Source organism: Chryseobacterium sp. UF-290, from assembly GCF_058245615.1.
In genome coordinates this window covers 115343-230685 of sequence record NZ_JBSICB010000005.1, presented here as the reverse complement: position 1 = coordinate 230685, position 115343 = coordinate 115343, and the positions used below count along the sequence as shown (strand labels likewise).

At 37.7% G+C, this 115343-nt stretch carries 107 protein-coding genes and 1 other RNA gene (2 of these 108 running past the window's edge); 80 read left to right on the top strand and 28 right to left on the bottom strand.

Annotated elements, in window-relative coordinates; all coding sequences use genetic code 11:
- The 4 genes from AC4IF5_RS08165 to AC4IF5_RS08150 form a co-directional block, all read right to left on the bottom strand.
- On the bottom strand, nt 1-427 hold the start of the coding sequence (locus tag AC4IF5_RS08165; RefSeq protein ID WP_490733408.1) for a chloride channel protein. It extends 923 nt beyond the left edge of the window; 427 of the gene's 1350 nt are visible here — the first part of the coding sequence; its start codon is at nt 425-427; its stop codon lies off the left edge, out of view.
- 243 nt (nt 428-670) lie between these two features.
- Complete coding sequence (locus AC4IF5_RS08160; protein WP_490733406.1) at nt 671-1018, bottom strand: hypothetical protein; 348 nt, start codon at nt 1016-1018, stop codon at nt 671-673.
- A gap of 250 nt (nt 1019-1268) precedes the next feature.
- Nucleotides 1269-2576, bottom strand: a complete 1308-nt coding sequence (locus AC4IF5_RS08155) for a dihydrolipoamide acetyltransferase family protein (protein ID WP_490733404.1) — start codon at nt 2574-2576, stop codon at nt 1269-1271.
- Between the two features lie 63 nt (nt 2577-2639).
- Nucleotides 2640-3467 (bottom strand): SAM hydrolase/SAM-dependent halogenase family protein, encoded by an 828-nt coding sequence (locus AC4IF5_RS08150; RefSeq protein ID WP_490733402.1) that lies wholly within the window; start codon nt 3465-3467, stop codon nt 2640-2642.
- A gap of 134 nt (nt 3468-3601) precedes the next feature.
- On the opposite strand from AC4IF5_RS08150, the gene AC4IF5_RS08145 reads away from it, so the two are divergent.
- The 6 genes from AC4IF5_RS08145 (at nt 3602) to AC4IF5_RS08120 (ending at nt 8605) form a co-directional block, all read left to right on the top strand.
- On the top strand, nt 3602-4561 hold the full coding sequence (locus tag AC4IF5_RS08145) for a PhoH family protein (RefSeq protein WP_490733400.1): 960 nt from the start codon (nt 3602-3604) through the stop codon (nt 4559-4561).
- A 117-nt stretch (nt 4562-4678) separates the two neighbouring features.
- On the top strand, nt 4679-5341 hold the full coding sequence (locus AC4IF5_RS08140; RefSeq protein WP_490733398.1) for a porin family protein: 663 nt from the start codon (nt 4679-4681) through the stop codon (nt 5339-5341).
- A gap of 144 nt (nt 5342-5485) precedes the next feature.
- Nucleotides 5486-5986, top strand: a complete 501-nt coding sequence (locus tag AC4IF5_RS08135; protein ID WP_490733396.1) for a hypothetical protein — start codon at nt 5486-5488, stop codon at nt 5984-5986.
- A 459-nt stretch (nt 5987-6445) separates the two neighbouring features.
- On the top strand, nt 6446-7111 hold the full coding sequence (locus tag AC4IF5_RS08130) for an outer membrane beta-barrel protein (protein WP_490733395.1): 666 nt from the start codon (nt 6446-6448) through the stop codon (nt 7109-7111).
- An 83-nt stretch (nt 7112-7194) separates the two neighbouring features.
- Nucleotides 7195-7857 carry an outer membrane beta-barrel protein gene (locus tag AC4IF5_RS08125; RefSeq protein ID WP_490733393.1) on the top strand — a complete coding sequence of 221 codons (663 nt, stop codon included), beginning with the start codon at nt 7195-7197 and terminating at the stop codon, nt 7855-7857.
- A gap of 85 nt (nt 7858-7942) precedes the next feature.
- Nucleotides 7943-8605 (top strand): porin family protein, encoded by a 663-nt coding sequence (locus tag AC4IF5_RS08120; protein WP_490733391.1) that lies wholly within the window; start codon nt 7943-7945, stop codon nt 8603-8605.
- A gap of 68 nt (nt 8606-8673) precedes the next feature.
- On the opposite strand, the gene ffh is transcribed toward AC4IF5_RS08120, so the two are convergent.
- Nucleotides 8674-10035 carry a signal recognition particle protein gene (gene ffh, locus AC4IF5_RS08115; protein ID WP_490733389.1) on the bottom strand — a complete coding sequence of 454 codons (1362 nt, stop codon included), beginning with the start codon at nt 10033-10035 and terminating at the stop codon, nt 8674-8676.
- A 165-nt stretch (nt 10036-10200) separates the two neighbouring features.
- On the opposite strand from ffh, the gene AC4IF5_RS08110 reads away from it, so the two are divergent.
- From AC4IF5_RS08110 to AC4IF5_RS07965, 30 genes are all read left to right on the top strand, one after another.
- Complete coding sequence (locus AC4IF5_RS08110) at nt 10201-10572, top strand: hypothetical protein (RefSeq protein ID WP_490733387.1); 372 nt, start codon at nt 10201-10203, stop codon at nt 10570-10572.
- Between the two features lie 59 nt (nt 10573-10631).
- Entirely contained in the window at nt 10632-11729 is a 1098-nt protein-coding gene (atpB, locus tag AC4IF5_RS08105) for a F0F1 ATP synthase subunit A (protein ID WP_490733385.1), read from the top strand.
- 46 nt (nt 11730-11775) lie between these two features.
- Nucleotides 11776-11970: an ATP synthase F0 subunit C gene (gene atpE, locus AC4IF5_RS08100; protein WP_002979108.1), complete on the top strand. Its 195-nt coding sequence runs from the start codon at nt 11776-11778 to the stop codon at nt 11968-11970.
- 82 nt (nt 11971-12052) lie between these two features.
- Nucleotides 12053-12550, top strand: a complete 498-nt coding sequence (locus AC4IF5_RS08095; protein ID WP_490733381.1) for a F0F1 ATP synthase subunit B — start codon at nt 12053-12055, stop codon at nt 12548-12550.
- 2 nt (nt 12551-12552) lie between these two features.
- Nucleotides 12553-13092: an ATP synthase F1 subunit delta gene (gene atpH, locus AC4IF5_RS08090; protein ID WP_490733379.1), complete on the top strand. Its 540-nt coding sequence runs from the start codon at nt 12553-12555 to the stop codon at nt 13090-13092.
- Nucleotides 13093-13108: 16 nt separating this feature from the next.
- Nucleotides 13109-14686, top strand: coding sequence for a F0F1 ATP synthase subunit alpha (gene atpA / locus AC4IF5_RS08085; protein WP_490733377.1), 1578 nt, complete (start codon nt 13109-13111; stop codon nt 14684-14686).
- A gap of 84 nt (nt 14687-14770) precedes the next feature.
- Nucleotides 14771-15634 carry an ATP synthase F1 subunit gamma gene (gene atpG, locus AC4IF5_RS08080; protein WP_490733375.1) on the top strand — a complete coding sequence of 288 codons (864 nt, stop codon included), beginning with the start codon at nt 14771-14773 and terminating at the stop codon, nt 15632-15634.
- Nucleotides 15635-15903: 269 nt separating this feature from the next.
- On the top strand, nt 15904-17262 hold the full coding sequence (locus tag AC4IF5_RS08075) for a hemolysin family protein (protein ID WP_490733373.1): 1359 nt from the start codon (nt 15904-15906) through the stop codon (nt 17260-17262).
- A gap of 15 nt (nt 17263-17277) precedes the next feature.
- Nucleotides 17278-17583, top strand: coding sequence for an ATP-dependent Clp protease adaptor ClpS (locus AC4IF5_RS08070; RefSeq protein WP_490733371.1), 306 nt, complete (start codon nt 17278-17280; stop codon nt 17581-17583).
- 223 nt (nt 17584-17806) lie between these two features.
- The gene (udk, locus tag AC4IF5_RS08065) at nt 17807-18421 is read left to right on the top strand and encodes a uridine kinase (protein WP_490733369.1); all 615 of its coding nucleotides are present in this window, start codon (nt 17807-17809) and stop codon (nt 18419-18421) included.
- A 4-nt stretch (nt 18422-18425) separates the two neighbouring features.
- The gene (locus tag AC4IF5_RS08060; RefSeq protein ID WP_490733367.1) at nt 18426-18782 is read left to right on the top strand and encodes an FtsB family cell division protein; all 357 of its coding nucleotides are present in this window, start codon (nt 18426-18428) and stop codon (nt 18780-18782) included.
- A gap of 97 nt (nt 18783-18879) precedes the next feature.
- On the top strand, nt 18880-20043 hold the full coding sequence (locus AC4IF5_RS08055; protein WP_490733365.1) for a methylmalonyl-CoA mutase family protein: 1164 nt from the start codon (nt 18880-18882) through the stop codon (nt 20041-20043).
- A 74-nt stretch (nt 20044-20117) separates the two neighbouring features.
- Entirely contained in the window at nt 20118-20501 is a 384-nt protein-coding gene (locus AC4IF5_RS08050; RefSeq protein WP_490733363.1) for a GxxExxY protein, read from the top strand.
- 12 nt (nt 20502-20513) lie between these two features.
- A complete protein-coding gene (locus AC4IF5_RS08045; RefSeq protein ID WP_490733361.1) occupies nt 20514-21680 on the top strand; it encodes a class I SAM-dependent methyltransferase in 1167 nt (388 codons plus the stop codon).
- Nucleotides 21681-21735: 55 nt separating this feature from the next.
- Entirely contained in the window at nt 21736-21996 is a 261-nt protein-coding gene (locus AC4IF5_RS08040; RefSeq protein ID WP_490733359.1) for a hypothetical protein, read from the top strand.
- A 169-nt stretch (nt 21997-22165) separates the two neighbouring features.
- On the top strand, nt 22166-23545 hold the full coding sequence (locus AC4IF5_RS08035) for a dipeptidase (RefSeq protein ID WP_490733357.1): 1380 nt from the start codon (nt 22166-22168) through the stop codon (nt 23543-23545).
- Between the two features lie 115 nt (nt 23546-23660).
- Nucleotides 23661-24677 (top strand): T9SS type A sorting domain-containing protein, encoded by a 1017-nt coding sequence (locus tag AC4IF5_RS08030; RefSeq protein WP_490733355.1) that lies wholly within the window; start codon nt 23661-23663, stop codon nt 24675-24677.
- A 132-nt stretch (nt 24678-24809) separates the two neighbouring features.
- On the top strand, nt 24810-25517 hold the full coding sequence (locus tag AC4IF5_RS08025) for an SDR family oxidoreductase (RefSeq protein WP_490733353.1): 708 nt from the start codon (nt 24810-24812) through the stop codon (nt 25515-25517).
- A gap of 149 nt (nt 25518-25666) precedes the next feature.
- Nucleotides 25667-26413, top strand: a complete 747-nt coding sequence (locus AC4IF5_RS08020) for an electron transfer flavoprotein subunit beta/FixA family protein (protein ID WP_050020848.1) — start codon at nt 25667-25669, stop codon at nt 26411-26413.
- Between the two features lie 42 nt (nt 26414-26455).
- Nucleotides 26456-27403, top strand: a complete 948-nt coding sequence (locus AC4IF5_RS08015; RefSeq protein WP_490733351.1) for an electron transfer flavoprotein subunit alpha/FixB family protein — start codon at nt 26456-26458, stop codon at nt 27401-27403.
- A 191-nt stretch (nt 27404-27594) separates the two neighbouring features.
- Nucleotides 27595-28194: a bifunctional nuclease family protein gene (locus AC4IF5_RS08010; RefSeq protein ID WP_490733349.1), complete on the top strand. Its 600-nt coding sequence runs from the start codon at nt 27595-27597 to the stop codon at nt 28192-28194.
- Between the two features lie 21 nt (nt 28195-28215).
- A complete protein-coding gene (locus tag AC4IF5_RS08005; protein ID WP_490733348.1) occupies nt 28216-29598 on the top strand; it encodes a nucleoside permease in 1383 nt (460 codons plus the stop codon).
- Nucleotides 29599-29978: 380 nt separating this feature from the next.
- Nucleotides 29979-30383 (top strand): hypothetical protein, encoded by a 405-nt coding sequence (locus AC4IF5_RS08000; RefSeq protein ID WP_490733346.1) that lies wholly within the window; start codon nt 29979-29981, stop codon nt 30381-30383.
- Nucleotides 30380-30796: a hypothetical protein gene (locus tag AC4IF5_RS07995; RefSeq protein ID WP_490733345.1), complete on the top strand. Its 417-nt coding sequence runs from the start codon at nt 30380-30382 to the stop codon at nt 30794-30796. Before AC4IF5_RS08000 ends, AC4IF5_RS07995 begins: the two co-directional genes overlap by 4 nt.
- 59 nt (nt 30797-30855) lie before the next feature.
- The gene (locus AC4IF5_RS07990) at nt 30856-32034 is read left to right on the top strand and encodes a thiolase family protein (protein ID WP_490733343.1); all 1179 of its coding nucleotides are present in this window, start codon (nt 30856-30858) and stop codon (nt 32032-32034) included.
- A gap of 106 nt (nt 32035-32140) precedes the next feature.
- Entirely contained in the window at nt 32141-33631 is a 1491-nt protein-coding gene (locus AC4IF5_RS07985) for an MFS transporter (RefSeq protein ID WP_490733341.1), read from the top strand.
- 178 nt (nt 33632-33809) lie between these two features.
- The gene (locus AC4IF5_RS07980) at nt 33810-35990 is read left to right on the top strand and encodes a T9SS type A sorting domain-containing protein (protein WP_490733339.1); all 2181 of its coding nucleotides are present in this window, start codon (nt 33810-33812) and stop codon (nt 35988-35990) included.
- Between the two features lie 154 nt (nt 35991-36144).
- A complete protein-coding gene (locus AC4IF5_RS07975) occupies nt 36145-37071 on the top strand; it encodes a mevalonate kinase family protein (protein ID WP_490733337.1) in 927 nt (308 codons plus the stop codon).
- Nucleotides 37072-37081: 10 nt separating this feature from the next.
- Complete coding sequence (locus AC4IF5_RS07970) at nt 37082-38011, top strand: UbiA family prenyltransferase (protein ID WP_490733336.1); 930 nt, start codon at nt 37082-37084, stop codon at nt 38009-38011.
- Nucleotides 38012-38074: 63 nt separating this feature from the next.
- On the top strand, nt 38075-39244 hold the full coding sequence (locus AC4IF5_RS07965) for a proline dehydrogenase family protein (protein WP_490733334.1): 1170 nt from the start codon (nt 38075-38077) through the stop codon (nt 39242-39244).
- Nucleotides 39245-39729: 485 nt separating this feature from the next.
- On the opposite strand, the gene AC4IF5_RS07960 is transcribed toward AC4IF5_RS07965, so the two are convergent.
- Nucleotides 39730-40266 (bottom strand): helix-turn-helix domain-containing protein, encoded by a 537-nt coding sequence (locus AC4IF5_RS07960; protein ID WP_490733333.1) that lies wholly within the window; start codon nt 40264-40266, stop codon nt 39730-39732.
- 957 nt (nt 40267-41223) lie between these two features.
- On the opposite strand from AC4IF5_RS07960, the gene AC4IF5_RS07955 reads away from it, so the two are divergent.
- Together AC4IF5_RS07955 and AC4IF5_RS07950 are read left to right on the top strand one after the other, a co-directional pair.
- Nucleotides 41224-42333, top strand: a complete 1110-nt coding sequence (locus AC4IF5_RS07955) for a M14 family zinc carboxypeptidase (RefSeq protein WP_490733331.1) — start codon at nt 41224-41226, stop codon at nt 42331-42333.
- A gap of 66 nt (nt 42334-42399) precedes the next feature.
- Nucleotides 42400-42801, top strand: a complete 402-nt coding sequence (locus tag AC4IF5_RS07950; protein WP_490733329.1) for a hypothetical protein — start codon at nt 42400-42402, stop codon at nt 42799-42801.
- A gap of 66 nt (nt 42802-42867) precedes the next feature.
- Here the strand turns inward: AC4IF5_RS07950 and AC4IF5_RS07945 are convergent, their stop codons facing one another.
- Nucleotides 42868-43368 (bottom strand): DUF4920 domain-containing protein, encoded by a 501-nt coding sequence (locus AC4IF5_RS07945; RefSeq protein WP_490733327.1) that lies wholly within the window; start codon nt 43366-43368, stop codon nt 42868-42870.
- A gap of 142 nt (nt 43369-43510) precedes the next feature.
- On the opposite strand from AC4IF5_RS07945, the gene AC4IF5_RS07940 reads away from it, so the two are divergent.
- From AC4IF5_RS07940 to AC4IF5_RS07915, 6 genes are all read left to right on the top strand, one after another.
- Complete coding sequence (locus AC4IF5_RS07940; RefSeq protein ID WP_490733325.1) at nt 43511-44923, top strand: APC family permease; 1413 nt, start codon at nt 43511-43513, stop codon at nt 44921-44923.
- 173 nt (nt 44924-45096) lie between these two features.
- The gene (locus tag AC4IF5_RS07935; protein ID WP_490733323.1) at nt 45097-45537 is read left to right on the top strand and encodes a GPW/gp25 family protein; all 441 of its coding nucleotides are present in this window, start codon (nt 45097-45099) and stop codon (nt 45535-45537) included.
- 23 nt (nt 45538-45560) lie between these two features.
- A complete protein-coding gene (locus AC4IF5_RS07930; RefSeq protein ID WP_490733321.1) occupies nt 45561-47444 on the top strand; it encodes a type VI secretion system baseplate subunit TssF in 1884 nt (627 codons plus the stop codon).
- A 386-nt stretch (nt 47445-47830) separates the two neighbouring features.
- The gene (gene uvrA / locus AC4IF5_RS07925) at nt 47831-50662 is read left to right on the top strand and encodes an excinuclease ABC subunit UvrA (RefSeq protein WP_490733319.1); all 2832 of its coding nucleotides are present in this window, start codon (nt 47831-47833) and stop codon (nt 50660-50662) included.
- A gap of 345 nt (nt 50663-51007) precedes the next feature.
- Nucleotides 51008-51412, top strand: coding sequence for a hypothetical protein (locus AC4IF5_RS07920; RefSeq protein WP_490733317.1), 405 nt, complete (start codon nt 51008-51010; stop codon nt 51410-51412).
- A gap of 136 nt (nt 51413-51548) precedes the next feature.
- The gene (locus AC4IF5_RS07915; protein WP_490733315.1) at nt 51549-51683 is read left to right on the top strand and encodes a bacteriocin-like protein; all 135 of its coding nucleotides are present in this window, start codon (nt 51549-51551) and stop codon (nt 51681-51683) included.
- A 31-nt stretch (nt 51684-51714) separates the two neighbouring features.
- Here AC4IF5_RS07915 and AC4IF5_RS07910 read toward each other — a convergent pair whose 3' ends face one another.
- A complete protein-coding gene (locus AC4IF5_RS07910; protein ID WP_490733313.1) occupies nt 51715-52260 on the bottom strand; it encodes a hypothetical protein in 546 nt (181 codons plus the stop codon).
- A gap of 145 nt (nt 52261-52405) precedes the next feature.
- Between AC4IF5_RS07910 and AC4IF5_RS07905 the strand changes: the two genes are divergently transcribed.
- The gene (locus AC4IF5_RS07905) at nt 52406-52918 is read left to right on the top strand and encodes a DUF421 domain-containing protein (protein WP_490733582.1); all 513 of its coding nucleotides are present in this window, start codon (nt 52406-52408) and stop codon (nt 52916-52918) included.
- A 5-nt stretch (nt 52919-52923) separates the two neighbouring features.
- Nucleotides 52924-53415 (top strand): GNAT family N-acetyltransferase, encoded by a 492-nt coding sequence (locus tag AC4IF5_RS07900; RefSeq protein ID WP_490733311.1) that lies wholly within the window; start codon nt 52924-52926, stop codon nt 53413-53415.
- Nucleotides 53416-53544: 129 nt separating this feature from the next.
- Here AC4IF5_RS07900 and AC4IF5_RS07895 read toward each other — a convergent pair whose 3' ends face one another.
- The gene (locus AC4IF5_RS07895) at nt 53545-53859 is read right to left on the bottom strand and encodes a DUF4286 family protein (RefSeq protein WP_490733310.1); all 315 of its coding nucleotides are present in this window, start codon (nt 53857-53859) and stop codon (nt 53545-53547) included.
- Between the two features lie 148 nt (nt 53860-54007).
- Between AC4IF5_RS07895 and gyrA the strand changes: the two genes are divergently transcribed.
- The 6 genes from gyrA to AC4IF5_RS07865 all read left to right on the top strand — a co-directional run bounded on the left by gyrA (nt 54008) and on the right by AC4IF5_RS07865 (nt 61114).
- Complete coding sequence (gyrA, locus tag AC4IF5_RS07890; protein WP_490733308.1) at nt 54008-56590, top strand: DNA gyrase subunit A; 2583 nt, start codon at nt 54008-54010, stop codon at nt 56588-56590.
- A gap of 28 nt (nt 56591-56618) precedes the next feature.
- Nucleotides 56619-57653, top strand: a complete 1035-nt coding sequence (locus tag AC4IF5_RS07885; protein WP_490733306.1) for a tetratricopeptide repeat protein — start codon at nt 56619-56621, stop codon at nt 57651-57653.
- Nucleotides 57654-57967: 314 nt separating this feature from the next.
- A complete protein-coding gene (locus AC4IF5_RS07880; protein WP_490733304.1) occupies nt 57968-58804 on the top strand; it encodes a 1,4-dihydroxy-2-naphthoyl-CoA synthase in 837 nt (278 codons plus the stop codon).
- Between the two features lie 99 nt (nt 58805-58903).
- Entirely contained in the window at nt 58904-59833 is a 930-nt protein-coding gene (gene menA, locus AC4IF5_RS07875; protein ID WP_490733302.1) for a 1,4-dihydroxy-2-naphthoate octaprenyltransferase, read from the top strand.
- A 16-nt stretch (nt 59834-59849) separates the two neighbouring features.
- The gene (locus AC4IF5_RS07870) at nt 59850-60296 is read left to right on the top strand and encodes an SRPBCC family protein (protein WP_490733300.1); all 447 of its coding nucleotides are present in this window, start codon (nt 59850-59852) and stop codon (nt 60294-60296) included.
- A 131-nt stretch (nt 60297-60427) separates the two neighbouring features.
- A complete protein-coding gene (locus tag AC4IF5_RS07865; RefSeq protein WP_490733298.1) occupies nt 60428-61114 on the top strand; it encodes a metal-dependent hydrolase in 687 nt (228 codons plus the stop codon).
- Nucleotides 61115-61231: 117 nt separating this feature from the next.
- Here AC4IF5_RS07865 and ffs read toward each other — a convergent pair.
- Nucleotides 61232-61329, bottom strand: an RNA gene (gene ffs / locus AC4IF5_RS07860) — signal recognition particle sRNA small type.
- Nucleotides 61330-61460: 131 nt separating this feature from the next.
- Between ffs and AC4IF5_RS07855 the strand changes: the two genes are divergently transcribed.
- The 10 genes from AC4IF5_RS07855 to AC4IF5_RS07810 all read left to right on the top strand — a co-directional run bounded on the left by AC4IF5_RS07855 (nt 61461) and on the right by AC4IF5_RS07810 (nt 70623).
- Nucleotides 61461-62063, top strand: a complete 603-nt coding sequence (locus tag AC4IF5_RS07855; RefSeq protein WP_490733296.1) for a DUF4199 domain-containing protein — start codon at nt 61461-61463, stop codon at nt 62061-62063.
- A 15-nt stretch (nt 62064-62078) separates the two neighbouring features.
- Nucleotides 62079-63029 (top strand): glycosyltransferase family 2 protein, encoded by a 951-nt coding sequence (locus AC4IF5_RS07850; protein ID WP_490733294.1) that lies wholly within the window; start codon nt 62079-62081, stop codon nt 63027-63029.
- Complete coding sequence (locus AC4IF5_RS07845; protein ID WP_490733292.1) at nt 63029-63421, top strand: hypothetical protein; 393 nt, start codon at nt 63029-63031, stop codon at nt 63419-63421. Before AC4IF5_RS07850 ends, AC4IF5_RS07845 begins: the two co-directional genes overlap by 1 nt.
- A gap of 317 nt (nt 63422-63738) precedes the next feature.
- Nucleotides 63739-64440, top strand: coding sequence for a GIN domain-containing protein (locus AC4IF5_RS07840; protein ID WP_490733290.1), 702 nt, complete (start codon nt 63739-63741; stop codon nt 64438-64440).
- A gap of 252 nt (nt 64441-64692) precedes the next feature.
- Nucleotides 64693-66408: a phospho-sugar mutase gene (locus AC4IF5_RS07835; RefSeq protein WP_490733288.1), complete on the top strand. Its 1716-nt coding sequence runs from the start codon at nt 64693-64695 to the stop codon at nt 66406-66408.
- A 149-nt stretch (nt 66409-66557) separates the two neighbouring features.
- Nucleotides 66558-67811 (top strand): pyridoxal phosphate-dependent aminotransferase, encoded by a 1254-nt coding sequence (locus AC4IF5_RS07830; RefSeq protein ID WP_490733286.1) that lies wholly within the window; start codon nt 66558-66560, stop codon nt 67809-67811.
- A gap of 98 nt (nt 67812-67909) precedes the next feature.
- The gene (gene kdsB / locus AC4IF5_RS07825; RefSeq protein WP_490733284.1) at nt 67910-68632 is read left to right on the top strand and encodes a 3-deoxy-manno-octulosonate cytidylyltransferase; all 723 of its coding nucleotides are present in this window, start codon (nt 67910-67912) and stop codon (nt 68630-68632) included.
- A 131-nt stretch (nt 68633-68763) separates the two neighbouring features.
- Nucleotides 68764-69426, top strand: coding sequence for a histidine kinase (locus AC4IF5_RS07820; RefSeq protein ID WP_490733283.1), 663 nt, complete (start codon nt 68764-68766; stop codon nt 69424-69426).
- 34 nt (nt 69427-69460) lie between these two features.
- Entirely contained in the window at nt 69461-70036 is a 576-nt protein-coding gene (locus AC4IF5_RS07815) for a glutathione peroxidase (protein ID WP_490733281.1), read from the top strand.
- A gap of 71 nt (nt 70037-70107) precedes the next feature.
- Nucleotides 70108-70623, top strand: coding sequence for a VOC family protein (locus AC4IF5_RS07810; RefSeq protein ID WP_490733279.1), 516 nt, complete (start codon nt 70108-70110; stop codon nt 70621-70623).
- 43 nt (nt 70624-70666) lie between these two features.
- Here AC4IF5_RS07810 and AC4IF5_RS07805 read toward each other — a convergent pair whose 3' ends face one another.
- Nucleotides 70667-71323, bottom strand: a complete 657-nt coding sequence (locus tag AC4IF5_RS07805) for an NAD(P)H-binding protein (protein ID WP_490733277.1) — start codon at nt 71321-71323, stop codon at nt 70667-70669.
- A gap of 131 nt (nt 71324-71454) precedes the next feature.
- On the opposite strand from AC4IF5_RS07805, the gene AC4IF5_RS07800 reads away from it, so the two are divergent.
- Complete coding sequence (locus AC4IF5_RS07800; protein ID WP_490733275.1) at nt 71455-71814, top strand: MmcQ/YjbR family DNA-binding protein; 360 nt, start codon at nt 71455-71457, stop codon at nt 71812-71814.
- A gap of 200 nt (nt 71815-72014) precedes the next feature.
- Here AC4IF5_RS07800 and AC4IF5_RS07795 read toward each other — a convergent pair whose 3' ends face one another.
- Nucleotides 72015-73067 carry an acyltransferase family protein gene (locus AC4IF5_RS07795; RefSeq protein ID WP_490733273.1) on the bottom strand — a complete coding sequence of 351 codons (1053 nt, stop codon included), beginning with the start codon at nt 73065-73067 and terminating at the stop codon, nt 72015-72017.
- Nucleotides 73051-73977 (bottom strand): bifunctional riboflavin kinase/FAD synthetase, encoded by a 927-nt coding sequence (locus AC4IF5_RS07790; RefSeq protein WP_490733271.1) that lies wholly within the window; start codon nt 73975-73977, stop codon nt 73051-73053. Before AC4IF5_RS07790 ends, AC4IF5_RS07795 begins: the two co-directional genes overlap by 17 nt.
- A gap of 207 nt (nt 73978-74184) precedes the next feature.
- On the opposite strand from AC4IF5_RS07790, the gene atpD reads away from it, so the two are divergent.
- The 3 genes from atpD to AC4IF5_RS07775 all read left to right on the top strand — a co-directional run bounded on the left by atpD (nt 74185) and on the right by AC4IF5_RS07775 (nt 76955).
- Nucleotides 74185-75693 carry a F0F1 ATP synthase subunit beta gene (gene atpD, locus AC4IF5_RS07785; RefSeq protein WP_490733269.1) on the top strand — a complete coding sequence of 503 codons (1509 nt, stop codon included), beginning with the start codon at nt 74185-74187 and terminating at the stop codon, nt 75691-75693.
- Between the two features lie 81 nt (nt 75694-75774).
- Nucleotides 75775-76056 carry a FoF1 ATP synthase subunit delta/epsilon gene (locus AC4IF5_RS07780; RefSeq protein ID WP_490733267.1) on the top strand — a complete coding sequence of 94 codons (282 nt, stop codon included), beginning with the start codon at nt 75775-75777 and terminating at the stop codon, nt 76054-76056.
- Between the two features lie 80 nt (nt 76057-76136).
- The gene (locus AC4IF5_RS07775; RefSeq protein WP_490733266.1) at nt 76137-76955 is read left to right on the top strand and encodes a hypothetical protein; all 819 of its coding nucleotides are present in this window, start codon (nt 76137-76139) and stop codon (nt 76953-76955) included.
- A 239-nt stretch (nt 76956-77194) separates the two neighbouring features.
- Here the strand turns inward: AC4IF5_RS07775 and AC4IF5_RS07770 are convergent, their stop codons facing one another.
- Entirely contained in the window at nt 77195-79384 is a 2190-nt protein-coding gene (locus tag AC4IF5_RS07770; RefSeq protein ID WP_490733264.1) for a B12-binding domain-containing radical SAM protein, read from the bottom strand.
- A gap of 284 nt (nt 79385-79668) precedes the next feature.
- Here AC4IF5_RS07770 and AC4IF5_RS07765 point away from each other — a divergent pair, with 284 nt between their 5' ends.
- Nucleotides 79669-80130, top strand: a complete 462-nt coding sequence (locus tag AC4IF5_RS07765) for a hypothetical protein (protein WP_490733262.1) — start codon at nt 79669-79671, stop codon at nt 80128-80130.
- A 59-nt stretch (nt 80131-80189) separates the two neighbouring features.
- On the opposite strand, the gene AC4IF5_RS07760 is transcribed toward AC4IF5_RS07765, so the two are convergent.
- The 3 genes from AC4IF5_RS07760 to AC4IF5_RS07750 form a co-directional block, all read right to left on the bottom strand.
- Complete coding sequence (locus AC4IF5_RS07760; protein ID WP_490733260.1) at nt 80190-81068, bottom strand: DMT family transporter; 879 nt, start codon at nt 81066-81068, stop codon at nt 80190-80192.
- Between the two features lie 77 nt (nt 81069-81145).
- Complete coding sequence (locus tag AC4IF5_RS07755) at nt 81146-82417, bottom strand: aminotransferase class I/II-fold pyridoxal phosphate-dependent enzyme (protein ID WP_490733580.1); 1272 nt, start codon at nt 82415-82417, stop codon at nt 81146-81148.
- A gap of 84 nt (nt 82418-82501) precedes the next feature.
- Nucleotides 82502-83539, bottom strand: a complete 1038-nt coding sequence (locus AC4IF5_RS07750) for a PLP-dependent cysteine synthase family protein (RefSeq protein ID WP_490733258.1) — start codon at nt 83537-83539, stop codon at nt 82502-82504.
- A 223-nt stretch (nt 83540-83762) separates the two neighbouring features.
- Between AC4IF5_RS07750 and AC4IF5_RS07745 the strand changes: the two genes are divergently transcribed.
- The 3 genes from AC4IF5_RS07745 to AC4IF5_RS07735 all read left to right on the top strand — a co-directional run bounded on the left by AC4IF5_RS07745 (nt 83763) and on the right by AC4IF5_RS07735 (nt 89481).
- The gene (locus tag AC4IF5_RS07745; RefSeq protein ID WP_490733256.1) at nt 83763-87248 is read left to right on the top strand and encodes a glycosyltransferase family 117 protein; all 3486 of its coding nucleotides are present in this window, start codon (nt 83763-83765) and stop codon (nt 87246-87248) included.
- Between the two features lie 87 nt (nt 87249-87335).
- Nucleotides 87336-88823: a DUF8728 domain-containing protein gene (locus AC4IF5_RS07740; protein WP_490733254.1), complete on the top strand. Its 1488-nt coding sequence runs from the start codon at nt 87336-87338 to the stop codon at nt 88821-88823.
- A gap of 136 nt (nt 88824-88959) precedes the next feature.
- Entirely contained in the window at nt 88960-89481 is a 522-nt protein-coding gene (locus AC4IF5_RS07735) for a DUF1697 domain-containing protein (protein WP_490733252.1), read from the top strand.
- A gap of 283 nt (nt 89482-89764) precedes the next feature.
- Here the strand turns inward: AC4IF5_RS07735 and budA are convergent, their stop codons facing one another.
- The 3 genes from budA to AC4IF5_RS07720 form a co-directional block, all read right to left on the bottom strand.
- Nucleotides 89765-90589: an acetolactate decarboxylase gene (gene budA, locus AC4IF5_RS07730; protein ID WP_490733250.1), complete on the bottom strand. Its 825-nt coding sequence runs from the start codon at nt 90587-90589 to the stop codon at nt 89765-89767.
- A gap of 12 nt (nt 90590-90601) precedes the next feature.
- Nucleotides 90602-91384 (bottom strand): SDR family NAD(P)-dependent oxidoreductase, encoded by a 783-nt coding sequence (locus AC4IF5_RS07725; RefSeq protein WP_490733248.1) that lies wholly within the window; start codon nt 91382-91384, stop codon nt 90602-90604.
- Nucleotides 91385-91455: 71 nt separating this feature from the next.
- The gene (locus AC4IF5_RS07720) at nt 91456-92361 is read right to left on the bottom strand and encodes a helix-turn-helix domain-containing protein (protein WP_490733246.1); all 906 of its coding nucleotides are present in this window, start codon (nt 92359-92361) and stop codon (nt 91456-91458) included.
- 159 nt (nt 92362-92520) lie between these two features.
- Here AC4IF5_RS07720 and kdsA point away from each other — a divergent pair, with 159 nt between their 5' ends.
- The 5 genes from kdsA (at nt 92521) to AC4IF5_RS07695 (ending at nt 99723) form a co-directional block, all read left to right on the top strand.
- Nucleotides 92521-93330 carry a 3-deoxy-8-phosphooctulonate synthase gene (gene kdsA / locus AC4IF5_RS07715; protein ID WP_490733244.1) on the top strand — a complete coding sequence of 270 codons (810 nt, stop codon included), beginning with the start codon at nt 92521-92523 and terminating at the stop codon, nt 93328-93330.
- 43 nt (nt 93331-93373) lie between these two features.
- Nucleotides 93374-95614: a TonB-dependent receptor plug domain-containing protein gene (locus AC4IF5_RS07710; RefSeq protein WP_490733242.1), complete on the top strand. Its 2241-nt coding sequence runs from the start codon at nt 93374-93376 to the stop codon at nt 95612-95614.
- A gap of 244 nt (nt 95615-95858) precedes the next feature.
- The gene (locus AC4IF5_RS07705; RefSeq protein ID WP_490733240.1) at nt 95859-96239 is read left to right on the top strand and encodes an HYC_CC_PP family protein; all 381 of its coding nucleotides are present in this window, start codon (nt 95859-95861) and stop codon (nt 96237-96239) included.
- A gap of 118 nt (nt 96240-96357) precedes the next feature.
- Nucleotides 96358-96831, top strand: a complete 474-nt coding sequence (locus AC4IF5_RS07700; RefSeq protein WP_490733239.1) for a DUF3347 domain-containing protein — start codon at nt 96358-96360, stop codon at nt 96829-96831.
- Between the two features lie 105 nt (nt 96832-96936).
- Nucleotides 96937-99723 (top strand): multicopper oxidase domain-containing protein, encoded by a 2787-nt coding sequence (locus tag AC4IF5_RS07695; protein ID WP_490733578.1) that lies wholly within the window; start codon nt 96937-96939, stop codon nt 99721-99723.
- Nucleotides 99724-99899: 176 nt separating this feature from the next.
- On the opposite strand, the gene AC4IF5_RS07690 is transcribed toward AC4IF5_RS07695, so the two are convergent.
- The 6 genes from AC4IF5_RS07690 to AC4IF5_RS07665 form a co-directional block, all read right to left on the bottom strand.
- Nucleotides 99900-101933, bottom strand: a complete 2034-nt coding sequence (locus tag AC4IF5_RS07690) for an alpha/beta fold hydrolase (RefSeq protein ID WP_490733237.1) — start codon at nt 101931-101933, stop codon at nt 99900-99902.
- A 91-nt stretch (nt 101934-102024) separates the two neighbouring features.
- Nucleotides 102025-103143, bottom strand: a complete 1119-nt coding sequence (locus tag AC4IF5_RS07685; RefSeq protein WP_490733235.1) for an FAD-dependent monooxygenase — start codon at nt 103141-103143, stop codon at nt 102025-102027.
- Nucleotides 103144-103521: 378 nt separating this feature from the next.
- Nucleotides 103522-104022 (bottom strand): GNAT family N-acetyltransferase, encoded by a 501-nt coding sequence (locus AC4IF5_RS07680; protein ID WP_490733234.1) that lies wholly within the window; start codon nt 104020-104022, stop codon nt 103522-103524.
- A 15-nt stretch (nt 104023-104037) separates the two neighbouring features.
- The gene (locus tag AC4IF5_RS07675) at nt 104038-104628 is read right to left on the bottom strand and encodes a hypothetical protein (RefSeq protein WP_490733233.1); all 591 of its coding nucleotides are present in this window, start codon (nt 104626-104628) and stop codon (nt 104038-104040) included.
- Nucleotides 104629-104826: 198 nt separating this feature from the next.
- Nucleotides 104827-105693 (bottom strand): sigma-70 family RNA polymerase sigma factor, encoded by an 867-nt coding sequence (locus tag AC4IF5_RS07670; RefSeq protein ID WP_002979276.1) that lies wholly within the window; start codon nt 105691-105693, stop codon nt 104827-104829.
- Nucleotides 105694-106012: 319 nt separating this feature from the next.
- Nucleotides 106013-106804, bottom strand: a complete 792-nt coding sequence (locus AC4IF5_RS07665) for a S1/P1 nuclease (RefSeq protein ID WP_490733228.1) — start codon at nt 106802-106804, stop codon at nt 106013-106015.
- 523 nt (nt 106805-107327) lie between these two features.
- Between AC4IF5_RS07665 and AC4IF5_RS07660 the strand changes: the two genes are divergently transcribed.
- The 4 genes from AC4IF5_RS07660 to AC4IF5_RS07645 all read left to right on the top strand — a co-directional run bounded on the left by AC4IF5_RS07660 (nt 107328) and on the right by AC4IF5_RS07645 (nt 111641).
- A complete protein-coding gene (locus AC4IF5_RS07660; protein WP_490733227.1) occupies nt 107328-108245 on the top strand; it encodes a type VI secretion system baseplate subunit TssG in 918 nt (305 codons plus the stop codon).
- A 54-nt stretch (nt 108246-108299) separates the two neighbouring features.
- Complete coding sequence (locus tag AC4IF5_RS07655; RefSeq protein ID WP_490733225.1) at nt 108300-109202, top strand: TssN family type VI secretion system protein; 903 nt, start codon at nt 108300-108302, stop codon at nt 109200-109202.
- A 26-nt stretch (nt 109203-109228) separates the two neighbouring features.
- Nucleotides 109229-110368, top strand: a complete 1140-nt coding sequence (locus AC4IF5_RS07650; RefSeq protein WP_490733223.1) for a hypothetical protein — start codon at nt 109229-109231, stop codon at nt 110366-110368.
- 100 nt (nt 110369-110468) lie between these two features.
- Entirely contained in the window at nt 110469-111641 is a 1173-nt protein-coding gene (locus tag AC4IF5_RS07645) for an aminotransferase class V-fold PLP-dependent enzyme (RefSeq protein WP_490733221.1), read from the top strand.
- Between the two features lie 69 nt (nt 111642-111710).
- Here AC4IF5_RS07645 and blaIND read toward each other — a convergent pair whose 3' ends face one another.
- Both blaIND and AC4IF5_RS07635 read right to left on the bottom strand, forming a co-directional pair.
- Entirely contained in the window at nt 111711-112430 is a 720-nt protein-coding gene (blaIND, locus tag AC4IF5_RS07640) for an IND family subclass B1 metallo-beta-lactamase (protein ID WP_490733219.1), read from the bottom strand.
- 301 nt (nt 112431-112731) lie between these two features.
- On the bottom strand, nt 112732-113385 hold the full coding sequence (locus AC4IF5_RS07635) for a metal-dependent transcriptional regulator (protein WP_490733217.1): 654 nt from the start codon (nt 113383-113385) through the stop codon (nt 112732-112734).
- A gap of 236 nt (nt 113386-113621) precedes the next feature.
- On the opposite strand from AC4IF5_RS07635, the gene AC4IF5_RS07630 reads away from it, so the two are divergent.
- Nucleotides 113622-115343, top strand: partial view of a reprolysin-like metallopeptidase gene (locus tag AC4IF5_RS07630; RefSeq protein ID WP_490733215.1) — the 5' portion only. It continues 1290 nt past the right edge of the window; only the first 1722 of its 3012 coding nucleotides appear in the window; it begins with the start codon at nt 113622-113624; its stop codon lies beyond the right edge, outside the window.

The following is a 115343-nucleotide window of genomic DNA, read 5'->3' as shown; positions in this document are numbered from 1 at the left end:
GGCCTACGGCACCACCACCAATAACCAGAATGACTGAAGAGAGAATTTTGAAAAAAATGATCTTAAGACTTAAGAGACTCCTGATTTTTTTATGTTCTTTAGGATTAGCAAGTTCTACAGCGGCCATTACTTGCGGAATACCACTTCCTTTGGCATTGGGAGCAAATTCTTTTACCAGCCACCAGGACAATACAAAACCTACAGGAGCAATAATGAAAATCATCCATGCATGCCAGTCAAAGATAAAGTTCATGAGATTTTCACCCCAGGCAAATATCTGTGCATACATTACAGCAAAAAAACCGGTAATCACTGATCCGATCCAGAAAGGGATAGCCTGAAGCAGATTGTTTTTCAGCTGTTCGTTCCGGATATTATCGAAAGATTTTTTAAGAGCTTCCCGTATAAAAGTAAAAAATTTCAGCATTTGTCTCTTTTGTGGGATGAAATTACAATTTTAAGTTCAAAGTTGGAAACCTAAAATTGAAAATTGACAACTGCTTTTTGGAATTCTGGTACAGTTTTAAGTTTATGGTGTCATAATTTGCGTTATAATAAAACAAAATCTCAGGATATGAATTTTAACTGAAAGTTCACTCAATAAAAAGGTCCGGCCTTTCATGGAAAACAAAAAAGCTTCCCGGTTGGGAAGCTTTCTGCTTTATATTTTTTAAGTCCCTCCGAATAGCAGGGCGGCTCCTATGCCATAAATTAATAAAAGAACTCCGGTGAAAATTAAATTCACATTCCTCAGTTTAGACTTTCCATTGCCTTGAAGAATCACAGCTTCGATAATAATAAAAAGAAGCCAGACTGCATGGAAAATCATCATAAAGAAAAGCCAGCCTAATGCATCCCAGCCTTTTGCCTGACTCATTCCGATGAAAAAAACGATAGAGCCCAGAATAAATACTGCGAGACGTATGATAATATGTTTCTTTACATCTTCATGCGCAGGCAGATTATTTTCTTTGTCATCCTGTTTTATTTCAAAGAGTTCTCTAAATTCGGGATTCATTCTTTTTGTTTGTTGTACAATTTAACAAAAAACTGCAGAATTCCAATAAAACCAAGAAGATTAAGAATACCAAACACACGATACAGCTCCATAGAGTAGACTTCAAAAAAACTGGTAACAATCTGAATAAGATCAATAAGAATGATTACACTTAACGAAATTATTGCAATTAAAGTTGCGTTTTTCATGGTGATGTCTGTTTGGGGGTAGGTTGAAATTTGGTTTTCAGTTTAAATCTTTCAGGAATTACTTATATTTCTGTGTTCAGATCCCAGTTTTCAAGGTAATCGTGAACATGCTTCAGCATCATTCCTCCTAAAGAACCGTCCACCACTCTGTGATCATAAGAGTGAGACATGAACATCAGATTTCTGATCGCAATCACATCACCATCTTTGGTCTCAAGAACAGCAGGCTTCTTAACGATAGCTCCGATCGCCAGAATAGCAACCTGAGGCTGAGGAATGATCGGTGTTCCCATAAGGTTTCCGAAGCTTCCTACGTTAGAAATAGTATAGGTTGCTCCCTGAGTATCTTCAGGTCGTAATTTCTTGTTTCTTGCTCTGTAAGCTAAGTCGTTGATCGCTTTTGCAAGCCCTGAAAGAGATAGCTGGTCAGCATTTTTGATAACAGGAACGATAAGGTTTCCGTCTGGCAGGGCAGTGGCCATACCGATATTGATGTTTTTCTTTTTGATGATATTTTCACCATTTACAGAAACATTGATCATTGGGAAATCCTGGATCGCTTTTACGACCGCTTTTACGAAGATCGGCATGAAAGTAAGCTTTTCACCTTCACGTTTTTCGAAGATCGCTTTATTTTTATTTCTCCATTTTACAACGTTGGTGACGTCTGTTTCGATGAATGAAGTTACGTGTGGAGCAATTTGTTTTGCTTTCACCATGTTTTCAGCGATGATCTTTCTCATTCTGTCCATTGGAATGATCTCATCACCTGCACTTACCGGAACAGTAGCTGCCGGAGCAGACACTGCAGGCTGTGGAGTAGAGGTTGCCTGTACCGGAGCAGCTTGTGGAGCTGGCTGGTTTCCTCTGTTAGCAACGTATGCTAATATATCTTCTTTGGTAATTCTTCCTTCCAGACCGCTTCCTTTGATGGATTTAAGTTCAGCTTCGGAAATATTTTCCTGTTGTGCGATTGATTTTACAAGCGGAGATAAATAAAGATCTCCTGAAAACTCTGTATTTGAAGCAGCAGCAGTTTGTAAAGGCTGCTCAATTGTTTTTAAGGTCTCAGCATCAGGCGCTGCAGCCGGTACTTCAGTTTTTACTTCCTCAGAAGCTGTAACTTCTCCCTCAATTTCTAAAATCGCAATGGCTTCGCCTACTTTTGCAACTTCATCTTTTTGCTTTAAAATTTTTACGATTTTCCCCGAAACTGGTGTCGGTACGTCTGAATCTACTTTATCTGTTGCAATTTCTACTACGGAGTCATCCTCTTTTACGTTATCACCTTCATTGAATAACCAAGTGATAATTGTCGCTTCCATAACACCTTCTCCCATGGAAGGAAGCAATAGTTTGTATTCTGCCATTTTTGATTTTTAGATTTTGACAAATATATAAAAAAAATCGGTTTTTTTATGAAATATATAATTTTAGCTGAATTCAATATAGATATTTTCGCCTACATTCAATCCAAACAGGCTTTTAGCTCCGTTTTTCTTACTTCCTTTATAGATGGTAAGCTCCAATAACTGACTGTCATTGAAGATTGCGGCCGACTGCCCATGGAATTCGGTCTCCCTTTCCCAGTCGGAAACGACTTCCGTATGGCTGGAAAATATTCTGGAAAGACTCAGATTCCTGAATTTTATGGTAAAACCGTTGTATCCTTTACTTATGTTTTCGAAAAAATCTTTGTTGATATTTGATATTATATTTCCGAAATTATCAATGTAGGTGACTTCACCAATGATCATTCCTTCCGATTCATTATAGACCGGTCTCGGGAACATCAGCTGTTTCGCCGTGCTGATCTTTCTTCCTATCACTTCAGGAAGCCCGCCATTGGCAAGATGTACCGCTGCGGGAACAAAAATATCTGTAGAAGTAAAGTTGATGATATCGTCAAAGCGGTTGTTCAGGGTGAGCTCATAGATCGCCTCTGGTTTGATGTCAAAAAATATGAGACTCAGAAGACCGTTGTCTGCTGCCAGAAAGTAAGATCCGTCTGCTTTGTAAAGAATATTTTTTCTTGATTTGTTGTAAAAACTGTCTACCGAAAGGATGTGAATGCTTCCTTTAGGAAAATATTTATAAGCATTTCTTACAATATACGAGGTCTGTATAAGGTTGAAAGCCTGGATATCGTGGGTTATATCAATAATATTAACCTCAGGATTTAGAGACAGAATTTTGCCTTTCACAGCAGCAACTCTGTAATCTAAATTTCCGAAATCCGAAGTAAGGGTAATAATTGACATGAGCAATTTATAGAATAGTGTAGTATTGCAAAGTTATTTAAAATAAAAAGAATGCCCGAAAGATTGTTGAAAAGAATTTGATATAAATTTGAAAAAAAGCTTTAATTTTAAAATCTAAAAAATAAAAATACTGCATGTTTGAATTAACATATGATTTGGAAGATACTGACGCAAAAATCTTCTATGGAGTTAATAACCAATATTTCAACTTAATAAAATCAAGCTTTCCAACCCTTAAAATTACAGGAAGAGATCATTTTATCTTTGCCATGGGAAATCAGGAAGTCCTGGATATACTGAAGCAAAAACTGGATGATATTGTAAAATTTATCTCTAAAAATAACTCAATCGGGCTGAAAGATGTCGAAAATATCCTGAATATTAAAGACGAAAATGAGAAACAGCTGATCTTTGACCAGGATATTATTGTAAAAGGAGTCAATGGAAAAGTGATCAAAGCCAAGACCACCAATCTTAAAAAGCTGGTAAAGGAAACGGAGAAAAAGGATATGGTCTTCGCCATAGGCCCTGCGGGAACGGGAAAGACATATACCAGTGTAGCGTTGGCAGCAAGAGCATTGAGAGATAAAGAGGTAAAAAGGATCATTCTGACAAGACCTGCTGTAGAAGCAGGGGAGAGCCTTGGTTTTTTACCGGGAGACCTTAAAGAAAAGCTGGATCCTTATTTACAGCCTTTATATGATGCGCTTCGTGATATGATTCCTCATGAAAAGCTGGAAGGCTTTATGGAGAAAAAGGTCATAGAGGTGGCTCCTCTTGCTTTTATGAGAGGACGTACCCTTGATGATGCTTTTGTAATCCTTGATGAAGCGCAGAATACGACTCATGCCCAGATGAAAATGTTCCTGACCAGGATGGGGATGAATGCCAAGTTCATTATTACAGGAGATCCAAGCCAGATCGACCTTCCGAAAAACCAGCAATCCGGACTGAAGGAAGCAATGAGGATTCTGAAAGGAGTGAATGAAATCGGTTTCGTACATCTTACAGAAGAAGATGTGGTAAGACACCCTGTTGTGAAGAAGATCATTCTTGCTTACAACGATGAGGAAAAGAGATTGAGAAATGACTGATTTCAGAAAGTAAAAGATTCCGTTAACCTTTTATTAACCTTACAATTAATTAATAAAATTTGTTAATTTGAAAAAAATAATTAGTTTTGCAGCCTTAAACTTAAAAACTAATTAACAATGAAAAAACTTTTACTTGTTGCAGCGGTCGCTGTTATGGGAATTTCTGCAAGTGCACAAGAATTTCGATTTGGTCCAAAAGCAGGTTTTGCGATGTCTACTATTAAATTAGATGACAAGCAGGATGATCTTGACGGAAGAAAAATGGATCCTAAATATACATTCTATATTGGAGGGATGGCTGAATACAAGCTTAATGATAACTTTGCCCTTCAGGGGGAGGTTTTGTATTCTCCGCTTGGAGCCAAAGAAAAGATTGATGGGGTAAATGCAGGAGGATTGTATTTTGGTGAGCAGACTAAAGTTACTTTTGGAACCCTTTTGGTGCCGGTTTCCGCAAAGTACTTTATTACAGAAGGTTTCTCTGTAGCAGCAGGTCTTAATTTTGGAATCATTCTTACCGCTAAACAAAAAACTGTAGTAGGTTCAGACTTTCTTGATGTAGAAATAGAAGGTGAAGGGGGTGAAGTAGATATTAAAAAAGATGTCAAATCATTAAACCTTGCTCCTTTCTTAGGGGTTGAATATGCTTTGGAAAACGGACTTTTCTTTGATGCAAGATACAGCTTAGGAGTATCAAACCTGTCTAATGACAACAGTGGAGGTACGGTAAAAAATAGCTTTGCTCAGATTGGTGTAGGTTTCAAATTCGGAGGAAACTAATTCTGAAAATTTTATACAGGAATAATATAAAAGCAGGACAATTTTGTTCTGCTTTTTTGCTGTAAAGAACATGATGCTTACAATTTGCTTTTACGGTGAAAAATAATTAGTACCTTTGCCCCGTAATTTAAAGCTACTAAAAAAATGAAAAAACTATTATTACTAGGTGCTTTTGCACTTTTAGGAGGTGCTGCTCAGGCACAGGAAGGTTTTAAAATTGGTGGACATATCGGTGTTCCGGTATCTGATGCAAGTGATGTATCTTCATTTACATTAGGAGTGGATGCTGCTTATATGTGGAATATTACCAAAGGTCTTGACCTTGGGGTAACAACTGGGTATTCCCACTTTTTCGGAAAAGATCATTTTGATGATTTCGGATTTATTCCGGTAGCCGTTTCCGGTAAATATAAATTTAACGGAGCGCCTATCTTTGTAGGATTAGACCTTGGATACGGAATCTCTACAAAGGATGGGATGGACGGCGGTTTCTATGCACAGCCTAAATTTGGATATCAGATGTCTAAAGGAGAGCTGTACATCGGGTACCAATCCATCAGCAACAAGCGTGACCTGCCAGGATGGGGAAGCTACAGCTGGAATGTAGGAGCTGTAAACTTAGGGTATAACTTCTTTATTAAATAAGGACCATTGAAAAATAACAGGACTCCGGCCGATAGGCCGGAGTTTTTGTTGGTATATATTAATAAGGATAGCGGTATTTTAACAAAATTTTTTAATTTATTCCAAAGGTAGCCTTTCACAGGATAGAAAACCTGCTGAATTATAAACGTTTGTTTAAATTTTAAGAGTTAATAACTTAAAAATTAACATTTTAAATGGACTGTTATTTCCGGTTTTCCTGGATTTATGATGTTTTGAAGAAAAATTGATAAATTTAAAAAGTTAAGTATATTGGGCTCTGGTTAATAATTTGTAATTTATTTATTCATAATATTGTGAAAAACTCAAAGACTTCCCTTTATTATGATTTATTTTTGTAAAACCCTAAATTTCACTAATGATATTAATCACATTAACAAATTTTAATATTAGTGACTACCACTGTAAATTTGCCCTCAGAAAGTATTAAAATTTTTTAAAATGAAAAAAATATTATTAGCGGGTGCTGTTGCACTTTTCGGTTTATCAAACGCTCAGATTGCTAAAGGAACTTCATATCTATCAGGACAATTAGGTTATTCTCAAAACGAAAATAATAATAATGATACAAAAGTAGAGAGCTTCAAAGTTCTTCCAACTGTAGGTTATTTTGTAAACACTAACCTAGCTGTAGGTTTAGGTGTAGGTTATAAAAATGATAATACTAAAGTAACCGCTGAAGGCGATGCTATCGGAGGTGGAACTTTTGTTAACGAAAATAAGAATACAACTTCTGCTTTCGTTGTTGCTCCATTCGTAAGAAAATACTGGACTCTAGCTGATAAATTGTATATCTTCGGTCAATTAGAAGTTCCTATGGAATTCGGTCAGTACAAGTCTGAAAAAGAATCTACTGTAACAAATGGTTCTACGGTAACTTCTTCTTCAACTTCAACTAAAGATAGTTACACTTCAATCGGTGTGAATATCAAGCCAGGTTTAGATTATTTCCTAAACAAAAACTGGTCTATCGAAGCTACTTTCGGTGAGTTTGGTTACAATACAAACAAAGTAAATGTAGACGGAGCAAAGAGAGTAAACGATTATAAATTCGGTTTGAATTTATCTTCTGTAACTTTCGGAGTTAAATATGTATTTGCAAAATAATAAACAAAGCGTATAATAATAGAGCCTTGAGAAGTTTCTCAGGGCTTTTTTAGCTTAAGTCTTAAAACATACATATAATAATCATGAAAAAAACATTATTAGCAGGTGCTGTTGCACTTTTCGGTTTGTCAGACGCACAGATTGCAAAAGGAACTTCTTATGTTTCCGGTCAGGCAGGGTATTATCACAACGAAAAGAATGAATTTGAAACTAAAAGAAAGGATGATATTATCAGAATCCTTCCTACGGCTGGATATTTCGTTAGTACAAATCTGGCAGTAGGGTTGGGTATAGGATATAAAAATGCTGTTACCAAGTATAAGATAGGAAATGCTGCCGGCGGTGATAGGGTAGATATTAAAGATACAGACAATGCATTTGTAGTATCTCCGTTTGTAAGAAAATACTGGACTTTATCAGATAAGTTATACATCTTCGGGCAACTACAGGTTCCATTGGAGTTTGGTAAAGAAAAAGTGGATTTAAACAGTGAAGTTTTCACTGGAGATCCTCTGCTTGCCGCTAATTTTTCAAGAGAAAATAATTACACAAATGTTGGAGTTAATGTCAAGCCAGGTTTAGATTACTTCTTAAATAAAAACTGGTCAATTGAAGCTACAATAGGAGAGTTCGGATACAATACTTACAAAAGAGACATTGACGGTGCCAGGAGAGCGGATAACTACAAATTCGGAATTAGCTTAACTTCTGTAACTTTCGGAGTTAAATATATATTTGCAAAATAATAAATATAAATAAAGTATAGAAATAGGTCCTGGGAGCTATTTCAGAGCTTTTTAACCTAAACTATTTAAGTATAAATTAATAATCATGAAAAAAATCTTATTGGCGTCTGCAATCGCTTTATTTGCAGGGGTAAATGCGCAAACTACGTTCGGGGTAAAGGCAGGTTACGCTCTGTCAAAACTGAATTCTAATGAAAATGATGTTGAGTTTGGAGGCATTGAAGGAGGTTTAAAATCCAAATCAGGGTTTTATATCGGAGGTTTGGTTGAGCATAAATTCAATAACAAGTTTGCTGTTCAGGGAGAAGTGGAATATGCTAATTTAGGAGGAAAAGCAGAAGTCTCGTTACCTGGTATTACAGTCACTGAAAAAATGAATCTCAATAGGATTGTAATTCCTGTATCTGCAAGATATTACGCAACCCCGGAATTGGGAATCTATGCGGGTCCGTATGTAAGCTTTAAAACGAATAATAAAGTGAAATTTGAAATGAGCGGCCAGAATGCCGGTATGGTAAATCCTGCAGGAATCAGAGAAGGAGAAAGATATGTGGAAAAGTTTTTGAATGATTCTTTAAAATCTACAGATTTCGGGTTGTTCTTCGGAGCGGATTATAACGTTTATAAAGGCTTATTTATAGATGCCCGTTATAGCTTCGGTCTTACCAATATGATCAAAAATCCTGTGGACGGTGAAAAGCTGAAAATGAATTTCTTCCAGCTTGGAATAGGGTATAAGTTTAAATAAACAGCTAAGATAAAACAAAAAACTCTCAGAAATTTCTGAGAGTTTTTTTATGAATGATTGTTCTTATACTATTTTCCGAACATTCCACCCATTCCGGGCATATTCGGCATTTTGCTCATCATCTGCATCATTTGCTTTCCTTGGGGCCCCTGCATCATCTTCATCATTTTACCCATCTGATCGAATTGTTTCATCAGCTGGTTTACATCCTCGATCTTTCTTCCAGCTCCTTTCGCAATTCTGTTCTTTCTCTGAGTATTGATGATAGAAGGCTTTCTTCTTTCCTCTGGAGTCATGGAATAAATAATAGCTTCAATATGCTTGAAAGCATCATCACTGATCTCTACATCTTTAATTGCTTTTCCAACCCCGGGGATCATTCCCATAAGGTCTTTCATATTACCCATTTTCTTGATCTGGTTGATCTGCTTCAGGAAATCATCAAAACCGAATTCATTTTTAGCGATTTTTTTGTGAAGCTTTTTAGCTTCTTCTTCGTCAAACTGTTCCTGAGCTCTTTCTACCAAGGAAACAACGTCTCCCATTCCCAGGATTCTGTCTGCCATCCTTTCCGGATAGAAAAGATCCAAAGCTTCCATTTTCTCTCCTGTAGAGATAAATTTGATCGGTTTTTCAACAACAGAACGGATCGTTAATGCAGCACCCCCTCTTGTATCACCATCTAATTTGGTCAATACAACCCCATCGAAGTTCAATGCTTCGTTGAATGCTTTTGCTGTATTCACAGCATCCTGACCGGTCATGGAGTCTACTACGAAAAGTGTTTCCTGTGGCTTGATGAAATAATGTACGGATTTAATTTCGTTCATCATATGCTCATCGATCGCTAAACGGCCTGCTGTATCCACAATCACTACATCATGGTTGTTGGCTTTTGCAAAATTGATTGCATTTTCAGCAATGGTAGATGGGTTGGTAGCCCCTTCTTCAGTATATACAGGGACATTGATCTGCCCTCCCAATACTTTCAGCTGATCGATCGCAGCAGGACGGTAAACGTCACACGCTACCAATAAAGGTTTTTTATTTCTTTTTGTCTGTAGATAATTAGCTAGCTTTCCTGAGAAAGTCGTTTTACCTGAACCCTGAAGACCTGCAATAAGAATTACAGATGGTTTTCCTGAAAGGTTGATTCCTTCCTGGGAACCTCCCATCAGATCCACAAGTTCGTCATGAACGATTTTCGTCATTAGCTGCCCTGGAGTCAGGGAAGTAAGAACGTTTTGCCCTAAAGCTTTATCCTGAACTCTTTTAGTAAGATCTTTTGCAACTTTATAGTTAACGTCGGCATCTACCAATGCTCTGCGGATCTCTTTTACGGTTTCCGCCACATTGATTTCAGTAATTTTTCCTCTTCCGGAAATATTGTGTAATGCCTTGTCTAATTTATCCTGTAAACTATTAAACATATTTATTGTAAATTATAGGTTTGCAAAAATAAGGAATTTTTAGGATATCCAAAGTGTTCGGATACGTAATATATTATAATATTATATATAAGAAAAATGATATATATCAAATCATAGTGTAATACAATAGAAAAAGTCTATTTTTGCGATCAATTAAAATTAAGAATGAAAATCAGTCCTAATATTATTGTTGTCATTTTATTCTTCCTGACATTTCTGGTGCATTTTTCCCTTTGGAAATTTGTTTTTCACCTGGATGAAATTCTGCTCATCAAGTTTTATCTTTTTTTAAGCATTATGTTCATGATGATGATTACTTTAATTATTTTAATCAATAAGATTGCTCCTGAGTTTTTAGGATTGTCTGTGATCGGATTGATCCTTCTAAAATTCGGTTTGATGTATTTAATCAGAAAAAAATTGAACTTTGAAGCAATTCCCGGATATAAATTTCATTTTATTATTCCATATTTTGTCCTGACAACGCTGCTTACATACTATGCGATCAAGCTGATTAATCATGATAAAAAACAGTAAAATTATTTATTGAAACTAGAAAAAATATTATATTTTTGCACAACGAAAAAAACCTATCAATGTTTAAGAAATTCGCAGTTTTATTCTACAGTATTTTTGTATTAAACTTGGTGTCTGCACAGCACGGCGAGGCTACTGCTGGAGCGGCTCCTGCTCAAGAGCTTTCAGAGAAAGACAAAGTAAGTAAAGAAAACAAAGAATTCATCGATCATCACTTATTGGATGCACATGATTTCACATTGATGGTTGACAAAGACGGTCATCACATCGGGTTTCCTCTTCCTGTTATTTTCTATGATAACGGATTTCATGCTTTCATGAGTAATAAGGAAGGGTTTATGCATGGTGAGCCAACGGAAGTGGATGGTTCTTACTATAAGTTACACCATGAAAAGATTTACAAAACTGACGCGGCTGGAACATTGCCAATGGATGAGGCGGGGCACCCTACTGCTGAGAAAGTGTTAGATCTTTCAATTACGAAAAGTGTACTTATTATTATCCTAGTGTCGGTCTTCATGTTTATATTGTTTACCGGAATGGCTAAGTCTTATAAAAAATCTCCGGTTCCAAGTGGTGCTGCAAGATTTTTAGAGCCATTGGTGATTTTCGTTAGAGATGAAATCGCTATTCCAAACATCGGACATAAATATAAGAGATTTATCGGTTATTTATTAACTGTGTTCTTCTTTATTCTTTTCCTTAATGTTTTAGGATTAATGCCTTTCGGAATCAATGTTACAGGGAATATTACAATGACATTCTTTCTGGCTATCCTTACTTATTTAATTACTACATTCTCTGCAAATAAAGACTATTGGAAACATATCTTCTGGATGCCGGGAGTACCTGTGCCAATGAAATTGATCATGCTTCCTATTGAATTGCTGGGGACAATCACTAAGCCGTTCGCGTTGATGATCCGACTTTTTGCCAACATGACTGCAGGTCACATCGTAGTAATGAGTTTGATCGGACTGATTTATGTATTTAAGAATTTTGTTGCAGGTGTAGCATTCCCGTTCTTGACATTAGTAATTTATTTATTGGAAGTATTAGTAGCATTCCTGCAAGCCTATATTTTTACCATGTTATCAGCTTTATTTATAGGAATGGCAGTACAGGAGCATGAACATGAACACCATGCTGCTCACTAATCAGATTAGAACATTATTTTAAACAAATTTTTTAAAATTATATATTATGGAAATCCCTAAAATTGTAGGTGCTGGTATCGTAGTACTAGGTGTAGGTATCGGTCTTGGTAAAATCGGAGCTGCTGCTCTTGAAGCTATCGCTAGACAACCTGAACAATCTGGAAAGATCCAAACAGCTATGCTTATCGCAGCTGCACTTGTAGAAGGTGTTGCGTTTGCTGCTCTATTCGCAGTAAACTAATTAAAATCAAATCATTATCTGCAACGGTTGGTTGCAGGTAATGATTCTTTAAAAAAGTAATAATTATTTATACATTTATATAATGGAATTAATTCATCAGTTTTCATCAGGATTATTTATTATCCAGTCTGTTATTTTTCTAGCATTATTATTTTTGTTAGGTAAATTCGCTTGGAAACCTATTTTAAAGTCTATCAATGACAGAGAAACATCTATTGTTGACGCTCTTAATCAAGCCAAATTAGCTAGAAAAGAAATGGAAACTTTAAAAGAGGATAACGAAAGAATCATTCGTGAAGCTAAAATCGAAAGAGATGCTATCCTTAAAGAAGCCAGAGAAATCAAAGACAGAATCGTAGGGGAAGCCAAAGATGTTGCTAAAGCTGAAGGAGACAAATTAATTGAAGCTGCTAAACAGACGATCACAGCTGAGAAAAATGCTGCTATGGCAGATATTAAAACTCAGATCGGTACTTTATCTGTAAACATTGCAGAGTCTATCTTAAAGCAAAAGCTAGATAACACTGAAGCTCAAAACGAATTAGTTCAAAATTATTTAAACAAATCAAACCTTAACTAAGAATGCTTACATCTAAAGTAGCTAAAAGATACGCACAAGGTTTACTTGATTTTACGAATGAATCAGGTCAGACGGCTACTGTATTTTCTGAAATGAAAGATGTAGTAAAGGTAATGGCCGAATCCAAAGATTTAAACAAGTTCTTCCTTACCCCTTACATTGATTCTAAAAAGAAAATAGAAGTAGCAAATGAAATTTTCAAAGGTTTATCAGCTTCTTCCCAGAACCTGATCAGATTGGTCATCAAGCACGGACGTGAAAACCAGTTGAAGAATATCGCTCAGGAATTTATCAACAAAGTAGAAGATCTAAGTGGTGTACAGAGAGTCACGCTTACTACAGCAACTCCGCTTTCAAAAGAGAATATTGATCAGATTTTAAGATCTACCAATCTTGTAAAGTCTGATTCAAATTTTGATTTAAAAGTAAACGTAAAACCTGAAATTCTTGGAGGATACATTCTAAGAGTGGGAGACCAGCAGATCGATGCGTCTGTGAAGACAAAACTGAACCAAGTTAAAAAAGATTTTCAATTAAATTAAGAAAAACAACCATACAATGGCAGAAATAAATCCGGCAGAAGTATCTGCGATCTTAAAACAGCAATTGGCCAACTTCGATACTCAATCAAACGTTGAGGAAGTAGGTACAGTTTTAACCATCGGTGATGGTATTGCTCGTGTATACGGGTTAGAAAACGTACAATACGGAGAGTTGGTGAAATTTTCTAGTGATGTAGAAGGTATTGTACTTAACCTTGAAGAAGACAACGTAGGTGTTGCTCTACTTGGTGAAAGTAAATTAGTAAAAGAAGGTGATACAGTAAGAAGAACTAACAGAATCTCTTCTATCAAAGTAGGAGAAGGAATGTTAGGAAGAGTAGTGGATACTCTTGGTAATCCTATCGATGGTAAAGGTCCTATTACTGGGGATTTATATGAAATGCCACTAGAAAGAAAAGCTCCTGGAGTTATCTACAGACAACCGGTAACTGAACCATTACAGTCAGGTATCGTTGCGATCGACTCTATGATCCCTGTAGGAAGAGGTCAGAGAGAGCTTATCATCGGTGACAGACAGACAGGTAAAACTACTGTTGCGATCGATACGATCATCAACCAAAAAGAATTCTTTGATGCTGGTCAGCCAGTATATTGTATATATGTAGCTATCGGGCAGAAAGCTTCTACCGTAGCACAAATCGTTAAAACTCTTTCTGATAAAGGAGCTTTAGCTTATACTGTAATCGTTGCGGCTAACGCATCAGATCCTGTTCCAATGCAGGTATACTCTGCGATGGCAGGAGCTGCTATCGGTGAGTTCTTCAGAGACTCTGGTAGACCGGCGCTTATTGTTTATGATGATTTATCTAAACAAGCTGTTGCTTACCGTGAGCTTTCTCTTCTATTAAGAAGACCACCGGGCCGTGAAGCTTATCCTGGAGACGTTTTCTACCTTCACTCAAGACTATTGGAAAGAGCAGCAAAAATAATTGCTGATGATAATATTGCGAGTCAGATGAATGACTTGCCGGAGTCTCTTAAGCCAATCGTAAAAGGTGGTGGTTCATTAACTGCTCTTCCGATCATCGAAACTCAGGCGGGTGACGTTTCTGCATATATCCCAACAAACGTAATCTCTATTACAGACGGACAGATCTTCTTGGAGTCTGATCTGTTCAACTCAGGGGTTCGTCCTGCGATCAACGTAGGGATCTCCGTATCAAGGGTAGGAGGTAACGCTCAGATCAAATCAATGAAAAAAGTATCTGGTACACTTAAGTTAGACCAGGCTCAATATAAAGAATTGGAAGCATTTGCTAAGTTCGGTTCTGATCTTGATGCTTCTACTTTAGCAGTAATCTCTAAAGGGGAAAGAAACGTGGAGCTTCTTAAGCAGCCGGTTAACTCTCCGCTTCCGGTAGACAGCCAGGTTGCTATGATCTATGCCGGTACTGAGAACTTATTGAGAAATGTTCCATTGAACAAGATTAAAGAATTCCAACACGAATACATCGAGTTCCTGAGATCTAAGCATCCTGATACAATGGCTGCAATTAAGGCTGGAAAGATCGATAACGATATTACAGGTGTTCTTAAGCAGGCAGCTAACGATTTAGCTTCTAAATACAACTAAAATTAGTTGATGGTTGTTGGTTGATAGTTGACAGAATTTTCTAAAACTAGCAACCAACAACTGACAACCAACAACTAACCCAATATGGCAAACTTAAAAGAAATACGAGGCAGAATTACGTCAATTTCATCTACAATGCAGATTACACGTGCTATGAAAATGGTTTCCGCTGCGAAACTTAAAAAAGCACAGGATGCAATCGTAATGTTAAGACCTTATTCTGAAAAATTACAGGAGCTTATCCAGAATGTAAATTCTAGCTCTGATCCTGATCAGATTTCTGTATATGCTCAGAAAAGACAGGTTAAAAGAGTACTTTTCATCGCTGTTACTTCAAACAGAGGTCTTGCGGGAGCTTTTAACTCTTCTATCGTAAAAGAGCTTAACCTTCAGTTTCAGAACAAATCTCAATATGAGATCGAGGTTCTTCCTGTAGGTAAAAAGGTATATGATGCTGTAAGAAGAAACCGTAAGGTATATGCTAATGGAAGCTCTGTTTATGATAACCTGAATTTTGACATGGTTGCTAACGTTACGGAAGGTGTAATGGCAAGCTTTAGAGAAGGAAAATTTGATGAAGTATACGTTATTTATAACAAATTCGTTAATGCTGCAACTCAGGAAGTAACTACAGAACAGCTTCTTCCGATCTCAATGCCTGAAAATACAGAGCCACAGGTTGAGACAGATTATATCTTCGAACCCAACAGAACTGAGATCCTGGATAACCTGATTCCTAAGTCAATTAAAACTCAGGTTTTCAAAGCAATCTTAGATTCAGTGGCATCCGAGCACGGAGCAAGAATGACAGCAATGCACAAAGCTACAGATAATGCTCAGGCTTTGAAGAACGATCTTGTGATCTTCTACAACAAAGCAAGACAGGCTGCTATTACAAACGAAATCCTGGAGATCGTTTCCGGAGCAGAAGCTTTGAAAAATTCATAAAGAATTATTTAAATATCATATTAAAGCATCGATACTATCGGTGCTTTTTTGTTGCTTAGAGGCTTAAAACTGTCATTCACTACTTTAAAATCCGTTTTTATTACAGAAATGAAGAAGGAGTCCGGCTATTTTTTTAAGGGTAAAGTATATGCCTTTTAACGACCCTTTTTTCTTCCAAAAAAAATCATTAATCGAAATATATCATCCCGGAGTCAGGTTATTTTTATTTTACATATCTTTGTACCTAATAAAATTTATATAACTTTTAAATGGACTCGGACATAGTCAGGCTTTTGCTGGCCTTATTTCTTGTTTTACTAAATGGCTTTTTCGTAGCCGCAGAATTTTCAATTGTTAAAGTTCGTTACTCTCAAATTCAACTAAAGGCTGCAGAAGGAAATTCTATGGCTAAACAGGCAGAGCACATCATCAAGCACCTTGATGAATATCTTTCCGCTACACAATTAGGAATCACATTGGCATCACTTGCCCTGGGTTGGGTAGGAGAAAGTGCCCTGCATCATATTGTAGAAAATATCTTTCACTCACTCAATATCAGCATGAGCGAGGCTTCTATTACTTCGATAGCACTGGTGGTTAGTTTTGTAATGATTACCATTATGCACATCGTATTTGGTGAGCTTATTCCAAAGTCAATTGCGATCAGAAAATCGGAAGCGACTACAATGGCGACAGCAGTTCCGTTGAGGGTATTTTATATCATCTTCAAGCCGTTTATCTGGTTGATGAACTTAATGTCAAATACATTTTTGAGATTGGTGAAAATCCATCCGGTATCAGAACAGGAAATTCACTCGACAGAGGAGCTTCAGCTTTTGGTAAAGCAGAGTGCGGATAGCGGAGAGATCGAAGAAGAGAACTATGAGATCATTAAAAATGCATTTGACTTTACAGATCATTCTGCCAAGCAGATTATGGTTCCCAGACAAAATATTACTTCCATCGATTTTGAAGAAGATGTGAACGATATTATCAATAAGATTATGGACAGCGGTTATTCCCGTATTCCTGTGTATCTTGATTCTATCGATAATGTGATCGGGATTTTCTATACCAAAGAGATCATCAGAGAATTTGTTAAAAGAAGAGGAGATCTGGACCATGAAGACCTTAAAGATCTGATGCGTGATGCTTTTTTCGTAGTGGAAAGTAAGAAAGTATCAGACCTATTGAAAACATTCCAGCAGAAAAAACAGCATTTGGCAATTGTAATTGACGAATTTGGCGGAACTGAAGGGATCATTACCTTAGAAGATATTCTGGAAGAGCTGGTAGGGGAAATTCAGGATGAAGAAGATGATGAAGAAAAGATCGTTGATAAAATTGCATACAATACCTATTGGGTACAGGCAACCCAGCCATTGGATGAGATCAATGAATTTCTGCCTAAAAAACTACCGCTTTCTGAAGAAAGTGAATACAATTCGTTAGCCGGATTCATTCTCCATGCATTGGCAGAAATTCCTGAGGAAAACCAGGAATTCGACCTTGACAATTATCATTTCAAAATTTTGAAAATGAACAATAAGAGTGTAGAGCTTGTGGAGCTGGTCTATCAGGAGCCTAATGCTATTGATAACTTGGCAGATAAAATTGGAGAAGTTTAAAACAGTTAATTAAAAATGAATTTTTATAATAGCATAAAAGACTACGAAAATCCAAAACGTCAGTATGAAGAGGAAGTTCTCGTTTTGGATGATACGGATGATGTTTATAAACTGGTGCTGCATAATGATGATATTCATACCTTTGATTATGTGATCGACTGTCTGATCGAAATATGCAAGCATACGTGGGAACAGGCAGAGCAATGTACCATTCTTGTTCACTACAAAGGCAAATGTACCGTAAAAACAGGCTCAATGGATGTTTTGAAGCCTATGCACGAAAAATTACTTTCAAGGGAATTAACAAGCGAAATCGTATAAAAACAAAAACCGGCAATAAAAATTTGTCGGTTTTTTTGTTAGTTTAAATGATAACGAATGGCGAGTGATTGCAGCACAATTTTTTTAATTATTTAATTTTATAATCTCTAATTCCTGAATTTCTTAATCTCTCAATCTCTTAATTCCTCAATTTACGCTCCCGCATTGTCACATTTTATCTAAAATAGTATATTTGTACCAACTATAAAGAAACAAAAAAATAATGCTTGTAATAGGAATTGCCGGTGGGACAGGATCCGGCAAAACTACAGTTGTTGACAAGATACTTCAGCAGCTTGATATTGAAGGAATGAATATCCTTTCTCAGGATAATTATTATCATGACAACCAAGGTCTGACACTGACGGAAAGAGAGGCTTTAAATTATGACCATCCGAAGTCTATAGATTTTGAACTATTGATAAAACATGTAAAAGCTTTAAAGAATAATGAGCCGATTGAGCAGCCGATTTACAGCTTTGTAACGCATTCCAGAACAGGAGATCATGTCACTGTAGAACCTAAGAATGTATTGGTGGTAGAAGGAATTCTGGTTCTTACCAATAAAGAATTATTGAAGGAGTTTGATCTGAAAGTATTCGTTCATGCAGACTCTGATGAAAGGTTAATCAGAAGAATCAGAAGAGATACCCAGGAAAGAGGAAGAGACCTGAACGAAGTATTGCACCGCTATCAGACTACTTTGAAGCCAATGCACCAGGAATTCATCGAGCCGTCTAAAAATGAGGCCGATCTTATTATCCCCAATATGAAACAGAATTCCGTAGCGATTGATTTTTTAACTACTGTTATTAAAAACTCGTTGAGAAAACATTAAAAAAATGGAAGAAAACAAACTCATCAAAGACATTCAGCCGAAATCTGAAACATTCAAACTTATCCAGAAATATGTATTGAATAAGTATACCATTACGATCTGTCTGTTTTTGGTATGGATGATTTTCTTCGATAAAACCTCATTTCTTGTAATTAATGAGCTGAATGGTGAGATTCACAAATATGAAGAGCAGCTGGAGTATTACAAAAAGGAATACGAAAAGAATGACGCTTTTTATAAAAAGCTGATGAACAACAAGTCAGAAAAAGAAAAATACGCAAGAGAAAATTATTTTATGAAGAAACCGAATGAAGAGATTTTCATTTTGGTGGTTGATAGTACAAAAGTCGCTAAGAAATAATAAAACTGAATAGCAATACGTCAATAGCGGATGGTCAGTCTGCTTTGCAATTCTGAGTTAAAATCATCATTGACGGTTCACAAATTAAACAAAACTAATGTCAAATACAGATATACTTTCAAACTGGGAAAACTTAGTAAAAAAGCAGCTTAAAACAGAGGATATTTATCCTGTTCTGGAAAAAGAAAACCTTGAAGAAATTGAAGTAAAGCCTTTTTATACAGATGTACAGAAACCTTTGGCCAATCTGCCGAGAGTGGAAGAAAGTACCCATTTGGTAGCCAGATACCATGAAAGTCTGGAAGAAGAAGTATTTGCATTTATTCTGGATCAAAATGTAGAAAATCTGGACCAGAAAACTCTTTTTGTCAATAACAAAGACCTTGCAGGACATATCAGTCCGAAGGAAGAAGATCAGTATTTTTCTCTGATTGATATTTTTAACGAAAAAGAGGGAAGCATTGATGATCAGCTGGCAAAAGAATTACTTTCAAAAGGGTTTAAAAGAAGCATCTGTATTGATATTTCATTACATCAGAATGCCGGTGCAGCCATATATCAGCAACTTGGTATCGCTTTGGCGAAAACTAAAGAGCTGGTAGAAATATATGGAGCTGAGATTTTAGATCAACTGATCTTCAGAATGGCTGTCGGAGGAAATTATTTCTTTGAAATGGCAAAGCTGAGAGCTTTTAAAATGGTTTTCAACCAGCTTTCAAAGGAATATGGACTGGATGCGGTTCCTTACATCTTTGCAGAGACATCCCTTAGAAATAAGGCGGTTTCCGACAACGAAAACAACCTGATCCGCTCCACACTGGAACTGGCTTCAGCAATGATCGGTGGGGCAGATGCTGTTTTCACCAACAATTATCTTGTAGACAGAAGTACTGATAATTCTGAGGAGATTTCTTTCAAACAGCAGATCGTTTTGGCTTACGAAAGTATCATCAATGTATTTGAAGATGCTGCCAACGGAAGTTATTACATTGAAGATACTACCCGTCAGATCGCAGACAAATCCTGGGCTTTATTTGTTGAAATGGAAGAAGCGGGAGGATATCTTGAGCTGTTAAAACAAGGAGTCGTTCAGAAAAAGATCTATGAACATGCTGTAAAAGAGCAACAATGGATTGAAGAAGGTAAAATAAAGCTGATCGGCGTTAATCTATATCCCAAATTAGACGTTACAAAGTCAATCAGCGACCTGTACAGCGAAAACGAGATAAAACCCGTTCGTTGGGCTGAAATGTTTGAATAGAGTTTAAAATGTTCCCACAGATCACTCTGATTCCACAGATTTTGTAAGTAAGCTTGTAAAAATAATACACACAAATGAATGAAAATGACATCAGTTTTTATATCAGAAAATCTATTTTTTCTGTATATAATGAATTGGGCCCTGGACTATTAGAAAAGGTTTATGAAAAAGTATTAGCGTTTGAATTACAAAATAATGGGTTAAATATTAAAACACAGGTATCTATCCCAATTAAATTTAAGGGTATTATTATTGATTCAAGTTTCATAGCGGATATCATTGTGGAAGATAAGGTCATTATCGAAATAAAATCTATTCCGGAAATAAATAATGTGCATCACAAGCAATTGTTAACCTATTTAAAATTGACCAACTTAAAATTAGGAATACTTGTTAATTTTAATACAGATTATATCGATAAAAGTATTATAAGAAAAATAAACGGAAATATTCATTAGATATATAAATCTGTGGAATTTGTGCAATCTGTGGGAAATACAATATTAAACCAAGACATTCAAAACTATATCAATGTAAATCTGAATACGGATTTACATATATTGCTGCTGAAAAAATCTCCATTTCCGGAAGTTTCCATGCAGGAGATCGTACAGCAGATCAAAGGAAAGCAGGTGGCTGAGAAAAAATTTCCTTTCCTGTTGAAAGAAGGAATTATTTTTCCTCCCCAGCTCAATATGGAGCAATCGTCATCTGAAAAGACGGCACTTTATAAATCAGAGATTCTTAAAGGTAGAAAATTTATTGATCTGACCAGTGGTTTCGGGATCGATGCTTACTATCTGTCTCAGAATTTTGAGGATATTACTCTAATAGAGCAAAATACTGAGCTTCTGGAGACTGTAGCGCATAACTGGAGCGTATTAGGTAAGAAAGCGAGATTTATCAACCGTAAGCTGGAAGATTTTTTGAATGAAAATCAGGAAATTTTTGATGTGATTTATCTGGATCCGGCAAGAAGAGATCAGAACAAAAACAAAGTCTTTCTTTTGGAAGATCTGTCTCCGGATATCCTCGGGATTCAGGAACAATTACTGTCGATATCAAATCAGGTTGTCATTAAGCTTTCCCCACTGATCGATCTGAAATATCTTGTATCAGTTCTCCCGAATATCTACAGAATTGATAGTATCGCCCTGAAAAATGATGTAAAAGAGATTGTCGTCTTTCTATCCAACGAAAAGGTGAAGGAGATTATCTGCAATTGTGTGAACCTTGAAAGCGGTGAATCTGCCTTTAGTTTTACATTTGGGGAAGAGGAAAGTGCGCAGTCGGAGTATTCTGAACCTGAAAAATTCATTTATATTCCGAATAATTCCATTTTAAAGGCAGGAATCTTTAATCTGATTTCAGAAAGGTTCGGATTGAAAAAGCTTCATCCCAATACCCATCTCTATACGTCTGAAGAAAAGAAAGACAATTTTCCGGGTAGGATTTTTGAAATGGAAATTATTGATTCTAAAAAAGTTAGAAAAAAAGAGCAGTTCAATATTATTTCAAAAAACTATCCCTTAAAGCCTGAAGAAATTAAAAAGAAATATGGACTGAAAGATGGTGGTGAGAAGTATATTATTTTTACACAATCTAAAAAAGGAAAAATAATTTTAAAATCAGTATAAAAATGTTGCCGAAAAAAGCAGGTTTTCTTAATTTTGGGCAATCAAAAATTTAAGCATGAGAAAATTAATTATATGTTTAGCGATTGCAACTGTAGCTGTAAGCTGTAAAAAAGTAGCAGAAGGGGGGAATAAGAACACTCTGAAACTGGAAGAAGGAGTGGAAAGATATTCTGATGATCCACAAGGAGAAGCTCATGGACATGAGGCTGCTGCCGGTCATAAAGAAGAAACTGCTGCAAAACCTGAAGCTGAAGCTCCAAAAACAGACAGTACTGCCGCAGCAAAGCCTGCTGAAGCAGAAAAGGCTGAACACTAATTATTCGTACAAAATATACAAGTGCCCTGTTGTTGCAGGGCATTTTTATTTTCAAAAAAGTGAAAAAGCAGTCTAATTGCCGGGAACTAACACGTGGTTGGGAAAATCCTGGGTTTTTGCTTGCTGCTGACAGCCATTTTTTTTAATTTTAACAAAATAAAATTTTACAATGCAAGAGACATTAAATTACATTAACGAAAACAAACAGCGTTTCGTGGATGAGTTATTTGAGTTATTGAGAATTCCTTCCATTTCTGCAGATCCGGCTTATAAGAATGACGTATTGAAGTGTGCGGATGTATGTGCAGAACACCTTAGAAATGCAGGAGCTGATCATGTTGAAATATGTGAAACAAAAGGTTACCCTATCGTTTTTGGAGAAAAAATTATAGATACAGATCTTCCAACCGTATTGGTTTACGGTCACTATGACGTTCAGCCGGCAGATCCGTTGGAACTGTGGAGAAAACCTCCTTTCGAGCCTTATATTGAGAAAACTGAGCTTCATCCGGAAGGTGCTGTCTTTGCAAGAGGATCAGCTGATGACAAAGGGCAGTTCTTTATGCATTTAAAGGCTTTTGAAGCGATGATGAGAACCAATGCTCTTCCTTGTAACGTAAAATTTATTCTGGAAGGAGAAGAAGAGGTAGGATCTGTGAGCTTAGGAGACTTTGTGAATGAAAATAAAGAAAAACTAGCTTGTGACTGTATTCTGATCTCTGATACCCATATTTACAGTAATGAGCAGCCGACGGTTACAACCGGATTAAGAGGATTGAGCTATGTAGAGGTGGAAGTGGAAGGTCCAAACAGAGACCTGCATTCAGGGCTTTACGGAGGAGCCGTTCCAAATCCGATCCATGTGCTTTCCAGAATGATCGCTCAGCTGATCGATGAAGACGGACATATTACGATCGATGGATTCTATGATAACGTTGAGATCGTATCTGATGCTGACAGAGCTGAAATGAATAAGCTGAAAGATAATCCTGAAGAATTCAAAAAGTCAATCGGGCTTAGCGATATAGAAGGAGAAAAAGGATATACTACATTAGAAAGAGCTTCGATTCGCCCTACATTAGACTGTAATGGGATCTGGGGAGGATATACGGGAGAAGGTGCCAAAACGGTGATTCCTTCTAAGGCTTTTGCAAAGATCTCAATGCGTCTGGTTCCTTATCAGACTCCGGAAGAAATTACCGAGAAATTCACTACATATTTTGAAAAAATTGCTCCGGACACTGTAAAAGTTAAGGTAACTCCTCATCATGGAGGTATGCCTTATGTTCTGCAAAGTGATACAAAGGAATTTTTAGCCGCTAAAAAAGCAATGGAAACGGCATTCGGTAAAGAGGTTCTGCCTTACAGAAGCGGAGGAAGTATTCCGATCACAGCAATGTTTGAAAAGGTTTTAGGAGCGAAATCAGTATTAATGGGCTTCGGATTGGATTCTGATGCGATCCATTCTCCAAATGAGCACTACGGATTATTTAATTTTTACAAAGGAATTGAAAGTATTCCCTTGTTTTTTGAGAATTATGCAAAGTAATAAATAGTAGTTATTTGTAAATTATTAATCCTTAGGAAGTATTTCCTGAGGATTTTTTTGCTTTTATTGAAATAATTAGTACTTTTATCATGTATTATACTTAAAACAATGTATCATGAAAAAAACTCTACTATTAAGTTTATCCTTATCGGCAATTTTTCTGTCTTCAGCGCAAGTTCTTGAATCGGATAATTATGATTCCTATACTTTGGGTAATGTATCTAGTTCTGTAACTGCTGCTGGTCAGGGCGGTATGAATCTATACAATGGCGCTGTTGCTAATTATCAGATTGTAGCAGGGGATGCTGCACATGTAAAATATCTGGCCGTAACGGGAGGCTCTGATGGTACAGGAGCATCTTCCAGATATGTATATAAAACTACTTTAGCTACGGCCTGGGCAAACAGAACTTCAGGTAATAATATTATTAAAGGTAGTTTCGATGTCTTTACGGGCACGTCAACAAATAAGCATCTTTCCGGGGTTAGTGTTTTTGGAGCTACTGATGGAATTGTTGGAATCGGTTATAATTCCCAGACAAAGACAATAAATGGAAGAGCTTATTTAGCTATAGCAGCAGATCCAAGTCAGAATGGCTATTATAATATTACAGGCTTGACAGCAAATACTTATCCCGCAAACACTTGGATTACTTTAGGGTTTAGCTATAATAAGACAACCGGTGCTATCACGTATGTCATTGCAGGAAGTGCTTTAACATTGGCGGTAAATGGTGCGAGTACAGTACCTGGATTTGATCCGGCAGAATTTGATATTCATAGCGCTCCAACAAGAACGTCAGCTTTAGATCCTGCCAATTCAGGGCCGACAACATTTGGTATAGACAATTATTTATTAGAAGCTTCTACTAGCGCTGTTTTGGGAACATCAGACAGTAAAAAAGAAAAATCTTCGATAATAGCTATTGGACCTAATCCCACATCAGAGTATCTGAATGTTTTAACAGAATTAAAGATCAATAAAGCAGAAATTTTTGATATGTCTGGAAGAAAAGTCAATGCTACTTTAGATGGAAATAAAATCAATGTAAAACATCTCAATCCTGGAAGTTATATTATTAACTTAGAAACTTCAAAAGGTAAGACCGTAGAAAAATTCATCAAAAAATAATTATAAAACAAAATATCTCAAGCGCTTCGTCAAGGAGCGCTTTTTTATTGAAATTATACTGACAAATGTTAGGTATTTAAAAACAATTAATGTAAACTGTTTTTCTTATTTTTAAAAACTTAACTAAAAACAATGTTGGAAAACAAAGTAGCTTATATAACAGGAGGAACCAAAGGGATCGGTTTCGGGATTGCTAAAATTTTACTTGAGAATGGCATTTCAGTGGCATTTTCAGGAAGAAAAAGAGAGGATGTGATGAAAGCGGAAGAAGAACTTCTCCAATACTCAGAAAATGTTCTGGGAATTGTTTCCGATGTAAGAAGCCTTGAAAGCGAGCAGGAAGCGGTAAAGTACATTGTGGAAAAGTTTGGAAGATTGGATTATGTAATAGCCAATGCCGGCTTAGGGATATTTAAGCCCGTAGATGAGCTTACGGCAGAAGAGTGGAATGACATGATCGAAACCAATCTGACAGGAGCTTTTTACACGCTAAAAGCGTCCGTGGAAGCGTTGAAAAAGGCTGAAGGGTACTATATAACAATTTCAAGCCTGGCAGGAGCCAATTTCTTCGAAAATGGAACCGGTTATAATGCTTCAAAATTCGGAGTGGTAGGCTTTACTCAGGCTGCTATGATCGATCTGAGGAAATACAATATCAAATCTACGGTTATTATGCCGGGATCAGTGGCCACTCATTTTAACGGAAATATTCCTTCAGAAAAAGACAGCTGGAAGATCCAGCCTGAAGATATGGGGAATCTGGTACTGGATCTTTTAAAGATGAATCCAAGGGTTTTGCCAAGTAAAATAGAGTTTAGGGCAACAAAACCAGCTAAGTAAGTACATTTAATGTATTGAATAATAATTTAGTAAGTATTATGCATGCATAATATATTTTTTATTTATATTAGCAAAAATTAATTCACACAAAATCTCTGCATAAACTGTCATGATTTTATGCATTAAAGAGAAAAAATAAAATAGTACACATGAAAATATTAGTTTGTATTAGTAGTGTTCCGGATACTACTTCCAAAATTAACTTTACAGCAGACAAATCTGCTTTCGACAAAAACGGAATTCAGTGGGTGATCAATCCTCTAGACGAATTTGCGTTGACAAAAGCGGTTAAACTTCAGGAATCTCAGGGAGCAACTGTAACAGTGATCAATGTAGGAGATGCTGCTACAGAACCTGTAATCAGAAAAGCTTTAGCGATCGGTGCCAATGACGCCGTGAGAGTAAACCTTGACCCTAAGGACAGCTATTCTACAGCAAAAGAAATTGCTGCTGTAGCTCAAAACGGTGGATATGACCTTATCCTTTGCGGTAAAGAATCTATCGACTATAATGGTGGTTCTGTTCCGGGAATGGTGGCTCAGCTATTGAACCAGCCTTTCGTAAATGCATCAGTAGGATTAGACGTAAACGGAAGCGAAGCAACTGCAGTAAGAGAAATTGAAGGAGGAAAAGAAACTATTTCTGTAAAATTACCGGCAGTCATTGCAGGTCAGAAAGGATTGGTAGATGAAAAAGACCTTATCATCCCTAACATGAGAGGAATTATGTCTGCAAGAACAAAACCTCTTCAGGTAGTGGAGCCTGCTTCTTCTGAAGTAAAAGTTCAGGGAGTATCTTATGACAGCGTTCCGCCAAGAGCTGCTGTGAAAATGGTTTCTCCTGACAATCTGGATGAATTGGTAAGATTACTTCACGAAGAGGCAAAAGTAATCTAATCTTTTAATTCTTTAATTTTTTTAATCTTTAAATTTAAAACAATGGCAGTATTCGTATACGCAGAAAATATAAACGGAGTTTACAAAAAAGCGGCTTTCGAGGCAGTTTCTTATGCTAAAGCTGTTGCAGACAAAGCAGGTGATACCGTTACCGCGATCTCTGTAAACCCTACCGATTCTTCAGATTTATTGTACAAATATGGAGCGTCGAATGTAATCAATATCAAAGACGAAGGTCTTAAGAATTTCTCAGCAAAAGCATTTGCACAGGCTGTAAGTGAAGTGGCAGACGGAAACATCATCGTTTTCCCTCACACTACAGATGCCTCTTCAATTGCTCCAATGCTGGCGGTAATGAAGAACTATTCTTTGATCACTAACGTTTTGGAGGCTCCTGAAAGCCTTTTACCTTTCCAGGTGAAGAGAAAAGCATTCTCAGGAAAAGGATTCATGCATGCAAAAGCTGAAGGAAACGGAGTGATCGTTACTGTTTCTCAAAACGCTTTCGGAGTTAAAGAAAACGCGGTATCAGGTTCTGAAGAGGTTAAAAACCTATCTGTAGCTAACGAAGATACCAAAGTGATCTCTCACGAGCAAAGTTCAGGAAAACTGGACCTTAAAGAAGCTGAGATCGTAGTTTCTGCCGGTAGAGGAATGAAAGGTCCTGAGAACTGGGGAATGGTTGAAGATCTGGCAAATGTTTTAGGAGCTGCTACAGCATGTTCCAAGCCGGTTTCTGATATCGGATGGAGACCTCATACAGAGCACGTAGGACAGACAGGTAAAGCGATTGCACCAAATCTTTACATTGCAATAGGGATTTCAGGAGCGATTCAGCACCTTGCCGGAGTAAACTCTTCGAAAACTATCGTAGTGATCAATAATGATGCTGAAGCACCATTCTTCAAGTCTGCTGATTACGGAGTAGTGGGAGATGCTTTCCAGATTATTCCTGCATTAACGGAGAAAATCAAAGCAATCAGAGGATAAAAGTCAATGGTGAATAGACAGTTTGCTTCGCTTGTCAATTTTTTGATAGATTAGAAATTCACTTACGAAGTAAAATTGACATTTGACCGTTCACAATTCTTCAACATACAAATAAAAGCTCGGCTTTCCGGGCTTTTATTTTTGCGTAAAAAAGTGAAATCACAATAAAAAATTAATCTATATTTGTAGCTATGGATTATAAACAGCTAATTATTCGCGGAATATCGTACAGCCAGACCCAATCTGGGGCGTACGCATTGTTACTGGAGCATGAAGAAACACACATAAAATTACCTGTTGTTATAGGAAATTTCGAAGCTCAGTCGATCTCTCTCGGACTGGAAAAAGATATCCATCCACCGCGTCCTCTTACTCATGACCTTTTCACAAAATTTATAGTTTCTGCCAATTATGAGTTGGTTTCTGTAATCATTTACCAGATCGTAGATGGCGTATTCTTTTCCAATATCAACTTTAAAAATAAGGAGACGGAAGAAGAAATGATCCTTGATGCCAGAACTTCTGACGCCGTTGCAATGGCGGTAAGATTTGATGCACCTATCTTTACTACCCAGCAGGTTCTGAATGAAGCGGGAATCTTATTAGAGCTGGAAGATGTTTCAAAAGAAGAGCAGACCTTTTCCGAAACTGTACAAACAGAAGATAACCTGAAATCTCTTTCCATGGAGGAGCTTCAGAAATTATTGGATGAAGCCGTTAAAGAAGAAGATTACGATACCGCCCTTGAGATCCAGGAAGAAATTAAGAGGCGGAAAAAGAAAATTGACTAAGAGATACTTTTTATATAAACTATGAATTTAAAATTACGACTGACCGTTCTCAGTTTTCTCCAGTTTTTTGTTTGGGGGGCATGGCTGATTACGATGGCAAACTTCTGGTTTGGTACAAAACATTGGGAAGGAACTCAGTTCGGAGCTGTTTTCGGAACAATGGGAATTGCTTCTATTTTTATGCCGACCATTACCGGAATTATTGCTGACCGCTGGATCAACGCTGAGCGAATCTTTGCGGTATTACACATCCTTTACGGGGCTATTCTTTTCGTATTACCACACTCCGCAGACCCGAATTCTTTTTTCTCGGTAATGCTCGTTGCCATGTGCTTCTATATGCCTACCATCGCACTTGCCAACTCTATTTCCTACACGATTCTTAAAAATAATGATTTTGATGTGGTGAAAGACTTCCCACCCATCCGTGTGTGGGGGACCATAGGTTTTATTGTTGCCATGTGGATCACCAATCTTAGTGGAAACAAAGCCACGGAAGGCCAGTTTTATATTGGAGGAGCTGTTGCTATATTCTTAGGGATTTATGCCCTTACCTTACCCAAATGTCCGCCACAAAAGCTGATCGATAAAGATGCGCCGTTATTTGAGCAATTAGGTCTGAATGCCTTCAAGCTTTTTGGGAACTACAAAATGGCATTATTCTTTTTATTCTCAATGCTTTTGGGAGCCGCACTTCAGCTGACAAATGCTTATGGTGATGTATTTTTAAGTGAATTTGCCCATTTTCCGAAATATGCAGACTCATTTGTTGTACAGAGATCTACTATTATCATGTCGATTTCTCAGGTTTCAGAAACACTGTTCATTTTGGCAATTCCTTTCTTCCTGAAAAAGTTCGGAATTAAAAAAGTAATGCTGATGTCTATGCTGGCATGGGTATTAAGATTCGGATTCTTCGCTTACGGTGTTCCGGACGGATTCGGGCTTTCATTGATCATTCTTTCATGCATTGTATACGGAATGGCTTTCGACTTCTTTAATATCTCAGGATCCCTTTTCGTAGAAACGACAACGGATAAGAAAATCCGTTCTTCTGCACAGGGACTATTCATGATGATGACGAATGGTTTTGGAGCTGTTTTTGGCAGCTATATTGCAGGCTGGGCGATTGATAAATTCTTCACGCATAGATTCTCAACCGCTTCAGAGCTCTCAACATATTTGGAGACCACAGCAGATAATCCTACTTTCCTGGAAATCCTGAAGAACAGCTTTAATGCTGCGGTGAATGCTGACGGTACTCTTTCTTCGGTTGTGATGGTAAAAGACTGGCATCAGATATGGCTTTCTTTTGCAATTTACGCTTTGGTGCTGGCTATATTCTTTGCCATACTGTTCAGGCACAAGCATAACCCGGAAGACGTTTCATCAGTAAAACATTAATTTGAGCTAACGATTATTAAAACGATTATTAAAATATAAAATTGCATTTTTCAAAAAAATGCAATTTTTTTATTTTTCAGGCAACCTTTTGCAAAAGATATCATCTTATATGCAGAAGCAGATGCATGAATAAGTTCAAAGAGAATTTTTATTGGAACCGAAGAGGGGGAAAGCGGTGAAGAAAAAATATGGACTTCATATGGGATAGAAGCGGTTAATGTTAATTTTTAATTTGATAATAAATGGCCGAATTTTTTAATTAATAGATAATTTTATTTGGTTTTTGTTGATGCTAACAATCGTTAGTGTATCGAAAACCTATTTTTAAAACACAGTATTTAAAAGTGTGTTTTTTTTTGTATTTTGGCACTTTAGTAAATATGAAAAATATTCAGTTATTAGGATTGTTGCTGGTGGTCACAGGTAGTTTTTTACCTTTGGTACATGTCCCTGTCATAGGGAACTGGAACTATTGGAAGCTAGATCATTATTTGGCTATTGCATGCTGGATCTTCGCCGCATGTGCAGTTTTTGGAATTGTGAATAACAGTATAAAAATTGTAAGGTTCTTTGGGGTTCTGCTTATTCTTTTATTCGCATTCACCCTGGTAGCAGTGAAAATGCAGTCGTTGCAATATTTCAGCTTTTTACCCTTCAAATCCTGGCGAGAGACCTTTGCAGGAGTTGTTAAATTAAAATGGGGGTGGATCATAGAATTCTTAGGAGCTTTCCTGATGATTTTTGCAGGAAGCAATAAAAAAGTAAATAAACGGACACAGATATGAGTATGAAATTTTTTAAAGTATTTTCGGCAGGAATATTCTTGATGGCAGCCGCTCAGGCTCAGGCTCAGACAACAGAATCAAAAAAAACGGACAACCCTGTTAAATGTGCCAATATAAAAGAAGGTAAATTTCTACGGGCCAATTATCCGGAATCGATATGGTATATGACCATTAAGGATAATGTTCAGACCGAATATTTCAACAACGGAAAAGATTATATAAAATCCACGCTGGTTTTCGTTGATGATTGCAATTATAAAGCAATCGTGATGGAAAAGTCTGATAAAAATGATCCGGCACAGATAGGTGATGTCTTCAATAATAAGGTCGTAGCGACTCAGGACAATCTTCTGAAGGTCAATACTAAAATTGAAGGGTCTCAGTTTGATATGGTATACATTAAAGTAAAATAAATTTAAATTATAAAAATGAAGCAATCGTTTCATTTAAGCTAAAAATAAAAATTATATACATGAAAGAAGTATTCATTGTTTCCGCAGTAAGAACACCTATAGGGAGTTTTATGGGAAGCTTGTCAACAGTTCCGGCTACAAAATTAGGCGCTGCTGCAGTAAAAGGAGCATTAGATAAAATCAGTTTGGATCCTGCAAATGTTCAGGAAATTTATATGGGAAATGTGCTGCAGGCAGGAGAAGGCCAGGCACCGGCCCGTCAGGTAGCTTTAGGAGCTGGTCTTTCAATCAATACCCCTTCTACTACAGTAAATAAGGTTTGTGCTTCAGGAATGAAGGCTGTAACGATGGCGGCTCAGGCGATCAAAGCCGGAGATGCAGATGTAATCGTTGCAGGAGGTATGGAAAACATGTCTTTAGTTCCTCATTACTATAACGCGAGAGTGGCTGCAAAACTAGGCGATATCAAAATGCAGGATGGAATGGTGCTTGACGGTCTTACAGACGTATACAACAAAGTACATATGGGAGTATGCGCGGAAAAATGTGCTGTTGACTATAATATTACAAGAGAAGATCAGGATAACTTCGCTGTAGAATCTTATAAAAGATCAGCAAAAGCATGGAGCGAAGGTAAATTTAATGAAGAAATTGTGCCGGTTTCCATTCCTCAGAGAAAAGGAGAGCCTGTGATCTTTGCTGAAGATGAAGAATACAAAGCGGTAAACTTCGACAGAATCGCGACACTTCCTACAGTATTCAAGAAAGAAGACGGTACGGTAACAGCTGCCAATGCCTCTACACTGAACGACGGAGCTTCTGCATTGATCCTTGTTTCCAAAGAGAAAATGGAAGAATTGGGCCTTAACCCTCTGGCTAAGATCGTTTCTTATGCTGATGCTGCACAGGAGCCTGAAAACTTCACTACTGCGCCTGCTAAAGCATTACCTATTGCTCTTAAAAAAGCAGGTCTGGAAGTTTCAGACATCGATTTCTTTGAGTTTAATGAAGCTTTCTCGGTAGTAGGGTTGGCCAACAATCAGATCTTAGGATTAGATGCCTCTAAAGTTAACGTAAACGGTGGTGCGGTAGCACTGGGACATCCACTGGGAAGCTCAGGCTCAAGAATCATCGTTACCTTGATCAACGTATTGAAACAAAATAATGCAAAATACGGTGCTGCTGCCATCTGTAACGGTGGTGGAGGTGCTTCCGCCATTGTGATTGAAAATATCTAATATTCTGTTTCAGAATATATTACCATTAAGAAATCGATAATTTTTTTAAAAACATATCCATTTCTTAATGGTTTTTTTATTTTTGTGCTACTAATATATATTTGAAATGTCTGAAACTGAGAATCGACAGCCTAAAAACATCAAGAATAATCCGAAGATTATGAAAGCCTGGGCTGTATATGACTGGGCAAACTCCGTTTATTCCCTGGTCATTACCTCTACTATTTTCCCTATTTACTATTCCATTCTTACCACAGCGTACGAAAAGAAAGAATATGTGACGGAAACAAAAACATGGATCGATGTTCCGGTAAGGCATATGATCAAAATTTTTGGAAAAGAATACCAGCCGGATGCCGTATACGGATATTCGTTGACGATATCATTCTTTATTGTCGTATTGCTGTCACCGTTTTTGTCATCATTGGCAGATACCATCGGAAACAAAAAATCATTCCTGCAGTTCTTCTGTTACCTGGGAGCAACGTCTTGTATGGGATTGGCTATGTTTACAGGGATGCACAACGTATTTCTCGGTCTTCTCTTCAGCATTACGGCAAGTGTCGGGTTTTGGGGAAGTTTGGTATTCTATAACTCATTCCTTCCGGATATTGCGACACCGGATCGCCAGGATGCACTTTCTGCAAGAGGATATGTGTATGGCTATATCGGTTCGGTTGTATTGGTGGTGATCTGTTTGGTTCTGATTCAGGTTTTTGCCAAAGGAGCGGCACAGCAGCTGTTATTTACACGGATCAGCTTTCTGTTGACAGGAGCATGGTGGTTCGGGTTTTCACAATATACATTCAAGCATCTTCCCCAGTTTGGTGACGTGAAAGATAAGCTTCCTAAAGATCTTGTCCTGCTGAACTATAAGAATATCTTCAAAAAACATGAAGAGCAGGGCGGTTTCTTTGAAGTATTAAAAGATAATATGAGCTTCTATAAAGATATAGCGAAAGAAAGCTTCCATGAATTGTTTAAAGTGGGAGGAGAGCTTTTCAAAGACAGAAATCTGAAGTTTTTCCTGTCGAGTTTCTTTTTCTACAGTGTAGGAATGCAGACGATATTCCTTATGGCAACCCTGTTCGGGAAAAGTGAGATCAACCTTGCTCAGGATAAACTGATCGGAACACTTTTAGTGATCCAGATAGAAGCGATTATCGGAGCTGTTATTTTCTCAAGATTGTCCAAAAGGATAGGAAACAGGAATGTCATTTCTATTGCCATTATATTATGGATTGTTGCCTGCGTATGGGCTTATTTCCTGAATAAGGAAAACCCAACGGTAGAATATCAGTTCTATGGTGTGGCAGCGGTAGTAGGATTGGTAATGGGAGGTCTTCAGGCAATGTCCAGGTCTACTTACTCAAAGTTGCTTCCGGAAAACTCTATGGAAAATACCACCTATTTCAGTTTTTATGATGTACTGGAGAAGATCGCCATTATTATCGGTACATTTATCTTTGCAACATTGATCGAACATTTTAATAATATGAGGATCGCTGCATTGTCAATGACTATATTTTTTGGAGCAGGATTGGTATTGATCAGGTTCCTGAAAGTAAAAATGAGAAAAGACAGAGAAACTTTATAAAAATGAAAGACGTTATTTTTTAACGTCTTTTTTATTTTATATGAATTAAAATCAATTACTTAACTTTTTTACTTTATTTATTGTAATGATTATTTCGTTTGTTGTGAAATAATATCAGTTTTTCAATATGTTTTGAATTTTTTTGTTTATTTGTTAATTCAATCTAATGATCAAAACTATGAAAAAAATTCTATTGCTTTGCTTTCTGCAATGCTTTGCGTTGAGTTATTCACAAAAACTGAGACCGGTCGCCCAAAAAATATCAGAATACCATACCGGGAAAAGTGAAATTAAGAAATATGATCTGTTCGAAGTGCATCAGAATTCAGGCAAATTGGCTGAATACAGAAAGTCGGCAACAGATATTACTGTGATTTCATTAAAGTCTGCCGAACTGAAAAGGCTGGTCAGTGAAAAACCTGAATTTATTGAAATTACCTTTCCTTTTAGCGGAGATCAGCAGATCACTGTTGAGATGTATAAAAATCAAATCTTTACGAGCAGCTTTAAAGTGGTTACCGATAAAGGGAAAACAGTAAATTATACGCCGGGCGTGTATTACCAGGGTATCGTAAAGGGAAATAACAGCTCTGTGGTAGCTTTCAGTTTCTTCGACAATGATGTGGCAGGGGTTGCCTCTACACCGGAATTAGGAAATGTAGTACTGGGAAAAGCCAAAAATTCTGAAGACTTTGTAAGCTATTCAGATTCTAAACTGACCGGAACGAATCCTTTCATCTGCGGTATTGATGAGCTGAAAGAGAATCAGGAACATACAATCTCTTATGATCCAAATTTAGGCAAGAAAAAAACGTTAACGCAGAATTGTGTAAGAATTTACTATGAGGTTTGCTTTAAGCCCTATCAGAATAACGGTTCCAATACTACCACTGTTACCAACTGGCTTACAGCTATCCATAATAACATTGCCACACTTTATACCAACGATGATATAAGGACTGCTCTGAACGAAATCTATATCTGGACCACACCAGACCCTTATACAGGAACTCCGGGTAGTAATTTAAATAAATTTTCGGCCAACAGGCAGGTATTTAACGGTGATCTGGCTCATTTGATCAATGCTCCAAGCACAACGAGCGTTGCCTACCTGAATTCATTATGTAAAACTTATGCCCATGCCTATTCAGGAATTAACCAGACCTATAATGATGTACCTGTATATTCCTGGACCATTCAGGCGATGACACACGAGATGGGGCATAGTTTAGGTTCTCCGCATACCCATGCATGCGCATGGAACGGGAATAATACCCCGATCGACTGGTGTGGGCCGACAGCAAGGCCGCAAGTTATAGCAGATGAAGGGTTGACATGTACCAGTACTGTTTTGCCCGCTTCCGGAACGATTATGAGCTACTGCCACCTGATGTCAGGCATCGGGATCAATTTCAGTAATGGTTTTGGAGACCAGCCGGCAGCTCTGATCAGGAATACAATCGATTCCAAACCTTGTCTTGGTACCAATTGTACGGTATCCTGTATTCCAAGTATTTCATCTGTGGTAGCGACTTCAACAACGCAGAATTCTGCCAGTATACTGATCACAGATGCCATATCCTCTTCCTGGAAATATAAGATTACCAAGGTAGACGGAACCCCTGTGACTACAGGCAATACCAACTCAGCAACCTTCAGTGTTGCCAACCTTCAGCCGGCTACGTATTATAAAGTAGATGCAGTAGGCCCATGTGCCAATGATACCTATTACCAGAAATCGGGATTGTTCCTTACAGATTCAGACTGGTGCGAAGGTGTTCCGTTTATTGATACGGGAGGCTTAAATGCAAATTATGGGAATAATGAAGAAATTGTAAAAACGTTTTATCCTACGTCGGGTTCATCCCTTACCCTGACATTTACAGAATTTGGTACAGAGCAGGATTATGACTTCATGTATGTGTACAATGGACCTTCTACTTCTTCACCTTTATTTGCCAATGGAAATAAGCTGTCAGGAAATACGATTCCGGGACCTTTCACTTCTACTGATCCTTCAGGGGCTATTACAGTAAAGTTTGTGTCGGATCCGGAAGTGAATGAGAGCGGCTGGAAAGCAAACTTCTCCTGTGCGGTATTGGGAGTGGAGGATGTGAATGTGAAGAGTAATACAGTCAGCATCTATCCTAACCCTGCTAAAAATATGATCGTCATTTCTTCCAAAGAAGCCTTGAAAGCTTATAAGATATATGACGAGTCAGGAAGGCTGGTTATTTCAGCTTCCTCACTAAAAGGAAACAAGCAGGAAGTTGATCTTTCCGCAATCCAGACAGGAAACTATGTAATCACCATTGATACGGAAAAGCAGACAGTCAATAAGAAACTGATCAAACATTAATTTTAAAATACCAAGAAAAGCCTGATATTTTCAGGCTTTTTCTTATGTCAGAAGGTAAAACAAGGGAATAAAGCAAAAATAGATAATATTCGGCCTGAGTTTTGCTTCTATTCAGCGGAATAATTTTAACTTTGCAAAAAGATTTATTGTCAATATGACCAACCCTTTATTTTATGCAAAAATAATCCTGTTTGGAGAATATGGAATGATTGAAGATTCCCAGGGGCTTGTAGTACCTTACAGCTTTTATAAGGGAGCTTTGAAATTTTCAGATCTGAGTTCTGAATTTGAGCTGAATTCCAACAGGCATCTGCAGAAATATTCTGACTTTCTTACAACGCTTGATCTTTCCGATGATTTCAGATTGGATATTGAGAGCTTCAAAAATGATATATCAAACGGACTTTTCTTTGATTCCAATATCCCTCAGGGGTATGGAGTGGGAAGCTCAGGAGCTCTGGTGGCCGCTATCTTTGAAAAATATTCGATCAGCAAGCTAAATCCCGAGAATATCTCAAAAGATAATCTTAAAAAATTAAAAGCTGTTTTCGGTGAAATGGAAAGCTATTTCCATGGTAAAAGTTCAGGAATGGATCCTTTGATCTGCTATATGAACCTGCCGATCCTTATCGAAAATAAAGAAAACTTAGACAGGGTCTCTATTCCTGACGGAGAAGAAGGAAAAGGAGCTATTTTCCTCATCGATTCCGGCATTACAGGAGAAACAGGTCCTATGATCCAGATCTTCTTTGAGAAAATGAAAACCGAAGGTTTCCGCAAAACCCTGAAAGAAGAGTTTATCCGTTACAACAACGCCTGTATAGAAGCTTTCCTTAAAAAAGATATGAATCCGTTCTTCAGAAACCTAAAAAAGCTTTCCCACTGGGCTTATGAACATTTCCGTCCTATGATCCCTGAAAGTATTTTTAATATCTGGAAAAAAGGACTGGATTCCAATGCATATTATCTGAAACTTTGCGGAAGCGGAGGCGGAGGTTATATTTTAGGATTCACCAAAGACTATGAAAAAGCTGAAAAAATGCTTGACGGTTTCCAAAAGGAGGTGATTTACAGATTTTAAACCGACTGGAATGAATTCTGAAAAAGAAACTTTCCAATCTAAAAATAATATCTCAAAATCTCTATTTTACAGATTTTCACAATTCGTGGGCTTTCTGCTCGGTGCCCGTTTTTTTGTCGCTGCACTGTTGACATTTGCCCTTTATGTTTCTACTTTTTTCCTGTTCAATCAGGAAGAATCTTTCAGAAATTTTGTATTTGACTTTAAAGTACATGGCATTATTTTCTGTACCGTCCTTACTATTTTAGCCGGCGGTATTATCAATCAGTTCTATGATTTTGAGAAAGACCATATTGTAAAGCCTTTCAGAACCAGGATTCAGAGCTTTATCAAGCAGAAATATTTCCTGTATGCTTACCTGGGGCTGAGTGCTATTTCTTTAGGAGTAGCCTGGATGATCTCCCGTAACGTTTTTGTTTTTTTTGTCGTGTATCAGTTTTTTATGTGGTTTTACAGCCATAAACTGAGCCGCATCCTTATTTTGAACAACCTTACTTTCGTCAGCCTTACCCTGTATCCGTTTTTTGGGATGATGGTGTACTACGAAACCTTTTCCAGGAAGGTGTTCCTGATGGCTGTTTTTCTTTTTCTGATCCTTTTATGCATCGATATTGTAAAAGATACCCTTACCAAAAGTGTTGACAAAACATTCGGGTATATCACGATTCCTAATTATTTTAAAAGCAGAAATACCAAGATCATCCTTATCTCTCTGCTGCTGATCACGATGGCCGTTTCTATGAAGATTATTATGAAAACCGGTGTTTCAGGATTTATGGCTTATTATTTTGCAGGAGGGCTGTTTGTAATGATTTTCTGCATCTATCTTTTTTTGAACCCTACCAGGAGGAGCAATTTCCTTACACTGAATATATTACGGTTCTGGGTTTTTGTAGGTATCATTGCCATGCTTTTAAACGGAATTGAGCATAAATTGTAAAAAAATTCTTTAAATAAACTGAGGTTATTATTACCTTTGCATAACTAAATTTAATAAATAGGAATGCCCATTTTTAACGATACTAAAGTTGCATTTGCAGACAAGTCTGATGCACAATTGAGAAAGGCTTACTGGATGTTTAAAATGATTGAACAACCTGCGCTTACCAGCCTTGGAACATCTGTTCTTAATTTCACAGTACACAACAACTTTCCTTTCGTTACAGGAATTGTAAAAAACACTTTATTTGAGCAATTCTGCGGAGGTGAAACCCGTGAAGAAAGTATGAAAGTGGTAAAACAGCTTTTCAAAAGAGGAGTTGGCAGTATTTTCGACTACTCGATAGAAGGAAAAGAAGATGAGGAAACTTTTGATGCCGTGTGTAAGGAGATTAAAGATATAGTAAGATTCTCAGTAGGAAATCCGGCGATTCCTTTTATCGTATTCAAGCCTACAGCTTTTGGAAGGATAGACCTGTATGAAGCGGTTGGAAAAGGGGCAGAGCTTACAACAAGCCAGAAAGAAGAATGGGAGAGAGTGGTAAGAAGATTTGATGAAGTATGCAGCCTTTGCCATGAAAATGATAAAAAAGTAATGGTAGATGCCGAAGAAACCTGGATGCAGGATGCGGCAGACCACCTTTGTGAAGAGATGATGGAGAGATACAACCAGGAAAAACCTATCGTCTGGAATACCATTCAGATGTACAGAACCAAGAGGCTGGAGTATATGGAAGCACATCTTCAGAGAGCAAGAGAAAAGAATTACTTTATCGGATATAAGATCGTTCGGGGTGCTTATATGGAGAAAGAAAGAGCCAGAGCAGCTGAGAAAGGCTACGAAGATCCGATACAGCCCAATAAGGAAGCTTCTGACAAGAACTACAATGCAGGGATTGACTTTGTGATGAACCATCTGGATAAAGTATCAGCATTCTTTGGAACTCATAATGAGGTCTCTTCAGAACTGATCATGGATAAAATGAAGGCCAAATCTCTGGAAAACGGAAATCCGCATGTCTATTTCGGACAGCTTTATGGGATGAGTGATAATATTACTTTCTATTTATCAGATAAGGGCTATAATGTGGCTAAATATCTTCCATACGGTCCCGTAAAGGATGTTGTGCCATACCTGACGAGAAGAGCCCAGGAAAACACCTCTGTAGCCGGACAAACCGGAAGAGAGCTAGGCCTCATCAAAAAAGAGCTGGAAAGAAGGAAAAGAAAATAAATATTGCTATAACAGATAGAAAGGCTTGCAGAACTTGCAGGCCTTTTTTATTCTGGTTACCCAGATAAAATAGCCATATTCAGTACAGATACAGCGGATTCTGATTTTGTTGAAAATTAATAATAATCACTATATTTGTTTGTAATGTTAATTATTTATTAAAATAAATTAATTTTCATTGTCGATTTGTTTTTTATTTTCTATATTTGATAAAACGATAAAAAACTAATGCATGAAAATATTTTCATTTACTGTTACAGGTTCTGCAACGTGGCTGTTCTTCTCTGAATTCGATAGATAACAGCGGTAATAAGAATACTTCCCGAATTTTCAGATATTTATTTTACATGATGGAGATTGTCATAGGAATAGAGAGATTATATCTGTCCGGGAAAACGATAAGACTTAAAAACAAATAAAGCAATAGCTTTAGTTTTCTTCTTCAAATATTTTTTAGCCTGATCATGTTCTTTGGTCAGGTTTTTTTATGGCTCAAAACTTTCAAATTTTCCATTTTCATAGAACAAAACGATACGTTTTATCTTATTGTTTTGATTACCAGCTATTTGTCCCAGTATTTGGTCTGTAGAATTTTCTAATCGCTGAGAATCGGATATTTGTTCAGGAGCTTTACCTTGGGACGGTATAAACGATTCTCCAGGACCTGTCTGGGAAAGCTCAGTTTCTGTTTCATCCGTTCCGAATTCATCATCGTCATTCATCATGGTAAACAGATCGGGCAGAGGGGTAGTCTGTACTTTCTCTTCTTCCATAGGCTTTGCCGGAACTTCGGTTTCGGGGAGTTCGGATTTCAGCATTTCACCTTCACCGGTAACCAGCCAATCCCAAAGAAGTTCAGGGAAACGGGATTTTATTTTTATGATAAACTCCAGGGACGGTTTGTTTCTTCCCGAAGTAATATGCGAAATTGAAGAACGCTGTACATCGATCTCATCTGCAAATTCAGAAGGCGTAAGATTGGAATACTCTATAACTTTTGAAATTCTCTCGTTTAAACTCATCAAAATAAGTCTTTAATTATATTACAAATGTAAATAAATAAGTTTACAAATGCAAAATACAATTGTAAATAGATGTGAATTTATTCAGTATACAAATGTAAATGTATGATAATATGCTATAATACAGATGATTATAATTGAATTACAAATGTACTTTATTATTGATTGGAATAAACACTTTATTACATGAGTAAATTTCTTTATCATACGATACGCTGATATTGATGATATAAGTCAATTATAAATATAAACTAAGGCTTTTTAAGAGGAGGATTTTTACTTTAAATTTCCTGTTTTTTAGTTTACATTGGTAATCTTTAAGCTTAAATTTAAAAGGATAATATACTTCTTAAATGCTGTTATAAATACGTTTTTCACTATATACAAAAGTAAATTACCGATGTAAATATAGCTTTTGCTATGACTTTTATACTATGAAAGAATAAATGACGTAGCTTTTTGTAAAGTGTGATTCTTTGATATTTTAAAACTCCAAAAAAATTGAAATTGGATCGTTGATCCAGATAAATTTTTGAATTCTATCTAATTTACATTTGTTTAATGTTGTAAACAGGTAGGTTTTCCACATTTTACCTGTTTGATAAAATTATGCCTATTTGACTAAAAATAGGTTTTTTTATACTTCAAGTATCTTTGCAAATACTATTTAGATAAATTTCATAACTAATTGAATTTAAGTATTTTAAATACATGTAGTTAAATTATTCGCAATCCACAATTTTATCCACAGACATTTTGACAATACCAGATGTTTAACAATATTACAACTGTCAATTTAAATAGGTAGTGTAAATTGAGGGCATTTAACTTTTGTAAACCAAATAATTTTCACTGTAAATTTTTAAAATCGTATCATTTTCCTGTTGTTTACATATGTTAATTTAGTTTTTTGCCCTAAAATGGTTAAATTTGATTCCTGTAAATTATTTTCCAACAATGAATTTTGAACAGATCTATTCTCAGACTCCCGATTTCTCTAATCGCTATATTTCCCCTGAAAAATTATTTTCTTACCTACAGGCAAATCTCAGCGATTATATTAAGGAGATCGGAACCTCCTATTTAGATAAGCCGATTTATCAGTTAAGTATCGGAACCGGGAACATCAATGTATTGGCCTGGTCGCAGATGCACGGAAATGAATCCAATGCTACTCACGCCATGCTTGATCTTTTGGTAAGTCTCGATAAAGCTCCTGAAATGAAAGAAGAGCTGTTCAGTAAAATAAGGCTGGATTTTATCTTTATGCTCAATCCGGATGGATCTGAAAGATGGACCAGGCTCAATGCTGCAGATATTGACCTGAACAGAGATTTTCATAATGAAGCCAGTAAAGAGATTAAGTTTCTGAAAAAAGCGGCCGCCTCAAAGAAGTATGATTATGCATTAAACCTTCACGAGCAGAGAACGATCTTTACAACTGACGGGGTTCATCCTGCCACGCTTTCTTTTCTTGCCCCTTCCGAAAATGTAGAGCGTATCGTAACGGAAAACAGGAAGAAATGTATGGCAGTAATTGGTAGGGTATATCATCACCTGAAGGAAATGATCCCAAATCAGATCGGAAGATATTCAGATGAATTCTATCCAACCTCTACGGGTGACAATTTTATCAAAGCCGGAATGCCTACCATATTATTCGAAGGCGGGCATTTTGTAGATGATTATACCCGGAAAGGAACCAGAAAATATTATACGATTGCCCTTTACTATGCTCTGAAGGCGATCAGTGAGCTGAACTCTGATATTACAGGCTGGGAAACTTATCTTGAAATTCCTGAGAACAAGGAAACCCATTATGATATCGTTTACAGAAATGTAAAGCTGAACACGGAACATGAATGTATTTTAGACATAGCGGTTCAGTACAGGGAGATCAAAGAAGAAGGAAAAGATGAGATCTCCTTTATCCCTTTCGTAATGGAAGCCGGAGATGTGAGAAGAAAAAAAGGCTGGCTGGAAATAGACTGTACCGGAAAGAAATTTATTTCTGCCACTAAATATCCTAAGCTGGATGCAGTGGTAGATTTTAAAATAGAAGATTAAAAATTTTACATATTCTGCTACTGATCTTAATCTCCGTTATTGAATCAAAAAGTTAATAATGATAGTATGAAAAATTTATTGACATTAATTGTACTGATGGGTATAGGCTTGCCTTTGCTGGCACAGGATCAGTCATCCGTTCCCTATAAAGCCAATGACAGTGTAATGGTGACTGTAATACTTCGTCATTTGCAGGAAAACCCTGTAGATTCAATTCAGACCAGAGTAATGAAACAAAAATTTTATCAGAAGCTGAACAGAAGCCACGCACGTATTGTATCCTGGAATGTAGTGATGGGAATAGGGCAGATGATAACTTTAAGATTTAAGCCTGAGCATATGAGAGAAGTTAATCAGGTATTTGAAAGCGGAGCCTGGGGTGGATTTAAAACAGAGTTTTATCCTTCCTATGATTTCCTCCCTATTTATCCGGTTATGCTTGAAAAAGAAAAGAAGATGAGTAAATAATTGATCTCATAAAAAACGTTCTCAAAATACTTTGAGAACGTTTTTTTTATTATTGTCTGAACTCAATTAGTTGACTACTTTAATTCCGTTAGCTACAAATCTGATCTCTTCTTTAGGCTGCGTAATAGCATCAATTTCAGCCTGAGGCTTTTTCGCATCTTCAGCATAATGCTTCTGCTCATTTACAGAAATTACCTTTCTTTCCGCATTTCCTTCCAGTACTACGTTTTTACCTTTTAAAGCTGTTGGCACAAAGAAAGCGTAGTCTTTCATTTTTACAAAGAATTTTGAATTGTCTTCCGTCTGAATGGTAAGCCAGCATCCTTTTTTATCACAGACATCGGTTACTTTTCCTTTAACGGCTATATTCTCGACCTTTTTGTTATCCTTTTTAAGCTGCTTATTCAATTTGTCTACTGTGACCGCTTTAGATTCGGCAGATGAAGATACTTCACCTCCATAAGTATCACCTACCAGAGCATTTCCGGCTGGCGGACCACTTTGCTGTGCAAAAGCCAAACTGGAGGCAGTTACAGCTGCGGCTAATAATATTGTCTTAAATTTCATTTTTTAATATTTTTTCAAAAATACTAATTAAAATTGAATCATAACGGTATTAAGAGATGATAAAAACACGTACTTCTACAAAATTTCAATAAAATTCAAAATAAAAGAGAGATTTGTTTATATTTGAAGCCTATACTTGACTATGCAAAAAAAACTGAAACTATGGGATGCCATCATGCTTGTGATGGGGTCCATGATCGGAAGCGGGATCTTTATTGTAAGTGCTGATATGATGCGGAACCTGGGATCAGGATTCTGGCTGATCGTAGTGTGGATCATTACCGGAATCATGACAGTAGCAGCGGCAATAAGCTATGGAGAACTTTCCGCTCTTTTTCCAAAAGCCGGAGGACAGTACACCTATCTGAAAGAAATTTTCGGCAAAAGAATGGGATTCCTTTATGGCTGGGGATTATTTACAGTAATACAAACCGGAACGATTGCCGCGGTAGCGATGGCGTTTGGGAAATTTACAGCCTATCTGGTTCCTTCCCTTAATGATGCCGCACCTATTTTCCAAAGTGGTGAGTTTAAAATTACCTGGATTCAGATTCTGGCCATTGCTGTGATTCTCCTGCTTACGTATATTAATACAAGGGGAGTACAGAGTGGAAAAATCCTTCAGAATGTATTTACAGGATCCAAGATCATAGCATTGGTTGGTCTGATCGCATTAGGCTTTATACTGGTCGATCTTTCTCATTTATCCGAAAACTTCAGTCTGGGAATGGACTCATTTAATAATCTTAAGAAAGATCTGAGCGGCAATTTCCTGAAAGAAGGCTGGGAACCGATTGGAGGAATGACATTACTGGGAGGTATCGCGGCTGCAATGGTAGGTTCTGTTTTCAGCTCGGTAGCATGGGAAAGTGTGACCTTTGTTTCGGGAGAAATCGACAATCCGAAACGGAATGTGGTAAAATCAATGATATACGGTACCTCTGCTGTAATGATTCTTTATATAGCGGTTAATTTTGTATACCTGAACGCATTGGACAGAGACGGAATTGCATTTGCCACGAATGACAGGGTAGCAGTAGCCGCTTCACAGGATATTTTCGGAAGTGCGGGTACAATTATTATAGCATTATTAGTAATGATCTCTACATTCGGATGTGATAACGGACTGATTTTAGCCGGAGCCAGAGTTTTTCAGACCATGGCAAAAGACGGCATGTTCTTCAGATCAGCAATAAAAAATAATAAGAATGAAGTGCCGGAAAATGCTTTATGGATGCAGGGAGTCTGGGCTTCTATCTTATGCCTGAGCGGGCAGTATGGAAACCTTCTGGATATGATCTCTTTTGTTATCGTCTTATTCTATATGATAACAGTGTTTGGAGTTATTTACTTAAGAGTTAAGCAACCGGCTCTGGAAAGACCTTATAAAACATGGCTTTATCCGGTAACCCCCGTTATTTATCTGATCATAGGAGCTTGTTTCTGTATCTTACTTTTAATATATAAGCAACAATATACCTGGCCCGGATTTGTAATGGTATTGCTGGGACTTCCGGTGTATTATTTTATCAACAGAAAAAAGGCAGACAGCTAATATACACTATAAGGATATAACATATATAATCATTTCAGGGCTTTCAACTCAGTTTGAAAGCCCTGAGTTTTGAATAATATTTTAATGGATTGTAACAATTATTTAGTGAAAATGTGTATTTTGGTATTTCGTTTTTAAGTAAACAGGACCATGAAGTAAAAAATTAAGAAGTTATGGATACACCAAATTACAGAATGCCTTTCGTACCGTCTACTTTAATGACCGAAGGCGGAAGTATCGATACCTGCGATATGGGGGAAAGTATTGCCCACAATATTATGTTGCTGATCACCACCAAAAAAGGAGAGAACAGATACGATGAGAACTATGGAAACGATGTCTGGAACCTTGAGTTTGACAATGGAGTGACCAGTGCCATCTGGGAAAATGTTTTCATTAAAAGCCTCAGAAGACAGATCCAGGAGTATGAACCAAGGATTGTGAATCCACAGATCGATGCCCATATACAATTTGTAGAGCACAGCTACGATACCAAAGAACACACAGAAATCAAAAAGAAAGTAAGAATTGCCATCAATGCAAAAATGGAGGAAACAGGAGAGCGCTTCAGCTTTTCTACAGAGCTGTTCCTGAGCCCTATGTCTATTGATTAATATTTTTAACAGCGAAGAAAATTATGAATTTAGATCAGAATATTTATTCCAAAGAATCTGTAAAAGCAAGGATGCTTCAGAATGCTACTAAAGTTTGGGGACTGAAAAGCCCGCAATCTTTGGATCCTTTTGTCAAATTATTGATAGATGCATTCAGTACAGAAGTTTTTAAAGCGAATAACGAAATACAAACGGTGAATGCCCGTATCCTGGAGAAACTGGCAAAACTGCTTACACCATCTATTTATACCCATCCTATTCCTGCTCATTCTGTTGCTTTTACACAGCCTTATGAATCTTCCGAGGTCTTATTGGAGCATACGGAGTTCTTTTTCCGTAAACAGATGACCTCCACGGTAAAATCAGAATCAGATAAACAGCTGAATATTCCCTTTACTCCGGTAGGAAATGTAAGAATTAATAAAGTTCATACCTCAATAATGTTTGTAGGAAATACCTGCTACAGCATTGATGACAGGTTTAACAAAATCCCTATTGCAAGATTCACAGGGAGGCCTGAAGATTACAGAAAAATTACAATAGGAGTTGATGTCAGCAAATATATAAGTGAAAACTTTCCCAAATATCTGAGTATATTCTGCTCCAATCCTGCTTTTGAGCATCTTGATTTTGTGTATAAGCTATTACCTTATATCACCGTTTCCAGCAATGGAAATCCCCTGTTTGTAAGAGAAGGACTCAGTTATCTTTCAGAAAGCCATACAGACGGCTATGAGCAGATGTTTAAAGAACAATCTATCAGAAATAAGGTGATTGAAGATATCAAGAGCATCTACCGCCATAAATTTATTGAAGTTACCGGAATATCTCACAGCCTGTTTTCAGAACCGGGACAACTGCCGCAGAATCTTGAATTCCTGGCTGGAAAAGAAGAAATTCTAAAGTATATAGAAAACAAAAGGTACTTATGGCTTACTTTTGAATTTCCGCCACAGTTTTCAGCAGAGATCCTGGATAATTTCTCATTCGTGCTGAATGCTTTCCCGATCTACAACAGAGGCTGGAAGAAAACAGAATACAGCCTTGATATTATGGGAAATAATATTCCGTTGGTGACAGATGAAGGTGAGCACTTCCTGTACGTAGATGAGGTTCAGGACGGAGACGGAAGAAAATATACGGAAATTCCTTTTACACCAGCCGATGACCTGAAGAAAGGACTGTATACGGTAAGAAAAGGAGGAATGGAACGCTTCACCAGCAGAAATGCCGTAGATATGATCGCTAACGTTCTGGAACTGACAAGAGATGAAATTGCAGCATTCTCCCTTTTGAACAGGGATAACGTAAAAGGTGTTCTCAGCGAGATGTCTGATAAGATGAAGTCTATGGTACAGAAAGTGAATAATGCCAAAAGGAATATCAGACAGGAGCTGAACTATGTCATTATGGAGCCTGTAGAAAAGACAGATCACACTTATGCCTCTTTCTGGGTAACCCACTGTACATTGGCCAACCATATGCGTCCCGGAACAGAACTTTCCAATCAGTTGAAATCACAGACTGTCGTTTTGCTTACAGAAACGCTGGGAGGTGCTGAGGAACAAAAGGGGACGGATAGTATTCAGGCTTATAAATATGCACTGACGACAAGAGATAAGATCATTTCTCTTGAAGATGTCAAAAACTATTGCCGTATGATCCTGAAAGATGAGCTGAGAGAGGTAAGGGTAAGAAGAGGGACCATGATCAGTAACAAACCTAAGGAAGGCTTTGTAAGAACCGTTGAGGTAGAAATTATTCCGCAAAACTATTCCTTTTATGGAAGAGCCTACTGGGAAAATATGGCTAACATTCTGAGAAACCAGATCATTGCCAAAGCGATAGACGGTATTGAATATGTAGTAAAAATAACGAATGAAGATGTTGAGTTTCAGGATATGTAAATCCTCATAAAAGCCAACTATTTCAGTTGATAATAAAAATGCCGTAGAAATATGGCATTTTTTTATATATGAACTATATTTTCTTTAAACAACAATAACCATATATCAGATCAATAGAAATGGAGCTTAGCCCATTTTTTAATAAAAGAATATCAGCCAACATTTTAAGAATCATTTCCACAAACATCTGTGACAATCTGTATCATCTGTGGTTAAAATCATTTTTTATGCTAAAGAATGTATACTGGTTTCCCTCACAAGCTTTTTTATAAATTAAAAATAAGCCTTGAATTGGCTCTAAACTTTATCCCCTTTTTAATTAAAAAAATTCCATAAAATTCCGTAATTTTGCACGTTGTGATTTTCAGGCAAAATCACTCCGAATTATGAGCAAATCAACAGAATATATAGAAGTTTACGGAGCACGTGAACACAATCTGAAGAACATTAATGTTAAAATTCCCCGCAACGAGCTTGTTGTCATTACCGGTCTTTCCGGAAGCGGGAAATCTTCACTCGCTTTTGATACTATTTTTGCAGAAGGACAGCGCCGTTATATTGAAACATTTTCGGCATATGCACGCCAGTTCCTGGGTGGATTGGAGCGCCCGGATGTAGATAAGATTGAAGGCCTTTCCCCGGTTATTGCGATTGAGCAGAAGACCACCAATAAAAATCCAAGGTCCACCGTGGGAACGGTTACGGAGCTGTATGACTTCCTGCGTCTTTTATATGCAAGGGTCTCCGATGCATATTCCTTATCTACAGGACAAAAGCTGGTAAGCTATACGGAAGATCAGATTCTTGAAACGATCAAAGAGAACTATAAGAGAGAAAAGATCATGTTATTGGCTCCTGTAGTACGTTCAAGAAAAGGGCATTACCATGAGCTTTTCGTACAGATGGCTAAAAAAGGCTATGGGCAGGCAAGGATTGATGGTGAGCTGCAGGACATCGAATATGATCTGAAGCTTGACCGTTATAAAACCCATGATATCGATATTGTGATCGACCGCTGGATTATCGGAGAGAATGCTTCAGAAAGCAGAATGGAAAAATCATTGCGTACAGCGATGGAAATGGGAGAGGGAATTATCGGAATTCAGAAACTGGGAAGTACAGACATTGAGTATTTCTCTAAAAACCTGATGGATGCGGAAACAGGACATTCTTTGGCACTACCGGAACCGAATACGTTCTCATTCAACTCGCCAAAAGGAAGCTGCCCGAACTGTAAAGGATTGGGGACGATCAAAAAAATCAATACTGATTATTTCGTAGATAACCCGAAACTATCGATCAATCAGGGAGGGTTGCTTCCTTTGGAAGATATCAAATCCAATAAATGGATCCTGTCCCAGATCAAAAATATCCTTGAGATCTTTGGCCTTGGACTGACGACACCATTACAGGATATCCCGGAAGAAGCACTGGATTATATCTATAACGGATGTCATAAAGAATTCAATAAAGATCTGAAATACGCTGGGATCACCAAAAAAATAAAGATCAGCTTTGACGGATTGATCGCTTTCATGGAGGAAATTATCGATGAAAGAGACTCTTATGAAGCGATCTTACTGGAAAGGCATTTTACAACAGAAGAAACCTGCCCTGAATGTAACGGAACCCGTCTTCAGCCTTCAAGTTTAAGCTTTAAAATAGACGGAAAGAATATTGCTGAGGTGAATGCTTTAAGCTTGGCAGATCTGAAAGACTGGCTGACAGATGTTAAAGATAAATTCTCGGAAAAAAATAAGATCATTGCTCATGAAATCCTGAAGGAGATAGAAACCAGGCTCCAGTTTCTGCTGGATGTTGGTTTGGATTACCTGAGTCTGAGCAGGAGCTCCAGAACCCTTTCAGGAGGAGAATCGCAGAGGATTCGTCTGGCAACACAGATCGGCTCCCAATTGGTCAATGTATTGTATATCCTTGATGAGCCAAGTATCGGTCTTCACCAGAGGGATAACGAAAGGCTGATCCATTCCCTGAAGAACCTTAGAGATATCGGAAACTCCGTATTGGTGGTAGAGCACGATAAAGATATGATCCTGGAGGCCGATGAGGTATTGGATATTGGTCCGAAAGCGGGGAAATTTGGCGGAGAAATACTTTGGCAGGGTAAACCTAAAGATCTGCTGAAGGCTGATACCATCACAGCCCAGTATATCAATGGAAAAAGAAAAATCGAAATTCCTGCAGAAAGAAGAGCAGGAAGCGGAAAAAATATAGTATTAAAAGGGGCTACCGGAAATAACCTTAAAAATGTAACCCTGGATATTCCTCTTGGAAAACTGGTAGTGGTCACCGGAATTTCAGGAAGCGGAAAGTCTTCGCTGATCAACGGAACTTTATATCCGATCCTTAACAAACATTTCTACAGGGCAGTTCAGGAACCTTTACCTTATAAAAAGATAGAAGGACTGGAAAATATCGATAAGATCGTGGATGTAGATCAGACTCCGATCGGAAGAACGCCACGTTCCAATCCTGCTACCTATACCGGAATGTTTACAGATATCAGGAACCTTTTTGCAGAATTGCCTGAAAGCAAGATCCGTGGATACAAACCAGGACGTTTCTCTTTCAATGTAAAAGGCGGCAGATGCGAAACCTGTCAGGGAGGAGGATTGAAAGTGATCGAAATGAATTTCCTTCCGGATGTATATGTTCATTGCGAAACCTGCAACGGAAAACGTTTCAACAGGGAAACCCTGGAAGTCCGTTACAAAGGAAAATCGATCTCTGACGTATTGGATATGACGATCGATGAAGCCGTAGAGTTCTTCCAGCCGATTCCTAAGATCTTTGCAAAGGTAAAAACATTGCAGGATGTAGGTTTGGGATATATTACATTAGGACAGCAGTCAACGACCCTTTCAGGAGGTGAAGCCCAACGCATTAAGCTGGCAACGGAACTGGCTAAAAGACAAACCGGAAATACCCTTTATATCCTTGATGAGCCAACCACCGGACTTCACTTTGAAGACGTAAAGATCCTGATGGATGCCATCAATCAATTGGTAGAGCTTGGAAACTCATTCATTATCATCGAACATAATATGGATGTGATCAAACTGGCAGACCATATCATTGATGTAGGTCCGGAAGGCGGAAAATACGGAGGGCAGATTGTAGCACAGGGAACTCCTGAAGAGATCGTGAAGTCTAAGAAAAGCCTGACCGGGAAGTTTTTGAAGCGGGAATTAGAGTAAGAAAATATCGATTTAATTATAGAAAAGAATTTGCGAAAGCAGATTCTTTTTTATTTTTATTCAGGATCAAATCCAAATGTTAAGATCTGATGATCAGTTTTCGGAAAGGGCTTTTATATGCTAAAGAGCGAAGAAATGAGCAAAAACTTTGAGTAGTAAGGTAATAATCTGCTTCCCAATATTAAATTTTCAATTATTTTTAAATATTATATCACTGAAAATCAGACTATTATATTTTAATGTTAACTCAATGTTAACTCAAAGTGAATTTAATATGAATTATTTTTAATAACTTTGGTTAAGAGATACAAATAAGCTTAGTATAATATTTAAAACCAAATAGTTATGAGAAATAGAATTCAAATGTTGTTCGCTTCACTTTCCATTTGTGGATTTGCCGCTGTACTGAATACTGCTAAGGCGCAGGCTACAGATCATAATATGATCGAAGAGATTCAGCTGAATAGAAATGAAACTTTTAATGATATAAGAAGCCGTTTGGCGGAAAATTTTGATCTTACTAACCCTGATTATAAGCAGGGAACCATCAACTCAGTCGTCAAGTTCGATATAGCAAAGAACGGGAAGATTGTGAACGTACATTCCAATGGTGATTGTAAAAGCGTAAGCAAGGAAATTGAAACGGTTCTAAGCGAACTGGATTATAAGGTGGACCGTAAGAGCCTGAATGATAATATGGTTGCTTATACTTATGTAATGCCGGTAACGGTAGAAATTGATAACAGATAACATTCATAAAATCTTAATGGAATTCTCTACAGATTTTATTCTAAAAAGTGTGAATAATGAAAAGATAAATGATTAAATTGTAATATAATCTATTAATATTCGTTTTAATTTTACAAAACCATAAAATTAAAGCTATATGAAAAATTTAAAGAAACTGACTAAGGCAGATTTGAAGTCAGTGTATGGAGGAGAACCTAAAAAATACTGTACGTATTGTGAATGGGCCAATAAAGTCATTTGCAGCGAAGTTCCAATCGTTCAGTGTCCTTAAAAATTAAAACCGCATTTAAGCGGTTTTTTTATTATTCTGTATTCCTGATAAAATTGGTGAGGTGTGTTTTGAGGTCTTTCGAACCGGCAATCTTTTCATCAAAAATAATATTATCTATTTTCCATCCCTTTTGGATATTGATCAGATGTATTGTATCAGTCCAGATTACCTTTGGAGCTGCCATCTTGTATTCAAACAGGACTGATGCCTCTGCGGTTTTATCATTAACGCTTATAGATTGAATTTTATAACCGGTATATCCTTCATATAGGCTGGAAAAAATAGTCCCTTCAAATATCAGAGGCTTTTCATCAGGATGATCGCTGTTTTTCACTTTCTCAATATCAGCTTTTGAAACGTTTATTGCTGTTTCCAGTGTCTTTTGAAGTTCCGGAGAAAACAGGGAATCCGGAATTGCCTGACTGTAAATAGCTTCACTGGATAAACCATACTGACTATACAGCTGGTTTACTTTTTTACTTATTAGCACATTGCCATTTGCTTTGGAGAATTCAGCTTTATTACAGCCGGTAAAGCTGAAGATAATGCTTATCAATATAAAAACAGGTCTGATCATAGGTGGGATTATTTGCACTCAATTCCAAAAGCTATACCAAAGGAATAGTGAAATTAGGTTCATTACTTTCATCATCCATACATTTTACATGAATGCATCCGTACAATAACAAAAAATCAATACATTTGATATAGATAAAAAAATGGTGGATCCTATTCTTAACGTTGCAGTCCGTTCTCTTTGTGTTTACCTTTTTATGGTGATCGCAATCCGGTTATTTGGCAAAAATCAGCTTTCCCAGCTTAATGCAGGCGATGTGGTTCTCCTGCTGTTGATTTCCAATGCAGTTCAGAATGCTATGGTAGGCCCTGATACATCCTTGCAGGGCGGAATCGTTGCGGCATTGGTTTTGTTTGTAGCTAACTTTATTTTAAAAAGATTGATGTTTTCCAACCGTTCCTTTGAAGCCTTTATGGAAGATGAGCCGGTGATCCTTATCCGGGATGGTGTCGCGGATCAGTCGGCACTGAACAGGGTAAAGATTACACAGGGTGAACTGGAAGAGGCCATACGGGAACATGGCATTGAAAACATAAAAAATGTGAAGCTGTCCGTAATGGAAGTTGATGGGAATATCAGCGTTGTTTCTGAAGACGAGAAAAGTAAGCAGACCCATTATTCGAGAATTAAAAGAAAAAATAAAAGAAAATATCATTAAGTACGATGAATTACGAATTAAGAGAAATGCTTCCCAGTGATGAGGCCAGGGTATTGGAAATTTTCAGACAGGGAGTAGATAGTGGCATAGCGACTTTGGAAACCGAAGTTCCGACGGCCGAGGCATGGAGTATGGAATATTTCAATGACTGCCGTTGGGTGCTGGAAAATGAAAGTAACGAGGTCGTAGGATGGTGTGCCCTGAAGCCGGTCAGTAAAAGAGAATGCTTCAAAGGAGTGGCAGAAGTAAGCATTTATTTTGATAATGAATATCAGGGGAAAGGATTAGGTTCGGTATTGCTAAAAAAAATGATCCTGGATAGTGAGGATCATGGATTCTGGACCCTGCAGACCAATATCTTTCCGGAAAATGAAACTTCGATCAGATTTCACCAGAAAAACGGCTTCAGAATGGTAGGTGTCCGCAAGAAAATCGGAAAGCTCAACGGCGAATGGAAAGACCTGATCATGATGGAAAAAAGAAGCGAAATCGTCTGATAAGTAACAAATGATTAATAATGGGTTGAGAAGAAGCTTTACCTTAGATTATCAACTTTGAACCTTAAATTTCATTTAACACAGACAACATAAAAAAGCCCTGAAAAAACCAGGGCTTCTTTTTTGATATTAAAATCTTGATTTTTTCGGATTCAGGAAACTATTGAAGATCATGACTTCCTCTCCGAATTTATTTTCTATACGTTCAGCTATATTTTTCAGTTCGCTTTCGATAAAATCGTTTCTGAGCTCATCATTATCAAAGATAAGCAGAAGGTTATAATTCTTTCCTTCATCAATATAATCACTATGAACTTCAGAAAGGATATATTTGCTGACATCCATCAGATTTTCGGTCATTAGAACCAGGGTTTCATCAATATAATTTTCCCATTCTCCCAGATTATTTTTCGTACAGTGGAAAGTTATACTTAATATGCTCATATTTTAAGAATTTTTAAGATTTTGTGGATAAATTCTAGCACAAAAATCGGCATTTTTTTCGTAAATTAGCCCGTTAATAAAAATCCGAAATAAATAATTTTCAGACTTTCAGCTAAGGGTCTGACTATCATTATAATAAAATTTGTTTATGCAAAAAGAAGGAGAAAGACTGATTCCTATCAACATTGTTGATGAAATGAAGTCATCTTATATCGATTATTCGATGTCGGTTATCGTTTCAAGAGCGTTACCTGATGTAAGAGATGGCTTGAAACCCGTTCATAGAAGAGTGCTATATGGTATGTATGGATTAGGGGTTTTTTCTAATAGAAAATATTTAAAATCTGCGAGAATTGTTGGGGACGTTTTGGGTAAATACCACCCGCACGGAGACTCCTCTGTATATGATGCGATGGTGAGAATGGCCCAGGACTGGAGCTTGCGGTATCCACAGGTGGATGGGCAGGGTAACTTCGGTTCTATGGATGGTGACCCGCCTGCGGCGATGCGTTATACCGAGGCCAGATTGAAAAAGATCTCTGATGAGGTTCTTTCAGACTTAGACAAAGAAACAGTTGACTTCCAGAATAACTTCGACGACAGTTTACAGGAGCCAACGGTAATGCCTACTAAAGTTCCTAACCTTCTGGTAAACGGTACTTCAGGTATCGCTGTAGGGATGGCGACGAATATGGCACCCCACAACTTATCCGAATCTGTAGATGCGATCTGTGCTTATATCGATAATAAAGAAATTACGATCGATGAGCTGATGCAGCATATCATTGCTCCGGATTTCCCTACAGGAGGTATTATCTATGGTTATGACGGCGTAAGAGATGCTTTCCATACAGGTAGAGGTAGAGTGGTGTTGAGAGCAAAGGTTAACTTTGAAGAGATCGGAAACAGAAACGCGATTATCGTTACTGAAGTTCCTTATCAGGTTAACAAAGCTGAAATGATCGCCAGAACTGCAGAGCTTGTTAAAGATGAAAAGATACCTGGCATCCATGAGATCAGGGATGAATCGGACAGAAAAGGACTTCGTGTTGTTTATGAATTGAAAAATGATGCGATTCCGAATGTTGTTTTAAACTTACTCTATAAGTATACGGCGCTTCAGACTTCTTTCAGTGTAAACAATATCGCATTGGTACACGGAAGACCGGAGCAGCTGAACCTTAAAGATATTATTCATCACTTTGTAGAGCACAGACATGAAGTAATCGTAAGAAGAACGAAGTTTGAGCTTAAAAAAGCAAAAGAAAGAGCACATATCTTAGAAGGGTTTATGAAAGTGATCGGAACCCAGGATTCTCTGGACAGGGCTATTTCTATTATCCGTCACAGTGCAAATCCACAGGCGGCAAAAGAAGGCCTTATCGAAGCATTTGAACTTTCTGAAATTCAGGCACAGGCAATTCTTGATCTTAGATTGGCCCGTCTTACAGGAATGGAGCTTGACAAGATCCGTGATGAGTACGATACGATCATGAAAGAAATTGCTGATTTGGAAGATATCTTAGCCAATGAGCCAAGAAGATTCCAGATCATCAAAGATGAATTACTTGAGATCAAAGAAAAATACGGGGATGAAAGAAGAACTGAAATCGATTACTCAGGAGGAGAGATGTCTATTGAAGATATTATCCCGAATGAATCTGTAGTTCTTACCATCTCTCATGCAGGCTATATCAAGAGAACTTCCCTTTCAGAATACAAGATTCAGAGTAGAGGAGGTGTAGGAAATAAAGCGGCAACAACAAGAGATTCTGATTTCCTTGAATATATTGTTTCTGCCACCAACCACCAGTATATGCTGTTCTTTACGGAAAAAGGAAGATGTTACTGGCTAAGGGTATTCGAAATTCCTGAAGGCTCCAAAACCGCAAAAGGAAGAGCGGTACAGAATCTGATCAATATCGAACCGGATGATAAGATCAAGGCATATATCAGAACCAATAACCTGAAAGATTCTGAATATGTAAACCAGATGAGTGTTGTGATGGTAACTAAGAACGGTACCATTAAGAAAACTTCACTGGAAGCCTATTCAAGACCGAGAGTGAATGGGGTGAATGCGATTGAGATCAGGGATAATGACCAGTTGTTAGGAGCTTATCTTACCAACGGGACTTCTCAGATCATGATCGCTACGAAAAACGGTAAATGTATCCGTTTCCCTGAAGAAAAAGTAAGAGAAGTAGGTAGAGGATCTATCGGGGTGAGAGGTATCTTGCTTGAAGATGGAGATGAAGCTATTGGTATGATTGTTGTGAATGACGTAGAGAACGAAACAGTACTTGTGGTATCTGAAAAAGGATATGGAAAGAGAACTGCGGTAGAAGACTACAGAATTACCAACAGAGGAGGAAAAGGAGTTATCACGCTGAACATTACCGAAAAAACAGGAAATCTGATCGCTATTCAGAATGTAACAGACGAAGACGGATTGATGATCATCAACAAATCCGGTGTTGCTATCAGAATGGGAATGGATGAAATGAGAGTAATGGGTAGAAATACACAGGGAGTAAAACTCATCAACCTTAAGAAAAATGACGAAATTGCAGCTATCGCAAAAGTAGAAATGGATAAGGATGTAGAAGAAGATTCTGAAGAGATTGAAGAAGGTACAGAAATACTATTTGATAACCAGGAAAACGAAGCACCTCAGGCTGAAAATGAAAATCCGGCTGAGGAAACTGAGAACTCTGATTCTGAAGAATAAATTGTACAATTAATATAAAATAGTTATTATGAAGAAACTCATTTTAGGAATGGCTATCGTGGCCTCTGCTTTTGTTTTCGGACAAAAAGACGCGAATGCTCTGAATGCGCAGCTTCAGGCGGCTAACAAAGCAGCTATGGATGCGTATAATGCAAAAAATTATGCAGCTGCAGCTCCTAAGTTTGTAGAAGTTTATGACTTATTGAAGTCTAGTGGTCAGGACAATAAAATATATATGTATTATGCAGGACTTAGCCATGCGTTAGCTAATAACAGCGATGAGTCTATCAAAATATATACAGACCTGGTCAACTCCGGATTTACAGGAGTAGAAACCACTTATACTGCGAAAGAAAAGAAAAGTGGGGAAGTAGTGAACCTGGATAAGGCTACATGGGAGCTTATGAAGAAGAACCCGGATTATACCGATTTCAAAACAGATCAGACGAAAAGTGTAGAACCGGATTTATATGAAACTCTGACTTCATTGCTTCTTAACGCTAAAAAGTCAGAGGAAGCCCTTACCATTATTGAGAAAGGATTAGCTAAATTTCCAAATAATGCTAAACTTAAAGAAGCTCAGACTACAGCTTACCTTCAGTCAGGAAATACAGATAAATTCGTTGCAGGTTTGAAAGAGCAGTTAGCCAAAAACCCTAACGATGCTACAAACTGGTATAACCTTGGAGTAATGCAGGCTAAAAGTCCAGCTACGGTAAATGATGCTTTAGAATCATTTAAAAAAGCAATTGAGCTTAAGCCGGATTTTGCTGATGCACATCAGAATTTAGTATACACTGCTATCGGAGATGATGCTAAAATAGTTGGAGAGATCAACGCGTTGAGAAAAGATAAGCCGGATGAAGCGACCAAATTGATCGATGCAAGAAGAGAAAGATTCAACAAAGCGTTGCCATTTGCAGAAGGATGGTATAAGGCTGCTCCACAAAGCCTTGATGCGGTTACTGCGTTAAAAGAAATTTACATTGTAACTAAAAACATGGATAAAGTTAAAGAATTGAAAGCTAAAGAAGCTGAACTTACAGCTGCCGGAGCAAAGTAATCATTTAACAGCCAGATAATAAAGAGCCGGAACAGCAATGTTCCGGCTTTTATTTTTTAAACCTGAAAAGGAGGATAATTTCATTCGTATAATTCATGTCATATATTATTTGGAAAAAATGGACTGTCTTCAACATTTTGTGACGTATGCAGAGACGGATTCGGCAATAAAAAAATGAAAAAAAGCTGTTTTTGTTGAAAATCCATCATCGGAAATCCATAATCCGGAATTTCTCTCTTTTCTGGATATGAACCTTAAATTTCACCCTCAGAAATTCTCTGTAATTCCGTATCTTTGAGAAAAATTTTTATCAGATGATCGAGTGGAAAACCGCTAAGGAATACGAAGATATTACCTATAAAAAATGTAACGGAGTAGCAAGAATTGCTTTCAACAGACCGGAAGTACGTAACGCTTTCAGACCTAAAACAACTTCAGAATTATATGATGCCTTTTACGATGCCTATGAAGACCCTTCCATAGGGGTAGTATTGCTTTCAGGAGAAGGACCAAGTCCGAAAGATGGTGGCTGGGCTTTCTGTAGCGGAGGTGATCAGAAAGCAAGAGGACATCAGGGATATGTGGGAGAAGATGGAAGACACCGTCTGAATATTCTTGAAGTTCAGCGTCTGATCCGTTTTATGCCGAAAGTGGTGATTGCGGTTGTTCCGGGATGGGCCGTTGGTGGCGGACACTCTTTGCACGTTGTCTGTGACCTGACACTAGCTAGTGAAGAGCATGCTATTTTCAAGCAGACAGACGCGGATGTTACAAGCTTTGACGGTGGTTACGGATCTGCTTACCTTGCTAAAATGGTAGGGCAGAAGAAAGCCCGTGAAATATTCTTTTTAGGAAGAAATTATTCCGCTCAGGAAGCTTTTGAAATGGGAATGGTAAATAAAGTGGTTCCTCATGCTGAATTAGAAGATACAGCTTATGAATGGGCTCAGGAAATATTAGCAAAATCTCCTACTTCTATCAGAATGCTGAAATTTGCCATGAACCTTACCGATGACGGAATGGTAGGACAGCAGGTTTTCGCAGGAGAAGCAACCCGCCTGGCTTACATGACAGAAGAAGCTAAAGAAGGAAGAAACGCGTTCCTTGAAAAAAGAAAACCGAACTTCGGGGATGATCAATGGATATCGTAAATATTGTACGGATGTATTTATGTAAAACGTATTAATGATATCAGTATCATTTTTCGTCATTTTACATAAATACATTCTACATGAATACAAGAAAATAATATGACTGATTGGATAAAAGCCGCAAGGCTCAGAACTTTACCGCTTTCCTTAAGCGGAATTATTATGGGAGCTTTCATTGCAAAATGGAGGCTTTACAGAGAAGGGGGCATCTGGGACTGGAAGATCTTTGCTCTGGCCCTTTTGGTTACTCTTTTATATCAGATTTTATCAAACTATGCCAATGACTATGGAGACGGGGTAAAAGGAACTGATGCCAAAAGGATCAATGAAGCGGAAGCAAGAGCCGTGGCATCAGGGAAAATCACTGCAAAGCAGATGAAAAACGCTGTTATTCTTTTCTCTGCACTGTCTTTCATTGCTACTGTTGCTTTATTATATGTTGCTTTCATTCCGGAATATATGAATGAATTCTATATTTTCATAGGATTGGGAGTAGCAAGTATTCTGGCTGCGATCGGGTATACCGTAGGTAAAAAACCTTACGGATACATGGGACTGGGAGATCTCTTTGTATTTGTCTTTTTCGGGCTTGTTTCTGTATGCGGAAGCTACTTTCTGTTTACAAAAACTTTCAGCTGGGATATGCTGCTGCCGGGAACTGCGATTGGAATGATGAGTATGGCGGTTCTGAACCTGAACAATATGAGAGATATCGAAAGCGATAAACTATCGGGAAAGAACAGCTTTGCATTAAGAATAGGATTCAAAAATGCAATGATCTACGAAATGATCCTGCTGCAGCTTCCATTGGTATTGATTCTTATATTTTTAGGAGTGAATGGATTTATACAGGCTCAAAACTATTACGCTTTCATTGTAATGATTCTGTTGTTTCCATTGGCAAAATTAAGAAGAAATATCATGTCGGTAAAAGAGCCGAAAGAATTAGACCAATATTTAAAGCAGGTTGGGATCATGACGTTCGTAATGGCTATTCTTACGGCAGCCGGACTGAATTTATTTAACTAAATCTAAAATATTAATCATGAATTCTAATGCCTGTGTTGAAGCTCAGATGCTTATCAGAAAACCGGTTGAAAATGTATTTGAAGCATTCATCAACCCTGAAATAACCACTAATTTCTGGTTTACAAAATCTTCCGGAAAATTAGAGGAAGGTAAAACGGTGACCTGGGAGTGGGAAATGTACGGAGTGAAAAACGTTGTGAAAGTACATCAGGTCATTCCGGACCAGCTGATCAAAACAGAATGGGGAGATCCTTCAGTGCATGCAGACTATGAATTTACAGCAATGGAAAACGGAACCCTTGTCGTCATTAAGAGCTATGGATTCAGCCAAACAGGCGAAGATCTTTTAAAAGTGATCAATGACAATACAGGAGGCTTTACCACTGTTTTGGATGGCTGTAAGGCGTATCTGGAGCATGGTATCAAATTGAACCTGATTGAAGATAAGTTCCCGTCAAAATAAGCTCGGTTTCTGAAAATATTTAAAACACAAATAACACGGATGTTTCCACGAATCTCACGACTATTTCTATCGTGTCATTTGTGAAGCTGTTTGAGTTATTTGTGTTTAACAATTTTAAAAATAAACTTACAATGAAAATACAATTTTTAGGACAAAATTGTTTCCTGTTTACCTACAAGGACAAGACAATTCTAAGTGATCCTTTCTACAACTACAAAAAAGCAGAATCAGGTTTTGATATTTCTGCTCAAAAAATTGATTATATCCTGCTCACTCACGCTCATGGTGATCATATTGCCGATGTTGCTGAAGTGCTTCAGCACTATCCTGAAGCGACGGTAATCGGTGTACCGGAAGTATGCGGTTACTTTAAGCAGGCTAAAAATACGGATGATGTGAACCTGGGAGGCTCTGCAAAAATTGACGATCTTAAAATTTCCATGGTTCCGGCTCACCATACCAGCTCTTTTCCGGATGGAAGCTACGGAGGCGTTCCTGTAGGATATATCTTCAGACTTCCTGAAGGTAAGAATCTGTATTTGGCCGGTGATACAGGAGTAATGGCTGATATGGAGCTGTTCCCGAGATTATACGGGAATATCGATCTTTCTATTCTTCCTGTCGGAAGCCATTATACAATGTGTCCCAGAAAAGCATCTTTTGCTGCTGCAGAATTGTTAAAGACGCCAAAAGTAATCGGATGTCACTTTGATACTTTCCCTGCGATCGAGATCAATCATGAAAGCGCATTACAGCATTTCGCGGATAAAAATGTAGAGCTTGTTTTACCAAAACTGGGTGAAACGTTCGAATTTTAGTGAATAACAGGAGCAGGGGTAATCTGAAAATTAGAAAAATGAAAATGATGCGTAAGGTATTAAAAACAAAAAAAGATAATTATCAAATTACCTCTCTTCTCACTTTAAACCAAAAAAAAATGGCAAGCTACCTAAATCACACCGCTACGACCGATTACCTTTGCTGCGTTCCCACCCTGGAGGATTCTCAGGAGCTGGTTGTTTAGGACTTGCCGTTGCAAAGGTAGGAATAATTTATTAACTTCAAAACTTTATTAAAGAAAATAAGTCGAAAAAATGCAGTAATAGAGCTAATCAGCTGAAATTTAGAGCAATAATTTTTCAACTTTTTTCTGAAAATTTAAACATGACGAAAAGTCCATCAACACTAGGAATTATACTTTTTATTGCTACAATGATCGTTTTCTTTGTAGTATATACTTTTTTTTCGGGAATCAATTATTTTGATATCTCACTGAAGGCCAACGCCTTTATTTTACCTGTTTTATATGCGGTAGCAGCATTTTGGTCTGTAAAATCGTACTGGAATACCCACAGAGAAGTAAAATTCAAGGAAGCTTTCAAAAGAGCATTCGTTCCGATGTTTATCGGGGGAATTCTTTCCATTTTCAGTATTTATGCTTTTTTAAATTTTGTAGATACTGATGCTAAAAAACTATTAAACTATCAATACGTTCAAAGACAAAAATCGGAACTGGATACAGAATATACCACTGCCAGAAAGATTTTAAAGCATCAGAAAGATATTGATGAGCTGGATCAGAAGTATCAGGAGAGGTTGCAGAGCTTTACTCCTGAGGCTGTAAAAGGAAAAGATATGCTTACTGCCAGTCATTTTTCAGGATATTTTGCAGCAATTCTTATATTTTACGTAGTTTTGTCGGTGTTTTTCGGAGCGTTTTTCAGAACAAGAACAATGCATCAACCTGAAGAAACAAATCAAGCCTAATTTTTATTACATTAAATGAATTTATCTATAGTTATTCCGCTGCTGAACGAAGAAGACTCTCTGGAAGAGCTTTTTTCAAGAATTGATAAGGTCTGCAGAACCAGCAATTTATCTTATGAGATCTGGTTCGTAGATGATGGCAGTACGGATTTGTCATGGAGTATTATTGAAAATCTAAAAGTACAGTACCCTCAGATTCATGCGATTAAATTTTCCAGAAATTACGGAAAATCCCAGGCACTTCATGCAGCCTTTGAAAGAACCAACGGTGACGTGGTAATCACCATGGATGCTGACTTGCAGGATTTCCCTGAAGAAATTCCTGAGCTGTACAATATGGTAACCCAGGATAATTACGATATCGTTTCCGGCTGGAAAAAGAAGCGTTTTGACAATGTGATGACAAAAAATATTCCGTCAAAACTGTTCAATGCCGCCGCGAGAAAGGTTTCAGGAGTCTATCTTCATGATTTCAACTGCGGTCTGAAAGCTTATAAAAGACAGGTCGTAAAATCGATCGATGTATATGGAGATATGCACCGTTATATTCCGGTATTGGCTGCCAATGCAGGCTTCAGAAGAATCACTGAAAAAGAGGTACAGCACCAGGCAAGACCTTACGGAACTTCAAAATTCGGGACGGAGCGATTTATCAGAGGCTTTCTGGATTTGGTAACCCTTTGGTTTGTAAGTCGCTTTGGAGGAAGACCAATGCATTTCTTCGGTGCGGTGGGAACCCTGATGTTTATTTTTGGTTTCCTTTCAGCACTTTGGTTGGGAATTTCAAAGCTGATCGATGTTTCGAGAGGAATTTACGGACATTTAATTACCAATAACCCTTGGTTTTTCATTGCTTTAACAATGATGATTATGGGAACATTATTGTTTGTAGCCGGATTCTTAGGGGAAATGATCATCAGAACTAACCGTGAGCATAAGAACTACAATATTGATGAAGTGATATAATGGAAGAGAAGTTACCCAAAATTTATTCTAAAAAAGCAATTTTAGGATTTTCTGTTTTTCTTTCCACACTCTTTGGAGGCGTTTTGCTGTTCCAGAATCTGATGGATGTCAACAAGAAGAAAGAAGCATATACCGTGTTGGGAATCTCCATTGTAATAACAATATTGACTGCCATTATTGTTAATATTCCGGAAAGCCCTAAAAGTGGACTTGCTTATGGATGTGGTGCTGCAGGAGGTAGTGTGCTTTCATATTATTTTGTCCCGAAATATTTTCCAAGCGAAGAGCAATATCCAAAGAAAGCACTGTGGAAACCTTTAATTATCGGAATTATTCTGGTAGCTATTCTTGTAACATTGGCCATTTATTCTGCTTCTGCTGAAACGCTATAACGAATAAATTATATCAATAACATATTAACACCTCATAAAGTATATCACTTTATGAGGTGTTTTTTTGGGTTCAACTGATATTATACACTTTTTGTCCTGATTATCCTGATGGAAACAACAATAGGCTTAAACCTGAAAAGAAAAAAAAATTGAATATGGTCAGGTATTTTATTGTCAAATGACAAAGTTTTTTAGAAATTTTAATCCTATTTTTGTTTTAAAATAGGATTGAAAGTTTCAACAGCAGGCATGAAAGCCGTTCTGAAATTTTTATCATGAAATCATTACAGCTGTAAATAGAATATTTAAAATTGAACATGAAAAAAGTATTGTACACATTGATGCTGGCTGCGGTAGTTTCCTGTGGAAAAGTTTCTCCAAAAGGAAATATTGAAAAGAAAGATGTGGATGTTTCAGAATTCGTTAATCTGGACCTGAAGGGTAAATTCCGTGTATTTTATGCCAGAGGCCCGAAAAATTTTGTAGAAATAGAAACTTACCCGAATGTTGCAGGGAACCTCGATGTGGATGTGAAAGACAAGACGCTTTTCATTAAAGAAAAAAGAGGAACTAAAGGAGTGGATTTTTACAATGTGACCATCTATTCAAAATATAACCTTGAAAAAGTAGCCGCTTCAGATTCGGTAGAAATGAATATCTCCAGTGAAATCAAAACTGATAATTTCAGGCTTAATCTGAAAAATTTTGCTACATTCATGGGATCTGTCAATACAAGAAGAGCAGAAGTGGATATGCAAAACCGAAGCCGGGCAAATTTTTTGGGACTTACAAAAGATGCGGTTATAAAGATCTCAGATACAGCAAGTCTGATTGCTCCTTACTGGAAAATCACCAATCTGAATATTGATTCCAAAAACGGAAACTATGCAGAAGTAAACGTAAAGGATTCCTTAAAAGGAAATATTCAGAATACAGCAAAGTTTATCTATTATAACGACCCGATCAGAGCGTTTAAAATAGAGAAGACAACAAAGGTTGAGAATAAAAAACTGGATTAGGAGGCTGGAAGAGGGGAGATGGAAGCTGGAAGTAATTTCAGTTTACCGAATTTCTTTTTCACTTTTTAGTCAGAAATAGAAAATTAAAATAAAAAGGTAGAAGTTTGAATTTGGGAATGAAAATCTTCCAACTCCCAGCTTCCCTCTTCCAGCCTTATTTAAAATAGAATAATAAATCAATAGCTGAAAGTTCGAAGTCGGGAAAAAAGTACTCCCATCTTCCAGCCTCCAGCTTCCAAACTAAACATAAATATGACAACACTGGAAAAAGCGAAACTTTGGTTAAATGATACCTTCGATAAAGAAACGAGAGAGGCAGTACAATTATTGATCGACAGCAATTCTCCTGATCTGGAAGATTCTTTCTACAGGGAACTGGAATTCGGGACCGGAGGGATGCGTGGAATCATGGGAGTAGGAACCAACCGCTTGAATAAATATACATTGGGGCAGGCAACCCAGGGACTTGCCAATTATATGTTGCAGCAATTCAAGGGAGAAGAGATAAAAGTGGCTATTGCTTACGATGTCCGTAATAACTCAAAAGAATTCGGGAAACTGGTAGCAGATGTTTTGACTGCCAACGGAATTAAAGTTTTGCTTTTCAAAGACCACAGACCTACTCCTGAGCTTTCTTTTACCGTTCGTGACAAAAAGTGTAATGGAGGAATCGTATTGACTGCTTCTCACAATCCACCTGAATATAATGGTTATAAAGTATATTGGAATGACGGCGCACAGATCGTTCCGCCTAATGATGAGGCTATTATCAAGGAAGTATATTCTGTAAAATTTGATGAAATTAAATTTAACGGAAATGATGATCTGATCGAATGGATCGGAGAGGAGCAGGACGATGTTTATATCGATGCATGTATTGAAAATTCTACCTATCAGAATGTTGGAAAAGAAAACCTGAACATTGTTTTCACTTCCATTCACGGAACAACCTATACAACCATTCCAAAAGCTTTGGAAAAAGCAGGATTTAAAAAAGTGGACCTTGTAAGGGAGCAGATGATCCCAAGCGGAAACTTCCCAACCGTAGATTCTCCGAATCCTGAAGAGCCGGCTGCCTTGGAAATGGCAATGGATCTGGCAAGAATTACCAATGCAGATATCGTAATCGGTACAGATCCGGATGGGGACAGATTGGGAATCGCCGTAAGAAACCTTGACGGTGAAATGCAGCTGCTGAACGGAAACCAAACCAATACCATCCTTACGTATTATATCCTTAATGAATGGAGAAAGCAGGAAAGGATCACAGGAAAAGAATTTATCGGTTCTACGATCGTTACTTCTGATATCTTCTTTGATATTGCGCAGAAATTCGGTGTGGAATGCAAAGTAGGTCTTACAGGATTCAAATGGATCGGAAAAATGATCCGTGAAGCGGAAGGAACACAGAAATTTGTGTGTGGTGGTGAGGAAAGTTTCGGATTTATGACGGGAGACTTTGTTCGTGATAAAGACTCTTGTGGAAGTATTCTTTTAGCTTGTGAAATTGCAGCCTGGTGCAAAGCCAACGGAAGAACGATGTATCAGTACATGATCGAGATCTATCAGGACCTTGGAATGTATTATGAAGGACTGATCAATATCGTAAGAAAAGGAAAAGAAGGAGCTGAAGAGATCCAGGATATGATGAAAAACTTCCGTGAAAACCCACCGAAAGAATTGGCAGGTTCATTAGTGGAAGAAGTGAAAGACTTTAAAGAACAGACAAGCCTCACCGTTTCAACGAACGAAAAGAAGGTAATGGATGATATTCCAAAGTCGAATGTATTGATCTATTACACGCAGGACGGAACGAAAGTTTGTGTAAGACCATCAGGTACAGAGCCGAAGATCAAGTTTTATGTTTCAGTAAAGGATTCAATCACTTCAGAAACGGACTTCAGAGACAAACTAAAATCATTGGAAGCTAAGATCGGTGCCGTTAAAACAGATTTAAAACTGGATTAGCTTGCTGATATATAAGCAAAATGATAAAAAATACCGCAAAAAAACTAAAGAACTAATAGCCGTTTTGATGCACATATGCCTGTGGATCAGAGAGAATAGAGAATTAATTTGAAAAGATAATATTAGTAAATTTTAAATAAAAAAATAAAGTGAAAGTTTCAAAATTAGCAGCGAACCTGATCGGTTCTGAAATTGTAAAAATTGGTAACGAAGTAAATGATCTAAAAGCAAAGGGAGCAGAAATTGCCAATCTTACTATTGGTGACCTGAATTCTAATATCTATCCTATTCCGGCATTGCTGAAGGAAGAGATTCAGAAAGCCTATCAGAATAACCTGACAAATTATCCACCTGCAAACGGACTTTTATCTTTAAGACAAGAGGTTTCCAAGGACTTAAAAAACAGATGGAACCTGGATTACGCCCCGAATGATATTTTGATTACGGCGGGTTCAAGACCATTGATCTATGCCGTTTACAAAACGATTGTAGATGAAGGAGATAAAGTAGTATATCCGACTCCTTCATGGAATAACAATCACTATGCTTACCTTACTTCAGCTAATGCTGTAGAAGTAAAAACAAAGCCTGAAACGAACTTCCTTCCAACGGCTGATGACTTAAGACCTCATTTGGACGGAGCTGTTTTATTGGCTCTTTGCTCGCCATTGAATCCTACAGGGACAATGTTTACAAGAGAGCAGCTTTCAGAGATCTGCGAACTGGTGATTGCTGAAAACCAAAAAAGAGGAGCAGATGAAAAACCGTTGTACCTGATGTATGACCAGATCTATTCTAACCTTACTTTCGGCGCAGAGCACGTGGATCCGGTTTCTCTTTTCCCTGAAATGAAGGAATATACGGTATATATCGATGGGATTTCCAAGTGTCTTGCAGCAACAGGAGTACGTGTAGGATGGGGGTTCGGTCCCGCTCATATCATTGATAAAATGAAAGCGCTTCTTACTCATGTTGGAGCCTGGGCACCAAAACCTGAACAGGAAGCAACAGCAAAATTCTATGAGAATCCTGAGAATGTAAATATTTTCGTAGAAGATTTCAAAGGAAAGCTGGAAGAAAGCCTAAAAGTTCTTCACGGAGGAATTCAGGATTTAAAAGGAAAAGGTCTTGCTGTAGACAGTATCGAGCCAATGGGAGCTCTTTACCTTACTATCAAACTTGATTATATCGGAAAAACAAAACAGGATGGAACTGTGATTGAAAATTCTTCAGATCTGGTATTTTATCTGATCAATGATGCAGGAGTTGCTTTGGTCCCATTCTCAGCATTCGGAGAAGAAAAATCTGAACCTTGGTTCCGTGCTTCAGTAGGAGGTCTTGCGATCGATGAGATCAAAGTGATGCTTCCGAAGCTGGAAAGTGCTTTGAATAATCTTAAATAATTTATCAATCTATCAATGTACCGGTGTAACAATTTTTAAGAATTTAAATTATTGATAAACCGGTACATTGTTATAATATTACATTGTAAAATTTAAGTATGAAAATAATCGCTGTCATTCCTGCACGTTATGAAGCAAGCCGCTTTCCGGGAAAGCTGATGCAGATCTTAGGAGAAAAAACAGTTATTACCACAACGTATCAGAATGTCGTGGAAACAGGACTGTTTGATGAAGTTTTTGTTGCTACGGATTCTGAGATCATCCTTAATGAAATTGTAAAGAATGGGGGAAAAGCTGTAATGACGGGACAGCATGAAACAGGAAGTGACCGTATTGCAGAAGCGGTACAGAATATTGACTGTGATATCGTGATCAATGTCCAGGGAGATGAACCTTTCCTTAAGCTGGAACCTTTACAGCAGCTGATCGGAGTCTTTAAAAATGATGATCAGCAGGAAATTTCATTAGCCTCTTTAAAAATAAAATTATCAGAAAAAGAAGAAATTGAAAACCCGAATAATGTAAAGGTCATTACCGATAATAATGGTTTTGCCCTATACTTCAGCCGGTCTGTCATTCCTTTTCACAGGGAAGCTTCCTATGATATAAGCTATTTTAAACATATCGGTGTTTACGCTTTCAGAAAAGAGGCATTATTACAGTTCTCAAAACTGGAAATGAAACCACTTGAAATTTCAGAAAAGATCGAGTGCATCCGCTATCTGGAATATGGAATGAAGATCAGAATGATAGAAACCAATTTCGTTGGGGTGGGTATCGATACTCCTGAAGATCTGGAAAAAGCCAGGAGGTTAATTTGAAAATTTGGAAATGAAGTAATTTGAAAATGAATGAAGCGAATTTGCAATTTTACGCTTTCGTTTTTTTCGCTTTCTTAGCCTTTTTGCATTTTACCTCAAATCCCCTTATATTTGAATTATAAATAAAATTAATGAAGAAGTTATTATTAGTATTCGGACTGATATTTTCACATTTAACATTTGCACAGACTGCAAAGGAAATTATAGATAAAAATATTGAACTATCCGGAGGGTTGACCAATTGGAAGCTTTTAAATTCAGTATTTCTTCAGGGAAAGGTGGTATTGGGGATCAAAGATGAATATCCGATAAAGATTTATCAGCAGCGTCCCAACCTTACCAAAACATTGATTACTACAGGTGGAAAAGAAACGGCCATTGAAGGTTTTGACGGGAAAAAAGGATATGCGATGAACTATGCAGCCAATAAACTTCAGGAATACCCTGAATACGTTCCTGAAAATTTTGATAACGACTTCATCGATTGGGAGAACAAAGGCTTTGAAGCTAAATACCTTGGAAAAGAAAAAGTAGGAGAGATCTACTGCCATAAAGTGGAACTTACCAAAAATGTCAATAAGAATATGTATTATTTTGATACGAAAACTTATATGCTTTTAAAGGAAATTAAGAAAGATGAAACGGTAATGTATTCCGATTATAAAAAAGTAGGAAATCTTATTATGCCTTTCAGGATTGAATCTTCAAGCCCTAAAAAAGACGGAGACTATGTGATGATATTCAACACAATTGATATCAATAAGGTCTTTCCTGCCAATATTTTTAAATTTTAATTGTGTGGCGCTACCACATAAAAATAGATAAGAAATGAAAAATATTTTTTTACTGCTGCTTTCCTTTATTGCGTTTCTGCAAAGCTGCACCAATCAAAAAAGCGAAATTTCTAAAGCTAAAACCCAAGAACTTATGGGAAAAACAATATATGATTTTACAGTAGAAAGCCTGGATGGTAAAGAAATCAATTTTGCTGATTTCAAAGGAAAAAAGATCCTGATCGTTAATACCGCTTCAGAATGCGGATTCACCTCTCAGTATGCAGATCTTGAGAAAGTATACGAACAGTATAAAGATAAGCTGGTAGTAGTTGGTTTCCCGGCTAATAATTTCGGGGGACAGGAACCTGGAACCAATACCGAGATCGGAGCATTCTGCCAGAAAAATTATGGAGTGACATTCCCGATGGCGGCAAAGGTTTCTGTAAAAGGAGATGATACGGCACCGATCTTCAAATATTTAACGGAGCAGGAACTGAACGGGGTAAAGAATACAACGATCCTATGGAACTTTACCAAATTCCTGGTAGATGAAAACGGAAAACTGATCGATACTTTTGTAAGCACTACAAAGCCTACAGATGAGGCTATTACAAAATATCTGAAATAAATATAAAAAAGTATATTTTTACAAAGTGGATGTTTTTCATCCACTTTTTTATTTTTAAAATAGATAAGCTTATGAAAAAAATAATTTTTACACTTTGCATTCTGGCCTCTTTCATATCAGGATTTGCTTTCAAAGCGGTTGCAGAAAAGAATTCTGATAATCTGAAAAGAGTAACAGGCATTGGCGGAATCTTTTTCAAATGTAAAGATCCTAAAATAATGAGAGAATGGTACAGGGATCATTTAGGTCTTACTACCAATGAATATGGAGCCGTATTTGAGTGGTACCAGGGGGCAGACAACTCTAAAAAAGGATTTAGCCAGTGGAGCCCCTTCAGTGAAAAAACAAAATATTTCCAGCCTTCAGAAAAAGATTTCATGATCAATTACCGGGTAGAAGACCTTGAAAAACTGGTTGAACAGTTAAAAAAAGAAAATGTGACCATCGTTGATAAGATTGAGACTTATGAATATGGAAAATTTGTACATATAATGGATGTTGAAGGAAACAAAATAGAGCTTTGGGAACCCAATGATATAGCCTATGAAAAATTAGGGCAAAGCATGGGGAGCAAAACCACAAAATAAGGTATACCAATTAAGTTTTGGTAAGATCTATCAGGTTATCAGCCTAATCATTGGTTTTTTCAGCAAAGCAGAAAATATTCCCAAGCTTGATACTTGAATAGCCATTGCTTTTTATTTTGGAAGAATTGATCATTGCTTTTGCAAGAATATCAGTAGGTAAGGGCTTCTGACTTTCCAGAAGTCCAAGCTTATTGGCAAACCTGATAATTCTGCTGCCCAGAACCTCACCGGTTCTTTCAGAATTTTTTCTTTCCAGCATCCCTGGCTTGAAGATGGTAATTTTATTAAAATGTAATTGTTTTACAGCTTCTTCCAGCTCGCCTTTCATTTTGGAATAGAAAATTTTAGATTGGGGATTGGCCCCATAAGCTGAAACCAGAATATAATCTTCCACATCATTATCTTTAGCTGCTTTTGCAAATTCATACTGATAGTCAAAATCTACTTTTTTCTGTGCTTCCTTACTTCCCGCATCCTTTAAAGTAGTTCCCAGACAGGAAAATGCAACATCTCCTTTCACCATTTCTTTCCATTCTTCCGGCTTTTCAAAATTAACTACATGTACTTTCAGTTTGTCATTTCTGATATCTACAGGCTTTCTTACAAAAATATCGACTTCCTCAAAATCCTTGTCATTGAGTAACTGATTGACTAAATCTTTTCCTGTAGCGCCCGTAGCACCGATTACTAAAGCTTTCATAACAATATGGTTTGATGTGATGATATTTTCTTTCTTAAATTTACTAAATTTGAATTAAAGATTAAAAGATTAAAGGATCTTATTAAACATCATTTTCAAATTATCTCATTTTCAAATTTTCAAATTGACCCATGGATGCCAACGAAATATTAGACTATTGCCTTGCTAAAAAAGCTGTTACAGAAAGCTTTCCCTTTGACAGTGAAACACTTGTGTTAAAAGTGGATACCAAAATGTTTTTACTGATGGCGCTTGAAAAGCAGCCTTTAACGATCAATGTAAAAACAGATCCAGAGTGGAGCGCGGAACTTCGTGAGCAATATCCTCAGATCACAGGGGCCTACCATATGAACAAGACCCATTGGAACTCTGTAATGGTAGATGGCCTGAAAAGAGATTTGGTTTTAAAGCTTATTGACCAGTCGTATGAGCTGGTTTTTAAATCTTTGACGAAGAAGGTTCAGAATGCCATTAACGATTCTTTCTCATGATTAAGGATGTCAGGTAAATAGCTGAATAACAATATTTAGAAGATCTATAGCACAAACCTAACAGGTTTTAAAAACCTGTTAGGTTTATTTTATTAGCGGAAGACATTCATTGGATCTGTCTAAAATTCAATTATACTTCCTAACTTTTGAGCCTGATCCTCAGTAAGGATAAAAGTATTCATTTCATAGCTAAAACAATACTATCTCATCTGAGGCAGTTCTTTTTTAGCAACCAGGTCCTTATATCGCAGCGCTTTCTTTTCAATCAGGTGCCATGAAAGATATCCGAGTAAGAATGATAGCATTAAAGAGAATATCATTAACGGAACAGTATCCAGTTTAAAGAAATACATAAGGGTTTGCTGTATCGGAAAAGAATAAATATAAACTCCGTAAGAAATATCTCCCAGTACATCCCCAACTTTGTTGATATACATCGTTGAATTCTTACCAATCAGGATTACCAGTACAGGCAGGGTAAAAAAGCAGGTGTAACCGAATATTTTTAAATATATACTTCCGATAAGAACGATAAAAGCAGCTGGAATCAATAAAATCTCTGTTTTTTTGCTGATATTCAAATAGGTCAGCAGCATTCCGGCTGTGAAAAAGCACATTAGGTCATAGAAGTTGTTGCTGCCCAATCCAATCTTTGAAAAAATTCCACTGAAAAAATAAGGATTAAAAACAGCCAAAGCATAGCTGGAGATAAACAGCAGAATGATAACTGCTTTAAGGAAAGATTTCTGGCGTATGAAAAATAACAGAGAGACCATAATATACATACTGAATTCATAGCATATGGTCCATAAGCTTCCGTTAATGCTTCCTTTGTACGGATTATTTTCAAAAACACCTTCTATTTTAGACTGCAAGAAAAATAAACTTAGGTTGTGTGGAATATACGTATATACGGAACTGTTTTTCCAGTAAGGAATAGCACTTTCATAGACTGCCGGTGCCAGCAGGACCGTAAGGAGCAATACGACAAACAATGCAGGGAAAAGCCTTAAAACTCTTTTCCAGTAATAATCAGAAAGGTTTTTACAACGCAGAAGACTTTTAAAAATCAAATATCCGGAAATAATAAAAAAACCTTTGACTCCCATATATGAAAAGGGCATCTGGCTGAAAGTAAGCCGGGACAAAAAGTCAGATTCAGAGGCTCCGGACAAAGGGTAGGAGTGAGTAATAACAACAAAACTTGCAAAAATAAGCCTGAGAAAATCGAAATTATTACTCCTTGAAATCATAGTTTTCTGTAATCTTTTTATCAAGGTCCAGTCTTTCAATCAGTTTGTCAAGACCTTCAAATCTGATCTCTTCGTGAAGAAAATCTCTGAACCTTACTGTTATTTTTTCATCATAAATATCACTGTCAAAATCCAGAATATAGACTTCAACCGTTAGTTTTTCTCCGTTTACTGTTGGGTTGGTACCGATGCTCAGCATTCCTTTGTACTGCTGACCTTTTACAAGAACTTCAACGATATAAGCTCCCTTTTTAGGTAAAAGTTTGATGGATTCCGTATCAATATTGGCGGTTGGATACCCGATCGTTCGCCCGATCTTCTTTCCATGAACAACCGTTCCGGAAACAGAGTAGGAGTATCCCAACATTTCGTTGGCCTCTTTTATATTCCCGGTTAAAAGAGCATTGCGCACTTTCGTTGAGCTGATGTTATTTTCATGGATATTGATCGCTTCCATCTGTTCTACTTCAAAATCAAGTTCTTTAGACAGCTTTTGAAGCAGTTCAAAATTACCGCTTTTATTTTTCCCGAAAGAATGATCATATCCTATAATAAGGTATTTTACATTAAGCTTGTCAATTAAGATCTGGCGTACAAATTCTTCTCCGGTCAGGTTTCTGAATTCTTCATCAAATTCTTTCAGGAAGAGATTATCGATATTGTATTTTTCTATCAGCTCCTTCTTTTCCTCAATGGTATTCAGAAGCTTCAGATCTTCATGAGGATTAAAAACAAACCTTGGATGAGGCCAGAAGGTAAGAATTGCAGTTTCCAGATTATTTTCTGTACCTACGTTGATCAATTCATCAATAATACTCTTGTGTCCCAGATGTACTCCGTCAAACATACCTAAAGACAGTGCTAAAGGCTTTTGAGAGGAATAATCTGTAAAATTCTTGAAAACTTTCAAAACGGAAAAATTTTGATTGCAAATATAGATATAATGTAACAATCTATCAATATAACAATGTATCAATATTTTTGGATGGAAAATAGGGTTGTCAGATTGGTAAACTGCTGCATGGGTAAATTTGTAAAAAGCATGATAAAAATCTTTTTTTTACCAATTGCGGGTTTATGAAGAATCACTATATTTGCAGCAAGAAAAAATTTAGCAATGGCAAACCAAATTAAAGGTAAAATTTCTCAAATTATTGGTCCGGTAATCGACGTTGTCTTTACAGATGTGGAAGCTGTTCCAGCAATCTATGATGCGTTAGAAATTACAAAAGAAAACGGTGAAAAAGTAGTTTTAGAGGTAGAACAACATATTGGCGAAGATACAGTAAGATGTATTGCAATGGACGCTACTGATGGTCTTAAGAGAGGTCAAGACGTAATCGGATACGGAAATCCTATTACAATGCCAATCGGAGAGGCTGTAAACGGAAGACTATTCAACGTTGTTGGTGATGCTATCGACGGGCTTCAAAATATTTCTAAAGAAGGTGGTCTTCCTATTCACAGACCAGCTCCAAAATTTGATCAACTTTCAACTTCTGCAGAAGTTTTATTTACAGGTATTAAAGTAATCGACCTAATTGAGCCTTATGCAAAAGGGGGTAAAATTGGATTGTTCGGTGGTGCCGGTGTAGGTAAAACAGTATTGATTCAGGAGTTGATTAACAATATTGCAAAAGGACACGGAGGTCTTTCAGTATTCGCCGGAGTAGGTGAAAGAACGAGAGAAGGAAATGACCTTTTAAGAGAGATGCTGGAATCAGGAATTATCAAATATGGTGATGATTTCATGCACTCTATGGAAAACGGAGGTTGGGATCTTTCTAAAGTAGACTTAGAAGTGATGAAAGATTCTAAAGCAGCATTCGTTTTCGGACAGATGAACGAGCCGCCAGGTGCAAGAGCTAGAGTTGCCCTTTCAGGTCTTACATTAGCTGAATACTATAGAGATGGAGGTGAAAGCGGACAAGGTAGAGACGTACTTTTCTTCGTTGACAACATCTTCCGTTTTACACAGGCTGGTTCTGAGGTATCTGCACTTCTTGGTCGTATGCCATCAGCGGTAGGTTATCAACCGACTCTTGCTTCTGAAATGGGTGCGATGCAGGAAAGAATTACTTCCACTAAAAACGGTTCAATTACTTCAGTACAAGCGGTATATGTACCTGCGGATGACTTAACTGACCCGGCTCCTGCAACTACGTTTGCCCACCTGGATGCTACTACGGTACTTGACAGAAAGATCGCTTCATTAGGTATTTACCCAGCGGTAGATCCATTGGCATCTACTTCAAGAATCCTTGCTCCTGAAGTTATCGGTCAAGATCACTACAACTGTGCTCAAAGAGTAAAAGAGATCCTTCAAAGATATAAGGCGCTTCAGGATATCATCGCAATCCTTGGTATGGAAGAACTTTCTGAAGAAGACAAATCTGTGGTTTACCGTGCAAGAAAAGTTCAGAGATTCTTATCTCAACCTTTCCACGTAGCAGAACAGTTTACAGGTATTCCAGGATCATTGGTGGATATCAAAGATACGATCAAAGGATTCAACATGATTATGGATGGTGAATTAGACCACTTACCGGAAGCTGCTTTCAACTTGAAAGGAACTATCGAAGAAGCTATCGAAGCAGGACAAAAAATGTTGGCTGAAAACGCATAAATTATTAACAATTTGAGATTTGAAATTTGAAATTCGACAAGTAATTTCAAATTTCAAACATCAAATTTCAAATTTGTTTCTATGAATATAAAAATTTTAACACCAGAATATGTAGTTTTTGAAGGAGAAGTAAACTCTGTATTATTGCCTGGAAAAAATGGTGAATTCCACATCATGAAGAACCACGCAGGAATCGTTTCTTCTTTAATCGGTGGTAAAGTGAAGCTTTTTGCTAATTCAATTGATGATGCTTTTGCTAAATACTTTACTAAAGAAAGTGAGAAAGACTCTGTTTTTTCTTACACTATCAAAAGCGGTGTTGTAGAATTTAATCATAATAAAGGAATTATCCTTTGTGAATAATTAAATGAAAAGCTAAATATATTTTCAAGAAAGTGTAACTTTGTGTTACACTTTTTTTATGTATGTAAAAGTCTGGTTCTATGAAGAAAAATATAATCATATTCTTTACAGCGCTGGGAATCTTCCTCAATGCCCAGAATATCAAAACGAAAAGGGGGATTATCAATTTAGACGGAATTCCGGTAGCCAAGCTCTCGAATAAATCCAGCGAGTACACGTTTATGGATCTGAAGGAGACCCCGCTGTACACCATAAAGTTTATCGATAAAAGTATTGTAGACTCTGTAAGAGACAGCTATATCAGCATCAACAGAGTGTACAACAGGGATAAAGCAATTGAGCTGGACTACAGTTCACCTTCTGCGTTTTCCGGAGAAGAGAAGTCCGCGGTCTTTACTTCCGTGAAGGATCTTAAGATCATTGATAACAAAGGAATCAATGTAAAAAATCTTGATGAGCTCTTCTCAAATGTACCGAAAAGGAAGCTGGACAATAAGACCAAAGAAGCTTATGCTATCAGAAAAAAAATTGACAAGCTGAATATTGAAGTTAATAAAGTAGGAGAGATTTTAAGCAACGGGGTTCCTGTAGGATATTTTACCAATTTACCTGTAAGCTTTGGCTCAGACGATACGATCATGGATAAAACATTTGTAGATATTGAGATCTATGATGCTAAAAGTAAATATATTGGAAGATATATTACAACGACCAAGCAGCTGAAAACAGCCGGTGGAAAGACTTTTACCCTTTACAGGGAAATGTCCGGCAGGGCGTCTATTCTGAAATTTCCTACCTATAAAGCTATAGCAGAGCGAATGGCCATCATGGACCCTAATTTTATTAAAGTTCAGGAAAAAGTATCAGTAGGCCCGGTTGTCAAAGACGTACCTAATTAGTAGAATAAAATGTTAATAGAAGGATTTCGGATTTCTTTCTTTTTTGTTGAAATAAAAAGTTCTGCACAATCTTAAAAATCTGCGTGAGTAAAAATAGTTTTGATATTCCATATGAATTTAAATCATAAAAATTTCTTAGAACCAAATCATATTATAGTTAGAGATTAAAAATACCTTATTTTTAATTTCCCATGAAAAATTTTACTATTTAGAAATCCCTGAGAAAAAAATGTAAAATTTTATAAACTCAAAATTACTCCGTTTTCTTTCAATTGCTGCATAGGTTTTGAGAACCAGAATAGCTCAAAATCTTCAAAATTTTCTTCAAATTTATTTTTAAGTTGCTGAACGGTAGGCTTTTTCTGATTTTCTATCGAATTTCCATCCAATATATTCAGCAGCCATTTTGCTTTGTCTTCTTCCAGCTCAACCTTCACAATATTGGTTTTTAAATGGAATGTAAGAAGCGTATACGTACCAGAATATTTCTTTTTATTTTTTATGCGATTCTCAGCGATTACATTTTTGGTCAGAAAAATAACTTTTGAGTTTCCTTTCAGATTAAATTGCTCATCCTCCAGAAGACAGTCATGAATATAGTCGGGATGAATGGTTGTTCTTGGAATTTTAAAGTCGAACCATTCCTGAAGAGGGAGTTCAAAATTGATTCCGTGCATATAGTTGAAGAGTGACTTTTTTAGTCCGAAGCTGAATTTGTTGTGGTCGATTCCGGTTTGATCTTTAAAGTCTATATCATTGTTGGCAAATTGTATCTCCTGCTTTACCGGAACGACTCCGAAATCCTCAGGGCTCATGCCAACCGGTGAATGGGCGGTCATGGCAAACTGATGCCAGAATCCACTCTGAAGAATTCCCATTTCAAACATCTGGCGAACCATTTCCAAAGAATCAACAGTTTCCTGAACGGTTTGAGTAGGGTAGCCATACATCAGATAAGCATGAACCATGATTCCTGCTTCTGTAAAATTTCTTGTTACGTTGGCAACCTGTTCAACGGAAACGCCTTTATCAATTAATTTTAGCAATCGGTCACTGGCTACTTCCAATCCGCCGGAAACTGCAACACAGCCCGAAAGCTTCAAAAGATAACACAGATCACGGGTAAAGCTTTTCTCAAAACGGATATTGGTCCACCAGGTAACCACCAGGTTTCTGCGGAGAATTTCCAATGCCACTTCTCTCATCAATGCAGGCGGTGCAGCTTCATCTACAAAATGGAATCCCGTTTCTCCTGTTGTCCGGATAAGCTCCTCAATCCGGTCTACCAGGATCCTGGCAGAAATAGGCTCATATATTTTAATGTAATCTAAAGAAATATCACAGAAAGTACATTTGCCCCAATAGCATCCGTGTGCCATGGTCAGCTTATTCCATCGTCCGTCACTCCATAAGCTGTGCATCGGATTGGCGATTTCAATAACAGAAATGTATTGATCCAGCTTCAAATCCGTATAATCTGGAGTTCCTATTTCAGCCTGTTTGTAATCGTGTCTTTTGGAATTATTTTTATAAACAACTTCCTGATCCTCAATTAAAAAAGTTCTTTTGAATTCTGCTTCTTCTTTGGGAATTTCCAGGCTTTGGTAAAGAAGCTCGATGGGAAGCTCGCCATCATCCAGGGTAATATAATCGAAAAACTCAAATACTCTCGGATCTTTAACCTCTCTTAATTCCGTGTTGGGAAAACCTCCGCCCATAGCAATTTTAATATGAGGATAATGCTTTTTAATAAACTGGGCACATCTGAAACCGGAATACAGGTTCCCCGGAAACGGAATTGAAAAACAAATCAGCCTGGGCTGCACCGTTTCTATTTTTTCACGGAGGATCTTTAAGGTAAATTCATCAATAAAGGTTTGTTCACCACATAGCTTTGAATATAGCTCATCAAAAGAATTGGCACTTTTTCCGAGACGTTCGGCATATCGGCTGAAACCGAAATCAGCATCAATATTTTCAACAATATAATCTGAAATATCTTCCAGATAAAGTGTCGCGAGATGTTTTGCCTTATCCTGTAATCCCATATTTCCGAATGCAAATTCCATATCATCCAGTTGGTTGAAGCGGGATGCTTCCGGAAGGAAATTCATGCTGCAGATCTGTCTTGCGAGCGTAGGACTTTTCCCTTGCAAAAAAGGAATAACCTGATCAATGGTCTTCAGATATTCTTCTCTTAATGCAAAAATTCTTTGGGAATTCTCAGAAGTATTCCGAATATCAATTTCTTTATTGAAGACTTTCTGAATCCCGTCCTTTGAGAACAGCTCCAGAATGACATCAATACCCAAATCAACCTGATAGCTGGAAATATTTTTGGTATTTAAAAATCCTTTAATATAAGCTGTCGCAGGATAGGGGGTATTGAGCTGAGTAAAAGGTGGAGTAATAAGAAGCAGGTCTTTCAACAGAAATTTTTTGCAAAGTTATTCCAAAGTTTTTTCAGAAAAAAATTTTTTGAAAGATTATGAAATTTTGTAATATTCCGAATCTGTTTGATCTGATTTAACTCACTTAATTATGAATAATAAATTATTGTTATATTGGTAATATAAAATTATTTATTATGGTAAGGTTTGAAACATATTGACCTTTGGAACAGTGTTGAACTGAAAGCCGGAACAATTGACTATTTCGAAAAAGGAGTTGAAATCTGGTTCTGGGTTCTTATCTGATAAACTAATATTATGCTATGAAAAAGATTATTTGTATTTCTATTTTGAGTCTTTTTATGAGTTGCTGCTCAAAGGAGAAGAAAAAAACTTCTGTGGTACAACAACTTAAGGATCAAAAAAATATTACTGATACTGCTACAATTCATGGGGTACTTCTTGAACTAACAGACAGCATTGGGAAGGGGGATTTGAAAATAAGCTCTAATAAATATAAGGTATCTGGAAAAATAAAAATTATATCTCCTTGCTATTTCTTAAGAAGAGATGGTAAAGTCTTGTCTTTTTCCTATCCGGATATCAATGTCGATCATACTATTATTATACAGGGAAAGGATGGAGTACAGGGCATTCTGTTTAAAAAAGACAGCATCATCTATGAAGATTTTTTTCCTATCGTGTCTCCATATAACATACAAGAAGGAGCAGATGAAATTGTTTATCAGGATTTTGCCCACAGATTTTATAAAAACAGATATTAATTTACAATGTCTATAGAAAATTTATAGTACTAAAAATAAGGAAGACTCAATGTTAGAATCTAAGCATGATTCAGGTTTTTCCGGTCTCCAATGACATTAAGAATAACACCTAAAAGAATCAGGGTAATTCCTATCAGCAGATTGGTAGTAAATTTTTCATGAAATATCAGTACACTTACCATTACCGCGACTACCGGTTCAAGCGCTCCTAAAATGGCAACCGGTGTAGAACCGATATGTTTAATCGCATACACCAGACACAGGCTGGAAATAACCGTGGTAAGCAATGCGAAAATAAGGAAGTTAAAAAAAACGCCTGTTGAGGGAATAGCAAATGATTCCTGTCTGATAATGGCTTTTGTCATAAAAAACATAGAGGTAAAAAGCATAGAGAAAAAAGTAAGCTTAAATCCTGATACCTTAAGGTTTGATTTGTTGACAATTACCATATAAAGCGCATAAAAAAGAGAACTGAGCATCACAATTCCCAGGCCTGCAAAATTAATCTCCAAACCGTTTCCTTTTAAGCATAAAACAATAACTCCCGCAAAGGCAAGAAGTAACGAAGCAACAGATAACCGGGTAAGTTTTTCCTTATAAAAGAAAAACATGATCAGGGCTACAATGACCGGATATATAAATAGAACGGTAGAAGCAATTCCCGGTGTAAGAAAGTCATAGCCTAAAAAAAGAAATTCTGAAGAAAGGGCATAGCATAGTCCCAGAATAGCCAATATAAGGGTTTCTTTTTTATTGATCTTAAAATTTTGTCTGGAATAAAGCAGGTATCCGCCGACCATGAGGGCTGAGAAGAAAAATCTGTAAAACAATGTTATATCCATTGAAAAATGGGCCTGCTTGATAGGCAGGATAAAAATTGGAATCAATCCATATGATACAGCCGACAAAATGCCCAATATATACCCTCTGAGTTTCATTTGCTTTTATAGTTTTTTAAACAAAAAAACCACTGAATTAATAATTAATCAGTGGTTCTTTTTTTATCTTTTTAAGATTAAATCGGTTTAAAACTTAATCCCTGTTCCTGCAGTAATAATTGCTCCTGCTCTTTATAGTAACCACTTACTAATTTGTCATGAATCGCTTCAAATGCAGCCAGAGTTTCATTGATCTCTGCATCCGTATGAGAAGCGGTAGGAATCAATCTCAGGAGGATCATTCCTTTTGGAATTACAGGATATACCACCACGGAAGTAAATATACCGTAATTTTCTCTCAGGTCTTTTACCAATAGAGTAGCCTCTACCGGAGTTCCCTGCATCATGACCGGAGTGACACAAGTATTGGTATCACCAATATTGAATCCTCTTTCTTTCAATCCATTCTGTAGTTTAGTAACGTTTTCCCAAAGCTTAGCTTTGATCTCCGGTCTTGTTCTCAATAGCTCCAGTCTTTTCAATCCTCCGATTACCATTGGCATGGTCAGAGATTTTGCAAAGATCTGTGATCTAAGGTTGAATTTCAGATATCTGATAATTTCTTTGTCACCCGCAAGAAATGCCCCGAAACCAGCCATTGATTTGGCAAAAGTAGAGAAATATACATCGATCTGATCCTGGCAGCCTTGCTCTTCACCAGCTCCGGCACCTGTTTTACCAAGGGTCCCGAATCCGTGGGCATCATCTACCAAAAGCCTGAAATTATATTTTGATTTAAGCTCGCAGATCTCTTTCAGTTTTCCCTGCTGTCCTCTCATCCCGAAAACTCCTTCTGTGATAACAAGGATTCCGCCTCCGTTTTCTTCAGCCACTTTGGTCGCTCTCTGAAGGTTTTTCTCCAGACTCGCCATATCATTGTGCTTATAGGTAAATCTTTTACCTGAATGAAGTCTTACCCCATCCACGATGCAGGCATGAGAATCCATATCGTAAACAATTACGTCATTTCTGTTGACCAGAGCATCGATAGTAGATACCATTCCCTGATAGCCGAAATTCAATAAATATGCTGATTCTTTTTGTACGAAATCTGCCAGTTCCCTTTCCAACTGAAGGTGCTGATCTGTTTCACCAGACATTGCTCTTGCTCCCATAGGATAGAACATTCCATATTCTGCAGCCGCTTCTGCATCTGCCTGCTTTACTTCAGGATGATTACACAATCCTAAATAGTCATTGGCACTCCAGAAAATTACTTCTCTACCCTGGAACTGCATCCTCGGGCCGATAGGTCCCTCTAATCTTGGGAAAATAAAATAGCCTTCACCGTAATCTGCAAATTGTCCAAGAGGTCCTGGATTTTCTTTTATTCTTTCAAAAATATCCAACATTGTATCGTAATTTTTAAGTAAAAAAGCCTTTCTTGTAGAAACACGCAAAAGGCTTTATTTATATCGTGATTTTAATTGTTCTTATTTGATAAACTCAGTTTTGAAAACTTCGTCGTAATTGTGAACACAGTTGTTGACGAATCCCTGCTCAGCCATCCACTTGTCACTGTACACTTTCGTAATGTATCTTGAGCCGTGGTCAGGATAGATTAAAACGATCAGGTCGTCCTGGGTCAGCTCATGTGACTGCGCGTACTGCAACAATCCCTGAGTAACCGCTCCGGTTGTATAGCCGCCCATGATTGCTTCTTTCAATGCAATTTCACGGGTTCTGTACGCTGACATCTCATCATTTACCCTTACAAATTCATCTACCTTATCGAAAAGAAGGGCAGAAGGAATTAAATTTTTCCCCATTCCTTCGATCTGGTAAGGATGCACATCTTCCTTATGGATTTCTCCTGTTTCGTGATAGCTTTTCAGTATGGATCCGTCTGCATCCACTCCGATAATTTTGATATCAGGATTCTTTTCTTTCAAAAACTTGGCAGAACCGGACAATGTCCCTCCGGTTCCGGTACAGGCAAAAAGGTGAGTGATCTTACCTTCGGTCTGTTCCCAGATCTCAGGACCTGTGGTCTGATAGTGGGCATCAATGTTCAGCTCGTTAAAGTATTGATTGATGTAAATAGAATTAGGGGTTTCCTGAGCGATTCTTTTAGCTACTTCATAGTATGATCTCGGATCATCCGCAGGTACATTGGCAGGACAGATATACACAGTCGCACCCAATGCTTTCAGATAAGCGATCTTTTCAGGTTTGGTCTTGTCACTTACCGCAAGAATACATTTATATCCTTTGATGATACATACCATCGCAATAGAAAATCCGGTATTTCCGGAAGTAGTTTCTACAACAACAGAATCCTCCTTTAATAATCCTTTTCTCTCTGCGTTTTCTATAATATGAAGTGCGATTCTATCTTTGGTGGAATGTCCAGGATTATATGATTCTAACTTGGCATAAACGGTTGCTGGAATATCTTTTGTGACAGTATTTAGCTTCACCATAGGAGTATGTCCTATCAGGCCAAGGATATTATCGTAAACATTACTCATTATTTGTTATTTTCAATAAAAATCTGACTGCAAAAATACAAAAAAATAAATAATTACTAAACTTTTGTTTGATTTCTAGGGCTTGTTTTGGTAAAAAAGTATTTCCGTATTTACAGTTTTAACACCACTATAGTCTCAAATACTGCGCCAAAATTTTTAAATTTTGTTAAAACCCGCATAAAATAAGATAAAAGCCTTATTTTCGCATAATTGATTTAATACTATGAAAAATTGGACTTTTAGGCAATGGAACACCATTTTAGGATGGGTGATTTTCGTCATTGCGTTTTTCACGTACTTGTCCACGATAGAACCCAATTTCAGTTTTTGGGATTGTGGTGAGTACATTTCTTCTGCAGTAAAACTTGAAGTAACGCACGCTCCCGGAGCTGCCTTATTCCAGATAGTGGGTGCCGTGGCAGCCATTTTTGCATTAGGGAAAGGCGAAAATTATTCCATCGTAATCAATGCGATGTCTGCATTGTTCAGTGCGCTGACGATTTTATTTTTGTTCTGGACGATCACGCACTTTGTAAGGCGGCTCTTGAACAAAGATTTTGAAGAAATCACCAAACATCAGGAAATCTCTATTTTATTTGCGGGAGCAATAGGAGCACTTTGCTTCACATTCTCAGATACATTCTGGTTTTCTGCAGTAGAGGGAGAGGTATATTCAATGGCTTCAATGTTTATCGCACTTTTGGTCTGGTTGATCACAAAATGGGAAAATGAGTACAAAGCGGCAGACAGTGAAAGATGGATTATCCTTATTTTCTTTGTTTTGGGACTTTCTGTAGGAGTACACATGATGTGTATGCTGGCAACACCTGCAGTATGTCTGGTATATTATGCAAGAAATTATAAGTTTACCTGGAAGAATTTTATCTGGGCCAATCTTATTACACTGGGAATTCTGATCATTGTTTTCAAAATTATTTTCCCTTTGATCATGACCATGTTCGGAAGGCTGGAGATCTTCTTTGTCAATGGTCTTGGGCTTCCTTTCCACTCAGGAACGATTGCTGCGTTTATTCTAATGGCTGCTATCTGCTATTTCATTATTAAATATGCAAGAAAAACAAAAAGAAATCTGTACCAGACTATAGCTTTATCTCTGGTATATATGATGATCGGTTTCTCTTGCTGGATGGTGATCCCGATCAGAGCCAACGCCAATCCACCGATGAACCTTAATGATCCGGATACTGCAATTGGTATGCTGGATTATTATAACAGAGAGCAGTACGGTGACTGGCCTACAATCTACGGACAGAACTATACCGCATTCCTTGATGCTAATGGAATTCAGAAAAATGAAGACGGAAGCTTTAAGACGAAAAAAACCGGAGAAATCTACGAAAAAGATGAAAAAACCGGAACATACAGAAAGACCGGGGACCGTTTCAATTATGTATTCAGTAAGTCTCAGGTAAGCTTAATGCCGAGAATGTTCAACGAGGATAAGGATGTAATGGCAAACTATATATCAATGTATGGGGCTCCGGATTTTACATTCAATTATGCGAATGAAGATGTGGCAGACAATCCACAGGCTAAGCAGATCTTTGATGAACTGAGAACGAAATACGAAGAGAAGTCGATTACCGCATCAGATTATCTGAAAGTAAAACCTTACAACCTGATCAATGTTCAGAAGCCTTCTCTTGCTCAGAATATGGATTATTTCATTACATTTCAGAACGGATATTATTTTGTAAGATACCTGATGTGGAACTTTGTCGGAAGACAGAATGACCTTGAAGGAAATATGGAAAGCACAAAAGGAAACTGGATTTCCGGTATTCCTTTCATTGATAATGCTATTGTAGGGAATCAGGATAAAATGCCTGCGAAATTTAAAAATGAAAGCACGGTTAAATTCTTCTTCCTTCCGTTAATCTTAGGACTGATCGGATTCTTTTTCCAATTGAACAGAGATTTTGGAAGATTCTATGCACTCTTATCCTTATTTATTATAACAAGTGTCGGAATTATTTTCTATACTGGGGTAAAGCCTTTTGAACCAAGAGAAAGAGATTATGCAATGGTAGGCTCATTCTATGCTTTTGCCATCTGGATAGGGTTGGGAGCAGGAGCTATCCTATGGTTCTTACAGTCTAAGATCAAATCCAATGGTGCGAATATCGCATTAGGTGTTGTTCTTTTGGGTGTACCGTTTATGATGGGCTTCCAGAACTATAACGTTCACGACAGAAGCAACAGATATACAGCATATGATTATGCCTATTCAGTTTTAAAATCATTACCGAAGAACGATATCTTATTTGTTTACGGAGATAACGATACTTATCCGGTTTGGGCAATTCAGGAAACGGAAAGATTCAGAGACGATGTGAAAGTGGTCAACTTCACGCTTGCTTCCACTCCATGGAATCTGGATCAGGTGAAAAGAAGAACGTATAACGCCATGGGAATTCCTAGCCAGTTAACTCACGAAGATTACAGAGACGGAGTAAACGACCAGATCTATATGATGAAAAAAGAAGACTGGGAGGGAGTATTCTCTATGCTGAAAGAGCAGGGAGCTCCTGATACAGAATTCCAGGCATTCAGAAAATATCTTACCCAGGACTCTCTTACCCTGAAAGAAGCCATTAATTTTATTAAGTTCAAATCTCCTGAAAAAGATGAGCTGCTGAAAATGTACTTCGGAGAAGAGAAATATGAAAAATACAATATCCTTCCTGTAAACAAATTCATTCTTCCGGTAAATAAGGAAAATGCTTTAAAAGCAGGAATCATCAATCAGGAAGACTTGCCTAAAGTAGCTAATCAGATCATGATTACCTATAAAGGAAATACACTTTATAAAAATAATCTGATCCTGCTGGATCTGTTGGCCAACTTCGACTGGAAGCGCCCGATCAACTTCTCATCAGGTGGAATCTATGACAGTGAAAATATTTTCTATCTGAACGATTATCTTCAGTTTGATGGTTTCAGCTACAGATTGGTTCCTATCCAGACACCTCCTACAGCTGACGGTGATATGGGAAGAGTAGATGCCAATTCTCTTTATAATATAGTGAAAAACTTCAGATGGGGGAACTTTAAAGATCTGAACGCTCATTTTGACGAAACGGCTACTTCTAATATCATCAGCTACAGAATGTCTGCCAGCAGAGCTGCCTCAGCACTTGCTCTGGGAGGACAGAAAGCGAAAGCATTGGAAGTGCTGGATCTTGCAGCCAGGGAAATTCCTGCTGAAAAGTACAATGATCCCCGTTCATTAAGCTCTATGGTATCAGGTTATATTATCGCCGGACAGGAGCAGAAAGGTCTTCAGCTTGCAGAAATACTTAAGAAAGGAATCTTTGAAGAATATGATTATTATCAAAGTCTTTCCAAAGCGGATCAAAGCTATCTGAGAAGACAGATGAGAACAAAGCCGATGGAATATTCTTTAGTAGTGTCTGCTGTTACAGACGCCTACACCAAGATCGGACAGAAAGAAAAAGCCTATGCGTATCTGGTAAAATCCATAGAGCCGATCGATAAGAAGTTCAATGCTTTTGTAAAAGACCTTCAGCAGATGGGCAAAGAAAAAGCAATGAAGGAATCTGAAGAAGTTCAAAAGATCACACCATTCTATCAGTATCTGTTTGATGTCATGGAACCTTTTGATTCTACTTACTCGAAAGAAAAAGAAGATCAGATCACCTCTGCGATTATCAAAGCAACACAATAAAAATTTTAAAACGGAACTTCGGTTCCGTTTTTTTATTATTGGGAATCCTAAATTTTAAGATTATATTTGTGAAACTAAAAATACATAATGGCTGAAGCAAAAAATAGCAAATTCCCAATCTATGCCGTCATTGTTACGGTTCTTTTTAAACTTCTTTTTTTATTGACACATTACATTCAGGAAGACGCTTTCATTACCTGGAGGGTCGCTCAGAATTTACTGGACTACGGAGTGATCGGTTTCAACGGAGATACTAAAATTTCTGCGTCTACCACCCATCTGTACGTTTTTGTGTCTTATCTTTTCAATCTGGTTTTCGGTAAAGAAAACTTTATTGAGCCCCTTTTGATCTTTAATTCCATATTATTTACCATAGGGACCCTGCTTCTCTCTCATCTGGTTCTTAAAAATCCATGGCATAAAGCTGTTTTTATATTTTTGATCGGTATCCTGCCGCCAGCCATTAAAATCTCAATCCTTGGAATGGAATACGGAATTCTGTTCTTCCTGGAAATGGCGTTGCTGTATTACGGATTTAATAAAGGAAAGAAATGGGTGCTGACCCTTCTTCCTATACTGATCATGTTTACAAGAATTGATACCGTTATATTTTTAGGAATCGTTTTTCTTGTTGATGTATTCTGGAACAGAAAGATCAGATGGAATTATGTTTTTGGCGGAATACTGGGCGTTTTGTCGACAGTGGCTTTTAACTGGTTCTATTTCGGCGAGCTTGTCAACAATACCATTACCGCAAAGAAACTACTTTATGAAGAAAGCTTTACTTTTCAGCAGCATATCAGCTATTTCTTTTCCAGCTTTGGTAATTTCTGGGGAATGCTGAAAGTTCCGGGAAACTTTAATCCGGTTACGGTTGTTGTTCTGATTTTTGAGCTCCTTTGCTTTATTTATCTGATCAGGCAGAGAGGAAACAGAAACTATTTTTTATGGATCATCTTTATTTTCGGATGGACCAAACAGCTTATTTTTATCTCCCAGAAAAGCTTGTTCGACTGGTATTACTGGGTGCCCCAGCTATTGCTTTTTGTTCCGGTCCTTATTTTTGTATTGGAGCAGAAAGAGAAGAAGAACTTATGGCTGTCCCTGCTTATCATAGTGTATATTCTTCCGATGCTGGCTTTTCAGACCATTCACTCAATTGCCACAGGAAACGGGGAGTGGAACTACCGCAGGACCATCGGTATATTTTTAAATCAATTTGAAAAAGATAAAAATCAGTGGATCTTACTGGAGCCGGCAGGATATGTGCCTTATTTTTCAGGATTAAAAACAATAGATGAAGTAGGTTTGGTAGACAAACAGATCCAGGAAGAGATCAAAAAAGATAAGGCCAACTACTGGATCAATACCGTAAAAACAAGAAAACCGAAATATCTGCTTTCCTATAAAAGCTTATATGAAGGAAAAAATGCTGAGTATTATCAGGCTCATTATAAGCTTCTGAAGGAATTCAGGGTCAAAGATCACCTGAACAGCAATAATAAGGTTCTTGAAAAAATTTACCATTTGAAGCCTTCGGGAACAGACTATAATTTGTACATTAGAGTAGATTAAAAGATTGAAAGATTGAAATATTTAAACATTAAAAAAATAGCAGAAGAAAACTAAAAGAAACCCTGATAACTCTTTTACTCTCAACCCCTCAAACTTAAAACCTGCAACCTATTATCTAAAAACTCATACCTAAACTATGAAATACTGTGCCTTTCTCCGTGGTGTCAACGTCAAAGGAACCAATATGAAAATGGCTGATGTCTGCCAGGTTTTTAAAGATGCCGGAATGACTGAAGTGGTTTCAATATTAGCTTCTGGAAATATTGCTTTTTCTTCGGATAAAAATGCTCAGGATCTAAAGGTAGTCCTGGAAAAAGCAATGTCAGACCGCTTTTCTTATGAAGCTTTTTTATTTATCAGATCTAAGAAAGAAGTAGAAATTTGCTGGAATAGCATTCCCTTTGAAAAAAATGATGATCTTCATATTTATGCTTTCGTAGGAATGCCGGGCGTGGAAAAGGTCCTGATGGAGGAATTTCAAAAAGCAGCTCGGTCTGAAAATGAGAAGGCGGAAATTGTCAATGATATATTTTACTGGCAGGTTCCCAAAGGCAATACCTTGGATTCTACCTTCGGGAAAGTATTGGGTAAGAAAAGCCTTAAAGATCAGTTTACAAGCCGGAATATCAATACGTTTGAAAAAATTTTGAAAAAATAGCTTAGTACAAAGGTTTCATATTTATCTTTTTAAACATAAATGATGAAGGTTTAAGCAGGTTTGAAGCTGGAAGAGGGAAGTTAGTACAGTACAAATAATTTCTGGTAGTTATCATAAAAACTTGATGAAGTATTTTTTAAAACATGAATAAAATTGTGCTCAAGTTGTTTTCAGACCCCAATAACTTCCTTCTTCCAGCCTCCGGCTTCCTATACGATTTAAAGTAAAATGCCTTATCAGGATTTAGGTTAAATATGAAACCTTTTTCTGAACAATATTGATATTATTTTCCTTGTTCTACCCGTTTCAGGGCTTCATTGTCTTTTGCATTAAACTGAAAATTCTGAAAATCTTTATCTTTAGGTATTTCCAGCTCAAAACCATCGAGTTCTGCAAGCTCTATTTTCAGATTTTCACCTGTAAAATCCAGAACATGTCCGCCCTGTTTCCTGTCTGCGGAAAGGAAATGAAAATGGAAATCCTTTACATTGATGCCGTTCAGATATTCCGGGATATAATACCCTATCAGCACTCCTTCTGTGTGAGTAAAGTCAAAAGTCTTTTGCCTGTGGAAAATAGACATTAAATCGGGAAAAGGTTCCTTTTCTACGGGCGGGAAGGCTCTTGTTCTCACAAGATCAAATTTTCCGGTTACTTTAATGGCATATATTGAATTCTTATCAATGAGTTTTTGGCTTATTTGCTGCAAAACAGATAGTTTGTCTGATGTCTTGTCAATGGAGAAAGCGGTGTCCGGGCTGAAAAATGTGACAAATGATAAAGAGGTTTTAAATCCGTCTTCAGGTTCCACGGTAAGGCCTGTGGCTTTAGTTTGGTATACCTTTCCGTCTATTACGGTGAGCTCTCCATCCAGCATATCAGGAGCTCCCAGCCCAAAATTACCTTTTGATTTTAAATCTTTCAGGGACAATGTACCTTTATAAAGTCCACCAACAAATGCATCTGCGATTCCGTACTGATAAAGCCGATTGTATACTGTTGACTCTTTTTTGCTGTCTGATATCATCTTTTTTGAAATTGAAAAGTCATTTGTTTTCTGTTGTGAGTTTCCCAGAATACAGAACATTAAAAAACACAATTTTTTCATTTTTTGAATTGTTTACCGTTGTCCGCCGATAGCCAGTCCTCCGTCTATCAGAATACTTTCACCCGTTACAAAAGAAGCAGAAGGACTGCTCAGCCAAAGTACAAGCCCGGCTACCTCCTCAGGAGCAGCAAAGCGTCCGATGGGAGCATGTTTCTTAAAAGGCTCTGTTGCCTCTTCAGCATTTTCTTCAGGAAAGAACCTGTCAAACATAGGGGTACGGATATAGCCCGGCTGGATATTATTGATCCGGATATTCTCAGGAGCCGTTTCAATGGCCAAAGCTCTTATTAATCCATCCAATGCCGCCTTACTTGCAGAATACACACCGGAACCTGCAGATGCTCCCCGTGCCAGCCAGGAAGAAGTATTGACGATGACTCCGCCCGTTTTTTGTTTTTTAAACTGCTGTATCTCATATTTACAGGACATCCAGACTCCTTTCGTATTGATATTCATTACATTGTCGAACTCTTCTTCTGGTGTTTCGTCAATGGGTAAGAACTGCCCTTCAATCCCTGCATTATTAAAGGCAATATCCAGTTTCCCAAAGTGCCTTACTGTTTCATGAATAAGGTTTTGAATCTCATTATTTTTTGAAACATCAGTCTGAATAAACCGAATATTGGAGCTTATTGACCGCAGTATTTCCAACGCTGCATTGCCCTGTTCCGGTCTGCGTCCCGCAATTACTACTTTTATTCCGGATTTCAGGAATAATTTTGCGGTTGCCAGTCCGATGCCGGTTGTTCCTCCGGTAATGAGAGCCACTTTTCCTTTTAAAATTTCTTGTGTCATTATTCATTGGTTTAGATGACACGAAGTTCGGCCCTGTCAATTAAAAATAATTATGCGAAACAAGCTAAAAGCTATGAAATGGAAAGAATGTTTTTCCTGAACTGGGCAGGAGATTCTCCCACCTTTTTTTTAAAGAAAATAATAAAGTTTGAAGAATGCTCAAATCCCAGACAGTAGGCTATTTCGTTGATATCCCAATGGCTGAACTGCAGCAGGGATTTTGCTTCCTTCAGAATACGTTCAGCGATCCATTCGGTAGTGGTTTTACCTGTGGTTTCTTTTAATGCTTTATTCAGGTGGTTTGTATGTATATTAAGCTGTGTAGCGAATTCATTGGCATTTTTTAGTGAAAGCGCTTTATCCGGTGAATCGATAAAAAACTGGTTTTCCAGAAGCTCAAAAAATAAGTTGCTGATCCGCTCTGAGGCATTGTGATGGCTGTGAAATGTTTGGGGAGGTTGCATTTTCATTGCCTCATGCATAATGATCCGGACATAGCTTCTGAGAAGATCATATTTATTAGGGTAATCAGATTGCACTTCTCTAAGCATATTTTCATATATGATCTTTAAGAATTCAATACTCTCATCGGGCGGAAAGAATACATGATCACCTCCCGCTTTGAACAGCGTTGATCCTGAAAGGCTTTCATTTTTTAATGCGGGCAATACAAAGTCTTCTGTAAAAAGGCAGAAATAACCTTCCTGCTGTATGGAAGTCGGTTCCCAGGAATAGGGAATAAGCGGATTCAGAAAAGCAATACAGGGGCTGTCGATCCTGATGAACTTATCGGCATAGCTCAGGATGCCGGTTCCGCCTGAAATCATCGAAATTTTATAAAAATCTCTGCGGTATACGGGTTCCAGCCGTATGCTGCATTCAAAATTTTCCCTGCGGTAGACATTGAACGGGCTTATATGGGGAAGCTCTTTTCCATGCAAAGCATAGAATTCCGTCAAAGTTTCTTTTGCTTTCATTCTATAAAGTTATGAAATTCAAATGTATTTGATGAAGCGGCAGGACCAAAAGATATGCAGCTGTCATTATAAGGAAATCAACAATAATGAAAGTCTTAAATAATTTCGAGTTCTGAAACTTTCTCAGTATTTTTACTGAACTTTTTTAATTACAACAAAATGATTCAGTATTTAGATAATATTCAGCACAAAGATTCAAAGAACTTTTTCCTTATCGCCGGTCCTTGTATTATTGAAGGAGAAGATATGGCTCTTAGAATTGCTGAGAAAGTCATCAACATCACAGACAAATATAATATTCCCTATATTTTCAAAGGAAGCTTCAAAAAGGCGAACAGAAGCCGTGTAGATTCTTTTACAACGATCGGAGAGGAGAAATCTCTTGAAATCCTTAAAAAAGTGGGAGAGACCTTCAATATTCCGACGACAACGGATATTCACGAAAATGAGCATGCGGCATTGGCTGCTCAATATGTTGATGTATTGCAGATTCCTGCATTTTTGGTACGCCAGACCGATCTGCTGGTGGCAGCAGCAAAAACCGGAAAATGTGTTACCCTGAAAAAGGGGCAGTTCCTTTCTCCGGAAGCGATGAAATTTGCCGTTCAGAAGATTACGGATTCCGACAACCGGAAAGTGGCGATCATCGAGCGGGGAAATTCTTTCGGATACACGGATCTGATTGTGGATTACAGAGGAATTCCTACCATGAGGGAATATGCTCCGGTAATTTTGGATGTTACCCATTCCTTACAGCAGCCTAACCAGAGTTCAGGAGTAACAGGCGGGAGACCGGACCTTATTGAAACGATAGCCAAGGCCGGAATTGCAGTAGGAGCAGATGGTATCTTCATTGAAACGCATCCTACGCCTGAAACTGCTTTATCTGACGGTGCCAATATGCTAAGACTTGATTTATTAGAAGATTTGTTACAAAAATTGACAAGAATTAGAGAATCGATTTTGTAATTGTTAAAAAAACATTAATTTTAGAAATTCTAAAACATTTCTTTTGAAAAAACTAGTTTTACCGCTAAGCCTTATGGTCCCTGTATTGATTTTTTCCCAGCAAAGAAAAAAGGATACAACGACCACTAAAGTAACCGATATAGAGGAAGTTGTCTTCCAGAAAAAAGTAACAGGAAGAACAAATGACATTACCAATGTGAAAATTTCAGCAAAAGAAGCAAAAGCGGTCGCTTCTGTAAGCGGAGGAATTGAAGGATTGCTCAAAACACTTCCTTCCGTAAACTCCAATACTGAGCTGTCTTCCCAATATATGGTTCGTGGTGGAAACTATGACGAAAACCTTATCTATATTAATGATATTGAGATTTACAGACCTTTTCTGATCAGAAATTCACAACAGGAGGGGATGAGTATCATTAATCCGGATATGGTTTCTACAGTGAATTTTTCCGCAGGAGGATTTGAAGCCAAATATGGTGATAAAATGTCTTCTGCCCTGAATATCTATTACCGTGAGCCTGAAAAATTTGAGGTTTCCGGTGAGGCAAGCTTAATTGGTGGCAGGCTTACGACAGGTCTGGCCTCAAAAAATAAGAAATTTACCGCTTTATTTTCAGGGAGATACAGGAATACCAACCTTGTTCTTAATACATTAAAGGAGGATACGGACTTTAACCCTACTTATTGGGATTTCCAGTCTTACCTTAATTACCATGTCAATGATAAACTTTCCCTGTCGTTCATCGGCTATTATTCCAAGAATGACTATGAGATGATTCCCAGGCAGAAAAGTGTAACGTTCGGAAGCCTTCAGCAGCCTATTACCGTTAATATAGGATATAGAGGTAAAGAAAATGACCAGTATAAAAACATGATGGGAACATTTTCAGCGAACTATAAGCCGGCGGATAACTGGAAGCTTACCCTTGATGCTTTTTCGTATCAGAACAGGGAAAAAGAATATTATACGATACAGTCGGGTTATGAACTCCAGACTTTCGATCCACAGACACAGGAGCCGGTGGCTTCCTATGATCTCGGAGGACAGATAGACCATGCAAGAAATGATCTGTTTGTAAGGACTTACGGAGCTCAGCTCAGAGCAAAGTTTTCACCCAATGTCAATACAGATATTGAAGTTGGAGTAAAATATGAGAAAGAAAACCTGAAAGATAATACCAACGAATGGAGGTTGGTAGATTCTGCCGGATACAGCATTCCAAGACCTGACATAGACCCGAGAACAGGAGGAACAGGAGATCTTAAGCTTGCTTATTATATTGCCGGACAAAATAATATTGAACCGTCAAGGCTGTCAGCCTATGCACAGTATTCACAGAAATTCTACTGGGGAGCCAGTAAAGTGTTTTTGAATGCCGGAGTACGGGTTGCCAACTGGAGTTTCAATAAAGAAACCATATTCTCCCCAAGAGCCCAGTTTGCCATAAAACCGGATTGGGATAGCGACATGTTATTCAAACTTTCGGCGGGGATCTATTATCAGTCTCCTTTCTATAAAGAGATTAAAGACCTTAATGGTAATTTCAACTCCAATATAAAATCACAGCGCTCTATCCAGGTGATCCTTGCCAATGATTATGAGTTCCAGATGTATGACAGACCGTTTAAGCTGACTACGGAGCTTTATTATAAGAAAATGGATAACCTGATTCCTTATTATATGGATAATGTAAGAATTCGTTATTCAGGAGAAAATAATGCTAAAGGATATTCGTATGGTATTGATACGAGGCTGTTTGGTGAATTTGTTCCTGGAGTGGATTCATGGCTGTCTGCGAGTTATGCAAGAGTGTATGAAAATATTGACGGAAGAGGTGATATCCCGAGACCTACCGATCAAAGGTTCAGGTTTGCGATGTTCTATCAGGATTATATGCCACAGTTTCCGTCGATGAGGGTAAACCTTACCCTGGTGTACGCAATGGGATTACCAACAGGAGCTCCTGTAATGTTCGACAGCAACGGGCAGCCTGATTTTAATGCTGCCTACAAATTTCAGAAAACCCTTCCTGCATATAAAAGGGTAGATATCGGATTGACAAAAGTATTTATTGATCCTAAAGACAGAAGTAACAGATCGGGTTTCTGGGGAAACTTCCAGGAACTGACATTAGGAGTTCAGGTTTTCAATGCGTTTAATATCAATAATACGGTTGCCAACCAGTGGATCACAGACTATAATTCTGCCAATACCAATATGTATCCGGTTCCGGTACGCCTTACAGGGCGTTTCTTTAATGTGAAGCTGGAGTTCAGGCTGTAGGGGAGTTAGAAGTTAGAAGTTAGAAGTTAGAAGTTAGAAGTTAGAAGTTAGAAGTGGCGGGTGGCTTTTGAAAATAATTCGTAATCTTAAAAATCTGCTTAATCCGCATTATTTGCAGGGAAAAATAAAAAACAGAAAAGCTTCCGGAAATACATTCGGAAGCTTTTTATTTGCCGAATTTTATAACAACATTACCAAATTTTATAACAACGGTTTCACGGATATTTTTAACTTTGCTCTATCAATGAAAAAGATTCTTGCCATACTGTTCTCTGTTTTCTACTTCGGATTTTCTTCCGGAGCGGCTTTCAGCGTTCATTATTGTATGCAGGAATTTGTTTCTGTAAGCCAGAAAGCAGATGATATCTGTGGCAAATGTGGTGTCAAAGATAAAAAAGGATGCTGCAAGACAGAGATCAAAGTGGTCAAAGTGGATGATTCCCAGAAATCTGATCTTCTTAAAATCGATTTTTTAAGTTCGGTCGCAGAAATTCCGGCCAAACATCAGTTTGCAGCTATTGACAAATCTTTTTCCGCCACCAGATTTACTCAAATTCAGATCAATGCACCGCCTGACTACAGACCGGTACCGATCTATATCCATCATTGTAATTTTAGAATTTAGAATTTGTCAGTCGTTTCAGGTATTGTCATAATACCGCTACGGGCGACATGCTATGACGCATTTACTTATGCGTGACTCATTATTCTATATTAAAAAAACAATTCTAAAATTTAAAACAATGAAAAAGTATATCATTACAGCAGCCTTATCTTTATTTTCTATCCTTTCACTTTCAGCACAATCTAAGAAGGATGCTCAAATCTCAAAACTGTATCAGAATTATATTGCGATCAAATCCGCTTTAGCTTCAGATGATGCGGATAAAACCTCAAAAGCGGCAACAGAGTTTATCAAAACAGCTTCAACGATCGACTATAAATTAGTCTCTGAAGGCAATCTCAATATTCTCAGAAAAGACGCTTCCGTTATTTCCGAAGCAAGAACCATCACAGCCCAAAGAGAAACTTTTTTCAATCTTTCAGACAACATGATCGCTCTTACAAAAGAGTTTAAGCTGTCCGAAAAGCCGGTTTACGTACAATACTGCCCAATGGCGGATGGAAGTTGGTTAAGCGACGAAAAACAGATCATGAACCCTTACTACGGTAAATCTATGCTTACCTGTGGAAGTGTAAAGTCTGAGATTAAATAATTGTCGTATTAAACTTTAATATAATAAGTTGTATAGCTTAAGTTATAATTTACTTAAAGCTGTACAACTTTTAAAAAAGTTCGAAATATTATGAAAAAACTGATAATGTTTCTGGTACTTTTGTTCTCTGTTTTTACTCTCGCACAAACCACAAAAACATATTATACCTGTCCTATGCATCCTGAAGTAGTATCTTCAAAACCGGGAGACTGCCCGAAATGCAAGATGACCCTGGTAAAGAAAACAGTGGTAATAAAGCCTAAGGAGGTAGCTAAGCCAGAGGTAAAGCCTGTACCTAAAACAGAGCCAAAAATAAAACCGGCAGAAAGGGCTAAGGCTGGTGCCATATCAAAAAATAAAGTTGAAACAAAGAAGAATGTTCAAAAGGCAAAGGGAGCTGAGAAAGCTAAGATCGTAGTGCAGGATGTGAAGCCTGCGGTAAAAAAACAATCTCAAATTTTATCCCCATCTCATTCTCAACCTCAAATTACCTATACTTGCCCGATGCACCCTGAAGTGGTTTCAGATAAGCCGGGAAAGTGTCCGAAATGCGGGATGGAGCTGGTAGAAAAAGAAGAGCATAAACCTGTAGCTGAAGCTCAAAAAGAAGAAACATCTGTTTTGAAGAGAAATTCTGAGAGCGGGAAGGTTACCTTTGGAGGGAAAACGGTTCGGTACGATCTGTATGTAAAAGATACCATTGTCAATTTTACAGGGAAAAACCGTAGAGCGATTGCCATCAACGGAAAGCTCCAGGCACCGACCTTATATTTTACGGAAGGGGATACTGCTGAAATTTACCTGCATAATATGCTGAAGGAAAATACAGGTCTGCACTGGCATGGTGTGATTCTTCCCAATGAGCATGACGGCGTTCCATACCTGACTACAAAACCTGTAAAACCGGGAGAAATCCATCTGTATAAGTTCAGAGTTTCTCAAAACGGAACCTATTGGTATCATTCCCATGAAGCGCTGCAGGAGCAGATCGGAATGAACGGAATCCTGGTATTCAAAAAGAGAGATGGAGAGCCAAAAGCAGAATACAATGCGGAAATTCCTGTATTGCTGGGAGACTGGAGCGATGAAGATCCCATGCAGATTGCCAGAAGGCTCCATATGGCCAATACGGATTGGTATGCTGTGAAGAAAAATGCTGTTCAGAGCTACTGGGAAGCGATCAAATCCGGAAATCTTGGTACAAAAGCCCTGAATGAATGGAAAAGAATGGAAGCAATGGACGTGAGTGATGTTTATTATGATAAATTCCTGATCAATGGAGCTCCAAGCTCAGATTATTCCAATCTGAAAGCCGGTGATAAAATAAGATTAAGAGTTGCCAATGGAGGCTCTTCCACTTATTTCTGGTTAAATTATGGAGGCGGGAAAATAAAGGTGGTAGGAAATGATGGAAACGACGTGGTTCCGGTAGAAGTTGACCGTCTGATCATTGGGGTTTCGGAAACTTATGATATTGAGGTAACGATTCCTGAAAATAAAAGCTTTGAATTCAGAGCGACTTCAGAAGACAGAATAGGACATGCTTCACTTTGGCTGGGATCCGGTGAGAAAGTAGAAGCTCCCGATTTACCACGACTGATGCTTTTTGAAGGAATGAAAATGATGAACGGGATGATGGAAATGAGCGGAAATATGAAGCCGATGAATATGACGATGGGCAATCAGATGATGGACATGAATGAAGTAATGTATCCTGAAATTCCTGAAAGCCAGAGAAAGCAGACCATGAAGCATATGAACGAGATGATGGGAGTAAAGACCAAAGAGGGGGAAGAAAAAGAGGATCATTCTCAGCATGCGGGAATGGGTATGAAGGAAGAAAAAACGATCAAAAGGCTGTCTTACAATATTTTAAAATCTCCTGAAAAGACAATTCTTCCAGCTGACAGTGTCCGTGAAATGAAATTTACGCTGGAAGGGAATATGAACCATTATCTGTGGACTCTGGATAATAAGACCGTTACGGAAACAGATAAAATTCTGGTGAAAAAAGGAGAGATCCTTAGAATTAAGCTGTATAATAATTCCATGATGCGCCACCCGATGCACCTGCATGGTCATGACTTCAGGCTGATCAACTCAAAAGGGGAATATTCTCCACTGAAAAATGTGGTGGATATCATGCCTATGGAAACCACTACGATTGAGTTTGCAGCCAATCAGGACGGAGACTGGTTTTTCCATTGTCATATCTTATACCATATGATGGCAGGAATGGGCAGGATCTTCAGCTATGAAAATTCTAAGCCAAATCCACAGCTTCCTAACAGAAAATTAGCCTGGAAAAACTTCCTGAAAGATAATAGAATGGTAAGCTCTATGGCTATGCTGGATGTTGCAAGCAATAAAATGCATGCGGAAACGATGACGATGTTCGGGCCAAGGTGGGCTAACCTTAATGAGTTTCATTCCAACTGGGATTTTGATCATTTTGAAGGAAGTGTAAAAGTGGGTAGATTTTTAGGGAAATTCCAGTGGGCATTGCCTTATGCAGGATTCAGGGTTCAGAAGAATCATGAGATCATGGAAAGGCAGATGGCAGAAGATATGGGTATGGATTTTCATGGTAAAAAGACCTGGTTTGGCCAGCAGAAAGCTTCAAAAAGCAAATATGCTTTCATGGTCGGAATGCAGTATGTATTACCCATGCTGATTACTGCAGATGCGAGTGTTGACCAGAATGGAAAAGTATTACTGGAACTGAGCAGGGAAGATATTCCGATTTCCAGGAGGCTGAGAGGAAATTTCAGTGTCAATTCTGACGGTGAATTTTCAACAGGAATAAGATATATTGTACAAAAATGGCTGTCCCTTTCCGGAAATTATGATAATGAAATGGGCTGGGGAGCCGGTGTTACTTTAACCTACTAAATAAAACGTCTCGCTTATGAGGCGTTTTTTTCTTGCCTGATAAAGTATATCTGTAGCTATGCAGACTACATATGTTGTATTGCTATATCCATAATCATCTGTGAAAATCCGTGGTTAAAAAAACTAAAACCATCTCATAAAAATGAAATGGCTTTAGTTATTCTAGTTAAGATAGCTTATTTGGAAGCTCCCGCTGCTTTTTCACTTTTTGCGGGTGTATAAGTCACTTTTGAAATGTCAACAGTCATTTCTTTCAGACGTTTTGCAACATTTTCAGGCATTTCTTTCTGATATCTTCCTCCAATGACTTCAGCAAGGAATTTTTCTGTCTCAGCATACATTGCCATACTGTTAACAGGTTTACGGAATCCGTGACCTTCATCATCTGCCAGAATATAATTAACCTTTTTACCTTTGTCACGAAGAGCGATCACGATCTGATCCGCTTCAGCCTGCTTTACCCTTGGGTCATTGGCTCCCTGAACGATCAGTAATGGCTTGTTGATCTTCTCTACACTGAATAGCGGGCTTGCATCATGCATTCGCTTTTTACCTTCTTCAGTTCTTGGATCACCTACCATGCCATACAGGAATGCTCGGCCTGATTCCCAATAAGCAGGAACGGAATCCAACAGGGTGAATAGGTTGCTTGGCCCCACAATATCTACTCCTGCTGCATATAGATCCGGTGTGAATGCCAAACCTGCCAATGTTGCATATCCACCGTAGCTTCCTCCCATGATAACCACTTTGTTTTTATCTGCTATTCCCTGGTCGATCAGGTATTTTACACCCCATGTAATATCATCCTGCATCAGCTTTCCCCATTGCAGATCTCCTCCGTTCTGGAACTTTTTACCATAACCTCCACTTGCTCTGAAGTTAGGCTGTAGTACAGCATACCCTCTGTTGGCTAAAAACTGTACCGTTGAGTTATATCCCCAATAATCTCTCGGACCTTTCGGACCTCCGTGAACCAGGACTACTACGGGAACATTCTTTCCGGTTGATCCTGCCGGTAAGGTCAGATAAGCCGGAATTTCAAGTCCATCACTGCTTTTATAGGAAATAGGAGTCATAGCAGCCAGATACTTTTCAACTTTTTTCAATTCAGATCTTGGTGTATACTGGAAAATAAGCTGTTTGGTTTTGGCATCAAAGAAATAGGCTTCGGAAGCGTATTTGTCTCCTCCAACAGAGACAAGGAATTTAGAATAATCATTGGTGGAGCTTGCAAAGCCAACTTCTCTTCCCGGGAATTTACTTTGAAGGAATTTATAATTGTCTTCCCATGTTTTGTCTTTCCAGTAGTATTCGGTCTTATCTCCGGTATAAGAAGTAGAAATGACCTTCCTTGTATTTCTGTCCATAAATAACCCTCCGAAGTCTACTTTCCCTTTCGGATCACTTTCAACTTTGGTGATTTGTTTCGTTTTTGGATCCATCAGAAATAAAGTCGATTTATCCAGATCTCCTTTATTGGTTACCAGGTAGAATTTAGAATTATCTTCATTCCAGTTTGAGATGTAGGCACTTTCCGTTACAAGGGTTTCATATATAGGCGTTAACTTATCCCCATCTTTGTAAAAGAACTGTGTGGTCCCTTTATCATCTGTTTTGGATAAAACCCTAAGCTTTTCATCCCAATCGAAGTCATACCCTGTGATACGATCAGTGTTTTCAAAGATCTTTTTCATCTCACCTGTGGAGATCTTCAGTGAATACAGATCATGCCATGCTTTATCACGGTTATTAAGCCCAATCATCAGCAAATCAGGATCTTTTCTGCTTACCATATAGATCTGGGCAGTCACTTCTTTGAGAGGGGTTATATTCCTCGATGCAGGAACTCCGCTCGTTACTTTTGCCATAGGATCTACTGCAAAAATATTCATATTTTCATCTCCATTATTGTCTTTTATATACAGGATATATTTTCCATCTTCCGACCAGAAATAACCATTTAACGGCCTTTTGCTGTCAGTTAATGGGCGGGCCTTTTCAAAGGGCTCATCAATTTTTTTTACCCATATGTTCATGATACCGTCGTATTCTTTGGTAAATGAGATCCATTTTCCATCCGGACTGAGCTGCCCTCCGGAAATTTCAGGATTTCCAAAGAAGAGCCCTCTGTCCAGTAACGGGACATCCTGTGCCTGTGCTGTATTAAACCCTATCATTAAGAGCAATACATAAAAGATTTTTTTCATGTTTTTAATTTTTGATTGTTATTAATAGATTGATATTTATTTTCTTATCTTAAAGACTTATTCCTCTGAAAATTTTTTGAGAACCTAAGCTTTACATTTCGAGTTCTATGATCTTTTTCGCCATCTTCTGATTCATATTTTCCGGAATCAGGCTCATCAGGAAATTACGGATTGTATTTCCCCGTTCCCATTGAGAAACCTTTCCGATGGTCCGGCTTGTGCTGACAATATAATCTACTTTTTTTCTTCTGATCCTTTGAAATTCTTCAAAAACGGTATTGAAACCTTTGCTTTTCTCCAGCAATCTGCCGATGATATAAGCATCCTCAATAGCCTGGCAGGCTCCTTGTCCCAAATTCGGAGTGGTGGCATGGGCGGCATCACCGATCAGGCATAGGTTTTCAGCATACCATTTCGGGATAGGAGCAAGGTCTGAAATTTCATTACAGATCATATTTTCTTTTGCGGTCGCTTCAATAAGCTGTAAAACCAAGGGTGCATACTCTTTAAAAATATCGGTAAGCTGTAAATATCTGCCAAAACTTTTCTCGTTGATGCAGGCATACCAATATACTTTTTTCCTGGAAATCCTTACAAAACCAAAACGTTTCCCTTTTCCCCACATTTCAAATGCCTCATGGTGATATTGCTCCGGCAGTTCAAAATCAACTAAGCCCCGCCAGCATTTTTGTCCGGAACTGCGGATTGTCCCTGTTTTTAAGATCTGATTTCTGACAGGGGATTTTATACCGTCTGCTCCAAAGACGATCTTACTTTCAATTTGAATTCCGTTTTCAAAATCTAAAATATAATTTTCCTTTTTTTCGATCTTTAGTAACGAATGATCAAGTCTGATAGAGTTTACTTCTATATTTTCAGCAAGAATTTTCTGAAGTTCAGCCCGGTGAATCGCTACATTACATGATTTGTACTGAGTTTCCAGCTCAAGAATCTCTGTTTTTGAAAATGGTCTCAGGGATTCATCGGATAGGGTGACTTTGTGGATCTTGTTTCCTGCATTTTCAATTTTTTCTTTCAAACCCAACCGCTCAAAAACCTGCATAGCATTGACAGCCATCATGATTCCTGCTCCCACAGGTTTTATCTCCGGCGCAGATTCATAAATAGTAAAATCATATTCATGCTGCTTCAGAATATTTCCCAGGGTAAGTCCGCCAATTCCGGCTCCGATGATTGAGATGGTGTTCATGATCAGGGTGTTTATTTTTTTGCCACGATCGCACTAATAAATGATTGGTTTATTCGTAGCGATTATCATTTTCTTGCTGGGGTCAGAATGTATGGAGTCTTTAGCATTAAACTTTATCAGAGATAAAATCTTAGTGGTTTAAATACTTCATTATACATTAAGAGCCTGTTTAAATTTGTATTACAATATTATTTCTCGCTGATTTTGCAAATCTCGCTGATCTGATTTACGAATAATGATCTGCTGAATCGGGAAAATCTGCGGGAAAATAAAAAAATAAAGCATTAAATTAATTAGACAAAATTATTAGCAATTAGATTTAAACAGACTCTAAAAACCTTTGCAGCCTGACTTCTCCAAAATAATTTTCAAAAAGATCTATAATATCAAAATGTAGCTTTCCGAAACCTTTTTAAAGCCATATTTGCTGAAAAAGTTATGGGCTCCATGATTATTGACGCCACTTTCCAGAAGGATAAAACTGATATTCCAGCTTTTGGATTCCTGAATTGCCTTTTCCAGAAGCCTGCTGCCAAGAGACTGTCCTCTCACAGATTGGTCAAGAAGCATATCTTCTAAAATCGCATATTTTTTAAAAGGACTGTTGATCACATTGAAAACCACCATTCCTACAATTTCCCCGTTGTCATTTTCTGCAATTAAAATATTCAGTTTTGAGTTTCCGTCAGAATTAAAATCGGTGAGCAGCTGCTCTGTCAGGATCACTTCCAGGTCAGGATTCCAGTGATTGGAATCTACAGCTCTGCCAGACATCATTTCACCATGGGAAATATAAGAATCTGTTTTATGGGTGATAAAAAAATCTACCAGTTCTTTGATTCGTGCTTTATCAGTAAGCCATTTTGTAATATATTTCATGAGGTGTAACAGTGTTTATTTTAATTTTTTCAATTCTTCTAACAGCTTATTCTGCTTGTTGATAAAATTGTCCAGGCTATCGGTTTTTAAAGGATGGGCATTTTGGTATTTTTCAATTTCAGGAAGTGTTTTTCTGATTTTAAAAGCAGTGTAATAGCTATAAATGTATTGCTTGTTTTGGTTAATCTTATACTTAATGTCTTTTATTTTTTGAACTTTTAGAGAATATTTATCTGAGCTCATCTTTACAATATCAATGATCTCTTTTCTTAAAATTGAATCATTGATACTTTTTGCCTGATTTTCAGCGATTAAATAATAATCTTCTGAATTAGAAATAATTTTGCTATATATATCTTGTATTTTGTGAGCATCCTCTTGCATAGAATAAATTTTTTTATCAAGCTTATTTAATTTTTCATCATCTTTTATTCTTTCATAATAAATACCATCTAATATATCCTGAGTCTTACTTAATCTTTTGATTGGAATACTGGATTCTGTATTTTCAGCAGCCTTTTCTACAAGATTATCATCTTTAGGTTTGTTTTCTCTATAGGAAAGTACAGATAAAATCAATATGGGGGCGAAAAGTATTTTTTTCATAGTATGTTTTGTTTGATAATCAGCATTATATCCAGACTACTAAAATGAATCATTCCAATTCTATCACAAATTATTTAGAGGATATAATTTTAATTAGTTGAACAAACTTTGAAAAATGTTACATCAATTATAGAATTGGATGTAAATAAAAAGCGGAGCCTGAAACAGACTCCGCCTATAAAAATTGTTGCGCTAAAATTATTTACCTAAATAAGATTTCAGGATCTTGCTTCTGGTATTGTGTTTTAGTCTCTTAATTGCTTTTTCTTTGATCTGACGAACTCTCTCTCTTGTAAGATCGAAAGTCTCACCAATTTCCTCTAAAGTCATTGGGTGTTTTCCGTTCAGTCCGAAGTATAGTCTTACCAGGTCAGCCTCCCTTGGAGTCAAAGTGTTCAATGCTCTTTCGATCTCAATCTGCAGAGATTCCAGCATTAAATCTTTATCAGGACTTGGTGATTCCCCTGAACGTAGTACATCATAAAGATTAGAATCTTCACCTTCTACCAAAGGCGCGTCCATAGACAGGTGTCTTCCGGAGTTTTTCATAGATTCTTTAATATCCTCCTCGCTCATGTCAAGAACTTCAGCCAATTCTTCCGGAGAAGGTGGTCTTTCATTTTCCTGCTCAAGGTGAGCGTATGCTTTATTGATTTTATTGATGGAACCAATTTTGTTCAACGGAAGCCTTACAATTCTCGACTGCTCAGCCAACGCCTGTAAAATTGATTGACGGATCCACCATACTGCATAAGAGATAAATTTGAAACCTCTAGTTTCATCGTACCTTTTTGCCGCCTTCATCAATCCTAAGTTACCTTCATTGATCAAATCGGGTAAAGAAAGACCTTGGTTTTGGTATTGCTTGGATACAGAAACTACGAAACGAAGGTTGGCCTTGATTAATTTCTCCAATGCGGCTCTGTCGCCAGCACGTATTCTTTGTGCCAATTCTACTTCTTCGTCCGCAGTGATCAGTTCCACTTTACCAATTTCCTGCAAATACTTGTCTAATGAAGCAGTTTCCCTGTTGGTAACCTGCTTAGTGATTTTTAATTGTCTCATTTATTTTTATCCTCAAAAAAGAGTTACTATATAATATACGTTTGAAAAGATGAAAAGGTTACACAGGGGGTAATGTTTTTTGTAAAATGGGGTGAGAAGTAAGAGTCAAGAATCAAGAATCAAGAGTCAAGAGTCAAGATGAAAGATATAAGATTTCAGAGTATAGAATTAAAAGCAGGGAAGTGATTGGAGATAAACTTTAAACCTTGAACTCAAAACTTTAAACAAAAAAAACGAAACCGAAGTTCCGTTTTTATAGCTGCAAGCAATATTTTAAGCTGTAGTTGGTTGCTCTTAACTGTTAGCCGGCAACCGGCAGCTAAAACAAATCATTCAATACTTTCGCCAGTCTCAATCCTCCGTACAGAAGCTGTCTCTCAAGGACATCATTGAATTTATACTGGTAATCGTAAGATAGTTTTGATCCGTCAGGAGTCTGTGCATAGATCCTGTTGGCGATTTTGTGGGAATCATACAGCCAGTCTTCTAATGTTCCGGACTGGATCTGCGCTACTTCTTCCTTAGATTTGATGTCTAAAAGTTTGGAATACTCCGTATAGCTGTATTTTTGAGAATCCACTAACTTTCCGTCCCAAACAGAATGTAAGTTGGTTTTATCCCCGAAATACGTAACATTGATCTTGTTGCCGCCCAAATCCTCAGCTCTTCCTACGTGTAACGGCTGTGCAAGATCTCCCATAATATGGATCAGGAATATCAAAGCGATCTTTCTGTCTTTTGCTGAAGTTTTTTCATCCCTGATCTGGGTGGACAGGGTATTTACCTGGGTGTAAAGACTTGGTCCGGCCTGCATTTTTAAATTGTGTTCAAAAGCTTTGAAATCAGTTTGCGGATCAATATTTACATAATGCCATGATGAAGCCTGCTTCCAGACACCGGTCGTATCAGACTTGATGAAATCCGGCCAGTTGGCCCAATAAGCAAGACGTTCCCTGCCCATTATTTTTTTAATCTCTCTTCTTGCCTTTCCGGAAAGGTGATTTTCTGCGATCTCCGCAATTACTCTGTGCCCGGTGAGTCCCCACGCATAAGAATAAAGTGAAGAGGAAATGAATGCTAAAATCAGAATTTTAGAATAAATACTTTTCATTTTAAATAACAATTTTCAGTCTGCAAAGATACGGCCCACTTTCCGAATGAGCATACATTATCCCGGATTTATTATATAGGATGGTGTTAATAAAATTTAATCTAAATAAAATGGAGGAGATGTGGTAGATTTGTCTTGGGTTTAAGAGAATCAAGAGTCAAGAGTCAAGAGTCAAGAAGAAAGATGTGAGATAACAGGCATTAGACATCAGACTATAGAGCTGGAACCAAGAATAGAAAAAGGTAGGCATTGAACTTTACCTTCCCCAATTGTTAACCAGCAATCAGCAACTGATCTTTAAACAGCTGATCCTGAACATTGAACATTAAATCTTCAATTTTAAGCCCGGATGCTTTTTACCGTATTTTTACGGAAATTACTGAAAATTTTTCCTTTTAATGTCAATAAATTAGTATTTTTAGAATAAAATTATTGGTAAATTATTTTTTCAAACTTACGAGATATATTATCTTTACAAGTCATAATCAGAGGAAACACTATGTATGAGAATAATATTGTAGACATGCATTACAATAAGCTGCAGACAGACTTTAAGGCTGAGGCTGTGGCGGTAAACCTTTTGAAGTACCATCGGACGGTAAGCAATATATTCATTGAGCGGGTTGGAGTGAATGACCGTGCTTATCTGAAAGATATTAAGAGTATTTCAAGCAGTTATTTGGGTTTTGACGAGGAAGTATACACGATAGAGAGCTACAGGGAAGGTATTTACGATTATCTTCCGGAAGGGTTGTTCCATCCACCGTCTCTCGGAGCTTCCAGGAAAAACGTAGATACTGTGGTAAGGGAGATCCGGAAACAGAAAAGGGTAGAAGATGATGCCCGTAAGTTTTTCCGTCCTTTTGAGCTGGAGATATTTTTTACCGAGATCAGTGCTTTGCTCAAAGAGTCTGAATTTGACATTACAAGCAATACGGATTCATTGATGGAGACTGTGAGTGAGCTATGGCCGCTTATTAAGATGCTGGATAAGCAGAATGCCTATATTTTTATGCATATTTTGCCTTTTTTCCATCAGATCAGAGGAGACAAAAGATGGTTTGAGAGATGTATGACGGCTTTTCTGCAGGTACCTGTAGAAGTGACTTTCTCTCCCAATGTGATCGATGGGATCGAGAAGAATGACGACTCTATGCTATTGGGAAATTCAAGATTGGGAGTTACCTATATCCCCAGCGGGAAGCATATGGACGGGGAGCGGAACTGGGTGATCAATATAGGCCCGATTCCTTATGAGGATATGAAAAAATATATTCCGGGAAGCCCATTCAGAAAAGTGCTTCAGGCACTGTATGATTATTTTCTTCCGGTCACCGTAGATATTGAGGAGAATTTTGTCACAGAAAAAGTAGCATATTCTTTCAGCCTTGAGGATGATGAGAGAAATGCGAGCCGTCTTGGATACTCTACATTCCTCTAATTTATTTTATTATATTTACAACTACCAACAAAGTATAAATTCGAAAAGAAACAAATGGAAATCTCTTCAGTAAAAGGTATTTTTCTAAGGTACATCTTAATGCCTTTGATCGCGATCATTATGACGGTTATACTGGGTGTAATCAGACGAAACAAACCTGCAATAAAAATTAAAGTAATTATTGTATACGTTCTTCTGTGCAGCTTATGTCTGGCTTTACCAGGTGTTTTCGGATTTGCCGGAAATCTTTTTAATCCGTACTGGTATCTCATTGCACAGGTTATCTACCTTATATTTGGGATCATCCACGTTAATTTATTGCATAAATATTTCAAAAAACATATCGAATCTCTGTCCATGAGCATTTTGTTTGAATCTATACTTTCACTGACCTGTATAGTTTTGGGCGGATACCTGTTTACATTGCTTTTCAACTGGATGAGCAGAGGAACAGGATATGCAGTAATGGCTGCGACGAGTATGCTGATCTTTCTGGTTCCGATGGTATTTTATTACTGCTATATTCAGTTTATCAGCATTCCTTTTGATATCTATAAGACCTGGAGATATTCTCCTGAGCAGAAGCTTCCTGATTTTGAAGGAGCAGATTTTGACCGATTAATGGTTCTGAATGTTGAACTGAGCAAAAAGCTGGAAGATGCCAACCGCTTCAGAATTAAAGCCAAAACCCTTCCAACGGGAGTTACTTTCGGAGATTGGTTTTACAGAGTAGTAGATGATTACAACCATAAGAATCCGGGATCTGTTATTCATTTGTCTGATGAAGGCAATGAGCCGTATTACTGGATCTTTTATACTAAAAAATCTTTTTTCAGCTTTAGAAAATACATAGATTTCGACCAGGACATCACGGCGAACAGCATTTCTGAAAATGAAGTGGTGATTTGTAAAAGAGTCATTCAGCATGAAGAGGAGGGAGTTGTAAGAAAGTCATAATCACAAAAAATTAAAAAGTATTTAACATGATACAGCCTATTAAACATTTTGCAATCAACTGGGTGGATGGGATGAAGGTTTCCCAAAGGCACCTTAATGATCAGGATAATTTCTTAATTGATACCATCAGAGATTCCAACTCACTTGGGATCACTACATATAACTACGGGCTTTTGCCAATCTCTAATGAATTTACGGATAGAACCATCTTTGATGTTCACAATACAGCAACCAATGATGTACAGCTTGTGATCAAGCGTTGCAGCGCTGTTACGATGGCGGGCTACCGTATTGAGCTGACAGACAGAAGGATCAGTGTGAAGTCCTTGGCGAAATCCATGAACGAAGAGCAGGCGGATGGTGAGTATTATATTCTCATTTCTGTAAACCCGTTTGATAAAGTTCCTTTCGGGGATATTGATCCCGAAGAAATTCCACCCCGCCATCCGAGTGCACAGCCGAATCACCACATCGAACTGCTTCCTGTCACTTCGCTGAACAGCAGCTATTCAGGAGGAAATTATCTGATCATCGGAAAGGTAGATTTAAAAGCGAATATTGCTCAGGTAGATTCTAACTTTATTCCTCCGTGTACTTCTATTCAGAGTCATCCGGCTTTGGTAGATTATTACAGCAGCTTTGCGAAGTCTATCGGAAACCTGCAGCAATATGCCTTTAAGATCATTCAGAAGGCATCCCATAAGAACCAGAATACAGCATTGGCACAAAACGTTAAATTCCTGTGCAGCACAATGGTGAATACTTTCGGAGATATGTATTTCCAGTTCAGAAATATTACGCCCTGGCAGCCCCCTGTGTTTTTGATCGAATCTTTTGCAAGGCTGGCGCTTCATTTATACAATTCCACTCAGCTTCTCGTTCCTGCGGAGCTGGAAGAAATGCTGAACTATAGTCTGGAATGGAGTGAGATCGCACCACATACCTTACTGAACCAGCTTTCTATTGTTGCAGAAACCAATTATGACCACCACAACTGTGGAGAGCCGTTGCTTTATATCCAGCAAATGCTGAGAAGCCTGGAAACTATTTTCGCTAAACTGAGCGAGCTTGACTATATCGGTCAGAGAAAAGAAAATATCATCGTGAACGAGCAGGAGGTTTCTACCAATACGAATCCGAAGAGAGGATGGAGTGTTTTAGATTAACACTGCCCATTAAAATACAGATCCCGGATGAAAATTCGGGATTTTTTGTTGTTGATGAAAAGATTAAAAGCCAATTAATAATTGTCAGTAAAAAGGTAGCATGGATATGAATTTAGATTTGATAAGAGAGGATACGGTGGGTTGCTCAGACAAAATATTTTTAAACAGTGCAGGTTCGTCGTTAATGCCTAAGCCCGTTGTTGAAACAATGGTTAATTATTTACATGAAGAGCAGCGGCTTAGCGGTTATATAACGGCTGCTAAAAATGAAGAACAGATCAGTCAGTTTTATGAAGAAGCTGCGAGATTGATCAATTCTGCATCCAGGAATATCGCTTTTACAACCAGCTCCACAGATGGCTACGCAAAGGCGCTGTCAAGTATTTCCTTTAATCAGGGAGACTGTATTATTACCACCAATGACGATTATATTTCCAACCAGATCGCTTTTATCTCCTTACAGAAAAAATTCAATATTGAAATTGTAAGGGTTGCCAATCTTCCTGATCATGAGCTGGACCTTGAAGATTTTGAAAGGCTCATTAAAAAGCATCATCCTAAGTTGGTTGCAGTAACCCATATTCCTACCAATTCCGGATTAATTCAGAACGTGGAAGGCGTAGGAAATCTCTGCCGCCGTTATGATGTTCTCTACCTTGTAGATGCCTGTCAGTCGGTAGGGCAGCTTGTTGTGGATGTTGAAAAGATACAGTGTGATTTCCTGACAGCAACAGGTAGAAAATTTATGAGAGGGCCAAGAGGTGTTGGTTTTTTATATGTTTCAGACCGTGTTCTGGGTCTTGGGATGGCTCCTTTGTTTCCGGACAGTATGGGAGCACGCTGGACTGCTTTCAACGATTATGAATTAAATGAAACGGCCAAAAGATTTGAACTTTGGGAAAGGTGTAACGCTAATCTTCTTGGTTTTAAAGAAGCTTTACGGTATGCGAATCATGTAGGTATGCAAAATATCGAAACTTACAACCGTAAATTAGCTGAGACATTGAGAGCAAACCTTAGCGGGAATGGGTTTAAAGTTCTTGATCAGGGAAACAGGCTGAGCAGCATCGTTACTTTCTGTGATCAGAACAATCAAATCGAAGCTATTGAAAAAGTGCTGAAGGAGAATCATGTGTATTTTACCGTAAGTAAGAAAAGTAACGCGCTCATTGATTTTACGGTAAAGAATGTTGAAAGTGCCATCCGGCTGTCACCCCATTATTTTAATACATCAGAAGAAATCGAAAGAATTACTGAGGTTTTAAGAAGATAAGTTCGCTGATACTTGCAGAAATATAAAGACCTGGCAATTATTGTCAGGTCTTTGTGTTTGATAGGGTTTTTATTTTTTGTTAAGAAGCTCCAGGGTACGTTCTACATGTCCGCCTCCTTTCCATTCATCATGCCCGGGAAGGATCAGGGTTGCCTGTGAATACCTGGCTTTCAGCTTTTCCATGGTTTGTGGCCATTGTTCAATGTTGGCTTCTCCGGTATAGCCCAGGTCGGTAGCCTCTCTGCTTTTTACCAGACATCCGCCGTCCAGTACATTATATTTTGGAAACCACACGACTACATTGTCGGCAGTATGTCCTTCTCCAAGAAAATCTACTATGAATTCTTCTCCTCCGATACGATAAGTTTTCCCTGTTTTTATGATTTGAGTGGAAGTTGCTTTGCCTTCTTTCTTCAGGAATTCATTCGTTTTTGCTGTGGCATAGGTTTTAATTCCTTTATTATTGTAAAAGCTAAGATCACCTGCTCTGTCAGTATGTGAGTGGGTAGCAAATACCGCGATAACAGGTACATTGTGACGTTTTTTTATCGTATCCATCAGACTCTGGTACTGTACTTTTTCCCACGGAACATCAAATAAGACCGCCCCTTTTTTAGTAACAAGATACATCGAATTGGCAGAATATTCTTTGCCGCCGAATACGCCAAACGTTTTGTATATATATAAATTGGGTTTTATCGGAGGTTCAATAACAAAATCTTTTACCTGAGCGTTTGCAAAAGGGCTCAGCAGCATCGAAACAATAAAGAATTGAATACTTTTTTTCATAATTTTAAAGGAATAAATAAATGTTAAACCTGTCGGAAGAGTAAATTCCGGACAGAAAGTTTTACAAACCTAATAAAATAAAAATCTCCAACTTTTTATATGAAAGAGTTTAACCGTTTTTTAACAGTTAGAGAAGTTCCGGGTATGTGATTTTACTGGGAGACTGTTGTAAGCAGCCCCGGCCAATCAAAGATTTAACCGCTTCATATGATTTATTATCTGCCACTGATGCATGGATAAAGAAGACCGCTGAATCAGTGACTAAAAAAGCTGTCTCATTTTTTGAAACAGCCTTTTGTTATTATTTTTTTACCAATATTTTTTCCGTAGCCTTTTTACTGAGAATTTCTTTCTTACCCTCAATTTCTATTGTCATTGATTTGTCGAAATTTTCAATCTTAATAATTTTCACCTGGGTATTCAGAAGAAGCTTTCTGTCGTTCAGATAGCTTAAAAAAGCATCATCTGAAAGGGTTACCGAAGCAAAAACTACTGTTTCTCCGGTTTCACAGCTGCTTAGTTTCTGCAGATCCTGAGAAATAATGTTTCCGTCCTTATCCGGAATGGGCTCACCGTGCGGATCAAATTTAGGATAATCCAGGATTTCATCCATCTTGTCAAAGAAAATCTGGGAATGCACATGCTCCAGCTGTTCGGCAATTTCATGAACATTTTCCCATCCGAAATTCATTTTTTTGACTAAAAACATTTCGGTAAGCCTGTGTTTACGGACTACAAGAGCCGCTTCACGTCTTCCGCTTTCTGTAACGACCAGAGGCTTATAGGTTTCATAGATGACCCATTTCTTTTCTGCAAATTTTTTCATCATGTTATTAACGCTCGGCATTTTTACATTCAAAAATTTGCTGAGTTCATTAATGGTCACCTTACCTTCATTGTCAACTAAATGAAACAAAGCTTTCAGGTAATTTTCTTCTGTTAGGGTTGTTTTCAAAATGTTAGATGATTTTCAATACAAATCTAACAAAATAATATTAAAATTAGTATTGCTATATAGAAAACTTACAGCTTTTAGTATTTATAATTACGCTATTTTTAATGTAAATTATTTTTAATAATGTGTGTTTTTGTTGTTTTTTATAAGAATTTGCTATTAAAATAGAATTTTTTTTTGTTTTGTCACAGGTGTGTTAATTATTATTTATCTTTGATTTACGTAAAATCGCAGCAATGAAATTAAAAATTACTTTTCTTTCGATCTGCGCATCCTTCTTTATGAATGCGCAGATACTGAACACTAATGGTTTAAGTAGTGATGACCTTCCGGGAACAACTTTTAAACTCAATATTGAAGACTTCAGGAGAAGTGTTGCCATTAACAGAGAAAATTCTAAAAAAGTTAGTGGTCAATCTATTGTATTAACGCTTATTGACGGTACTAAAAAGGAGTTTATTTTATCTGAGAATAATCTTTTGAACAGAAGACTTGATGACATTATTACTTTTGACGGATATTCAAAGGACAAACAAGAGAAGATAAAACTTACTCTGGCAGGCAATGAGATTTCCGCAATGATTAAGTCCGGCAAAGGATACTATATCGTTGAGCCTTATAAAACTAAAAAAGGAGAATATCGTATTTATGATTCTTTTGAGATGTTTGGTGAAAAATTTACGTGCGGAGCTGATGAAAATGATTTTAAAGAGAGTCTGGAAGCTGTTGCCAAAGGGCTGAATGTTCAGAAATCGGTGTCGGGATTCCCTTATGGAAGCTCATTGAAAACTTTCAGGATGGCAGTGGCAACGACCGGTGAATTTACAGCCGCTTTTGGAAATCAGGATGCCGCACTTGGAGAGCTGGTGGCTATGATGAACCTCATTAATCAGATTTATGAATCAGAACTATCTATTTCTTTTTCACTGATCGATAAAACAGTCAATAAGACCCTGATTTTTACGGATGCAGCTACAGATCCTTTTACAGTAAGTCCGTCTTTTGCCTCGGCGGCAAACTCGCAGTCAGGATTTGACACTATGAATACGAACGGAACTCTTCCGTATGCTGATTATGACATTGGCCATACCTTTAATATTATGCCTGGTACAACAGGTAGCGCTCAGGGACAAGCCGGACCCCGTCCTTGTACGGCATCCCTCAAAGCAAGAGCATGGAGCCAATGGACGCTTTCGATGCCGAAGTCGTTATCTGCAAACCTGATCGTACATGAAATGGGACATCAGTTCGGGGCAGGCCATACTTATAATGCTGTAGGAGGGACTCCTTCAAGCCCTACATTCTGTACTTCCGGATGGAACTCTGCAGCAGCGGTAGAACCAGGTTCTGGATCTACCATAATGGCCTATAAAAATAATTGTACGACTCCAAATGATCAAACCAATACAGGAAATAACGGCTTGAATTACTTCCATGCCAAAAGTATTGACCAGATATTAAATACGCTTGCAGTGTCTTCAACCTGCTATACTTCTGTTACGGTAAATAATACACCTCCTTCTGCCAATGCGGGAAATACGGGTATCAGTATTCCAAAAAATACTCCTTTTAAATTGAAAGGAATAGGAAGTGATGCGGAAGATACCAACCTTTCATACACCTGGGATCAGGTAGATGTGGCTACTGCTAATGATAGAGGTGCTTTTGGAAGCACTATTAACGGAAGTGGTGGATATTCTGCAGTAAACAGTACAACGGCACCGTTGTTCAGATCTGAGCAGAGTACCACAACCACTGAGCGATATTTCCCTAAAATGAAGTTTGTTCTGGACAACCAGAATAATCCTCCTGTTAACGAAGCAGAGGCGCTCCCTTTGGTAGCAAGAACAATGACGATGAGATTTACGGTAAGGGATAACAGTGTAGTTTCAGGCGGTGCCGATTCTGATCAGGTTGTGGTGACTGTAACCAATCAGGGACCTTTAACGGTTACATAT

Excerpts from the sequence above, each read along its gene's own strand:
- blaIND (WP_490733219.1), bottom strand. The coding sequence starts at position 112,430 with ATGAAAAAAAGTATTCAATTCTTTATTGTTTCGATGCTGCTGAGCCCT.
- AC4IF5_RS08135 (WP_490733396.1), top strand. The coding sequence starts at position 5,486 with ATGAAAAAACTATTATTACTAGGTGCTTTTGCACTTTTAGGAGGTGCT.
- AC4IF5_RS08110 (WP_490733387.1), top strand. The coding sequence starts at position 10,201 with ATGAAAATCAGTCCTAATATTATTGTTGTCATTTTATTCTTCCTGACA.
- AC4IF5_RS07740 (WP_490733254.1), top strand. The coding sequence starts at position 87,336 with ATGGCTGAAGCAAAAAATAGCAAATTCCCAATCTATGCCGTCATTGTT.
- AC4IF5_RS07665 (WP_490733228.1), bottom strand. The coding sequence starts at position 106,804 with ATGAAAAGTATTTATTCTAAAATTCTGATTTTAGCATTCATTTCCTCT.
- AC4IF5_RS07655 (WP_490733225.1), top strand. The coding sequence starts at position 108,300 with ATGGAAATCTCTTCAGTAAAAGGTATTTTTCTAAGGTACATCTTAATG.
- AC4IF5_RS08095 (WP_490733381.1), top strand. The coding sequence starts at position 12,053 with ATGGAATTAATTCATCAGTTTTCATCAGGATTATTTATTATCCAGTCT.
- AC4IF5_RS07725 (WP_490733248.1), bottom strand. The coding sequence starts at position 91,384 with ATGACACAAGAAATTTTAAAAGGAAAAGTGGCTCTCATTACCGGAGGA.
- kdsA (WP_490733244.1), top strand. The coding sequence starts at position 92,521 with ATGATTCAGTATTTAGATAATATTCAGCACAAAGATTCAAAGAACTTT.
- AC4IF5_RS07810 (WP_490733279.1), top strand. The coding sequence starts at position 70,108 with ATGAAAAAAATAATTTTTACACTTTGCATTCTGGCCTCTTTCATATCA.
- AC4IF5_RS08020 (WP_050020848.1), top strand. The coding sequence starts at position 25,667 with ATGAAAATATTAGTTTGTATTAGTAGTGTTCCGGATACTACTTCCAAA.
- AC4IF5_RS07970 (WP_490733336.1), top strand. The coding sequence starts at position 37,082 with ATGAATTCTGAAAAAGAAACTTTCCAATCTAAAAATAATATCTCAAAA.
- AC4IF5_RS08140 (WP_490733398.1), top strand. The coding sequence starts at position 4,679 with ATGAAAAAACTTTTACTTGTTGCAGCGGTCGCTGTTATGGGAATTTCT.
- AC4IF5_RS07935 (WP_490733323.1), top strand. The coding sequence starts at position 45,097 with ATGGATACACCAAATTACAGAATGCCTTTCGTACCGTCTACTTTAATG.
- atpB (WP_490733385.1), top strand. The coding sequence starts at position 10,632 with ATGTTTAAGAAATTCGCAGTTTTATTCTACAGTATTTTTGTATTAAAC.
- AC4IF5_RS07670 (WP_002979276.1), bottom strand. The coding sequence starts at position 105,693 with ATGAGACAATTAAAAATCACTAAGCAGGTTACCAACAGGGAAACTGCT.
- AC4IF5_RS07865 (WP_490733298.1), top strand. The coding sequence starts at position 60,428 with ATGAAAATACAATTTTTAGGACAAAATTGTTTCCTGTTTACCTACAAG.
- AC4IF5_RS08035 (WP_490733357.1), top strand. The coding sequence starts at position 22,166 with ATGCAAGAGACATTAAATTACATTAACGAAAACAAACAGCGTTTCGTG.
- atpA (WP_490733377.1), top strand. The coding sequence starts at position 13,109 with ATGGCAGAAATAAATCCGGCAGAAGTATCTGCGATCTTAAAACAGCAA.
- AC4IF5_RS07690 (WP_490733237.1), bottom strand. The coding sequence starts at position 101,933 with ATGAAAAAAATCTTTTATGTATTGCTCTTAATGATAGGGTTTAATACA.
- AC4IF5_RS07685 (WP_490733235.1), bottom strand. The coding sequence starts at position 103,143 with ATGAACACCATCTCAATCATCGGAGCCGGAATTGGCGGACTTACCCTG.
- AC4IF5_RS07820 (WP_490733283.1), top strand. The coding sequence starts at position 68,764 with ATGAAGAAGTTATTATTAGTATTCGGACTGATATTTTCACATTTAACA.
- AC4IF5_RS07815 (WP_490733281.1), top strand. The coding sequence starts at position 69,461 with ATGAAAAATATTTTTTTACTGCTGCTTTCCTTTATTGCGTTTCTGCAA.
- AC4IF5_RS07660 (WP_490733227.1), top strand. The coding sequence starts at position 107,328 with ATGCATTACAATAAGCTGCAGACAGACTTTAAGGCTGAGGCTGTGGCG.
- AC4IF5_RS07675 (WP_490733233.1), bottom strand. The coding sequence starts at position 104,628 with ATGAAAAAAATACTTTTCGCCCCCATATTGATTTTATCTGTACTTTCC.
- uvrA (WP_490733319.1), top strand. The coding sequence starts at position 47,831 with ATGAGCAAATCAACAGAATATATAGAAGTTTACGGAGCACGTGAACAC.
- AC4IF5_RS07990 (WP_490733343.1), top strand. The coding sequence starts at position 30,856 with ATGAAAGAAGTATTCATTGTTTCCGCAGTAAGAACACCTATAGGGAGT.
- gyrA (WP_490733308.1), top strand. The coding sequence starts at position 54,008 with ATGCAAAAAGAAGGAGAAAGACTGATTCCTATCAACATTGTTGATGAA.
- AC4IF5_RS07910 (WP_490733313.1), bottom strand. The coding sequence starts at position 52,260 with ATGATCAGACCTGTTTTTATATTGATAAGCATTATCTTCAGCTTTACC.
- AC4IF5_RS08060 (WP_490733367.1), top strand. The coding sequence starts at position 18,426 with ATGGAAGAAAACAAACTCATCAAAGACATTCAGCCGAAATCTGAAACA.
- AC4IF5_RS08055 (WP_490733365.1), top strand. The coding sequence starts at position 18,880 with ATGTCAAATACAGATATACTTTCAAACTGGGAAAACTTAGTAAAAAAG.
- AC4IF5_RS08015 (WP_490733351.1), top strand. The coding sequence starts at position 26,456 with ATGGCAGTATTCGTATACGCAGAAAATATAAACGGAGTTTACAAAAAA.
- AC4IF5_RS07975 (WP_490733337.1), top strand. The coding sequence starts at position 36,145 with ATGACCAACCCTTTATTTTATGCAAAAATAATCCTGTTTGGAGAATAT.
- AC4IF5_RS07800 (WP_490733275.1), top strand. The coding sequence starts at position 71,455 with ATGGATGCCAACGAAATATTAGACTATTGCCTTGCTAAAAAAGCTGTT.
- AC4IF5_RS07835 (WP_490733288.1), top strand. The coding sequence starts at position 64,693 with ATGACAACACTGGAAAAAGCGAAACTTTGGTTAAATGATACCTTCGAT.
- AC4IF5_RS08160 (WP_490733406.1), bottom strand. The coding sequence starts at position 1,018 with ATGAATCCCGAATTTAGAGAACTCTTTGAAATAAAACAGGATGACAAA.
- AC4IF5_RS08040 (WP_490733359.1), top strand. The coding sequence starts at position 21,736 with ATGAGAAAATTAATTATATGTTTAGCGATTGCAACTGTAGCTGTAAGC.
- AC4IF5_RS07765 (WP_490733262.1), top strand. The coding sequence starts at position 79,669 with ATGAAAAAGATTATTTGTATTTCTATTTTGAGTCTTTTTATGAGTTGC.
- AC4IF5_RS08050 (WP_490733363.1), top strand. The coding sequence starts at position 20,118 with ATGAATGAAAATGACATCAGTTTTTATATCAGAAAATCTATTTTTTCT.
- AC4IF5_RS07775 (WP_490733266.1), top strand. The coding sequence starts at position 76,137 with ATGAAGAAAAATATAATCATATTCTTTACAGCGCTGGGAATCTTCCTC.
- AC4IF5_RS07980 (WP_490733339.1), top strand. The coding sequence starts at position 33,810 with ATGAAAAAAATTCTATTGCTTTGCTTTCTGCAATGCTTTGCGTTGAGT.
- AC4IF5_RS08075 (WP_490733373.1), top strand. The coding sequence starts at position 15,904 with ATGGACTCGGACATAGTCAGGCTTTTGCTGGCCTTATTTCTTGTTTTA.
- AC4IF5_RS07945 (WP_490733327.1), bottom strand. The coding sequence starts at position 43,368 with ATGAAATTTAAGACAATATTATTAGCCGCAGCTGTAACTGCCTCCAGT.
- AC4IF5_RS08120 (WP_490733391.1), top strand. The coding sequence starts at position 7,943 with ATGAAAAAAATCTTATTGGCGTCTGCAATCGCTTTATTTGCAGGGGTA.
- AC4IF5_RS07850 (WP_490733294.1), top strand. The coding sequence starts at position 62,079 with ATGAATTTATCTATAGTTATTCCGCTGCTGAACGAAGAAGACTCTCTG.
- AC4IF5_RS08070 (WP_490733371.1), top strand. The coding sequence starts at position 17,278 with ATGAATTTTTATAATAGCATAAAAGACTACGAAAATCCAAAACGTCAG.
- AC4IF5_RS07745 (WP_490733256.1), top strand. The coding sequence starts at position 83,763 with ATGAAAAATTGGACTTTTAGGCAATGGAACACCATTTTAGGATGGGTG.
- AC4IF5_RS07840 (WP_490733290.1), top strand. The coding sequence starts at position 63,739 with ATGAAAAAAGTATTGTACACATTGATGCTGGCTGCGGTAGTTTCCTGT.
- AC4IF5_RS07680 (WP_490733234.1), bottom strand. The coding sequence starts at position 104,022 with ATGAAATATATTACAAAATGGCTTACTGATAAAGCACGAATCAAAGAA.
- AC4IF5_RS08005 (WP_490733348.1), top strand. The coding sequence starts at position 28,216 with ATGAATTTAAAATTACGACTGACCGTTCTCAGTTTTCTCCAGTTTTTT.
- AC4IF5_RS07705 (WP_490733240.1), top strand. The coding sequence starts at position 95,859 with ATGAAAAAGATTCTTGCCATACTGTTCTCTGTTTTCTACTTCGGATTT.
- ffh (WP_490733389.1), bottom strand. The coding sequence starts at position 10,035 with ATGTTTAATAGTTTACAGGATAAATTAGACAAGGCATTACACAATATT.
- AC4IF5_RS08155 (WP_490733404.1), bottom strand. The coding sequence starts at position 2,576 with ATGGCAGAATACAAACTATTGCTTCCTTCCATGGGAGAAGGTGTTATG.
- AC4IF5_RS07795 (WP_490733273.1), bottom strand. The coding sequence starts at position 73,067 with ATGATTTCAAGGAGTAATAATTTCGATTTTCTCAGGCTTATTTTTGCA.
- AC4IF5_RS07955 (WP_490733331.1), top strand. The coding sequence starts at position 41,224 with ATGAATTTTGAACAGATCTATTCTCAGACTCCCGATTTCTCTAATCGC.
- AC4IF5_RS07915 (WP_490733315.1), top strand. The coding sequence starts at position 51,549 with ATGAAAAATTTAAAGAAACTGACTAAGGCAGATTTGAAGTCAGTGTAT.
- AC4IF5_RS07985 (WP_490733341.1), top strand. The coding sequence starts at position 32,141 with ATGTCTGAAACTGAGAATCGACAGCCTAAAAACATCAAGAATAATCCG.
- AC4IF5_RS07930 (WP_490733321.1), top strand. The coding sequence starts at position 45,561 with ATGAATTTAGATCAGAATATTTATTCCAAAGAATCTGTAAAAGCAAGG.
- kdsB (WP_490733284.1), top strand. The coding sequence starts at position 67,910 with ATGAAAATAATCGCTGTCATTCCTGCACGTTATGAAGCAAGCCGCTTT.
- AC4IF5_RS07720 (WP_490733246.1), bottom strand. The coding sequence starts at position 92,361 with ATGAAAGCAAAAGAAACTTTGACGGAATTCTATGCTTTGCATGGAAAA.
- AC4IF5_RS07880 (WP_490733304.1), top strand. The coding sequence starts at position 57,968 with ATGATCGAGTGGAAAACCGCTAAGGAATACGAAGATATTACCTATAAA.
- AC4IF5_RS07950 (WP_490733329.1), top strand. The coding sequence starts at position 42,400 with ATGAAAAATTTATTGACATTAATTGTACTGATGGGTATAGGCTTGCCT.
- AC4IF5_RS08125 (WP_490733393.1), top strand. The coding sequence starts at position 7,195 with ATGAAAAAAACATTATTAGCAGGTGCTGTTGCACTTTTCGGTTTGTCA.
- AC4IF5_RS07645 (WP_490733221.1), top strand. The coding sequence starts at position 110,469 with ATGGATATGAATTTAGATTTGATAAGAGAGGATACGGTGGGTTGCTCA.
- atpG (WP_490733375.1), top strand. The coding sequence starts at position 14,771 with ATGGCAAACTTAAAAGAAATACGAGGCAGAATTACGTCAATTTCATCT.
- AC4IF5_RS07750 (WP_490733258.1), bottom strand. The coding sequence starts at position 83,539 with ATGAGTAATGTTTACGATAATATCCTTGGCCTGATAGGACATACTCCT.
- AC4IF5_RS07780 (WP_490733267.1), top strand. The coding sequence starts at position 75,775 with ATGAATATAAAAATTTTAACACCAGAATATGTAGTTTTTGAAGGAGAA.
- AC4IF5_RS07735 (WP_490733252.1), top strand. The coding sequence starts at position 88,960 with ATGAAATACTGTGCCTTTCTCCGTGGTGTCAACGTCAAAGGAACCAAT.
- AC4IF5_RS07885 (WP_490733306.1), top strand. The coding sequence starts at position 56,619 with ATGAAGAAACTCATTTTAGGAATGGCTATCGTGGCCTCTGCTTTTGTT.
- AC4IF5_RS07805 (WP_490733277.1), bottom strand. The coding sequence starts at position 71,323 with ATGAAAGCTTTAGTAATCGGTGCTACGGGCGCTACAGGAAAAGATTTA.
- AC4IF5_RS08025 (WP_490733353.1), top strand. The coding sequence starts at position 24,810 with ATGTTGGAAAACAAAGTAGCTTATATAACAGGAGGAACCAAAGGGATC.
- AC4IF5_RS07695 (WP_490733578.1), top strand. The coding sequence starts at position 96,937 with ATGTTTCTGGTACTTTTGTTCTCTGTTTTTACTCTCGCACAAACCACA.
- AC4IF5_RS07870 (WP_490733300.1), top strand. The coding sequence starts at position 59,850 with ATGAATTCTAATGCCTGTGTTGAAGCTCAGATGCTTATCAGAAAACCG.
- atpE (WP_002979108.1), top strand. The coding sequence starts at position 11,776 with ATGGAAATCCCTAAAATTGTAGGTGCTGGTATCGTAGTACTAGGTGTA.
- menA (WP_490733302.1), top strand. The coding sequence starts at position 58,904 with ATGACTGATTGGATAAAAGCCGCAAGGCTCAGAACTTTACCGCTTTCC.
- AC4IF5_RS07845 (WP_490733292.1), top strand. The coding sequence starts at position 63,029 with ATGGAAGAGAAGTTACCCAAAATTTATTCTAAAAAAGCAATTTTAGGA.
- AC4IF5_RS08130 (WP_490733395.1), top strand. The coding sequence starts at position 6,446 with ATGAAAAAAATATTATTAGCGGGTGCTGTTGCACTTTTCGGTTTATCA.
- AC4IF5_RS08010 (WP_490733349.1), top strand. The coding sequence starts at position 27,595 with ATGGATTATAAACAGCTAATTATTCGCGGAATATCGTACAGCCAGACC.
- AC4IF5_RS07965 (WP_490733334.1), top strand. The coding sequence starts at position 38,075 with ATGCCCATTTTTAACGATACTAAAGTTGCATTTGCAGACAAGTCTGAT.
- atpH (WP_490733379.1), top strand. The coding sequence starts at position 12,553 with ATGCTTACATCTAAAGTAGCTAAAAGATACGCACAAGGTTTACTTGAT.
- AC4IF5_RS08000 (WP_490733346.1), top strand. The coding sequence starts at position 29,979 with ATGAAAAATATTCAGTTATTAGGATTGTTGCTGGTGGTCACAGGTAGT.
- AC4IF5_RS07960 (WP_490733333.1), bottom strand. The coding sequence starts at position 40,266 with ATGAGTTTAAACGAGAGAATTTCAAAAGTTATAGAGTATTCCAATCTT.
- AC4IF5_RS07900 (WP_490733311.1), top strand. The coding sequence starts at position 52,924 with ATGAATTACGAATTAAGAGAAATGCTTCCCAGTGATGAGGCCAGGGTA.
- AC4IF5_RS07760 (WP_490733260.1), bottom strand. The coding sequence starts at position 81,068 with ATGAAACTCAGAGGGTATATATTGGGCATTTTGTCGGCTGTATCATAT.
- AC4IF5_RS08145 (WP_490733400.1), top strand. The coding sequence starts at position 3,602 with ATGTTTGAATTAACATATGATTTGGAAGATACTGACGCAAAAATCTTC.
- AC4IF5_RS07700 (WP_490733239.1), top strand. The coding sequence starts at position 96,358 with ATGAAAAAGTATATCATTACAGCAGCCTTATCTTTATTTTCTATCCTT.
- AC4IF5_RS07920 (WP_490733317.1), top strand. The coding sequence starts at position 51,008 with ATGAGAAATAGAATTCAAATGTTGTTCGCTTCACTTTCCATTTGTGGA.
- AC4IF5_RS07895 (WP_490733310.1), bottom strand. The coding sequence starts at position 53,859 with ATGAGCATATTAAGTATAACTTTCCACTGTACGAAAAATAATCTGGGA.
- AC4IF5_RS08150 (WP_490733402.1), bottom strand. The coding sequence starts at position 3,467 with ATGTCAATTATTACCCTTACTTCGGATTTCGGAAATTTAGATTACAGA.
- udk (WP_490733369.1), top strand. The coding sequence starts at position 17,807 with ATGCTTGTAATAGGAATTGCCGGTGGGACAGGATCCGGCAAAACTACA.
- budA (WP_490733250.1), bottom strand. The coding sequence starts at position 90,589 with ATGAAAAAATTGTGTTTTTTAATGTTCTGTATTCTGGGAAACTCACAA.
- AC4IF5_RS07650 (WP_490733223.1), top strand. The coding sequence starts at position 109,229 with ATGATACAGCCTATTAAACATTTTGCAATCAACTGGGTGGATGGGATG.
- AC4IF5_RS07855 (WP_490733296.1), top strand. The coding sequence starts at position 61,461 with ATGACGAAAAGTCCATCAACACTAGGAATTATACTTTTTATTGCTACA.
- atpD (WP_490733269.1), top strand. The coding sequence starts at position 74,185 with ATGGCAAACCAAATTAAAGGTAAAATTTCTCAAATTATTGGTCCGGTA.
- AC4IF5_RS08030 (WP_490733355.1), top strand. The coding sequence starts at position 23,661 with ATGAAAAAAACTCTACTATTAAGTTTATCCTTATCGGCAATTTTTCTG.
- AC4IF5_RS07940 (WP_490733325.1), top strand. The coding sequence starts at position 43,511 with ATGCAAAAAAAACTGAAACTATGGGATGCCATCATGCTTGTGATGGGG.
- AC4IF5_RS07995 (WP_490733345.1), top strand. The coding sequence starts at position 30,380 with ATGAGTATGAAATTTTTTAAAGTATTTTCGGCAGGAATATTCTTGATG.